Raw genomic sequence first — 115,343 nt, forward strand, 5'->3', positions numbered from 1 at the left:
ATTTAGGATTGAAAAGTATTAAAGCACGAAAGCGTCATATTTTCATCAAATATTCAATAGGTTTTATACATATTTGTAATTATAGCATAAAACGTAAGATATCTGGGACAAAAATAAATTTCTATCAAGGAGGAGTTTTACAATGACGACAGTGTTTTTGAATGGTAAGTCGCTTACCCTGCAGGATGTGGTGAATGTAGCGCGCAAAGGCTGCAAGGTAGAGATCGCGCCGGAGGCGAAGGAGCAGATCAAAGAATGTTCCCAGGCGGTCAAGGAGTGGGTCGACGAGGGACGCGTAGTCTATGGCGTGACCACCGGTTTTGGAGACTTGGCCTCGGTTGTCATTCCGCGCGATAAAGGACGCCAGCTTCAGGAGAACCTTCTTCTGAGCCACGCCTGCGGATTTGGCGAACCCTATCCCGAAGACGTCGTTCGCGCGATAATGCTCCTCCGCATCAACACTCTGACCCGCGGCTTCTCCGGCATCAGCCTGGAAACGCTGCAGCAGATGGTCGATTATCTAAATCTCGGCATCCATCCCGTCGTACCGGCGCAGGGTTCCGTCGGAGCGAGCGGCGATCTCTGCCCGCTCTCCCACGTAGCGATCACCCTCATCGGCCACGGCAATGTGGTCTATCAGGGAAAAGAGATGACGGCCTCCGAGGCGCTGGCGAAAACAGGCATGAAACCGGTCGAGCTTCAGCCGAAGGAAGGCCTTGCGCTCAATAACGGGACCACGGTCATGAACGCCGTCGCGGCGCTCTGCATCGTCGACGCGCTGACCATGCAGAAGAATGCTGATATCGCGGCTTCGATGTCAGCCGAAGCGCTTCACGCCGTTCCTTACGCCTTCGACAAGAGGACGCACGACCTGCGCCCGCAGGTGGGACAGGGAGTCGTCGCCGAAAATATGCGCCGCCTGCTCGAAGGCAGCGAGATAGTCGAAGCCTATAAGAAAGACCGCGTGCAGGACGCCTATTCGCTGCGCTGTCTGCCGCAGGTGCACGGCGCGAGCCGTGACGCCGTCGGCTATGTAAAGGAAAAGATAGAAATAGAGATCAACTCCGTTACCGACAACCCGATCATCTTCCATAAAGACGGAGAGGCGATCAGCGGCGGCAACTTCCACGGACAGCCGCTGGCGATGGCGATGGATTTCTTCGGCATCGCGGCGGCGGAGTTCGCGAGCATCTCCGAGCGCCGCGTCGCGCGCCTCGTCGATCACAAACTTTCCGACCTGCCCCCGTTCCTCGTCTCCGACAGCGGCGTCAACAGCGGCTTCATGATCCCGCAGTATACGGCGGCCGCGATCGTCTCCGAGAACAAGGTGCTCGCCCACCCCTCCGTCGTTGACTCGATACCGACTTCCGCCAACCAGGAAGATCATGTCTCGATGGGCGGCTACAGCGCGCGCAAGGCACGCCAGATACTCAACAACACGAACCGCGTCATCGCCATCGAGATGGTGAACGCCGCGCAGGGTATGGATTTCCGCGCGCCGCTGAAACCCGGTAAGGGTTCGGGCGCGGCTTTCAAGGAGTTCCGCAAACATGTCCCCTTCTACGAGAAAGACCAGTTCATGCAGCCGCTGCTTTTGAAGTCGCTGGAGCTGGTGGAGGACGGCACGGTCGTCAAGGCGGTCGAAGAGGCCGTCGGAGAACTTAATTAACCGGTTCCAGACCATACAAAGTCGCGCGGGACAAACGCTTTGGCATTCCATGCGGCTGTCCCGCGGTATGCGCAAGGAGGCCCGGCGCGGCTCCCGTATACGCATATTGACGTAATATTAACGCAATATTGACACATGGCCGGTTCGTCGCTTGACACAACTGTTCGGCTGGCGGTACATTGAACTTGCCGGAGGTTTGCGGCGTCTAATAAAATATTGAAAGGCAGGAATAAATTATGGCAATGCAGTTGATCGAATGCGTACCAAATTTCAGCGAAGGCAGAAGACAGGATGTAATAGATGAGATCGTGAATTGCTTTAAAGGCAAGCGCGGCGTTTACCTTCTTGACCACCGTGCCGACGAAGACCACAACCGTCTCGTCATCAGCCTTGTCGGCGTTCCCGCGCCGATCCAGGATGCGCTCCTCGAAGCGGCGAAGGTCGCGTTGAAGCATATCGACATGAACGCCCATCAGGGCGGACATCCGCGCATCGGCGCCGTCGACGTTGTGCCTTTTACCCCGATAAAGGGTATCTCTATGGAGGAATGCATCGCGCTCGCCCACAATTTTGGCGAACGTTATTATAAAGAGACAGGCATCCCCGTCTATTTCTACGAGGACGCCGCGAAGCGCCCTGAAAGAAAGCGCCTCGAAGTCATCCGCAAGGGTCAGTACGAGGTGCTCAAGGACGAGGCAAAAACCAATCCTGACCGCAAGCCGGACATCGGCGAAGCCTGCCTCCACCCCACCGCCGGAGCAACGGTTATCGGCGCGCGCAAGTTCCTTGTAGCTTTCAACGTCAACCTTAACACCACAGACATCAATATCGCAAAGAAGATCGCCAACACAGTCCGCGCCTCATCCGGCGGTTTCTGCCACGTCAAGGGCATCGGCCTCGCGCTTGAGGAGCGCGGCATCACGCAGGTCAGCATGAACCTTGTCGACTACGAGAAGAACTCGCTCTATCGCGTGCTGGAGATGATCCGCATGGAAGCGAAGCGCTGGGGAGTGCAGGTCATCGAGACCGAGGTATACGGCATGATCCCCGTAAACGCGATCCTCGAAAGCGCCGCCTACTACCTCCAGATCGCGGACTTCGACCCCGCGCAGGTACTTGAACTTCAGCTCCTCGACCTGATGGGCGAAAAGGCGGAATAATTATGAAAAAGCTCTACAGGAACATGCGCATATTTACTCCTGTAGACGGAGGCAAACCGCTCGCGGGAGCCGGGCAGTCTAAAGTCGCCGAGATCAAAGGCGGCTCCATGCTCGTCGAAAACGGCCTTATCGAAAAGATCGGGACGGACGAGGAGGTGACGAACGGGCTTGACCGTTCGCAGATCCGCTTTGAGCGGGACTTCGGCGGCGCCTGCGTCATACCGGGCTTCGTCGACCCGCACACACACCTCTGCTTCGCGAAACGCCGCGAGGATGAATTCGGCATGCGCCTTGCCGGACTCCCCTACCTTGAGATACTCAAGCGCGGCGGCGGCATCCTCTCCTCCGTCAACTCCGTGAAGGCGGCGACCGGGGAACAGCTCTTTGAAACGACGAAAAAGCTGGCCCTTTCGGCGCTCGCCAAGGGAACTACGACGATCGAGATCAAGAGCGGCTACGGACTGAACCTCGACCTCGAACTCAAGATGCTCGAGGTGATACGCCGCGTCAGCTTTGAGACGCCGCTTGACGTCGTTCCCACCTTCATGGGCGCGCACGCTGTACCGCAGGAATGGAAGAACGACGCCGACCGCTTTGTCGATGACATACTCATCGGCGAAATGCTGCCGAAGGTAAAGGCTCAGGGAATCGCCGAGTTCTGCGACGTTTTCTGCGAAGAGGGAGTCTTTTCCGTCGACCAGAGCCGCCGGCTGCTGATCGCGGCAAAGGATATGGGCTTCGACACAAAGATCCACGCGGACGAAGTACATGACCTCGGCGGCGCCGGGCTTGCGGCGGAGTTGGCGACCCGCTCTGCGGAGCACCTTCTCGCGGCAAGCGAGGATAACCTGCGCGCGATGGGCAAGGCCGGCTCCATAGCCGTGCTGCTGCCCGCGACGGCCTACAGCCTCAAGAAGCCCTACGCTAAGGGGCGGCAGATGGTGGACTGGGGCGTTCCCGTGGCGATGGCTACGGACTGCAACCCCGGCTCATGCTTCTGCGAGTCGGTCCCCTTCATCTTCGGCCTCGGCGTGATGAACATGGACCTGACGATCGAAGAGGCCCTTACCGCGACGACGCTGAACGCCGCCTACGCGATCAACCGCGCGAAAAAAGTCGGCAGCCTCACTGCCGGCAAACAGGCGGACTTCGTCGTCCTTGACGGCGAAACGCCGACGACCCTCGCCTACCACGCCGGATCGACCTCGGTCGAAGAGGTATACAAGCTCGGCGAAAAAGTGGCGTAAATAAAAAAGCTTGCAAATATTGACGAAATGGCGGGGGCTGCGCAAAAGCTCCCGCCATTTCATTTTTAGCACCTTCTCATTATCGGTTAAAAGCGCGCTAAAATAGTCATAACAAAACTAAAAGAAAGATATTGAATACAGCGGCGGCCGTCCGTCATATACTGGTAGCGTCCAGCATCATAGAAAAGGAAGTGGTATAAGAATGACGCTCTGCTATATGAACGGTAAATACGCGCCCATTTCCGAGTGCCATCTCCCCGTAACCGACATGGCCATCCAGCGCGGCGCGGCGGTATTCGAGGCTATACGTATTTATGACGGCAAATTATTCGGCATGGAGATGCATCTTGAACGCTTTGCCCGGAGCGCGGAAGGGGCCGGGATCGCCGCCGGCAATATCTTGCCCGGACTGCCGGAGATCTTCAAAGCCGGAGTTAAAATGGAAGGCTGCCCCGCCGAGGGGCTTGTGCGCCCCTACATAACCGGCGGCGATATAAACAATAAGGGGTCATTTCCTGAACCGCGCTTCTTCGTACTCTTCGGAGGGATAAACAAGACGCCGGAAGAGGAACGCAGGCGCGGCGCGGTGCTCGAACCGAACCGGATGGAACGCCCCTTTCCGCTCTGCAAGAGCATAAATTACCTCCTGGCCCTCATCCCGCTCGGCGGCGGCGACAAGGTGAACCATGAGTCGCTCTATATGCCCGCCGGAGAGATCACCGAGGCGATGACGAACAATTTCTTTCTCTGCAAAGATGGAAAGATCATCACCGCTCCCGCAGGCAGGGTGCTTGACGGCGTCACGCGCAGCGTCGTTCTCGCGCTCGCGCGGGAGAACGGCTTCACGATAGAGGAACGCTGCCCCCGCGAAGACGAGCTGCCCCAGGCCGACGAGGCCTTCATCACCGGCACCGTCAACGAGATCCTTTCGGTGGTGCGCGTCGGAAACATCACGATAGGTTCCGGCCGTCCCGGCCCTGTCGCGGCACACCTTTACAGGCTATTTTTATCAAATATCGGCCGCTGGCTCAGCTGAGATAAAAAGTTGGGAGCCCTCTGCGGAACGGGCTCCCGTTTACTTTCCATACGGAATTTTTAAGGGGTGAAAATGTTCTCGTCGACGAGATCCAAAAAAAGTTTGATCGCGGGACTCATCCACTTATTTTTATGATGGGCGCAGATAGCGGAGATGTTTTTTTCCTTCAGGGCCGTCGGCAGCTCTATCAGCCTGCCATCCCGCAGCTCTTCCTCTGCGGCGAAGCATGGCAGGAAAGCGACGCCTAGATTGCTGATAACGCTGCGTTTGATCGCCTCGATGCTCCACAGCTCGATGACGTTCTCGACGTATATATGACGTTCCTTCAGATAGCGGTCGAAAACCTCCTGCGAGATGCAGTTCTTATCATTGCTGATCAGCGAGAGCGCCTTTCTCTGATCGCGAGTCACAAAATCGCGTTCCTCGACGGCCAGAGCCGGCGAGGCCACCAGCGCCTGCCCGAAATCCGTAAGCTTTTTGGCGACGATGGTCGGGTTGTACCCGCCGACGTCATAGTGGATGGCGGCGTCTATATCCCCGTTCAATATCTGGTTTCGCGTCAGGTAACAGTTTTGCGAACGAATGAGCAGCTTTACCTGCGGGGCCTGCTCCCGGAAAGCTTTAAGGATCGGTTGGCTCTTGTATATGAGAATGGTCTCCGGCATCGCCACCCTCAGTACACCGCGGATGTCGCTCTTTTCTCTGCCAAAGTTGCAGAGCCGGTCCACGGATTCGACGACCGAGTCGATATAGGGCAGGATCTCCTGTCCCGCCTGAGTCAGCACCATACGCCGCCCGACCCGTTCAAAGAGCTGCACGCGCAATTCGGCCTCAAGCTGCCGTACCTGAAAGGTGATGGTCGATTGAGTATAATTTAATCTTGTAGCTGCCTTTTGAAAACTGCCCGTTTCCAGAATAGCCTTGATCGTAGCCAGATATTTTAGATCCATTTCCGTATCCGCGCCCCCTTGGCGTCGTATCCTCGTTCACCGCATTTTAGCATAGACCCTCCATATTTTGTTCAATTTGATTGAATTATAAAATTAAATCCATTGACTGGTTTTATATATTGCGGAATGTTATATTGACGTCAGTCAAAAGAACGACGCTCTTTAAGAAGGGTATCAGGAGGCGGTACGGAGGCTTCCCGCTGTTGGGCTTTTGCGTTTTTTGAAAATGGAGGCAATACGATGGCTTATATAAGCGAAATATTGACGGCGGCGCCGGAAAGTTTCAAGTCGCCGCTGCAGGAGAAGGCCTACGAGACGCTGGAACTGCTGCATATTCCTTTTCAGCGCGTCGAGACGGGCGAGATCGTCACAATGGATGACTGTATCCAGGTCAACGAAAAGCTCGATATGAAGATGGTAAAGACGCTCTTTCTCTGCAACCGTCAGAAGACGGGATTTTATCTCTTCGTCACGCGCGGCGACAAAGCCTTTAAGTCGCGTGATTTCGACAAGGCGCTCGACGTAGCTCGCGTCTCATTCGCGCCGGTCGGGCTGATGGAGGAGATGCTGGGGACGAAGGTCGGCGCTGCCACGGTCTTCAGCGCCCTCGCCGACCGTGAATATAAAGTGCGCGTCGTTATCGACGAAGAGGTCGCGCGCGAGGAATGGTACGGCTGCAGCGACGGCACCACCACCGGTTACATGAAGGTCAAGACGTCGTTGATAACGCACGATCTTTTAAATTACGCGCGGCATATCCCGGCCATAATAAAAATCTAGTTTTCCAAAACCTATATCAAAGAGGAGGAATGCGGCAATGAGTACGAAAGAGCAAAAGAGCTCCGGCAGCGAGGAGCTGGCTGGCCTTCTGGGAGTAACGCCGGAGGAGCTGGACAGGCTTTTCAACCTCAGCGAGGAGCGGCTGAAGGAACTTGACGAGGCGGAGTTCCGCGCGAGGATGAGGGAGCGCTGCCATCACACGCTGGAGATCCCGACATACGAGAGCGCCTATTTTAACAGGCCCCTGCCCGCGGAGCAGACGGAGACGGTCGAAAAGATGCTCCGCGAATGGGAGCGGCGCGGGCTCTCTCATGACCTCGTCGAATACCGCTTCGCCACGGCGATCCTCGGCTTCGCGAAGAAACGCGTCGCGGGAGAGCCCGTCGATCTGAGCGTTTACGAACCGAAATGGCTCACACCTGCGGAGCAGGAGGCCTTTGAGCGCGTCGTATACGAGCGCCGCTCTGTGCGCGGTGAGCGAAGCCTATCTCCTCTTTGACAAGGGGACCTGTTATGTGCCGGAGCGCGCCTTTTATGCCTACGGCGGCAAAAAAATGCTCTACATGCCCTGTTTCTCGCCCGAGGCGCTGATGACGAAGATATTGTCCTATTTCCCGGAAAACTATAAGGACGGCAAGCCGCTGCTCGACGGCGTCATTCTCTGGAACGACGCGAAGAGCGGCGAAATTTTGTCGATCATGGACGCGAAGAAGATCACCTCGCTGCGCACGGCGGCGGCGGGCGGGCTTGGCGTAAGATACCTTTCCAGCCCGGATAGCAAAACCCTCGGCATCGTGGGGATGGGCGCGCAGGGCTTGCATCTGGCGCTTTTCGCCTCGACGGTGCGTAATATAGAAAATATCTATCTTTTCGACAATTATCAGAAAGACGCCTCCGCCTTCTCGGCGAAGCTAGACGAAATGCTGGGGCGGCATGTGGAATGCGTGATGTGCGCCGACCCGGCGGATCTGCTGAAGGAAAGCGACATCGTCATCACCGCCACCACATCCGCCACGCCGGTGCTGCCGGACGACGCGGCGCTCTACGCGGGCAAATGCCTGATCGGCGTAGGCTCCTTCTCCCCCTCGATGCGCGAATTTCCCGCCGCCATATGGAGCAAGACAGATACTGCCTACGTCGATCTCGAATACGCGCTCAAAGAGAGCGGAGACCTGAGCCAGCCCTTTGACGAAGGACTGCTCAAGGCCGGGGGCGTGAAGAAGGTCAGCACGCTCATCGGCGGCCCCGTCCGGCCTCCGGCAAAGGGCAAGTGCAATTTCTTCAAGACGGTAGGCATGTCGCTGGTCGATATGACCACCGCCGCCGTGGTCTATAAAAACGCTTTGGCAAAAGGAATCGGACAAAAGATAGAGGGTTGACCAATAATAAGATGTCATCCATTGTTTAGGCAAAACCGTTCGTTTGCGGTCAGGCGGGGTATTTTGTGCGGTCCCCCAGTCTCTTACAGAGGCAGCCATAGCCGATGGCCATGGCTGCCTGCAACATATTTGAAAATTACTTCTGGACCTTCTTTGCGATATCCATGATCTCTTTGCCGAGGTCCTTCTCGAACTGCGAGTAGACCTTCTTCGTCGCATCGACGAAAGGCTTCTTCTGCTCCGGCGTCAGCGTGTTCGCTTTTAGTCCGGTCTTGGTGACCTTGGCCTTGAATACGGCCTCTTCCTTCTCCATACGGGCGCGCTGGGCCATGACGGCCCTGTGGGCGGCGTCGTCGACTATTTTGCGGAGATCGGCGGGAAGCTTTTCCATGAACTTTTTGTTTGCGATGATTATTTCATATGAAAAGAGGTGTCCCGTCTCGGAGACGTATTTCTGCACCTCGTAGAACTTGCCGTCGTCGATCATCGCGTAGGGGTTCTCCTGCGCGTCTACCGTTCCCTGCTGCAGCGCCGTGTAAAGTTCCCCCCAGCTCATCGGAGTGGGGTTCGCGCCAAGTTCTTTGAAGAAGGCGATGTGCATCGGGTTCTCCATCGTGCGGATCTTGAGTCCCTTGAGGTCGGCCGGGGTCTTGATGGGGCGCTTGCTGTTCGTTACGTGACGGAAGCCGTTCTCCTGATAGCCGAGGACCAGGAATCCCTTCTTTTCAAGGTATGAGTTAAGCTTCTTTCCAAGCTCGCCGTCAACGGCGTCAAAGGCCGCCTTTCTCGTCGTGAAAAGATAGGGCAGGTCGAGGACCTGTATCCTCTTGTCAAACCCGGCGAGGGCCGAAGTCGAAGAGACGACCATCTGGATCGTGCCCATCTGCACGCCCTCGCATAGTTCGCGGTCGCTGCCGAGCTGCCCGTTCGGATAGAGCTCCACCTTGATCCTGCCTTTGGAGGCGCTGTCGACATCTTTGGCGAAGCCCGTCATCGCCTGCGCCGTCGGGTGGCTTTCGGATGAGATATAGGCGACCTTGATCTTGTACTCGGGAGCCGCGGATGCCGCGCCCGCCGCCATAATGACCATAAACATAACTGCCGCTAAAATTTTCTTCATATTGCTGTTCCTCCCTGTTTTATATTTTACTAAAAAACTTAAAAATATGCTGGCGATACTTAAAAATATATGCTCCGTTTCAATACCTGCCCCGCGTCCCTACAGAAACTGCGAGGCGACCGCGGCGGCGATCATCAGCGGGATGTTGAAGTGAAGAAAGGTCGGCACGCAGGTGTCCCATATATGGTCGTGCTGACCGTCGGCGTTCAGCCCGCAGGTGGGGCCGAGCGTCGTATCGGAGGCGGGAGAGCCGGCGTCGCCCAGAGCCGCGGCGGCGGAGATCAGTACGATCGTCGCCAGAGGAGAGAAACCGATCTGCTGGCAGAGAGGGACGAAGATGACAGCGATTATCGGTATCGTTCCAAAGGAGGTGCCGATGCCCATCGTAACGAAAAGCCCGATGAAGAGGATCACAATGGCCGCTACCATCCTGCTGCCGCCCATGATCGAGACCGCGCCTCTGACCAGGGATTCCACCGCTCCCGTATCCTTCAGCACCTGCGCGTAGCCGCCGGCGATCAGTATCACAAAGGCGGTGAAGCCCATGAGCCGGATGCCTTCCGCTACCTGCTTGTCCATGTCTTTCAGCTTGACCGCGCCGGAGACGAAGATCACCAACAGCGCGCCAAACTCGGCAAGCGGCAGGGACTGGTATTTGAGCTGCAGGAAGACGAGAACTGCTATGGACACCAGCGTCCACCAATGTCGGTAGTGCATCTTCAGATCGGCTTCCGTTTCCTCCATAAAGCTTATATCCTGATATTCCCTCGGTTTACGATAGCTGAAGAATATGGCGATCAGCAGGCCGATGAGCATCGCCAATCCGAGTATCCAGTTGACGGAGGTGATCTGGTCGATGGTAACGGGCATTCCGTTGTCCGTCATGTTGTCTCTGATGATCCCCATAAATACCAAGCCCGAGCCGACGGGGATGGCGATATAGGGAGCTTTGAGCCCGAAGGCGGTGCAGCAGGCCACCGCGCGGCGGTCGATCTTCAGCCTGTTCATGAGCCACAAGAGCGGCGGTATGAGGATCGGGATATAGGCGATGTGTACCAGTACGAGATTCTGGGAGGAGACCGCGACCAGCGTGAGGACAATGATCAGGATATATTTTTTGTCCCCGACGGAGGCGGCCACCTTGCGTGAGAGAATGTCGGCGATGCCGGTCTGGCTCATGCAGGCGGCGAATATCCCCATCAGCAGATAGGCCAGGCATGTCTCGCCGTTGCTGCCAAGCCCCGCGTAGACGGAGGAAAGGACCGTGCCGATCCCCATTCCGCCGGCAAAGCCGCCGATAAAGATCGCGGCCAGCATCGCCATGATCACGTTCACCTTAAGCAGGCAGAGCACGCAAAGGGAAATTACCGAAACAATTGCCGGATTCAGCAGCATCATGACGGTTCAGCCCTTTCAGTTTTCTTCTTCTGCGGCAAGTTTCCGCAGCGACAGCGCCTTTTTCGGACAAGTGGAAACACAGAGGCCGCAGCCCCAACATTTATCGGCGTCCATCGTTATTTTGCCGGCGTCCCTGGCAAAGACGCCGAAATGGCAGCGCTTTACGCACAACCCGCAGTTTACGCATTTCTCCTCGTCCATCTCGACCACGTAACTGACGACGGGCCATTTTCCCTTCAGTCCGAGATCCAGCGACGCCCTCGTCGGGTAACAGCAACAGGCGCAGCAGTTGCAGATCGCGCCTGCTTCCGCCGAGTGGACGAGCCCCTCCTTCTCGGCTTTTTTCAATATCTCGACGGCTTCATCTGTGGAGACGGGCGTTCCCAATCCTCTGTCGTAAGGAGTGTTGAGGGCGGTGCTGATGCTGATGCATACGTTCCTGCTGTGTCCGCAGGAGCCGAATTTTGAGCGGCAGTCGCATGGCAGGACCGTGATGACGTCAGCGCTGTAGCTTTTCAGATATTCGACGATCTCATCCAGCGGCATCACCCTGTTGCCGTTTTTGCGCAGCTGCTCCAACGTGAGCATACTCTTGCCATGCAGAAAGTTGCTGTAGTGATAGCCGACGATCGCTTCACGATCTTTCGCGGGGATCCTTTCCCAGGTCTCCCTTTCAAAGGTGGCGCAGTTGTTGACCCGCGAGGTCATGGGGCTGGCTACGTATTTGACACCCTCCTCCGTATCGACCTTTGAAACGGCGTCGCGGCGGTAGGCTATCTTCAGGAAATGGTAAAAATCCTTCATGCCGCCAAACTCGGCGTCAATTCGGGCCGCGAGCTCTTCCCCGCTCAGCGCGGCGCCGTCCAGCGCCTTGATGATCGTCAGCTCCTCCCGCGTATAAAATATCTCGACATAAGGCTTCAATGGTTCGGGGACTGCAAATTTAGAAACGGTCTGCACTAGTGATACCATAATGATATGCTCCTCCCTTTTTTTATCGGGCCGATGGCCGATTATTCCCACACTGACGGAACATTTTTGTAAAAATTTTCTCCATGCCCCATTTTTGTGCTATTCTATCCGCGAGGCGTTATAAAAACGTTATAAGGAGAACCGTTTTTATGAGGATAACCGTAATAATTTCCGATTATTCCACGATACAGTACGGTAACGATGAAGTTTCCTTCATCACCAGAAGGGCGAGGGCGCTCTTTTTTTATATGGTCATCAAAAAAACGGCCTCCAGAGACGTTCTGACGGATATGTTCTGGCCGGGCGTGCCGCCGGAGAGCGGACGAAAAAGCCTGCGCACGACACTGCACTATATCCGCAAAGCTTTTAACGGCGAAAGTGTATTTGAAAGCCGCCGGGACGTTCTCGCGCTTGGCGGCGATTTGGAGATAGAGACGCGCTATGAGGGCGGGGATATGTTCAAGGATCTCTTTATCGAGGGCTGCCCGGAATTCAACAGCTTCCTTTACGATTACAAGAGCGGTTTTGAATTGGCGAATTACGATGGGCTGAAGCAGAAATTTAATCAGAAGATCGCCGGCTGCGGCGAAAAAGAGGCCGTCGTCATGTTCCAGGCGCTCAAGGAGCGCGATCCTTACGACGAATCGCTCTACGCGGCGCTGATGAACTATTACAACGCGCACGGGCGCTACCGAAAGTCCGCGTGCGCCTATAAAGAGATCGCCGGCCTTCTGCGGGACGAGCTCTCGGTCGAACCGGGCGCGGAACTGACGGCGCTTTATAAAAACACGCTTGCGCGGCTGTCGAAAAAAGCGGACGGCGCGCGAAACTCATGGGTCCCGAGAGGCGCGGAACTGGAACGGCTGAAACTCTCTTTCAAGAACTTCCTGGAAGGAAGGGAGTTCAGCAGCTTTATCATCAGCGCGCCGATGGGCACGGGTAAAAGCGCGCTCCTCTCCCGCTTTCTCAGCGAGACCGGCGGCGAATGCCTCGTCATCCGCGTCACCTGTTACGAAGCGGAAAAGGATTCCCCCTACCGCGTGCTCAACCAGATCGCCTGCGAGGTCATCGACAGGATCCAAAAGGATAAGCAGCCGCTCGCGGACAAGACCTGTAGCTCTCTGCAATTCCTGATGAAATATTTCTCTTTTGAAAACCAGGGGAGGGCCGTCGACCGGATAGACGCCCTCGACCCGCTCTCCTACCGTCATTTTGTGGAAAACAACCGCCAACTCTTCGCAACCGCGCTGGAGCGTTATAAGATCGTTCTCTGCATAGACGACGTCCAGTACATGGACGCTGTGAGCATGGATTTTTTGCGCGGCAGCATCGAATCCTATTCCGGCGGCAGCCTGTTTTTCCTCTTCGCCATCTCCACGGAGCACAGCGCCGATTTCTCAAAGATCCACTACGGCCTCATGAAAAACCGGCGCGTGGAGGTCATTCGACTGGAAAATTTCAGCAAAGCGGAGATCGAGGCCGTCATCAGGAGCCGCTGTCCGGAAATCCGCTGCGGGGCCGAAACGATATTTGCCGAGACCAACGGGAATCCGCTGCTGCTCTTCGAGTACCTTAATTCCGCCGGTCAGGACCGCGAATTATACGCCTCTACTCTCTCCGTGCTGCTCAATAACAAGATGCGGAACCTCAAGGCCGAGCAGCGTCAGGTGCTCACCCTGGCGTCGTTCTTCATCCGCCGCATCAACCACGCCGTGATCGCCGGGCTGCTGCGGAAAAGCGCGGCCGAAATCCCCGAGATACTGGACGTCCTCGTCACGTGCGGCTTTATTGAGGAATATATTGACGGGGACGACATCTGTTTCCGCTTCCAGTGCGAAAGCTTCCGCAAATGCATCTACGATAAACAGAGCGCTTTGGCGCGCGAAAGCACCCACAACATGATCGCCCAATACATGGAGACCGTATGCGACGGTTCCGAGGGCGACGGAGACGAGATACTCTATCACTACCAGCAGGCCGGCAACCGCGCCATGTATTTGAAGCATCAGATACGCAAGCTCAGCTCTCTAATCAACCTTGACGTGGAATTTCCCGAATTCATCAGCGACGTCTCCGCCGGCTATATCGACGAGATAGAAAAAGAAATCTCCATAGGCAATGTGCCGAACGACGTGAAGTATGAATTTTATCTCATGAAAGGAAGCTTTGAGATCAAGACCTGCGATTACGCCGCCGGCATACGAAATATAAAGCGCATCTTGGAATATGACAGCGACGCGGCGCGGCAGATCAAGGCCCATAAGCAGATGGTCTACTACGCCTATCAGCTCAGGCGGCCGAAGACTATGTACCCCGGCATAACCGCGGCGCTGAGCCTTATAAAAAATTACGGACTCGAAGAGGAACGCGCCGACGTCCTCAAACTTTTCGCCATGTACAGCATTTTAGCAGGCGAGCTTGAAAACGCCTCCAGCCTTCTCGAACAGAGCTATAACCTCTTCCGCTCGCGAAAGCTATGCGACCACACGCTTTACAACATCGCCTGCATCCTCAACTATCAGGCCTCCGTCGAAAAGTATCAGGCCAACTACCCCGCTACCCTGAAATATTATGTGAAGGCGATCTCCATATGTGAGGAAAACGGCGTCATGAACGGCCTCTCCGTCTTCTACACCAATATGGGGCAGGTGCTCTATAAGCTTGGCCGGCAGGAGCGGTCCAAAGAATATTTCCTGAAATCCGAAAACCTCTACCACAGCATACATACAAACTGGAGCCGCGCCCTGACGGAGTCTTATCTGGCGCTTATTCTCTTCAATGAGGGAAATTACCGCGAAAGCGCCGCATATCTCTCACAGTCTCTGGCACTGGCGGACAAACTGAAAAACGTCTATGAGAGCACCTACAATTATTGTGTCGCGAGGATCATCAGGCGGGAGCTTCCGCGCAGCGCAGAGGCCGCCCGCTACTATGAAAAGGTGCTTGAGCGGGATTTTGATTATTACGATCAGAAGGCGGAGGCGGGATTCAGGATAATGAATATCAACGACCCGGCGCTGCGCCTGCTGTAATCGAGGCGTTCACGCGCGCGGCGTTACTTGTATGCTTTTATGGCCGCGGTCGCCTGCCAGCTTTGCAGGACTTCCGCTTTTGTAAAGCCGCCCTGCGACAGCGCGTCGAGTTCGTGTTGGACAGTCAGCGGAGTGTCGTAATGATAAAAGGCGTCGTCCGCGATATTCTGTTCCTTTTTCAGCCGCTTAAGCTCGGCGAACGACGCTCTCTCGGCGTCGTCGTTTTGGGAGAAATAGTCCGTCAGTATGAAATAGCCGTTCGCTTTCAGGGCAGTGTGAATCTTTCGATATAAACCGCGTTTGCGTTCAAAGGTGAAATGATGCAGAGATTCGACGGATACGGCGGCGTCGTATACGGCGGTTCCAAAATCGATATCGAAATACGACGCGTTGATCAGATCAAGATTTTTGCCGGGAAATTTATCTTTCAGCGCCTTTAACATTCCCGGCGCAAGGTCGACGCCAGTCACTCGCGCGGAGGGGTTCGCGGCGAAAAACGCTTCAAGCTCCAGTCCCGTTCCGCAGCCCAGGTCGAGCACGCGGCAGCCGCCGTCTGTCGGCAGCAGCGACGCCGTGTACGGATAAAACTCCCTTGCCGCGTTTATGCAGTTCAGTTGGTGTTCTTCGTAGCCGTCCAAGCGGCGGTCGAAAAACTCACTCATTTTTTCAAGTTCCATCGCGTTTATTCACCCTCAAAAAACCGGCTGTGCGCGCTTCAGCCGCCGGCGGTTAATCTTTTGCGGCTTCGTCGAGCTTAAAGACCGGCTCGCCGGCCGCGTCGAGAAAACACGGGATACCGATGCCGCCGTTCTTTTTTACCCCGTCGAATTTCGGCGAGGCGTCGCGCAGGCGGATGAATTCTTTGAGCGCCGTTATGTCCTCGTCAAAATTTCTGAAATCGAGTTCGATCTTCTTTTGCGCCGCCTCTTCAAGCGCCGCGCGCACGTCTGGGCAGTTTTTTGTTCCGTACATCGTTATCTTCATTTACGTTTCCTCCTATTCAATAAACATCGAATCCCCGAATGAGAAGAACCGGTAGCGTTTCTCCACCGCCTCGTTGTAGACGCGCATCATCGTTTCGTAGCCGCCGAAGGCGGAGACGAGCATCAGCAGGGTGCTCATCGGCAGATGGAAGTTAGTTATCAGCGCGTCGATCACCCGGAAACGGTAGCCTGGGCTTATAAAGAGCCTGGTGCTGAGCGCGCCGGGGACGATTCGTCCGTATTCGCGCGCGAAAGATTCAAGCGTGCGGACGACGGTCGTGCCGACGGCTACGACGCGCCCGCCCTTTTCCTTCGTCTCATTTATCGCGGCGGCGGCGGCCGGCGGTATTTCGCAGAATTCGGTGTGCATGACGTGTTCCGCGATGTTCTCGGCCTTTACCGGGCGGAAGGTGCCCAAACCGACCTGCAGCGTGACGAAGGCGTGCGGCACGCCCATATCCGTAAGTTTTCGCAGCAGCCCTGGCGTAAAATGCAGCCCCGCGGTGGGCGCGGCGACGGAGTTTTCCTTTTCGCGCTTGGCGTAGACTGTTTGATAACGCTCGGGTTCGGCGTGGGTGTCGGTAATGTAGTGCGGCAGCGGCGTCTGTCCGTAGCGGTGGATCAGCGTGAACGGGTCGTCGCCGTCCGCGAAGGCGACCGTGCGAAGTCCGTCTTCGAGCCGCGCGCCGACCGTTATCTCCACGCCGGCGTCAAGCGCGACTTTCGTTCCCTCCGGCAGCTTGCGCCCCGGGCGCACGAGGGCCGTCCATTCGTCCCGCCGCGCGCCGGGGTGGAGAAAGAATATCTCAACCTTCGCGCCGCCGTTGATTTTTACGCCCTCGACGCGCGCCGGCAGGACGCGGGTATCGTTCATCACCAGCAGGTCGCCGGGACGCAGATATTCCGTAATGTCGCGGAATATCCGGTCTTCGGTCAGTCCGTCTTTCCTATGGACCACCAGCAGCCGTGACGAATCTCTCGGCTCCGCGGGGTCCTGCGCTATGAGCTCTTTAGGGAGGTCGTAGTCGTAGGCGGCTGTCTTTGTAAGGTCTCTTTCCATATCGGTCAATTGCCTCTTTCCAGCGTTGTTCCGGGGAAATAATAGTCCAGTATCTGCCGGTAGCTCCAGCCGGCTTCGGCAAGAGCCTTGGCCGTCCACTGCGGCAGGCCGACGCCGTGCCCCGAGCCTCGCCCGGAGATCGTCACGGATGAGCCGGAGGCGGCGTTCATCGAAAACTGCGGCGCGCCGGCGGAAGCGCCGTTGGCCGGCAGTGCGGCCGGCTGCGGCGCGGGCGACGCCGCCGGAGTCTTTTTGCCGCTCATTCGCGCCTCGCCCTCGGCGATGAATTTGGGGTAATCTTTTTCTTTGCCTATCATTGAAACGAGCTCCTGGACGGAAAATATTTTATTTTGAGCCATCCAGTAGAGTTTGTCGATGTCTTTTTGCGGCATCGTCGAGCGGTCGACGACGACGGGAGAACTCTTCCGCGCCGACGCTGAAGGCTGCGCGGGGGCCGTCACTGATGCCGGCGTGTACGTACCCGCCGCGCCAAATTCAAAGAGGGTGCTCTTTACCACGCCGGCGCCGACGACAAGGCGGAATTGGCTGCCCGATATCAGCGTTCGCCCCCCGCTGCCGCTTATCTCCAACTGCTGAACGCGTCCGCTCTCGTCGCGCGCATAGGGCCTGATCGACGATATGTACCCCACCGACACGCCCGAGGCGGAGAGCGCGTTGGCTATTTGCTGCATCGAGAGGGTCGTCTGCCAGCTGGCGTTGGGGCTGTTATAGGCTATTGGGTCGGGACGCGCCTGCAGGTAAGGTATGTCCTTGCCCCAGACCGACTTTGAAGAGGCGCTGAAGCCGCCGCTGTCCCCATAGTAAAAGACCTGCGCCGGCGAGCCGCCGTATTTTAGGAGCTCGCCCGCCGTCGCCGCCACCGCATCGTTGATGGCCGCGGACTCGCTGGCGACGCCGCCGTAGCTTTGACAGTGCACCTGGGCGCAGACGTCATATTTGCCATGTTTCTTGGACGACAGTGTGTATGTGCGCGCGAGCACGGCCTGCGCCTTGAGCGCCTCCGCCGGCCACGCCGGGCTCATTTCGTCCTTCAGCACGCCCTTGAGGTATTCCTCCGCGTCCACCTGGTTTACGATGTTGAAACCGGAGGACGAAGCCTCAAAGATGATCGTCCCATGGTAGCTCACGCCGTTGATGATGATCGGTGTTTGCGATGTCACGGTGACCGGCATGTCGTAGCTCACCTCTCCGGCTTTGAGGGAAGCGCCGCCCGCGTAGGAGAGGGAAAAGGAGCCGGTGATCGCCGGCGTCGTGCCGCCGGAGGCCACCCTTATCACGTAGGAGGTCCCGCCGATCGTGCACTGGCTGGCGTTTCCCTTCAGCAGGACCAGGACGTCGCGCGCCTCGGCCGCCCGCGAGAAGAGAAGAAGAAACAGGAGCGCGGTTATGTATTTTTTCACTATTTCCACCTTGAGAATATATTCAATATCAGTGTCAGGATGACGCTTACGACGATCATCGTTCCGAAGGGGGCGAAGACGGTAAGGTTTTTCTTCTGGTAGGTGATATCACCGGGCAGTTTGCCGAAGGGTATATTCAGTTTTCCGGCGATGATCAACAGAAATCCGACCGCAGCGATCAGCAGTCCCATTGCGATCAGCATCTTGCCGAGCTGGTTCATAGGTTCTCCTCTTCCAGTGTGAATAGGCTCTGCTGATTCTGCTGAAGCTGTATGAAGTGGGGCGAGACGGGAATGCCGAGGTAGTCCCATGTGTTGCGCGTCGCTTTGCGTCCGCGCGGCGTGCGTTCAAGCAGCCCCTTCTGGATCAGATATGGTTCGTAGATATCCTCTATCGTCTGCGCGTCCTCGTTGAGCGCCGCGGCGAGCGTGGAAAGCCCCACGGGGCCGCCGTCGAAGAGCTCGATCAGTGCGCGCAGGAATTTCCGGTCGCCCTCGTCAAGTCCCTCCGGGTCGACGCCGAGCATGTCAAGCGCGTAGCGAGAGAGGTCGCGTTCGATCAGCGGGACCCGTTTGACCTCGGCGACGTCGCGGACGCGGCGCAGGAGGCGCAGCGCCACGCGGGGCGTTCCGCGCGAACGGAGGCCGATCTCTTCAGCCGCCTCGTCGGCGATGTTTACGCCGAGCACGCCGCTGCCGCGCTTGACGATCGCGGTAAGCTCCTCCGGCGAATAGAGGCGGAGCTGTTCGACGATGCCGAAGCGCGCGCGCAGCGGCGAGGTGAGGAGGCCGAGGCGCGTCGTCGCGCCGATCAGCGTGAACTTGGGCAGCGCGAGGCGTATGCTACGCGCGAGCGGGCCCTTCCCCACCACGATCGAGAGGGAAAAGTCCTCCATCGCCGGATATAATATCTCTTCGATATTGGCCGACATCCGATGGATCTCGTCGATAAAGAGGACGTCGTTCGGCTGGATATTTGAAAGTATCGCCGCGAGGTCGCCGGCGCGCTCCAGGGCCGGCCCGGTGGTGACGCGCAGGGTGCCCTTCATCTCTTTTGCGATGATCCCCGCGAGGGTGGTCTTGCCCAGTCCGGGAGGGCCGTAAAAGAGCGTATGGTCAAGCGGCTCGCTACGCTGGATCGAAGCGGTCATAAAGATAGTCAGTTTGTCCTTGAGGCCGCTCTGACCGATAAAGTCGTTAAGCGCCTGCGGGCGGAGCGTGGATATCTCCTCATCCTTTTCGCGGCGCATCGTCTCAATAAGCTTGTTGGGGCTGCTGCTATTATTTTCGTCCATATTTTATACCTACCTGCGCTGCAAGATGCTCAGAGAGGCCATCAGAAGGCTCTCCTCGCTCCACTTCACATCGTCGTCGGCCTGCGCCTTCGCGGTGGCGATAGCGCGCGCGCACTCCCCGTGCGAGAATCCAAGCCCGGACAGCGCGTCCGTGACGAACGAATCGAAAGAGGCCTCCCCAGTTGCGGGAGCACCGCTTGCGACGCCGGCGAATTTTTTCTCTATCTTCGGCTTGAGCTCGAAGCAGATGCGTTCCGCCCGTTTAGCGCCGAGGCCGGGAACGGAGAGCATGGAGACGTTGCCGTTTTTGACGGCTTCGATGATATGTCCTATATCGAGGTATCGCATGAGCGTGATCGCCAGCTTGCCCCCGACCGTCTTGACCTGCAGAAGTTCGAGGAAAAAATCCCTTTCCGTTTCAGAGGCGAAGCCAAACATCGCCAGCCCCGCATCGCTTATCTGAAGGTAAGCGACACACTTCATCTCCTCGCCGAGAACGGCGGAGGCCAGCAGTGCCTTGGTAGGATAGACCTCTATGCCGAAGCCGGAGACGTCGAGCACGATGCTTTCTTTTGCGATTGCGGAGAGCGTCCCACGCAGGAAATTTATCATCTCAATATCCTTTCAGAATGTTTTGGTCGTAATTGCGCATCGCGAGACCTGCGATCGCGATCGCGAGCGCATCCGCCGCGTCGTCCGGGCTCGGATTCTTTTCCAGCCCGAGCAGATGCGCCACCATCCCCTGGACCTGCCCCTTTTCGGCGTTTCCGTAGCCGCAGACGGCGAGTTTTACCTCGCTGGGCTTTATCTCATATGGTTCAAAGCCAAGCTGCGCCGCGAATAACAAGACGACGCCGCGCGCCTGCCAAACCATTTCGGCGGTGGTGACGTTTCTTCCGAAGAAGAGCTTCTCCACCGCGACCATGTCCGGCGGGAACGCCTGCGCTTTTGATTTCAATTCATTATAAAGGCAGGAGAGGCGCTGCGAAAGGGAAAGTTTCGCGGGAGTTTTGATGACGCCGTAGGTCTCGCATATCAGCGAACTTCCCAACTGCGAAACGACCCCGTAGCCCAAAGTCCCGAGCCCGGGGTCAATACCAAGCGCCCTTATAGCGCCGTTCTGCTTTTGATTAGTCAAGCTGCGACAGGATCTCGTCTGGGATGTCGAAGTTGGCGTAGACCGCCTGCACGTCGTCGTGGTCCTCGAAACGTTCGACCATCGCGAGCATCTTGGCGGCGTCGGATTTGTTATTGATCGCCACCGTGTTCTTCGGCACCATCTGGACTTCCATCGTCTCCACATTATAGCCGGCGCCCTTTAAGGTCTGAGCCACCTGCGAAAGTACGTTCGGGTCGCAGGAGACCTCAAAGCCGTCGTCGGCCGACTCCAGATCGTCAGCGCCGGCCTCCAGCGCCGCCATCATCAGCTCATCTTCATCGATGCCCTCGCCGACGATCTCCACGACGCCCCTGCGGTCAAAATTCCAGGCCACGCAGCCCATTTCACCGATCGAACCGCCGCTCTTCGAGAACAGCGACCGCATATCGGGGGCCGTGCGGTTTCTGTTGTCCGTCATCGCCTGCACCATCACGGCAACGCCGTTGGGGCCGTAACCCTCATAATATATCTCTTCCATCGGGCCGCCGAGTTCGCCGGTACCGCGTTTGATGCCGCGCTCAATGTTGTCGACGGGAACGTTGCCGGCCTTTGCGCGTTCTACCGCGACCTTAAGGCGGAAGTTGGCGTTGGGATCTCCGCCGCCCTCTTTTGCCGCCGCGATAATATCCTTGACCAGTTTCTGGAAAGCTACGCCCTTTTTGGCGTCCTGCGCCGCTTTCCTGTGCTTGATACCAGACCAATGTGAATGTCCTGACAAAAAAATCACCTCATAAGATTAGTTTAAATTTTTGTATTAAAGATTATCGGGCAGTTTTGCCATTGGTGCAAAAGCTCTTTTATGCGCCGATCTCTTAAATGCCATCTCTATTCTTTGCTTTGTCTCTTCCGGCGCGTCGCCCGTCGCGATATAGCGGTCAAGCTCCTTATAGGTCAGCCCCATCTCCGCCTCGTCGGTCTGCCCCTCCCAGAGCGCCGCCGTAGGAGGACGGCCGATTATTTCAGGCGGAACGCCGAGATACTCGGCGACGGCCCATACCTCGCCCTTCAGCAGGTCCGCGATCGGCATCAGATCGACGCCGGAATCGCCGTATTTTGTAAAATACCCGAAGGTTATCTCATCCTTGTTGCTCCCGCCGCAGACAAGATATCCGTACTGCTGTGCTACCGCGTAGAGCGTGGTCATACGTAATCTGGGTTTGATGTTGGCGGCGGAAAGTCCGCCGAGTCCGGGAAGTGAGTTTTCGATCTCTCTCTTGAGTGTGTCGTAGGATGATGAGAGATCGACCTTCATCGTCCTTATCCCTATGGTCTTGGCCAGCAGCTTCGCGTAATCCTCGTCTACCTGCATACTGTAGCAGGGCATTATCACGCCGATCACCCTGTCCGGACCGAGCGACTTCGCCAGGAGCGCCGCCAGCACCGCGGAATCGATCCCTCCGCTGACGCCGAGCACCGCGCCTTTCGCTCCTGCCACGCCGAATTTTTCCTTTATCCAGCTTGTCAGAAAGCGCGTTATCTTTTCAGGGTCCCGATAGATCTCCATGCCGCGTGCCTCACTTCCAAAGCCACCAAATTTTGTGCAAAGTATATTCTATCACAAAAGCATCACAGCCGTCATTAATTTTGACGACGCGAGCAGGGCAAACGCATCAAGAAAGGTCAGGTAGAAGATAAACTGCGATTTACCGCTCTGCCCTTCCGTCGCTCCGGCCTCCGAGCCGGAGCCGAGAGTCGTCGGGTTTGGCTTTGCCCTTTAAAAGGCTCCCTCGCCGAGGGAGCTCCCCGCGAAGCGGGGTGAGGGAGAGGTGCGCCCGGCATGCACATAAACTAGGCGGTGTAAGTCCGCTACAGGCATTGCAGTGTGAACTGTTAGCCAAAGGCAAGGGTGTCCATCGTGAGGTGGAATCTGAAGGAAGCCGGAGGCAAAACCTCGGTCCGACGAACAGGAACCGCATGTGAGGCATTATGGGACGGACGAGTCTACCCCCCAAGACAAAGTCCTACACTGCGCGAATCCCATGGTGTAAATGCGGCGGATATATGAGGAGAAAGTTTATGTGCTTACTCGGGGAGATCTTGCGGGGGCTTAACCTGAGTGCAATCCACCCAGAGATGGATGGATGAACCGCAAGAAGTCAGCAGAGGCCATAGTACTGGTGAGAGAAAAAAAACATCAGGAAGGGCCGAACGGTAACAAACTTCTCAGACGAAAGAAGGTCGGGCAATGCGAAGAAAGCAGAAAACTGCGCAAGCAGGCTGTTCATGCGAGGACAAGCTGGAAGCGGAAAGCACCATGAAAGCGCCGAGTATTGCCCACACAGAAAACGCAGGAGAAGAAAGAGCGCAAACGTTGCTCGAATGTATCCTCACCAGAGCGAACATGGCAGAGGCGTACAAACGAGTAGTCAAAAACGGAGGTGCGTCAGGCATAGACGGAATGACAGTCCAAGCGATGTATGGACACCTGAAGGAGCACTATCCCGAACTTATCCAAAGCCTCTATGATGGAAGCTACAGGCCCCAGGCAGTAAAGAGAGTCGAAATCCCCAAGGCGGACGGAGGAAAGCGCAAGCTGGGAATCCCCACGGTCATAGACCGTATGATACAGCAAGCCATCTCCCAAGTGCTGACGCCAATATTCGAGAAGCAATTCTCCGACGGCAGCTATGGATTCCGCAAAGGAAGAAGCGCCCATCAGGCAATAGAACAGGCGAGGATATATTACGAACAGGGATACAAAGTATCAGTGGATATCGACCTGGCCAAATACTTTGACACAGTCAACCACAACCTGCTCATAAAGATGCTTCGGGAAGAGATAAAAGACGAGCGTGTAATAAGGCTCGTCAGGAAATACCTCAAAAGCGGAGTAATGGAAAACGGGCTCATCAGCTCGACCACAGAAGGAACTCCGCAGGGAGGCAACCTCTCGCCGCTCCTCTCCAACATCTACCTTACAAAATTTGACAAACTGCTGGAAAACAGAGGACACAAATTTGTAAGATACGCCGACGACTGCAACATATATGTCAAAAGCGCAAGAGCCGCCCAAAGAGTAATGGGAAACTGCGTCAATTATCTTGAAGGAACGCTGAAACTCAAAGTGAACCAAAAGAAAAGTTGTATCGGAAGCCCGACAAAACTCAAATTTCTTGGTTTCTCCCTCTACCCTAGCAAAGGAGAAACGAAGATAAGGGCCCACGAACAAAGCCTGAAACGGTTCAAAGACAAAATCCGAAAACTTACCGCCAGGAATCAGGGACGCTCGATAGAGACCATCATGCTAAACCTCAGGAAATACACGACGGGATGGCTGGGCTACTATGCGATAGCCGAAATGAAAAGCGCGATGTTACAGCTGACTGGATGGATAAGACGCAGGATACGGCAAATCTACTGGAAACAGTGGAAAAGGATATGGCCGAAATACAAGAACCTCAGGCAGCTGGGGATCCATCACAGGGACGCGTGGCGATGGGCAAACAGCAGGCTCGGATGCTGGCATATAGCCAGAACGTGGATACTGACCACCTCACTGACCAACAAATACCTCGCCTCGCAGGGATATGACGATATCCTGCTGCGATATGAGGCAATGCGCGCTCGTTACCGAACCGCCGTATACCGAACGGTACGTACGGTGGTGTGAGAGGACGGCCTCTCAAATAATGGGAGGCCTCCTACTCGATTTGACCTTGGGTTTTGTTTTTGTTCTGGCCTTATCCTCTCCCGCGGCTTGCGCCGCGGGCACTGTGTGGCGCGGAAAACATGCGCCACGCAGGTCAACACTCCTTCCGACCCGGCGCAAAATCGCGCGCCGGCCCACCTCTGGTGTAACTACCAGCCGAATCGCACAAATCAGAAAAACTCTGATTTGGCTCCCTGGCCGCCTCGGCGAGGGAGGCTTTAAAGGCGCTAAATCACAGTTTATCTTTTCCCCGCAATCGCGTAAATCGGCGTTTAGAAGTGCGAATAACGAAATAACCGAGGGCTTGCCAAGCGGAGGCGCACTAATGTGCGGTGAGCATTGGCAAGCCCTCGGTTATGAAGTTAGTCGTGCGTATAAACGCCGATTTACCCCCTGTTGGCCTATCGATGCGCCTCCCTGACTACGCGCGCGCAGCGTTCTGTAACAGCCAAATAGCGGCGTTTTAAAAGAAATATGAATAAGATATAATGACAGGAAAGCATCGTATTTTTAGGGAGGTACGGGACGTGCATTCAAAAATTAAAGGTGAGATAACGGACTTCTTTTCCCGCGAGTTGGATTCACCGGAAAACGACCTTGGCGGCGGGATTCCGGCATGGGATAATTTTATTCTCGGCTGCGCCGCCGGTGATGACTCGATATTTGAAAAGCTGCGCCGCGACGCGGATTTTCCCTGCTTTACGCCGCTCGAACTTTTTCGGACCTTTTACCCCAAACCCGATACCTCCGCCTCCGAGCTGACCGTTCTTTGCTGGGTGTTGCCGCAGAGGGCGGAGACGCGTGCGGCCAACTCCGGCGCGAAGCCGGCGGAGGTATGGGGGCGCGCCAAGCTCTGTGGCGAGAAATTTTATATCTCAATGGGACTGCGGCTGGAAAAGTTCTTCGCCGAAAGAAATATCGCCGCCGTCTTCCCCATGGGACACCCGGCGGAGGTAAAACGTTTTAACTCGCAAAAATATTATGTGGCCTCAAACTGGTCGGAGCGCCACGCCTGCTACGCGGCAGGGCTAGGCACCTTCGGACTCTGCGACGGGCTCATCACACCTCTAGGCAAGGCCCACCGCTGCGGCTCGATAATCATAAAAGCCCAACTGCCGCCGACGCCGAGGGAATACGGCGACATCCACGAATACTGCCCCTGGTTCACAAAAAAGAGCTGCGGCCTCTGCATTAAAAGATGCCCTGTCGGAGCCATCAGCGAAAAAGGCCACGACAAGGAAAAGTGCCAGGCCTTCCTGCACGGAGAGTGCGCCGATTTCTTTGAAAGCTCGGGTTTTCAGGTCTACGCCTGCGGCCTCTGCCAGGCCAGCGTGCCATGCGAGGACAGGATACCGGGAAGGGAGAGGGCCGCAGTTTTCAGGAACTTTTTATAATTGATTTTATTTACGGAAAAGGCGCAAAGAAGAAAACTAAACCTCTTTTTCTCTATCGTATGGCTCAAGCGGCCGGCGGTTTCAGCTCCGCAAAGACGGGAATAGGGCGGCCCGTCAAGGTGCCGTGACGTGGCTGCCGATAGATAGAAGGGCCGGTGGAGCAAAATGATGTTTTTTCATTCCTCCACCGGCTATGTAATGGATTTTAAGTTCGGCGGTTTTTACAGGGGCCGTCGTGTTTTTTAGAAGTTTCCGATGCTGGCGACCATTACCGCTTTGATGGTGTGCATGCGGTTTTCCGCTTCGTCGAACTGTCTCGCGTGGCGCGACTCGAAGGCCTCTTCCGTGACTTCGTATCCTTTTACCGCCGGCAGGCAGTGGAGGAAGATCACGTCGTCGTTGCCGGAGGCTTTTATGAGTTCCATGTTTACCTGGTAGGGCTGGAGTATCGCCTTGCGTTCGGCAAGCTTCGCCTCTTCGCCCATCGAGGCCCAGACGTCGGTGTAGATGGCGTCGGCGTCTTTGACGGCGGCTTTCGGGTCGTCAGTGATGGTTATCGTCGCGCCGGATTCACACTCTTTTGCGATCTGCTCACACTCGGCGACGAGGGCCGGGTCGGGGAAGAGTTCTTTCGGCGAGCCGATGACGAAGTGCATGCCCATTTTCGCGGCGCCGATCATCAGTGAGTTGGCGACGTTGTTGCGCCCGTCTCCGACGTAGACGAGTCTGACGCCCTTGAGGCGGCCGAAGTTCTCACGGATGGTGAGGAAGTCGGCGAGGACCTGAGTCGGGTGGTAGTCGTCGGTGAGGCCGTTCCATACGGGAACGCCGGCGTATTTCGCGAGATCTTCCACGACTTTCTGGCTGAAGCCGCGGAATTCGATGCCGTCAAACATGCGGCCGAGGACGCGCGCGGTGTCGGCGACGTCCTCTTTGTGGCCGAGCTGGATGTCGTTCTTTCCGAGGTATTCGGGGTGTCCGCCCTCGTCTATGGCGGCGACGGTAAAGGCGCAGCGTGTGCGTGTCGACGGCTTCTCGAAGATGAGCGCGACGTTCTTGCGTTCAAGAAGGTTTCCTTTGATCCCGGCGCGTTTTTTGTTCTTAAGGTCCGCTGCGAGGTCAAGGAGGTAATTGATCTCTTCCGGCGTGTGGTGCTTAAGAGAGATGAGATGGCGGTTGCGAAGATTTACAGGCATAGATGATTGCTCCCTTCAAGTTTGTTATTTATTTTTATTTTAGGCTATGTATTTTACTGCTTTTTAAAAATTTGTAAATAGCTTTTATAAATTTTTTTGATATCAACTATGTTTTATATTTCTATAGCGGCAGTCTGTTCAGCGGCATCGACATGCAGCGCGGGCCGCCGCGTCCCCTGCCGAGTTCAGGCCCCTCCAGCTCGAGGACTTCGATCCCGTTGTCTCTGAGTATTTTCGACGAATTTATATTGCGGTTGTAGGTGACTACCTTCCCGGGGGCGACCGCGAGGGTGTTGCAGCCGTCGTGCCACTGCTCGCGCGCCATTTCCGCCTTGTTGTGCGCCGTCATTTTGATGAGGCGCAGTTTATCGTAGCCGAGCGTCTCCGCCACCGCCCGCTGCCAGTCATCTTTCTGCTCGAGGCCGGTTATGCGGCCGTCTTCGCTGTAATCGAGCTGCCATACTTTCAGCGATTCCAGGATCGGCGGATAGATGCAGAAAGCGTCGCGGTCAACCATCGTGAAGACGGTGTCGAGGTGCATGCAGTAGCGTTCCTTCGGTATTTCAAAGGCGAAGATGCGTTTTATCGGCGTGCGTGAGGCGAGGTTGCGTCCTATGCGCTGAACGGTGGTGGGGGCCGTGCGCTGCGAGACGCCGATGGCCATCGTATCGCCGGAGATGACCAGCAGGTCTCCCCCTTCGACTTTCTGCGGCCATACTTCGTCCGCGGCGTCTCCGAACAATATCTGCATTCCTTCAAATCTTGGATGGTAGTTTGTGATGTATTTCCAGTAAAGAGGTTCGATGCGGCGCGCCTCGAAGGTCATCTGTCCGATTATTATGCCGTTGGCGACGGTTATCGCCGGATCTCTTTGGAAGTAAAGGTTTGGGATGGGGTGGATGATGAAATCGCTTCCGTTTTCAACGGATGATACCAAGCTTAAATTGCATTTGCAGATGTCTCTGACCTCTTTTTTTGTGTAGCCTTCAATCAGATGATCCGCCAGTTCTTTCGACGGTATGTTCATCAGCTCCGTTATGAAGGCCTCGGAAAGTCGTCGGTCAAGGCATTCAAATTTGAATACGTCTTTGATGAGCTGCTCGCGTATTGGCGCGGCATCCACCACATCCGCGAGGCAGTCGCTGAAGTAGAGAACCTCTGTGCCGTCTTTTCTGAGTATCTCGGCAAAATTGTCGTGCTCTCTCTGGGCCTGAGCAAGCCAGAGAAGGTCGTCGAAGAGCAGTTCGTCCATGTTTTCGATGGTAAGCCTGTCGATCTCCTTGCCCGGCCTGTGGAGCATGACTTGTCGCAACGGTCCGGTTTCGGAGAATACACTGAATTGGCTCTTCTGGTTCATTTTTACACCTCCTAAGTTTTTATCAAAACTTATGTTTCAATATACTTATTGCGCTGAGAAGGTAAAAAGTTTGAAATACCAACATTGCATAAATATCTTATATTTTTATATCAGATTAGTCAATATGTTTTTCTATAAAAAATAATGGAACCTCACGTTCGTTTAAGTTTAGTAAATTGTTATCTCTCTGCGGATGATCTCTTCAAAATCTTTCATCTCGCCGCGGCAGACGAAGGCTCCTTTTTTAAAGACTATGAAGCCGTTGGGGCTGCCGGCGACGCCGAAGTCGGCGCTCGAGGCCTCCTTGGGGCCGTTGACCTCGCAGCCCATCACGGCGATGGTCATGCCCCTGTTCGCCGTCGGCGGTATTATCGCGCGGAGTTTTTCAACGAGCGCGGCGACCTCGATGCGCCGGCGGCCGCAGGTCGGGCAGCTGACGAGCTGCCAGCCCCTGCTCCGCAGTCCGAGGGCCTGCAGGATGTTGTAGCCGGTCTCTACCTCTTCGACGCCAGGCGAGGTGAGGCTGACGCGGATGGTGTCTCCGATCCCCTGCGCGAGCATCAGCCCGATGCCGACTGCCCCCTTGACGATCCCGGAATTGCCGCATCCCGCTTCGGTGATGCCGATGTGGAGCGGATAGGGGTATCTGTTCGCGAGTATGGCGTTGGCACGCGCCGTCTCTTCCACGGATGATGATTTTGCCGAGATGATCATTTCCTCGAATTTATTTTTTGTGAGCAGCCTGAGCTGTTCTTCGACGGCGAGGACGAGCGCCGCTCCCCTGTCTCCCCCCGCGGCTTCCATCTGGGCGTTGTTGAGGGAGCCGCCGTTGGCACCGATGCGTATGACGGCTCCGGTATCTTTCGCGGCGGCAATGACCTCGGCGAGGCCTGCCGATCCGCTCATATTGCCGGGATTTATTCTGATCGCCCGGCAGCCGGCCTTTAGCGCCGCCAGGGCGAGCCGGTGGTCGAAGTGGATGTCCGCCATGAGCGGCAGGGCACTTTTTTTGATCAGCTCCGCGAAGGAGGCGGCAAGCCGTTCGTCCGGCAGCGCCGCCCTCGCCAGTTCGCAGCCGGCGGCGGCGAGCTCTTCCGTCTCCGCCGCGCAGCCATCGATATCCGTGAGGCGCGTCTTCAGCATGCTTTCCACGCGCACCGGCGCGCCGCCTCCGATCCTCAGGCCTCCGATCGATACGCTTTTTCTGCTGCCCATGACGAATCAGCTCCTACTGTATAAGTCTGTATATGTCTTTGCCGGTGACGAGGAAGATCAGCGCGAGCAGGATGATGAAGCCGGCGTAATGGATCATCGTCTCCACTCTCTCCGGCACCTTACGGCGCGTCACCAGTTCCACGAGGATGAAGATTATCCTGCCTCCGTCAAGCGCCGGAAACGGCAGCAGGTTCAGCAGGCCGAGGTTGAGGTTTATCACGCCGAGGAAGGCGATGAAGGTCCAGAATCCCTCGCGGAAGGCGTCGCCCGCCATCGTCGCGATGCCCACCGGCCCCGTGACGTCGGCCTTTATCTGCCCGGTGAGCGCCATCCAGAGGCCGCTCAGTATCTCCACGCTCATTTTCCATGAATAGGTGAAGGCCGTTCCCAGAGCTTTGAAGAGGGGATATTTCTCATGGGACGGCTGTACGCCGAGCAGGCGGCCGCCCGCCTCTTTATTGACCGGCACGTCGATCGCGAAGTGTTTCTCTTCGCCGCCGCGCTCCACGGTGATGTCGAAGCGATCGCCCCTTTTGTCTCTATCCTGAATGTTCTTCCTGATGTCGGCCCAGTTCTTGAGTTCCCTGCCGTCGATGCTCCTGATGATGTCGCCGCTCTTGAGCCCCGCGCTGTAGGCGGGGGTGTTTTCCATAATGTTGCCGAGCTTTGGCACCTCCATGTTGTATATGCCGTAGCCGCTTAGGTATGCCGCCGTCAGTATCCAGGCAAGTGCGATGTTGACCGAAGCGCCGGCGCCGATGATCAGGATGCGTTCCCACGGTTTTTTATTGGCCAGAGACCGTTTCGGGTCGTAGCCGGCCGGCTTTTCCTCGCCTTCCTCCCCCGCGTCCTCTCCCTCGAGCTTCACGAATCCCCCGATGGGAAAGGCGCGGAAGGAATACTGCGTCTCTCCCTTCCGCCTGCTCCAGATCACAGGCCCCATGCCGAACGAGTATTCGTGTATCATGACGTCGCGGAAGCGGGCCGCCCAGTAGTGGCCGCCCTCGTGCGACATCACGCATATTCCTATCACTATCAGAAATGAAATGATGCTTATCAACTATCTGTTCCTCCGGTCTCTGCATATCTTGTCGGCCGTCTTTTCACCCTCTTCGACGAGGGCGACAGCCTCTTCGAGAGTCTTTGGCGGATTTCCGCCATAGCGCCCGAGCACCTCGGAGATGACCTCCGCGATGGCCCGGTAGGATATCTCATGGCCGAGAAAGTGTTTGACTGCGCTCTCGTCGGCTCCCACAAGCAGCGCCGGATAGGCGCCGCCGAGCCGTCCCGCCTCGCGCGCCAACGCGAAGCAGGGAAAAAGTTTTTCGTCTATTTCGCGAAAATCAAGCTCCCAACCAGCCGGTTCTATGGGAGGAAGGCCGTTTTCCGCAAGCGGCAGACGCTTCGGCCAGGCGATGGCCGCGGCCGCCGGCAGCCTCATGTCCGCCTGTGATAGCAGCAGCTTCACCGTGCCGTCTATAAATTCCACCATTCCGTGTACCTGCGAACGTGGATGGATGAGCGCGCCCACCTTTTCGGCGGGCAGGTCGAAGAGCTGCATCGCCTCTATACATTCTATACCCTTATTCATCAAAGTGGCGCTGTCGACCGTTATCTTCGGCCCCATCTTCCAGACGGGGTGCTTGAGCGCCGCCTCCGGCGTCACCCTTTCCATCTCTTCCGCGCCGTAATCTCTGAACGGGCCGCCGGAGGCGGTCAGCCAGACACGCGAGAGCTCATTTTTCGGAGCGTCGCGCAGACACTGCCAGAGGGCGCTGTGCTCGCTGTCCACGGGGCGAAGCTGATCGGCCCTTTTTACCAGCGGCATCACCCAAGGGCCGGCGACGACGATGCTCTCCTTGTTTGCGAGCGAGACGTCTATGCCGCGCGTAAGGGCCTTTTGCAGGGCCTCTATTGCCGCGACGCCCGACGAAGCGAATACGGCGTGGTCCACGGAGGGTTCTTCGACCATCGCCGCAAGCCCCTCTTTGCCGGTAAGGCAGAGGAATCCCTCCTCGCGCCAGTTTTTATCTTCCGGTTCGGTCAAGCAGAGTATCCCGGCGTTGTGCTTTCTGCCGAGCTCCGCCAGCTTCTTCGCGTTGCTCCGCGCTGAAAGCGCCCTTATCTCAAATATCCGCGGAAAACGCGCGCAAATATCAAGGACGGCGCCGCCGACGCTTCCGGTGGCCCCTGTTACCGCAAGCCTTATCTTTTCCATTTCTCTATCCTATCAGTTCAAATATGACAAACGCAAGCGTACCGTTGACGAGAATGCTGTCAAAGCGGTCGAGCAGCCCTCCGTGTCCGGGGATTATCGAGCCGGTATCCTTGACTCCGGCCTCGCGTTTGAGCACCGATTCGCCGAGGTCGCCGAGCTGTCCCGCTATTCCGCAGAGAAGCCCCATCAGCAGCAGCGGCATCGGCGGGAAGGAGAAGATCAGCGCGAGCAGGCCGCCGCACATGAAGCTGGCCGCCGCTCCGCCGAGAAAACCCTCCCATGTCTTGTGCGGGCTGACCTGGCTGCAGAGAAGGTTTCTTCCCAAGTGGCTGCCGACGAAGTAGGCCGCGACGTCACAGCTCCAGGTGCAGAAGAAGAGGGTGATGAGGAACATCGCGCCCAGTTCCCGCGAGCGTATGAGGATCATGAACGACCACGGCAGCACGACGTAGGCGATGCCGGCCACTGTGGCCCCCATCGTCACCAGCGCGTTGCTCTCCCCCGATACCTGACGCTTCAGCACCTCAAGAAAAAGCGCGATGAAGGCGATCGCCGAGATGGAACAGAGGATCGTCGCGATGCTCATGAGGCCGAAGGCCGTTCCGAGCAGGATAAAAAGCCCGGAGATCATGATCAGCACCGGCGAGGCGCTCAACCTGGACAGTTGAAGTTTGTGGAACTCCCAGAGCGAAAACATCGCGATAAGAATTACGATCGCGCTCCAGACGTGGCCTCCGAGCATGATGCCGCCGACCACCGCCAGTACGATGAATACGCTGCTGAACGCGCGCAGTTGGAGATCGGGGCTAGAACGGAGGAATTCATTAAGCTTTTCCATAACGACGTTCTCTTTCATAATAGTCTTTCACAGCCTCCTCAAGGTCTTCTTTATTGAAATCGGGCCAGTATTTGTCCGTAAAATAGTATTCACTGTAAGAGCTTTGCCATAGCCAGAAGTTGCTGAGGCGCAGCTCGCCGCTTGTGCGGATGATGAGGTCCGGGTCCGGAACGTCCGGCAGGTACAGGTTCTCCCGCAGCATCTCTTCCGTAACCGGACTTTGTGGGTTTTGGGCAGTTATTTTATTTATCGCGTCAATTATTTCTTTGCGTCCGCCATAGTTGAGGCAGATTATAAGCTGGCGTTCCTCGTATTGTTCCGTCTTTTCCTCGGCTCTGCGCAGTATCTGCCGGATGTCTTCCGGCAGCGCCGCGAGATCGCCCGCGAAGCGCATACGGGTCTTTTCCCTGCACAGTTCGTTGAGTTTGGAGTTCATGTAGTAGCGAAAGAGCCCCATAAGTCCGAGGACCTCGCCTTTGGGACGCTTCCAGTTTTCCGTTGAGAAGGCATAAAGAGAGATGTATGGTATGTCGAGATCCTTTGCCGCGCGCACGGTGCGTTCTACCGCCCGCACGCCGGCATGGTGGCCCATCACGCGCGGCAGGTGCTTTGACTTCGCCCAGCGCCCGTTCCCATCCATTATTATCGCCACATGCGCGAGTTTTTTCTTTTCCATGTCGATCCCGGCTCTAGCCAAATTTGATGCCGCTGATGGAACCGGTGGCCTTGACGGCGTCCCACTGGCGTTTTACCTCCTGGATGTCGAGCCAGGTCAGGTGCTTGGGGCTGCCCTCCTTCGAGCTGGCGTTGCGCAGCAGGTAGCTCGGGTGGAACATCGGCATGACTGCGGCCCCGCGCCACTCGAACCAGCGCCCGCGGAGCTTCGTTATGCCCTCGCTCGTCTGCAGTATCCAGCGCGCGGGCGTATTCCCCAGCAGCACGATCAGCGCCGGGTTTATCAGCATTATCTGTGTCTGCAGATGCTTGTCGCAGAGCACCGTCTCCGCCGGCGTCGGCACGCGGTTCTCCGGCGGCCTGCATTTTACGATGTTGGTTATGTAGACCTCCCGGCGGCTGATCCCCGCCGCCGTCAGGATCTGAGTCAGGAGCTGCCCCGCCCTGCCGACGAAGGGGATCCCTTGTGTGTCTTCGTCTGCTCCCGGCCCTTCGCCGATGAACATCAGCCTGCTGTCCGGGTCGCCGTCGCCGAAGACGACCTTCGTCCGCGTTTCCGCGAGGGGGCAGGCGCGGCAGGCAAGCACGTTTGCCTTCGTCTCTTCCCAGAGCGTCTTCTTCATCGCCGCCCTCTCCTCGTCGTTCAGTTTAAGCAATATATCTTCGTTTTCCGTCATATCTGGACCTCCGCGATTATTACGTCTACAGTTTTTACATCGAGCCCGGTGAAATAACGCAGGCTTACCGCTATGCGCTCTTTTACCAGGTTCGCGATGCTGAGGAATTTTTTGTCCCCGAGCGTCACGGTGAGTTTCATTTCGATACGGAGGGATTCCTCCTCTTCGGGGCTCACCTTGACCTCGTTGACTTTGGCCACCTGCGTCGTGCGGCTGGCAATGAAAGAGGCAAGTTCCTCGATCGCCTCCGTTTCGATATGAACGTTGCCGTAGAAACTAAAGGGGGGACGCACGATCGTCTTTTCCCCCTCGTGCTTGTCTTTGGATTTCCAGAATACGCGCAGCTGGCCGACTAGCTTGCCCGCGAAGTTTTTGCGCACCAGCACATGGGAGACCGGTATTACGTGCTGCCCCTTGCTGAAACGTTCGCGGCGCGCCTTCACTATCTCCTCCGGCGTGGCGACGTCTTCTATATGTACTATCTGCTCCGGCGCCGGCAGGTTCAGCTTGCGCAGTATCCGCATCGCCATGTTGTCGGAGGTGGCGATGACCATTACAGAGCAGGGAGCGGCCGAGCGGAAGTAGTCGATGACCTCTTTGCGGTGTTCGTCAAACTCGAAGATGGCGCGCCTGATGGCGCTGACCTGGTTCCTCTCCGCCTTGGCGCTTTTTCCGCAGACAATGCTGCCCTTGTGGATGACGAGCCCGTCGTCTATGATGTAATCGGCGTCGACCAGAGAGGCGACGAGCTGCGCCCTTTGGCTTTTGCCGGTGCCCGCCGCGCCCACAAAGGCGGACGTCTTTACATTCTCTATCAGCTGTCTGTCTTCGGCCATCCGGCGCCCTCCTTCGTTCTCTTCTATTCCGTAAATTCTATCTCCGCGCCGAGAGCGCGCAGCTTCTCCACAAGCCCCTCGTAACCGCGCCAGACATGCTGGAGGTCGCAGATCGTCGTATCGTCCTCGGCGGCCAGCGCAAGCAGTATCAGCGCCGCTCCCGCGCGGAGGTTCGATGAGTGGACCTCCGCTCCGTTCAGCCTGCCGACGCCGGTGACGATCGCGATGTTGTCCTGCACCTCTATTTTTGCTCCCATCTTTTTGAATTCGTTGATGTGGAGCAGGCGTGAGTCAAAGACGCTTTCATGGATGACGCTGGTACCGTTCGCGAGTGTGAGCACCGCCATAAGCTGTGGCTGCGTATCCGTCGGGAAGCCCGGGTAGGGCATGGTCTTTATCGTCACGCCTTTGAGCGGGGCTACCCACTTGGCCGTGATCTCGCTGCCAAAGACGTCGATCTCGACGCCGGCCTCCCGCAGCTTGTTGAGTATCGCCTCCATATAATTGGGCGAGATCCCCCGTACCGTGACGCTGCCGTTCGTGATCACGCCGGCCATCAGGTATGTCGCCGCCTCGATGCGGTCCGGGATTATCTCGCCGCTCGCCGAATGGAGCGAGCCTGCGCCGGTGACGCGGATCGTCTCGGTCCCGTCGCCCTTCACCGGGGCTCCCATGAGGCGCAGTATCTCCGCGAGGTTGACTATCTCGGGCTCTTTCGCGGCGTTTTCGATGAAGGTGGTGCCCTCCGCGAGCGCCGCCGCCATCATCAGGTTTTCCGTGGCGCCCACCGAAGGGAATTCCAGGGAGATCGTCGCCCCGCTAAGTTTGCCGGCGGTCGCCGTTACCGCGCCGCCTTTAAGTTCTATCTCGGCTCCCATTTTGGCAAGTCCCTTAAGGTGAAAATCAAGGGGCCTGCTGCCAAGCACGCAGCCTCCCGGCAGCGGCAGCAGCGCCCGTCCGCATCTGGCGACGAGAGGCCCGAGCACGAGCGAAGAGGCGCGCATTTTGCGCACCAGCTCGACGGGGGTCTCGCAATTGAGCTCATGAGGCACATCGATCGTCATGCAGTGGTTATCGAAGGTCACCGCGGCCCCAAGGTGCCTGAGCAGGTCGCACATCGTGTGGATGTCGTATAGATCGGGGACTCCTTCCAGTTTCAGCGTCTGGCCTTTTAAAAGGATCGAAGCCGCCATCACAGGCAGAGCGGCGTTCTTGGCTCCCTGGACAGATATAGTCCCGCTGAGCCTTCTTCCGCCGCGTATGATCATTTTTTCTGCCAATTTTTTCAAACCATTAGTTTCCATTTAGTCCCGCAGACTCTCCTTTAGAGTATTTGCTATTTTGATTGAGGCCGTTCCGTCCCCGAAGGGCTGAGCCGCGCACTTCTTTTCTATCTTTGCGATCTCCTCCGGGCTGTCAAGCAGCCTGACGGCCGTATCGAGTATCTTTGCCCGGTCGACCCCTACCAGCAGCCCGCTGCCGTGCTCCACCGCCTCGGGGCGTTCCGTGACGTCCCTCAGTATCAGCACCGGTTTCTTGATCGCCGAGGCCTCTTCCTGGACGCCGCCGCTGTCGCTGAGGATGAACTTTGAGGCGTTCATCGCCCAGACAAAATCGGGATAGTCCAGCGGGTCGCAGAGAATGACCTTTTCCCTGCCGTCGAGGTATTTATGTATTATCTCACGGACCGCGGGATTTTTGTGCATCGGGATGACCATCCACAGTTCAGGGTGGCTTTCGATTATACCTACGAGCGCCCGGCAGATATCCTCAAGCGGCTTGCCCCACGATTCGCGGCGGTGAGCCGTGACCAGCACGAACGGCGCGCCCTCCGGCAGTGCCCTGAGCTCTTCGCATTTGGGCTTAGTCTGCGCCGCGACGGTATAGAAGAGGGCGTCGATCACCGTATTGCCGGTGACGCTGATCCCGCTTTCGGGCACCCCCTCTCTTCTCAGGTTATCGGCGGCCAGCTCTGTCGGCGCGAAGCCCCAGGTCACGATCTTGTCGATCAGGACGCGGTTCATCTCTTCCGGGAAGGGCAGCCTCATGTTCCAGCTGCGCAGCCCCGCTTCGACGTGGCCGATCGGGATGTTGCGGTAAAAGGCGGCAAGCCCTGCCGCGAAGGTCGTCGTCGTGTCTCCGTGCACGAGTACGGCGGCGGGTTTGACTTCGTCGAAGTATTCCCCCGCGCCGGTGAGCACGGATGACGTTATGTAGTCGAGCGTCTGGCGTTCCTTCATTATATGCAGATTTCTGTCCGCCGTGAGGCTGAAGAAGTCAAGCACCTGGTCGAGCATGGCCGCGTGCTGCCCCGTCGCCAGTATCCTCACGTCAAAATATTCCTGTTTCATCAGCGCGATAACGACGGGAGCCATCTTGATTGCCTCGGGTCTCGTCCCGATAACGCATACGATCTTTTTCTTATCCATTACGGCGCCTCCTTGTCTGTTAAAAGAAGTTGAATACCGGCAGCCCTATAAGGCGCATGCCAAGGGCGATGATGAGCGCGTGTGCCGATCCCATTACGATCAGCGTCGCCAGTTTCGGCAGGCCGAAGTCCTGCAGTTTATGGTGCGCGTGTCCCCTGTCCGGCTCAAAGGGCGACTTTTTGTGGAGTATCCTGCGCGTCATCGCGACCAGCGTGTCGATGACCGGCACGCCGCCGAGGAAGAGCAGTATAATGGCAAGGTGTATGAAGCCGGTCCCGAAGATGTTCGGGAATATACTCCACGCGAGTTGTGCCGAGCAAATATATCCCAGCAGCGTGCTTCCGCCGTCGCCTAGGAATGTGCGCGGCTGCGGAAAGTTCCAAAGCAGGACGCCGAAGACCAGCCCGGCGAATGGCAGCCACACTCCCCTGCCGCCCGCGAGCAGCGCGCAGAGCGCGGTGATCAGCGTGATCGTGAGACATAGCCCGTCCATTCCGTCGATGAGGTTATAGGCGTTGGTGGCGCCCGCGATCCAGAATACGAACAGCGCCCGCTGCCAGAGCGGGACCGGCAGAGGGAAGATGACCCAGGCCGCGGCCAGCAGGTGGAATATCAGGCGCAGCAGCGGCGGCAGCGGGTGCATGTCGTCCATATATCCGACGATGAATATCACCGACGCCCCGGTGGCGATGTAAGGCACCTCGACTCCGGGGTTGCCGGTGAAGAGGGCCCACATGAGATAGCCGCTCCACAGCACAAGCCCCGCGCCGCGGGGCATGATGCTGTGATGTTTCTTTCTTCCCCCGGGGATGTCCAGCAGGCGGAACTTCTGCGCCAGCGCGATCGCGATAGGCGTTCCTACCAGTCCCCAGAGGAAGGTCAAGAGCGTGAACAGATATATTGAAAGCAAACTGAATCCCTTTCGTTATTTTTTATTAACGGCCGCCGTCATATCGGAGATACGCGGAGGGCGCTTCTCTTATTTTGTGCCGAAGAGCCTGTCGCCCGCGTCTCCAAGTCCGGGCACGATGTACCCGTGGTCGTTGAGGTGGCTGTCGACCGCCGCCGTATAGATATCGACGTCGGGGTGGGCCTCATGGAAGGCGGCGATGCCCTCGGGAGCCGCGAGCAGCGAGACCAGCGAGACCTTTTTGCCGCCTCTGTCCTTGATATGGCTGACGGCCGCCGCCGCCGAGCCGCCGGTGGCGAGCATCGGGTCCACGACGAATATCTCGCGTTCCGAAATGTCACAGGGCAGCTTGCAGTAATAGTCGACGGGCTTGAGAGTCTCGGGGTCGCGGTAGAGGCCGATGTGCCCCACCTTGGCGTTGGGGACGAGCTTGAGTATGCCCTCTACCATGCCGAGCCCCGCGCGCAGTACCGGCACGATCGCGAGTTTTTTGCCCGAGAGGGTGAATACGCGCGTCTTCGCGACGGGGGTCTCTATCTCAGTCTCTTCGAGCGGCAGGTGGCGCGTGATCTCATAAACCATGAGCCCGGCGACCTCCTGTACAAGGTCGCGGAAATCTTTTGATGAAGTCTCTTTATTGCGCATGAGTCCCAGCTTATGGCGCACGAGCGGGTGGTCGATTACCACGGTCCTCCCGCCGCCCGCCGCGGCCTCGCGTGAGTTTGAGTTCTCGTTTTCGTAAGCGCTGATCTTTTCGAGCCGGAAGCAGTGCCGTCCGCCCTCGAACGGTTCGGCGAGCCAGGCTTTGACCATATCTTCGGCGACGTCGGCCCCGAGCACGCGCGCGCCGAGGACAAGGACGTTGGCGTCGTTGTGGCGGCGGCTCATGACCGCCGTGAAATGGTCGTGGCATAGCGCGGCGCGCACGCCCCTGACCTTGTTGGCGACGATGCTCATGCCGATGCCTGTCCCGCATACCAGTATCCCGCGTTCGGCTTTATGGCTCGCCACCGCGTCGGCGGCCTTGAATCCCCAGTCCGGGTAATCGACCCGCACGTCGCCGGAGGCCGTGCCGCAGTCCAGCACCTCGTGCCCCGCCTCCGTAAGCCTGTTCTTTATCTCTTCTTTGAGCTTGTATCCCGCATGGTCCGAAGCTAGCGCTATCTTCATAATTTATCGATTCCTCCGTATAGGTTATTTATTTTACAACCTTATGCATTATCTCGCCGGCCAGAGTGTACGGATTGGCCCTTCTTGACGAAAGGTCTTCCATCACTTCGTCGCTCTTCCGCTCTTTCCATGCGTTCTCGACGAGCTGCGATATCTCGCCCCTCAATATCGCCTCGACCTCCATTTCAAGCTGCGACCAACGGCGGCGTTTGCCCTCCTCGCTGCTGCGGAGGTAGTCGCCGTGCCTTTTTATTATCTCCCGGACTTCGTCTACTCCGGTGTTTTTGTTGGAAGAGACGAGCGCCACCGGCGGTATCCATTCGCGTTCGCCGATCATCTTGAGCATCACCTGAACGTCGGCGGCCACCTTGTCGGCCCCCTCCTTGTCGGCTTTGTTGACGACGAACACGTCGGCGATCTCCATGATGCCGGCTTTCATGATCTGAACGTCGTCGCCCATGCCGGGGGTGAGGATGAGGCACACGGTGTCGGCGATCTTCACGATATCGACCTCCGACTGCCCGACGCCGACGGTCTCGATTATCACGACGTCAAAGCCGCAGGCGTCGAGTATCAGAGCGCCTTCGTGCGTCCCGCGGCTGACGCCGCCAAGGTTGCCGCGCGAGCCCATACTGCGGATGAAGACGCCCTCTTCAATGGCGTGGTCCTGCATACGCAGGCGGTCTCCCAAAATCGCGCCGCCGGTGAAGGGGCTCGACGGGTCTATGGCGATCACGCCGACCTGCTTTCCTTCCGCTCTGAACTGCGCAATCAGACGGTTCACGAAGGTACTCTTACCTGCTCCCGGACTGCCCGTTATGCCAATCACCTGCGCCCCGCCGGTTTTAGGATATACGGTCTTCATTATCTCCTTCGAGGCGGGGGAATCCGCTTCGACAAGGCTGATAAGGCGTCCTATGGATCTCGTGTCTCCGGCTAACGCGCGTTCAAGTAGCTTATTCATGGTCACAACTCTCCCTGTGTTTATTTTAAAAACGACGCAAGCGGGCGGAACATAATATATTTTTCTGCCGCGCTTGGTATGTTCATTTGCTGAATAATATGTCTATACCGGCAAAACAGTATATGCCAAGCCCTATGGACGCGGCAAAGGTGAAGCCCAGCACCATCCGCAGATAGAGGACCCACGTTGCGCTTCCAGGCCATTTCCCCGACTGGATATTCACGACCATGCGCGCGAGAAGAAGCGACACTCCGAATAAGCCGAGGGCTACAAAGGCCTGAATGTTTACCGATGGTACGTTTTTAAATAATTCAAACAAATCCCGCTTCACCCTTTCAGAAGACGTATACAATAAAAAAGAGAGGAAAACTTTTCCTCTCTAAATAATAACGCTTAATCCGCGGTATGTCATGGCCTCTTTTATCTATATCGCCGAAAGAAGCGAATAATTCTGTGTCTTTTCCTCATGGATCTGACGCAGCGCGGCGACGCACACTTCAAGCGCGCGTTTGCCGTCTTTGATGCCTACCATCGGCTGAAGGCCTTCACGAATGCAGGAGATAAAGTGCTGAAGCTCCATCTTCAGCGGTTCGGTCTTAGGAAATACGGGGTGCTCCATCACCTCGACGATATTTCCCCCGCTCTGGCGCACGCAGCGCTGCACGGTGATGTCCTGCGTTTCATAATTGACCGTCACAAAACGCTCGGCTTCCGTGATCTCCATCTGGCGCAGCCGTTTTTCGGAGACGCGGCTGACCAGTATCTGGGCCATCGCGCCGTTGGCGAAACGCATCTGCACAGAGGCGATGTCCTCATGGTCCGTGCGGATGCACTTGCCGATAGCGGATATCGAGACGAGATCAGAGTTTATCATCGAAAGGATGATGTCGACATCGTGTATCATAAGGTCGAGCACCACCCCGACGTCGCTGATGCGCGGCGAGAAGGGGCCTATGCGCCGCGTCTGGATGAAATAGGGGTCCTTGATGAACTCGCGCGCGTGCTCCACGGCGCTGTTGAACCGCTCTATGTGGCCGACCTGAAGGATGACGTCTTTTTCCACCGCGAGGTGCAGCAGCTTCTCCGCCTCGTCTACGCTGGTGGTGACGGGCTTTTCAACAAGCACGTGCACGCCGTGTTCCATCGCGGTCTTTGCGATCTCATAGTGCATGCTTGTGGGAACGACGATACTCACCGCGTCGGGGCGGGTCTCTTCGAGGAACATTTCAAAATCGTTGTATGCGCTTACACCAAGCGGTTCCGCTATCGTATGCGCGCGCTCGTCGTTTATATCGACCACGCCGACAAGCTGAGCCCCCAGTATCTCCGTATATACTCTCGCGTGGTGCATCCCCAGATGCCCGACGCCGATAACTCCAACCCGTATTGATTCCATAAATTTCACCTCTAGGAGAGTGGTATTAGCTCGTGCTTTCTATTATTCTCACGTTAAATTCCGATTTTTGGCCTCTCCGGCCAACAGGAATATCCTCTTTTTTTCGTCGCCCGCGCGGTATGAATAAAAATAATCATTATGACAACAGGTACAGCGATCATACATGTAAATTCTATCATAAATCAGGCCGGTTTCCAGAAGTTGGCTGACTATCTGGCCTTTGATGTCAAAGTTGAAGCAGCAGCCGCTCTCCGAAATATTCTCCGCAGAAAAACTTTTCAGCGCGAGCGCGGTGGTCGGGTCCTCCCTCCGCCGTGAATAACATTCCCTGCCGATGGCCGGCCCGATCCAGGCCCACATTTCTTCGGGACGCTGCGACGGACGCCGCGCGAGCGCCAGCCTTACGGCGTTCGCGGCGATGTTTTGCAGAGTGCCCCTGAAGCCGGAGTGCAGGATCGCCATCCAGGGGCTTCCAGCCGCGCCGGCGATGACCACCGGCGTGCAGTCGGCAAAACGCAGGCTCGCAAGCGGGCGCGATCCCGCGGAGATAAAGACGCCGTCCGCCTCCGTTCTTTGCGGAAGAACCTCTTCCTCGCTTGCTTCGATAATCCGGACGCCATGAACCTGGTGCGGGGCTACGAGCGGCCTGCCGTGGTAAGTTTGGCCGAGTGAGCTCCAAACCGCCGCGGGGTCGCCCTCGGCGGCGTCGCCCAGCGGACCGCGCGCATAGAGTTTCGCGAAGAAGGTCTCTTCCAAAATAGAGGGCATTACCATCTCGATGATAATGCCGCTCTCGTCTTTCCCTGTTTTGAATCCTTTAAATTCCATCTCTTCGTTCCTTGATATATCCGACAAGAAAGAGGCTGCCGCAGCATAACACCGGCGCGCCTTCTCCCGAGGCGGCGGCGATGGCTTTCAGCGGGTCCTTGAAGCTTCCGGCAGTCCTGAGAGAGGCGTCTGCCGCCTTCTCCGCCATCTCCTCCGCTCCAAGCGAACGCCCGCAGCCCGGGACTTCCGTGCAATAGAGGGTAACGTCCAGCCCCTGCAGGAAGGAGAGGGCGCTGCCGATCTCCTTATCCTTCATCATCGCGATGACGATGTTGATACGGCGCTCTCCCATCACGGTCCTCAGCGTTTCGGCGACGCGCCTCATGGCGTGCGGATTGTGCCCGCCGTCTACGATCACCATAGGCTGTTCGGATATGACCTCCATGCGCCCTGGCCATACCGTTCCGGCAAGGCCCTCCCTGACGCTTCCGGCCGTTATCTTCGTAAAGCTTTGTCCGAGCAGGCGCGCGGCGGCGGCGGCAAGCGCCGCGTTGTCCGCCTGGAAGGTCCCCATCAGCGGAGTGCGGTATGTTTCTTCCCGGCCGTCTTCATCCTCAAGGGTGAAAACGGTGCCGGAAAGGGAAAATTCCGCCTCTTTGATACGATATTGGGAGGAGAATATATGCGGGAAGGCCCCGTGCAGCTTCGCCGCGACGATAAACTGCGCGTCGAGAGCGGCCTCTCCGGCAAAGAGCGCGGGCGTTTCCCTGCGCATTATCGCGAACTTCTCGGCCGCCACCCTTTCAAGCGTCTCCCCCAGATATTCCGTATGGTCGAGCCCGATCGGCACTATAAGGCTGAGCCTGACGTCGCCCAGGATGTTTGAGGCGTCGAGCCTGCCGCCCATACCGGCCTCAAAGACCGCGATATCCGGCGATTCTTCGGCGAGTATCATGATCGCCGCCGCCGTTACCAGTTCGAAGTATGTGGGAAGGTTGCCATCAAAAAAGGGCGTCTTCTTTATTATATCGTCGAGCCTGGCGGCAGCCGCGAACCATTTTCCGGAGGCCGCCCGTTTATCGTCTATTACCAGGCGTTCGGAAAAATCGACAAGGTGCGGGCTTGTATATAGGGCAGTTTTATAGCCTGATTTCCGTAGTATCGAATAGAGGCTGGCCGCCGTCGAGCCCTTCCCGTTGGTGCCCGCGACGTGTACGGCGGGAAAATCATCCTGCGGCATCCCCGCCTCCCACAGCAGACGGGCGAGACGGGCAAGCCCCGGGCGGATGCCCGGACTTGCCATCTCCTGCAATCTATTTTCTAACTCTGAAAATTTTTCTTTTTCGTTCATCAAAATCAGTTGGTCAGGCTCCTGAGGTTTTCCCTCAAACGCACCGCCTTTGTTTCGTTATCGGCGAGGTTGCCCTTTTCCTTGTCGATAACCTCGGCGGGCGCTCTTTCCACGAACTGTCTGTTCGCGAGCTTCGCCTTGCTCTTCTCGATATCCTTTTCAAGTTTCTCGATATCGTTCTTGAGGCGCTGTATCTCTTTGTCGACATCCAGCAGTTCGCCCACCGGCAGATATACCTGGACGTCGTCGAGTACGGAGGCAAGGCTTCTCTCCGGCTTGGCGGCCCCCTCTTCCGTGAAGGTGACCTGCTCCACCTTTGTGAGCAGCCGTATCTGCTTTTCGCACTCTCTTAGTAGCGCGAGCCTCTCTCCGCTGTGAACGGCGAACGTCACGCCGGGGATCGTCTGCTGCGGCGCGATGCGGGCCTCGGCTCTGAGGTTGCGGACCGCGCGGACGACGTCGCGTATGAAGTCCATGTCCGCGAGGACCTTTTCGTCTATGACCTCTACGCGCGGCGCCGGCCAGCCGCTGTGCTCGACGAGCCCGCTCCCGAAGGGGAAGGCGTGCCAGAGTTCCTCTGTTACGAAGGGAATTATCGGGTGCAGCAGCTTGATGACGTCTTCAAAGAGCGCGAGCATGACGGCCTGCGTCGTCCTGCGGCGCGGTTCGCCCTCATCCCCGCGCAGGGCGGGCTTTGAGAGTTCCAGATACCAGTCGCAGAGCTCGCCCCAGGTGAAGTCGTACATCAGGCGCGCGGCCTCGCCGAAGAAATAGCCGTCGAGCAGGCGCGTCATCTCCGCCGATACCTGCGATATGCGGTTGAGCATCCACTTATCGTGGAGCTGGAGCTCGTTTTCATCTATCTTTTGTCCGGCTTCCGCGTCTTCTAGGTTCATGAGCGCGAAACGGCTCGCGTTCCAGAGCTTGTTCATGAAAAGGCGGTATGTCGAGATACGGTCGGTGGAGAGGAAGATGTCGCGTCCCTGGACGGTGAGTGCGGCCAGCGTGAGGCGCAGAGCGTCCGCTCCGTAGTCCTTCACGATCGTCAGCGGATCGATGACGTTGCCGCGCGATTTGCTCATCTTCTGTCCCTTTTCGTCGCGCACGAGGGCATGGATATACACGTCATGGAACGGGACTTCGCCCTTCATCCCCTCGAGTCCGAACATGATCATCCTCGCGACCCAGAAGAATATTATGTCGAACCCCGTCACCAGCACGGAGGTCGGATAGAACTTTTTCAGAGTCTCGGTATCGTCGGGCCATCCCATCGTCGAGAAGGGCCAGAGGCCGCTCGAGAACCAGGTGTCGAGCACGTCCTCATCCTGACGGAGGCTGCCGTTCCCGCATTTCGGGCACTTGTGCGGCGCCGTCTCTTCGACGATTATCTCGCCGCACTCGTCGCAGTACCACGCGGGAATGCGGTGTCCCCACCAGAGCTGGCGTGAGATGCACCAGTCGCGGATGTTTTCCATCCACTGGTAATAGACGTTGGTCCACTGGTCGGGAACGAACTTGATCTTTCCGGCCTTTACCGAGGCGACTCCGGCGTCCGCGAGCGGGCGCGTGCGGACGAACCACTGCTCCGAAAGGTATGGTTCGATGACGGTGTGGCAGCGGTAGCAGTGTCCGACCGAATGCCGGAGGTCGGTGACGGAAAGCAGCACGCCCTCTTTTTCGAGGTCGGCAACGATCGCGGCGCGCGCCTCGAAGCGGTCCATGCCCTGGTATTTGCCGGAGTTCTCGTTCATTACGCCCTTGTCGTCGATGACCTGTATCTGTTCAAGACCGTGGCGCTGTCCGACGAGGAAGTCGTTGGGATCATGGGCCGGAGTGATCTTGACGCAGCCGGTGCCGAATTCGGGGTCGACCATGTTGTCCTCGATGACGGGGATGACGCGGTCCACGAGCGGAACGATCACCTTTTTGCCGACAAGGTGGCGGTTCTTCTCATCACGGGGGTGTATCGCGATGGCGCTGTCTCCGAGGATCGTCTCGGGGCGCGTCGTCATGACTATCACGCCGCCCTCTTCACCGTCGGCGAACTTATAGGAGACCTCGTAAAACTTGCCGTCCATCTCTTCGTGCTCGACCTCAAGGTCCGAAAGGGCGGTCTGGCAGCGCGGGCACCAGTTGATCAGGTACTTCCCGCGGTAAATGAGTCCCTTTTTATAAAGCTCCACAAATATTTTGCGCACCGCGCGTGAGAGCCCCTCGTCCATCGTGAAGCGTTCACGGTCCCAGTCGCACGAGGCGCCGAGTTTTTTAAGCTGATTTATGATGGTGCTGCCATACTGTTCTTTCCATTCCCAGACTTTTTTGACGAATTCGTCGCGTCCGAGGTCATGGCGGGATACGCCCTCTTTGGCAAGCGAACGTTCGACTACGTTTTGCGTGGCAATGCCGGCGTGGTCCGTGCCGGGCAGCCAGAGCACCTCGTATCCCTGCATCCTCTTCGTGCGGCAGAGAATGTCCTGCAGCGTGTTATCGAGCGCGTGTCCGACGTGAAGCGAACCCGTCACGTTGGGCGGCGGTATGACGATTGAAAATGGCGGTTTCGGCGATGATGAATCTGCCTTAAAAAGCCCCTCCGCTATCCATTCCGCGTACCACTTGTCTTCGATCGGTACGGGATCATAGCTCTTGCCTAACTGCGTCTTCTCGGAATCCATTTCCGTTTTCCTCCTCAATAGGCCGGCCTGGTGGCGCGGCCAGTATCTATTCCCATCCCGTCAGTCCGGCCGTTCCGGCACCTCGTAGGATGGGGTACCGATGATAACATGTGACGGAACGCCTGGCGTCCGGCACATCCGATCATCGGAATAGGCGTGGTTTTCTGCCCGCTTTTAGCGTGCCTCCTGCGCGTCGAGTTTTATCATCTCGGAGAGGACCTCTTCGATGCCGTCCCGCAGTTTCGCCATCTCGGCGTCGTTTACGCCGGAGGTGACGAAGGGGGGTAAAATGGAATCGATCCCCGCGCGCATTATTGTATTATACTGCCCCTTCCGCTTTCCCGGCGAGATCTTGTCTCCCTTGGTAAAGACCACGATGCGCGGCATCTCCATCCGGTCGAGCCAGCCGGTGAGCTCGTTGTCATTGGCGAGCGGGCCGTGGCGGAAGTCTATGAGGTGGACGACATAAGATATCGGCCGGTCCTGGCTGAAATAGTCGTCTATCAGCTTCCACCAGCTCCTGCGCTCGTCCATCCCGCGCGCAGCGTAGCCGTAGCCCGGCAGGTCGACGAGCGAGAATTTATGCGGCTCGGCGTCGACGTTATAAAAGTTTATGCTGCGTGTCTTGCCGGGCTTGGAGCTTACCTTGGCGATCTTCCTGCCGAGCAGCGCGTTGATCAGCGTCGACTTCCCCACGTTCGAGCGCCCGACGAAGACGATCTCGTGAGGGCCCGGCGGCGGCAGCTGCTGTTTGTTGAAGGCTGTGCAAAACAGCTCCGATTTCCATACGCTCATTTTTATCCCCCCGGCCTCAATGCAAGTTCAAATACCCTTGAAATATTTGAGACGTAATGCAGCTTCATCCCGTCCAGTACCCAGCCGCCGAGCTCCGTTGTGTCCGGCTTGTTTGCTTCGGGCAGTATTATTTCTTTTATGCCAAGTCTTTTTGCGGCTAATATCTTCTCGCGGATTCCGCCTATGGGCAGGACGCTTCCGTGCAGAGTCATTTCACCCGTCATGGCGTATCTGGTGTCGATCTCGCGTCCCGTGAGCGTCGAACAGAGCGACAGGGCGAGCGTTATCCCCGCGGAGGGGCCGTCTTTCGGCACCGCGCCGGCGGGGACGTGGATATGTATGTCCTTCTTGTTCCATTCAAAGCCTGCCAGCCCGTAATGTCCGGCACGGGATTTCAGGTACGCGAGGGCGGTCGTCGCCGATTCCTGCATGATGTCGCCGAGGTTTCCGGTATATGTCACATTGCCGGTGCCCTCCATGACCGCAGATTCGATGAGGATGACGTCTCCCCCCGTCTCTGTCCAGGCAAGGCCGATCGCCGTACCGACGGCGTTTTCCTTCGGCACCTTTGTGTTATGGAGCTTAGGGGGGCCGAGGATCTTCCTGATACGCTCCCTGGTGAGGGAGCCCTTTTCCTCCGTTTTATCTTCCGTCAGCTCGGCGGCGATCTTCCGAGCCGCCTTCGCGAGTTCGCGGTCAAGCGAGCGGACGCCCGCTTCCATCGTGTAGGATGAAATTATATCCTTGAGCGCCGCGTCGGAGATGACGAAGTCCTCTTTTTCGAGCCCGTGTTCCTTGATTATCCTGGGGATCAGGTGGCGTTTGGCGATCTTCAATTTTTCCTCCAACACGTAGCCGGGGAGAGGAATGACCTCCATGCGGTCGAGAAGAGGCCTCGGTATCGTAGAGGCGGAGTTCGCGGTGGTGATGAACATGACCTTGCTCAGATCGAAGGGGACCTCGAGGAAGTTGTCGGCAAAGTGCCAGTTCTGCTCTGGGTCGAGCACTTCGAGCAGCGCAGACGATGGGTCTCCGCGAAAATCAGAACCCAGTTTGTCGATCTCGTCCATTAAAATCAACGGGTTGTTCGCCCCGCACTGCTTTATCTTCTGGATGATGCGGCCCGGCAGCGCGCCGACATATGTACGCCTGTGGCCGCGTATTTCAGCCTCGTCGTGCATCCCGCCAAGCGATATGTTGATGAATTTTCGTCCCATCGTGCGCGCGATCGAGCGGCCCAGTGAGGTCTTGCCGACGCCGGGAGGGCCGACGAAGCAGATCACCTGCGCGCGCATGCTTTTTCCCGCCCGCTTTTTGACGGCGAGGTATTCAAGGATGCGTTTTTTCACATCTTCGAGGCCATAGTGATCCTCTTCGAGGACCTTGCGCGCGTTGGCAAGTTCCAGGCAGTCCTCGGTGGAGCTGTTCCACGGCAGTTCGGCCAGGGTCTCGATATAGGTCCGCGCGACGGCGGCCTCCGGCGAGACGGGGGCAAGCTTGGTGAACCTTGATATCTCTTTATTGACGCGTTCCATGACGGATTCGGGCATCCCCGACGCGGCCGCGGCGGCGCGCAGTTCCTCCGCCTCGGAGGCGGGGCTGTCTTCTCCCAGCTCTTCGTTGATGACCTTAAGCTGCTCGCGCAGATAGTAGTTGTGCTGGTCCTTGTCTATCTCCGAGCGGACGCGGTCTTCCAGGTCCCGTTCCAGCCCCAGCAGCTCGTTTTCCGTTATCAGCATCTTTAGGAGCAGGCTAAGGCGGTCTTCCGTCACGGAGGTCTCTAATATTTTTTGTTTTTCGGTGATGTCGAGGTGGCTGTGCGAAGCCACTACGTCGCACAGCACGTCCGGCGCGTCTATATCCCTGACGGAACGCGCGATCTCCTCCGGCAGTTTCGGGTCGAGGTGGACGTTTTGTTCGAATTCCCGGAGGATGGAACGCATATGCGCGCGGGTCTCCAGCGAAGGGGTGCTTTTCTCCGTTTCCAACGGTTGGACTGAGGCCAGCATGAATGATTCGTTTGCCGCGAACTTCACCGCTTCGGCGCGGTAGCCGCCCTCGACGACGACTTTCAGCGAACCGTCCGGAAGGCGCACGTTCTGGAGTATTTTGCACACGGTCCCGACCTTGTACAACCCGTCGGGCTGCACCGTATCAGGATAAGGTTTTTTCTCCGCCGTGATGAAGACTATCCGGTCATGCTCCCCCGCCTCTTCGACGGCGCGCATCGAACGCGGCCGGCTGATGAAGAGCGGCGAGACGACGCCCGGAAAGACTATCATATCCCTCACGGGGATGATCGGGTATACAAGCTGCTTATTCTGCGCCATGCGCCATGTCACCCGTCTCGACAAGCGGCTTTTCCGTCCCCTCGACCGCACCCTTTGTAACTGTGAGCGAGGCGACGTTGGAAGACTTGTTGGGGATCTCATATTGCAGATCCAGCATCAGCCTCTCAAGAATGGTCCTGAGCCCGCGTGCGCCGGTATTCAGCTTGGCGGCGCGCTCGGCGATCGTCCGCACGGCGTCGTCAGTGAACTCAAGGTCGATGTCCTCAAGGGCAAAGAGCTTCTTGTACTGCTTTAAAGGAGCATTCTTCGGCTCTTTGAGTATCCGGACGAGCGCGTCTTCGGAAAGCGACTCCAACGCCACGAGAACGGGGAGGCGTCCGATGAACTCGGGGATGAATCCGTACGAGCGCAGGTCATCCGGCTCAAGTTTCTTCAGGAGTTCGGCGCTGCTGCGCTTGCTCACATTTGAGCTGATCTCGCCGCCGAAACCAAGTTGTTTTTCGTTGGTGCGCTGCGATATTATCTTTTCCAGACCGTCGAATGCGCCGCCGCAGATAAAGAGGATGTTGCTGGTATCGATGGGTATCATCTCCTGGCTGGGATGCTTGCGGCCTCCCTTCGGCGGTATGTTCGCCACCGTGCCCTCTATTATCTTCAACAGCGCCTGCTGGACGCCCTCGCCCGAGACGTCGCGCGTTATCGACGTCGATTCGGACTTGCGCGCTATCTTGTCGATCTCATCGATATAGATGATGCCGCGCTCCGCCGCCTGGATGTCAAAATCGGCGGCCTGCAGCAGGCGCAGAAGGATATTTTCAACGTCTTCGCCCACATAGCCGGCTTCGGTCAGCGTCGTGGCGTCCGTCATCGCGAAGGGGACGTGCAGCATCTTGGCGAGAGTCTGCGCCAGCAGCGTTTTACCGCTGCCGGTGGGGCCGACGAGAAGGACGTTGCTCTTCGGCAGTTCCACATCGTCGTCGCCTACGGCAGGGTTCAGCAGCCTCTTATAGTGATTGTAGACGGCGACGGATAGCACCTTCTTCGCCTGCGCCTGACCAATGACATACTGGTCGAGAAACTCCTTTATCTCTGCCGGTTTGGGCAGTTTATCTATTGACGGAAGAGAAGTATAGTCAGGATTTTGCTTTTTCTGTGATTGCTCAGGCTCATCCGCTCCCAGGTGCTCGCCCCGCAGCAGTATGCTGCAGAGGTGGACGCAGTCGGAGCAGATAAAGACATTCGACTGCTGTCCAGCAAACAGCCTAGCAACGTCGTTCTGCGATTTGCCGCAGAACGAACAGCTGTTTTTCTTTTTTTCTTTGAATACATTCCCGTTTTTATTTTCATACATGCGAACTGGCTCCCCGCAACAAAATAAGGGGATCCCCCGATGGAATCCCCTCATCAGATTTAGCGTTTTTCAATTATCTTGTCGACGATTCCATATTTCAAAGCCTCTTCCGCTGACATGTAGTAGTCTCTGTCCGTGTCGGCTTCGATCTTGTCCAGCGGCTGGCGCGTGTGCTTTGCGAGTATCTCGTTGAGCTTCTCTCGCGTCTTTAGTATCTCCTTCGCGTGGATCTCGATATCCGAGGCCTGCCCCTGCATGCCGCCCATCGGCTGGTGGATCATTATCTTCGCGTTGGGCAGCGCGAGCCTCTTGCCGTCGGCTCCGGCGGTGAGGAGCACCGCTCCCATGCTCGCCGCCATCCCGAGGCAGATCGTCGAAACGTTGGGGCGTATATACTGCATAGTGTCGTATATCGCCAGCCCCGCCGAAACAGACCCTCCCGGGCTGTTTATGTATAGAGAGATGTCCTTGTCGGGGTCTTCGCTCTCAAGGAAGAGCATCTGCGCCACCACAAGGTTTGCAACAGTATCGTCTATCGCAGTCCCAAGGAATATTATCCTATCCTTCAGGAGGCGGCTGTATATATCATAGGATCGCTCTCCTCTTCCGGACTGCTCTACAACTATAGGAATGTAGTAAGACATTATAATATTCCTCCTTTTATTCTTTATTTTATCTTTCGTTTTACAAGGCCGGACAGAAGCTATTCGGCCTCTTTCTCGACCGTTTCCTCCGCTTTCTTCTCGGGGACTTCCGTGACCTTGACGGCGGTCACGAGATAGTCGAGCGTCTTGCGGTTGCGGATCTTCTCGGCCATTTCAAAGAGCCTGTCCCTGTCACCGTAGACGTAATCCTGAAGTTTTTTCGGATCGATCCCGGACATGCGGGCGATCGAGGCGATCTCCTGCGTCAGTTCGTCGGGGGTCCACTCAATGTCGTTGGCCTCTGCCACCGCCTCAAGGACGAGGGCGCGCTTGACGATGTTCCTCGCGGCGGTTTCGAGCTCAGTATCATAGCCCTCTTTGCTCATGCCGCTCTTTTCAAAGAAATCGTCCATCGTCATGTTGTTCTCTCTCTTGATCCTCTCAGCCTGCTGTTTCTTGATCGAATCCTTCTGGCGGTCAACGAGCGTCTGCGGGATCTCGACCTCTACCAGCCCGGAGATCTTGTTCACGATCGTGTCTTTGAGGTTCTCTTTGCTCTGGTTCTCCGCCGCGGTCTGAAGCTGCTTCCTGATCTCTTCCTTGAAATCGTCAACTGTTTTGTGCTTCGACTGGGTGATCTCGGCAACGAGCTCGTCCGTCAGTTCAGGGGCGGTCTTCTTCATTATGCCGAGTATCTCTATCTCGTAGCGGCTCTTCACGGCATGGTCTTTCTTTGCCTCTTCGCCCTCGATCGGAAGCTCTATGGAGACGGAGTCTCCGGGGACCTTGCCTACGATGGCTTCGACCACTTCAGGGCGCATCGTATCGGCTCCGAGGAATATCTCCGTCTTCTGTCCCTCTTCCGCCTTCTTCTCGCTGCCGTCCTCGTAATAGACGAATGTATCATATTTGACCGAGGCGTAATCATCCTTCGTCAGCGGGCGGTCCTCATATGTGGGGACTACTTCGGCGCGGCTTTCGACGATGCGCTTCACCTGCTCCTCGACCATCTCGTCCGTCGTCTCATAGACCGTCTTTTCAACTTCTATCTCTTCAAGGTCCGGCAGATCGAACTGCGGAGTAACTTCAAACTTCACCGTGACCTCGAAGTCCTCGCCGTCTTTGATCTCTCCCGGTTTTACTTCTGGTTCGGTGATGAGCTTAAGCTCGTATTCCTCTATCATTTTATCGATCGCGTCGGGAATGAGGTTCTCGATCGTCTCGGCGTATACGGATTCTTTAGGGAAATAAAGCTCGAGGGTCCGGCGCGGGATCTTTCCCTTGCGGAAGCCCTTTATATTGGCCTGTTTGGATATCTTCTTATAAGTGCTTTCGACGGCTTTCGTCACCTCTTCGGCGGTGAACTGTGCCTTGGCCTCAACGAGGTTCTTTTCCTGCGAAAGTATTTCGGTCTTCAATTTATTTTTCCCCTTTCAAATTATTACAGCGCTCTATGTTTAACCATAGCATTTTACCATAACAAACTAATTTCCACACATAGATATTGTGGAAAATTTTCAAAATATGTGCCAATTCACTAAAAACGGCCTGAAGCCGCCGCGGCTTCCCGTATCGCCGGCATGGTTCCGCATCTGCCAGGAGATGTCAGAGTAATTCCGGCAAAAGCGCGGAGGCCGCTGATGTGCAACGCGCACAAATATATCACAGCGGGCTGAAGATGAAAAGCGGCATTTTTCCGGCGCCGTTTTGTCGGTCTTTCTTCCGGTATCAGCCGATCCCTCCGGGAATTACGATGCCGAGCACGAATACCAGCGCGGTCAGCACGCAGTATACATACTTGCTGAGCGGATATATCCAGGCCGGCAGCGGTTCGCGGCGTCCCTTCTGAAGCTCTTCGCAGACATATTTTTTGCCGAAGACCCAGAAAAACATGATGCCCGCCAGGCCAGCTCCGAGAGGGCATACATAGATGGATACGAAATCCATCCAGCCGCCGACGATACCCTGGATGCAGGTGGAGACAACTATGCCCGTGCCGGCGACGCAGAGGCAGCTCTGAAGGCGGCTTAGCCCGAGCTTTTCCTGCAGCGTCGCGATCGGCGTCTCGTAGAGGTTTATCAGCGAAGAGACGCCCGCGAATGTGACGGCGACAAAGAATATTATCACGATCAGCGGGCCGCCCGGCATACTTTTGAAAAGGTTGGGCAGCGCGACGAACATCAGTCCCGGGCCGCCTGAATTCAACTGCGCGCCGGTGGTGGCGATGGCGGGAATGATTACGAGCGCGGCAAGCATCGAGGCGATCGTGTCAAAGACGGCGACATTGCGCGCCGAATAAAGAACGTCCTCCTTATCGCTGAGATAAGAACCATAGATCAGAGTGCCGTTCCCGGCGACCGATAAAGAAAAGAAAGACTGCCCCATCGCGTATATCCAGGTCATCGGGTCACAGAGCCCTTTGGGATCGATGGTGAATATGTACCGATATCCGTTTGCGGCGCCGTCCTGAAAGAATACGTAAACTCCGAGGCCGACGAACAGCAGAAAGAAGAGCGGCATCATAATGCCGTTGGCCCTCTCGATCCCGCCGCCTATTCCCATGATGAGGATAAAAAAGGTCACGGCGACGGCTGCCAACTGCCATAGATTGTTGCCGAAGGCGACGGCCATGCCGCCGAACATCGCCCCGAACGCCTCGGGAGAGGCCGGGGCAAGAGTGGCGCCGCTGAACGCTCCAAAGGTGTATCTGAATATCCAGCCTACGACCACCGTATAACCGATCGCCAGGGCAAGCGATCCAAGCACGGGTATGATGCCGACGGCTTCTCCCGCCCTCCCGCTCCAACCGCGCGACTCGACCGCCTTTTTAAAGGCTCCCATCGGCCCGGAACGCGTACCGCGGCCAAAAGCCATCTCCCCCGTCACTCCCGAAGAGGCGATCAAAAAAACAAAGATAAAATACGGGATAAGAAAAGTGCCTCCGCCATAGCGCGAAACGCGCTGCGGGAACATCCAGATGTTGCCCATACCGACCGCAGAGCCGATACACGCCAGAATAAAGCCCCATTTGCTGATAAAACCATCCCGCGCCTTGCGTTCGTCTGCCATCAACACTCACCCCTGCTTAGATCATAGGTCTCCGACCTGTGGATTCGCCTATTATATTACCTATGGCGTCAATATTGAAACATAAAATTTCTCGCGGCAGAGGCGGCAAATATGTTAATTGAAATAATCAGGCTGTGCTCCGATTCCTGTGTTCCACAGAACGCCGGAATTAAAAAGAGGAAAAGCCAGGCGCTCTGCCCGGACTTTTCCTCTTGTGACACTGAAAAACTCTGTTTCCTTTATGCTCTATATTTCAAAAGACAGCCCCGCGTAAACAGCTAACGGCTCGTGTGCGGCCTTACCGTTGCTGTGCTGCAGACGCAGGTGAATGTACTTGCCTTTCGCGCAGCCCCAGTTGCAGCCGACGCCGTAAACTCCGCGGGTCCCGCCGATGCTGGATTCATAGAGGCCTTCGCTCATAACGGAGCTTATCTTCGTATCCGAGTCGCGGACGACGGACGCGTCGCAGTATACATCCAGCAGGCCGCCGTTCTTAAGCTGCCACAGGCGTCCGAGCAAGAGGCCGCCGCGCAGCCTGACGTAGTCCGCCGAACCGATATTTACCGTTATGCCGCTGTTGGTGACAAAATCTGCGCCGGATACTCTGTTCCAGGAAAACTGCAGCTGCGGTTCCAAATACCAGCCGTCGCTTCCCGCGCCGCCGCTGAAAAGTATCTTTTTGCCGGCTTGCAGAGAGCCCCCCGTCCCGTTAGAGCCCCATTCACCATTAACGCTTCCGAGTCCGAGCACCCTGCGGCTGAAACCGTCGGGGTTCGTAACGTCGAGTTTTGATTCGTAGCGGTTGTATTTGGTCAGAGCGTTCAGATACAGCCCGCCGGAGCGGCGGTATACGCCGTAAAGTGCGGCGTAAGTGGATTTGAGCTCCTTTTTTCCGAACGGCACGTCGATATCGTCTTTACCGTACCCCGCCATCACGCCATACCAGAAAATAGCGCCGCGGTTTTCTATCCTGCGGTCATATCCGATCGCGGCCGTCTTGAATTTTCGCCGGTCGGACGCCCCCCGCAAACCGTCATAACCGAGGTCGACGCGGCTGAGCGCCGCCTCGGCCCAAAGGCCGCCTTTCCAGAGGCCGTCCCTGTATATTCCCATGCGTTTTGTCAGAGTGCCGGCTTCAGTGTGCCACGTGTCATACATAAAAGCTGCCGCGGCGATCGCCTTTCCTGTCGGAGTCAGCCCGTCCTCGCCCATAAGCGACAACTTGTCTCCCCGTTTGAGATACCATTCGCTTCCGGAGGAGTCCGCCTCCTTTACCAGCGCATACTTCCAAGCGCCGGCGTGAATGTATTTGACTCCGGCTCTATTTTCGTCATGATCGGCAAGGTCAAAGAGGCCGCCGGTTCCGGCGGCGCGCACGAGCGCCGTTGAACGCACGGCCCCTGCGTTGGCCGCGTTATATACCGATATCGCGCTTGTACCGCCGGCGCTGCCGGTAATATCCAGCAGATCGCTTGCGCCCGTGCCGCCGATGCCGGTTTTCATCTTTAAAACGCTGCCGGGCGCGCCGCTGTACTTTATGGCAGTGACTATCTTTTGCCCGCCGCTCGAGCCGAAATCTATGACGCCGGCGTTGTCGATGCTGTCAAAATGGTTCGCTGACGGCCATGCCGCCGCTTCGTTCGCTCCGGCGGTCCCCACGCTCCATGAAGAGGTTCCGTCTATGCTTAACGCGACGCCGCGCCGATCCGGCACCGAAACATCCATAGAGCCGTATACGCCGCCAGCCCAGCGGCAGCCCCCATTAAAGGCCAGATCCAGCCCGTCGTTCCCGGAGTAAAAGACGCTTCCTGAAAGCACTGACGACACGGCTTCAAACTTGCCGCCGTTCTTAACATCCAGCAACCTGCCGAAATCGCCTTTTTGCTTCATATTCCTCACCGTAACGCTGCCGCCGTCGATGGTGCAAATATTGGCGGACCGGCGGCCCGAGACCTCGATGCCGTCGACCTTGACAGATGAGCCTCCAGACGCGTGAAGCGCGGCGGCCCCGGCGCCATTCGCCGCAACCTTGATATTTTCCGCGCGCAGTTCGGATTTTTCCATAGCGCAGATGCCGTGGGAACGATCTCCCCCAGTCTCAATATCGCTGTCCGAAACATGCGCGAAAGAACGGTCGTTAGCGTATACTCCGTGGGAGTTTTCTCCTTCGGTATATAATCTGCCGCCCATAACGTCCGCGGAAGAGGCGACGTCCGCAAAGACGGCATGTGAGCTGGCGCCCCTCGTGACGACCTCCGCCCCGTCAGCCTTGAGCCCGGAATAAGAGGCCGCGGCGGCTCCATAGGCTTCACCGCCATTTGTTGATATGCGGATGCCCCTGACACTCAGGCTTGAGCGGTTTGCGAAACACCCCATTCCCTTATTCCCTAAAGTATCTATCTCGGTGTCCGCGATCTCACAGGAGGAGTTGCCCATGATCATTACGCCGCGCCCCTCATCTTCCGTGCTGATATGGGAATTGAGCACTTTTATCACGTTGTGGTTGTCGCCCCACACGCCGGTCGCGTGTTCGCCGAACGTCTTTATTTTGATGCCATTCAGCGTAAGATCCATAAATTGGCTGCAGTAAATCGCGTGCTCGTATGGGTTTTTCGTAGTTACGCTGTCGCCCGCGGACAAATCATTTGCCCCCGGGTACATTTGCGTACCAATATAATCCGCCGCGGGTGCCGCCTGCGCGCAGGCGGCCGCATAGATCATGGCTGTAATAAGTGACGTTAAAAAGCTTCTGTTTCTCATTGGTCCGATATTCTCCTTCATTATCCTTATTCATGTTAGTGGTTAGTTATAGCTAACATTTTTGAGATAAAAACTAGATATACATGCTCCATCACCTCTTTACCTGCACATCACGGGGAAATTTTGTTTCCTGAATTTTTACAGCTTGGTTATCATAAAAGGCAATGCAATTCGTCGCAAATCACATTTTTTTCACTAAAATAGAAATCATTGCGCATTATTTCCTATAAATCAATAAATGACAGCTATATATTGATATTTACATATAGGAATGATTGTTCATACGGATGCAAAATAAAAATTAATTTATAAGATACTTTTTTTATTTATACCATCCGGCAAACACCGGATTTCTAGCTGGTATAGCTGTATATCAGGCATATTACGGGACATTTTATTAAAAATAAAGATAGTTGCTATACATACTATTTTGTGATATTTTTATGATCAAGAAGATAATACTGGATATATGAATACGATATTATCTATTACGGCCTGTTAAACATATGTGATTTGTAAGTTTTTTAGAAATTATACAGGAAGTTAAGATATATTTTGTTAAAAAATAAAGACCACAAAAATTGCTGTCAGGCATCGGCATTGATTGTGGGTATATGTTTTTAAAAAAATCACTTACATTTAATTATATATTTGAGGTTATTATTCATGACGCATATCAGCGCTGCCGTAGGGGAAAAGATCAGAGAGATACGAAAAAATAGGAGATATACGCTGCAGGATCTGGGGAAAATAGTTCACCGAAGCAAGGCTACTCTTTCAAAATATGAAAATGGTGAGATAGTGCTGGACATTGAAACATTGTTCGATATGGCAAGGGCGCTGCGGGTCTCCGTATTCAGCCTGCTGGATCTTCCGGTGGACGCGGAAACGGTATGTCCGCGGAAGGAAAATGATCATGCCTGTTGCTGCAAGGATATCTTTTCTTACCCGATACTTTACCTCTATTACTATAACGGCGAACACAAATGCATCCGCCGCGGCGTTATTGAGACCGACATTGAAAACGGCAAGGCGAAATTTTACCTTGATACGGTATCCCTCAGCGATTATCGCCGATGCTGCCAGGTGTATGTGGGACAGGTCCGTTCGTATTCATTCTATACGCGTATGGTATTTAGAAATGAGATCACGCCGCCTGACATGATCACCATGGTATTCCCCTCCATGCTCAACTGTCAGACTTTCCTGATCGGACAGGTCTTCGCCATGACGGTCGCAACGCAGCCTATCTGTGTAAAGGCCCTCGTGGCGAACCATGAAATGATCGAAGACCGGGAATTTAAGACCATGCTGCAGATAACGCCGCAGGAAATCAAGAATATAAAGCGATTGAATTATTTCGCTCTGGAAAGAGTGGCGGAAGTGAAGGTTTAGGATATCGCGGCAGGAAGGCCGCGTTTCAGGATGGAGGCTGCTATTGTTGAATATTGGAATCGTGGTATAAAGAATCAAAATAGACAAGGACCGTTTTCCATGTGCGATTTCGTGTTTGAGCATAATTATGTGGTGAAGATCATGAGATGGGAATATCTCGGCAGATCTGTGACTTACGCCTTTATCCAGGACGCACGGATTGAGCGCGCTTTTTCGGCGTACCCAAACTTAACGGTAAATTATAAAATCTTCCAGGGTATCAGAGCCGCGAAAAAATACATCGAAAAAAATCATCCCGAGGCGTGGCGCGAAGCAACACATTATGACGTGCCGCCGGCAAAAGAACTGTCCGTTATCCGGTACAAAGATTACAGGACCGGACTCATGGAGACAATGGCGGCCCTGTATGCGATAAGGACAGACGACCGGGGAAACAGGAGAAAAGTGTGGTTGGTTCGTACGGGTGACGGAGGCGTCAGACAGATCCTTTCGTATATGGTAAAATGGCGCAAATTGACGCCGGCCTCGCTTGCGGCCGTTTCCCAAACATCGCCAAAAGCAGAATTGCGGCGGGACGATGTTTTCATCAAAGAATTCAAACTTAAAAATCTTAAATGGAGCTGAAGAAAATCCATGAGGCAAATCCGCCACGATTATTCGGTAAGTTTAAATGAAATAGAACTGTTGATCCTCGACAATCTGACACAGGGGCTCAGCAATAGGGAGATCGGAGAAAAAATAGGCGTGACAGATAAAGTCGTCAGCATTTATATCAAAAAGATATGCGAAAAGCGCGGCTACCGGAACCGGGTCGAGGCGGCTACGGAGAGGGTCAAAGAAATTATCAGCGAAAAGCTCAAAAAACAGGGAGTTTATGATATCGAGATATAACCCGGCCTCCAAAAGAAAAAATAATTTATCTTAGAGATATTATTATAAGATAGATGCCGCAGTTTCCCTCCCGCAAATGTTCGCCACAAGCTGCCAATGTTTTCATAAAATGACACTGCGCGTCCGCCCGGTTGCCTGACGCCACATTTGGCGTATTTTACAATATTTACTATATAATGTAAGAAGAAACGTATTCGTGCTTTTGGAGGATTGACTTTCATGAAGAAAAGACTCTTGGAGGCAACCGTTATTGTTGGCTGTGCCATCCTGCTGGCTTTGTTTTCCCCGCGGACGGCGTTGGCCGGAGCGGAACGTGACTTCGTCCGTGTGGGGTGGTTCCTGAATGAGAGATATCAGGAATACGACGCGGACGGCAATCCTTACGGGTACAACTATGAATATCTCATGGAGATAGCCAAGTATACAAACTGGAGATACAAATTTGTCAACGCCAGCCTGAACAGGTGCCTCGAAATGCTGAAAGAGGGACAGCTTGACATTGTAGGCTGTATGACCAATACGGACAAACGCCAGCGGCTCTATTCCTTCCCCGAGTTCGACTGCGGCAGTTCGTATATAACGATGTACGTGCGGACGGACAGCCCGCTGAAACCATATGATTTTGCGTCTTTTAACGGCCTGCGCGTAGGGTATCGCAAATCAGCCAGAAACGGGAACGTTTTCTTGCAGTTCGCGCGGGAAAAGGGCTTTAAATGCAAGCTCGTAATGTATGACCGGGAACCTGAACTACTGGCGGCCGTCGCACGCGGCGATGTCGACGCCGGCATCGGCGACAGCCTCTACCCCGGCCGCAGCCGCCGGATCATCGCAGTATTCTCCCCCTCTCTGCTTTACTTCGTAACTACAAAGGGCAATGAAAAGATCGTCTCCGGGCTCAATATGGCAATAGGCACGATCCTGGCGAAAGACGATTTTTATGACAAGAAGCTTGCGGCAAAATATTTTGGCGACGGCGACTTCGATATTATCGGCCAGCTGCGCCGTCTGCCGGTCGCCCTGGTTTTGGATTTTTCCGCGATCCTCCTGGTCCTTCTGGCGGCTCTAGCCTGGTTCTGCATCAATAAAGCGAGGGCTCTGAACACTATCCGCAAGCTGCTCTACCACGACAGCCTGACGGGGATGTTCAACAAGTGCGGTTTTGAAAAACGCGCCGAAGAGATACTGTCACATGCCGGTACGCGACGCTACGCTGTAGTAGCTCTCGATATCGATGATTTTCGCATTTATAACGAACTTAACGGCGCTGCCGCGGGAAACGAACTTTTAAAAGCGGTGGGCGCCGCCGCCTCGGCGAAACTGTTCCGTGACGAGGCAGGCGCCAGATACGCGGCCGACAATTTTGTCTTTCTAATGCGCGCTGAAAATGAAAAAGAACTCACAGAGAGGATATTGGGGCTGAACAGACACTTTCGCGAGACGGCCAACGCAGGCACTATCGCGGTAAGCAACGGCGTCTACATCATCACAGACTCAAAAGTTTCGATACAATCCATGTATGATAGGGCAGTTTTTGCTCTTAAAATAACAGATAAGAACCGTGTGGATTCTGTCATGTTTTACGATGACTCTTTATATGCAGATCAGAGCGAGGACGCGGCGCTGCTTATGGAGTCGGATGACGCATTCAAAAACGGCGAGTTCATGACGTACTATCAACCGAAATACGGCACGTCCGACGAATGCCTAGTCGGCGCCGAGGCGCTTGTGCGCTGGAAAAAAAGTGACGGCACCCTTGTTTCCCCGGCCAGGTTCATCGAACTGTTTGAAAAAAACGGGCTGATCTCAAAACTCGATTTCTACATATTCGATGAAGTTTGCCGGACGCTCTCTGCGCAGATCGAACGGGGAATAAAAGTCGTCCCCGTTTCGGTGAACTTTTCAAGAGCTCATCTCTTTGATCCCCTCTTTCCAGACAAAGCTTTGGCAATCAGGGAAAAATACGATGTTCCCAGCGGCCTGCTTGAGATCGAGCTTACGGAGTCCGCCTTTACGCTTGAGGCCGGAACCTTAACTGACGCTGTCAGCAAACTGCACGAATATGGTTTTCGCGTGGCCATAGATGATTTTGGCAGCGGCGATTCTTCATTGGGCACCTTAAAAGACATCAAAGCCGACACTTTGAAAATGGACATGCGGTTTATGGAAGGCTTTGAAAAGGGAGGACGTGTCGGCACGATCGTCACCTCCGTCCTGCGCATGGCAAGGTGGCTGGCGCTGCCGGTGGTGGTCGAAGGCGTCGAGACCAAGGAGCAGGCGGACTTCATCAAAAGTGTCGGCGGCGACGCCATCCAGGGCTATTACTACTCCAAACCACTGCCCTCCTGTGAATGGGAGGCTTTGCTGCTGAGCCCCGCGAGGGCGAAGTGCGGCTCAGGGGACGGCGTCGCCTTCAGCACGGAAGAGATAGATATACTTATGGGCGGCAATCGTTTGGTAAACCTGTTGCTGAGCAGCCTCTGTTCCGGGTTTGGCCTCTACGAATATGTAGACGGGAAGCTTGGCATGCTGCGCGCGAGCGACGGATACCACCGCATAATGGGCGGCGGCAGGGAAAGATCATACTCCAATGACGTCATACAGAAGGTGCATGAGGAGGACCGTTCCATGTACATACAGTGCATAGAAGAAGCGATATCTACCGGCCGCCCCGTGAATGTCGAGTTCCGCCGCTATAACGATGACGGCCGCCTTATGCATATAGAGGGCGTCATCCTAGGCATCAATAAAGACACCCGCGCGCCTATCGTGTGTATGACATTTCAGGAAATCACCGACGCGGACCGCTCCCAGCGCAGGACGATCCACTATAAAGAATGAGGACTATTTCAAAAAAGACAAAAACGAGGCCTCTTGAGAGGCCCCGCAAACTTTTGCTTTTAGTGGTCGGGATGGTCGGATTCGAACCGACGACCCCCTGCTCCCAAAGCAGGTGCGCTAACCAGGCTGCGCTACATCCCGAATACGGAGAGATTATACCATGAGAATTGATAAATTAAAGGGATAAATTTATAATTTTATGCTCCTGCTTCCGGATCGACGCCGGATTTTACCTCCTGTATTTGAGCGATCAGAGTTGCGGCAAAAAGCACCGCGCAGCCGATCAGCTCCCGCCCTGAGAGGCGTTCTCCAAGGATAAGATAACCGAAAATCGCGGCGAAAAGCGCCTCCGCGCTGAGGATTATACAGGTAGCCACAGGGCTGACGTCCCGCTGTGCCGCCATTTGCAGCGTATATGAAATGCCTGTACAGAAAAGGCCTGCATAGAATATCGGCGCCCACGAGGCAAACAGAGCTCCCCATTCGGGGGCTTCCAGCCAAAACATCGCCGCCGCGGAAAAGAGGGCCACGGTCCCAAATTGGATAGTCGATAGTTTTATCGTGTCATAATCTTTTGCGAAACGGTCACAAATCATTATATGGGCCGCCCAAAAAAGGGCGCTGGCTAGGATGAGGGCGTCTCCGATCTCTATTTTGAAATCTTCCTTTATCGAGAGCAGGTAGAGTCCCACTGTACTCAGGATAATGGCGCAGGCCGTAATCCTCGAGGGGATCTTTTTCATAAAAAGTCCGTAAATGGGAACTATCACGATGTACATAGCCGTGATAAATGCGGCCTTGCCTGCCGTTGTGAACAGAAGTCCCACCTGCTGCAGTCCGGAGGCGGTAAATAGAGCGCCGCCACAGAGTATCCCGCTTCTTAAACAACCCCGCCAGTCCGAGACGACGTCGGGTTTTGCGCATGTCTCCGCTTTTTTTCGCCTGTCCATGACAAGGGCAAACGGCACAACAAAGAAGAGAGCGACCACATATCTTGCCGCACAGAATGTCAGAGGCCCGATAAGCTCCATTCCTAATACCTGCGCGACAAAAGAGGTGCCCCATATGAGCGAAGCCGTTGAGAGCATCATTACAGAGAGCATACGACGGTTATTCATCGATATCCCCAACCATCTAAAAATTTATAAATACCGTCAAGCAGTCGGCACAGGGGAGATTATACATCATCCGTCAGTTATTTTCGACAATGTTTATTTCCGGCGGCGTCAGCCCGTAGAGACGGTATACCGCTTTATTCAGTTCCTTTTCCGTTTGCAGCGTTTCCGCATCTTTGCGCCCGTACTTCGTCGGCGGATTGAGTTCGTAGAGGCGTGACAGTTTTTCGCCGAAAGCAAAAATTTCCGTGCGGAGGCGCTGCTGTGCGGCGTTCGCGGGAATCATGCCCCTTATCGGCAGTTCTGCCAAAGTTGACGGGCGCATTTCAAAGTAGTCATTCAGGAGCGGCGCCGACACGGAACGGAAGACAAAACCCATCAGCCTGGAATTGAGCAGCGCGAGGAGGAAGTAGTCGTCGCTGTCGATAATGCAGCTTTTGTCGTTAGTATAGGCGCGCCCGTGTTCCAGCACAGCGGAGATGCGCTTGCATATCACTGGCAGAATGATCTTAGGCCTTTTAAAGACATCATAATAGCGGCAGGGGCGTAATTCCCACCAATAGTCCCCGCTATCCCGCCGTTTAGAGGCCTTTTCCTCGTACAGCGCAAGATGCGAGGCCAGGCGCGGGTGATTCTGCGCGAACCACAGATAGCCGTCGGAGAGCTCACGTTTCCTGTCAGTGCAGCCCTTGGGCATAAATATGAGGTATTTTTTCACCGGCGGCAGATAATACCTCTTTATTTCACGTCCGGAATAAAACGGCACGATGAACTCCGCTGATGCCGGTTCTTCCGCAACTATCATCTCTGCCATCTCCGGGCCGATCACAAAAGCCTCGTTCAGTCCGGTAAGGATACCTCTGTATATTTTGTTATCAGTGCATTGCGAAAGGGGCGTACCTCTTTCGCGGATCTTCGCCACAAGCGCGGATATCTCACCATGCGGAAAGCTCCACGAGGCGGCGGAGAACTCGCAGCCGGCCAGCGGGCGCGCGCACTCTTCCGCGTATTCAGGCAGGGGCGTATCCTTGGGCCTTGCTGATGCATCGATAAACCTCACGCCGCCAGCCGGTTCTTTAAGGACAGAGACGACAGAGAGCGGCATCACCGTGCCCTTGAGCAGCGGGACCTTGCCAAGGTCCGCTATGACGGTAGGATTGTGGTATTTGAAAAAATCACGCAGCCCCGCGCCGTAGTCGGACCTCATCCATTTGTTGGAGATCAGGAACACGGCGCTTCCAATGGCTGAAAGCATGGCAACGGCCTTCTCAACGTAATAACAGTAGATATCGGCGTTGAAGCGCGACGAGGAATAGCCGGCCAACAATTCCTTTATGGAAGAGAACTGTTCGCTGCGAAGATGCGGAGGATTCGTAATTATCAAGTCGAATTTTACATCGGTAAAGATATTATCTATTAAAACGCTGCCCCATACAAAATGGCTGTCATATATACAAACATCGGGGTATTTCAGCTTAAGCTCGGCCTTAAGTATATCGAGGGCCGCAGCGCCGCAGTCGGTCACGAACAGGGAATTTTCGATGAACTCGCGCGCAAAGCGCTCCTCTGTGCGCGGCAGGTTCCCCGCGAAATACTTCCCAAGCCTCAGGCGCACCTCGACGAGCTTTTTCATGAAGGCCCCTACAAGTTCGCCTCCGGCTGCCGCGATGTCACAAAAACGTATCGAGGCGAGCGCGGCGTCGATCTTCTTCGCGTCGCGCTCGATGACCGTATCGTCGAAGATGATGCAGCGTTCGGAGAAATAGCCCTCAAGCGCCGCCGGAGCGAGACGACAGCTTTTATACAGGTAATTTTTTATAGCTTCGGTGGAAATATATTCAAGGATATCCTCCGGGATCATTATTCCGCGTACCGCAGGAGATTCCGCAAACAAAGAAATGTAGCCCTTGCCGCCTGCGGAAGTCACGGCCGCAAAAACAGCGTCGGCGCCGCCTGTCTCCATATAATTCAGCAGAAACTTGACGCACTTTTTTTCAGAAGAGGAAAGCTGCATGCCGGGAACCAGCTTTATCTGGAGAAAATCTATTTTGCCCTGTCCGAGCGCGGGGGTATGGCGCCCCAGCAGGCGGTAGGAAGATATCGTGTTTTTGAATTCCTGAGGTATGTGGATGCCGGAACGTATCCATTTTTCCGCTGTGCTTATATTCGGGAACATAGTATCCATACCGCCGATGAATCTATCGGCGTCGAACTCTTCTTTTAGTAAAGCACGTTGAATGACGGATGAATCGCCGCCTTTCAGCATCTACCCCACCTCCGACTATTTTATTCTTTAATAAACATATTTAAGTATAATGCATAAAAGAAGATAAAAACAGGGGCAGTGACGCATGAAAGTCAGTCGCCCGCGCCAGCGGAGCCGAGCAGCCCAATGTTATCATTGAAAGGTTCGGTGCGCCTGCCCTGACGCCGCCCTGACAGGCATTATATTTTTCTTGACAGTTTGGGTATCCGGTGATAATATATCTCGCGTTGCAAGCGGAAATAGCTCAGTTGGTAGAGCGATGGCCTTCCAAGCCGTAGGTCGCGGGTTCGAGTCCCGTTTTCCGCTCCAATAGATTTACCCGCAGATTTGATGGGGCTGTAGCTCAGCGGGAGAGCACTTCCCTCGCACGGAAGGGGTCGGGCGTTCAAATCGCCTCAGCTCCACCATTAAAAACAAGTGATAGCAAGGCTTCGCAAAATGCGGGACCTTGCTTCTTTTTTGTTGCAAATTTCTAAGTCCCATATAAGTCCCAGACTACGGTAAGCCTCAAATCCAGCGCACATACCGCCCTGCCGGAAACAGGCTATTATTTCTGTGGGCGACGCTTGCAGTTCTTCGCGCGGTCATTGCGGCTGACGGCTCCGGCGGTTTTAGCCATTTTTTACGTAAGCGTCAAACAGTCTGAGTATTCCGCTCCTCAAAGCGCACCTAAAATCCTTCGCATGAGCCCAGTGTAATTATGCAAACGAGCCCAGCGTCACGGCGGCGAGCCCAGAGGTATTTCTGGTACCCTTGCGCAATACGCGTACTGCGTAAATAACACAAGGGAGGTCATTAATATGACCATGTACAGAGAGATACTTCGCCTTCACTTCGAAGGCGGGCTGAGCCAACGGGATATTGCCGCCAGCTGCCGCTGCGCCCACAGCACTGTCAAGCGGATCCTTGCAAGAGCCGCAGAGCTGGAGCTGGATTTTAACAAGATCAAAGAGCTCTCGGACAATTCGCTTGCAAGGATGATCTATCCGCAGGCCATACTGCCGCGTATCCAGAAAGAACCGGATTACGCCTATATACATAAGGAGCTTGCCAGATCAGGCGTCACGCTTGCTCTGTTATGGAACGAGTATTGCGCGGCATGTCAGGAAAGCGGCGATATCCCGTATATGTATTCACAGTTCAGCAAGAATTATAAGGAATATGCGGCAGCGAACAGCACGTCTATGCATATCGCCCATAAGCCTGCCGAGGTCATGGAGGTCGACTGGGCCGGCACAAAGATTCTGCTTCGAGATGCCGTTGCCGGGAAAGAAATAAAAGCGTCTCTCTTCACAGCGTGCCTGCCATTTTCAGGTTATTGCTATGCCGAGGCATTCGCGGACGAGAAGCTGGATTCATGGCTCACAGCGCATATCCATGCGTATGCTTTCTTCGGAGGAACGGCTAAGATTCTCAGGCCGGACAACTTAAAGACCGGGGTCGTCAGGTCAGATAAGTATGACCCTGAAATCAACAGCGCTTACAGAGAACTCGCTGAGCACTACGGTGCTTTTGTCTCTCCCGCAAAAGTACGCAAACCAAAAGACAAGCCCACCGTCGAGGGAACGGTCGGAGTGCTCACCACTCATATCATAGCCGCCGTCAGAAACGTTGACTATCATTCATTAAAAGAACTTAACAAGGACATCTGTCTCAGATTCAGACAATTCAACGACAGGCCCTTTCAAAAGAAAGAGGGCTCACGCAGCCTCCTGTTCTCCGTTCAGGAGAGCCGGTATCTGAGTCCGCTGCCTGAATTCTGTTATCAGATAGCCCATTACAAGGATGCCGTCGTTCCGGCAAATTATCATATTCAGGCAGAGGGCGGGAAATACTACAGTGTGCCCTATGAGTGTATCAGAAGAAAAGTAACGGTAAGGAGCACCTCTTCTATGATAGAGGTATTCTGCGACGGAGAGCGGGTCGCCTGTCATATACGCAATCGGGGAGCTGAACGGTATGTCACGGACAGTTCTCATATGCCTGAGGCGCATAGACAGCTCTACGCCTGGAACAACGACAAGTTTCTTGAATGGGGCGCGGAGATAGGCGGCGGCACTCTCTCCGTGATACAGAAGATACTTACCAGGAACGGACATAGCCTGCCGGGCTACAAATTCTGTATGGGGCTGGTATCGCTGAGTAAAAATTATGCCGCGCAGGATATAGAGAACGCCTGCAGGGCGCTTCTCGCCCTTTCTTCCGCCCCGAGCCTGAAATCTATGAAGCTCGCGCTCAGCGCTGTTACCGCGAAAAGAAACGCTGATGATGATTCGACACAGAATGATGGGCCTTCCGTTACAGGTTTCAGACGCGGCGCAGGCTACTACGAAGGCAAGAGCGATGATTAGCCAGCAGACGATAAACCAGCTGCATGATATGCACCTCAGTTTCCTCGCCGGCGACATCAAGGAGCGACAGGCAGACGCTTCTTTCTGCGAACTCAGCTTCGACGAGCAGATAACCGTCATTGTGGACAGAGAGTGGCATAGGAGGCGCAGCAAGCGCATTACAGACCTTATAAGGGAGGGGCAGTTCTGCTACAACAGCGCTTCAGTGCTTGAGATAGACTATGCACAGGAGCGCGGACTGGTAAAAAGCAGATAAACGAACTTGCGGCCTGTTCTTATATTGAAAACGGACACAACATCATGATCATGGGAGCCACCGGAGTGGGGAAAAGTTATCTCGCATGCGCGCTGGGAACGGCGGCCTGCCGCAACCGCTATTCCTGCCGTTACACCCGAACGCCGGAACTGCTGGATCAGCTTGCGATGGCGGGGACCGATGGCTCTGTACGCCAAATTATACAGCAATACAGAAAACCCCGGCTCCTTATCCTGGACGAATGGCTTATAACCCGGATCAGCCATGGAGGACTTGAAGACATCTTTGAAATAATGGAGTGCCGCAGCACAGAACAGCGCTCGACCATATTCTGCAGTCAGATAGAGACCTCGGAATGGCTGGCTGCGCTCGGCAATTCGTTGATGGCCGAAAGTTTAATGGACAGGATCATTCATTGTTCGTATAAAAATCGTGCTTCACGGCGACTCAATGAGGAAGAAAAAAGGATTGAAGTCTATTCAAGCCAGTACAGCCGAAATGAAATAACGCATCTCAATGAATGGGCTCGCCGTCGTTACGGTGGGCTCGTTTGCTACGGAACAGAATTTCATGACCTGCGGAATGGTGGGCTCTTTGGAGCGTAGTATCCAAACAGTCAGCACCTCCCCTCAAAGCAGGAAGCCTGTTATCGTCATTTGTAGTGGAGGTATGGAGGTATGTGAAAGCTGCGATATGTAACCTGCGACAGGGTATGTGTCAGATAGGGGGGAGCTCATGTAAATTCTGCCGTACCTGTTTGTTGTTTTACGATCTGTCAGTACTCTTTTTCAGACGGCAGGCTTCCGGCAGTGTGTCGCTCCATGGCAGCAGCGTATGGTATTATTCCGGCTTTATGTTGGGCATGGTCTCAAGTATATGGTTCAGGTATTCAAAGAGTTTTAAGTTGTTTTCTTTGGCGGTCTCTATTATCGAGTAGATCACCGAGCTGCTTTTGCCCCTTTAGAGGAGCAGCAGAAGAGCCAGTTTTTTCTTCCTATGACGAATGGTTTTATGCTGCGTTCAGCACGGTTGTTGGAGATTTCTATTCTGCCGTCCATGTAGAAGGTCTCAAGGAATATTCTCTGTTCAAGTGCGTAGTGCAGCGCTTTTCCCAGGGTGGATTGCGGCAGTGCGCGGGCGGATGCGGTCCACGCGAAGAAGGCGTCCGTTATCGGTTTGCTTTTTTGAAGGCGTTTCGCATGTCGTTCTTCGGGGGTGAGTTTTTCGTATTCTCTTTCAAGTGCAAAGAGTTTGTCGCAGTATTCAAGTCCGGTCTGCGAGAGAGAGTTTTTTCTTTCTACGGCAGGTATGGAGATAGTTCCTTCGTGGAACTTTCTTCTGGCGTGTGCCCAGCAGCCGCATCGGCGTATGGCGCTGTCGAGTTTGCCATAGCCGGAGTAGCCGTCCGTGTGGAGGCAGCCTTTAAAGCCGCTGAGGAATTTTTTAGGATGGACGCTTGACCTGGTCTCCTGATATTCAAAGAGTACGATCGGGACGCTCGCCTCTTTACCTGTACGGTAGAGCCACATGTAGGAGTTTGTCCTTGAGGCTCTGCCGGGTTCTTTCAGGACTTGCACTGTCGTTTCGTCCGCGTGGAGGATGTCCTCTTTCAGCATCTTTGTTCGCATTTCTTCGTATAACGGAAGCAGCCAGTCGGAGGCGCTTTTTATGAGCCAGTTTGACATGGTCTGACGGCTCAGAGAGAGCCCTTCGTTGAGCCATGAGGATTCCTGACGGTAGAGGGGGACTCCCATCGCGTATTTCTGTATCATAATGTTCGCAATAGCTGAGGCGGAGGCCGCGCTTCCCTTTATCACGGGCTCCGGGATCGGGGCCTTGACGATCCCGACTTTGGTGTTTTCCCTCTCGCAGCGACGGCAGGAATAGATGTCGCGGGCGTACTCGCGGATAAATACTTTGGCGGGGACTACTACAAGCTCCCTCCTTGTATTGCAGTTCATCACATGCATCGGACCGCCGCATTCGGGGACAGATACGTTCCTCTTCCGGAAGAGTACATTCAACACGCTCAACCGGAAGCTCGTCAAAATTATCACGGGATACTGACGAACTCTCCCTTTTGCGTCTCCTGTACGTTATCTCTTCAACTTCCGGCTCCGCACGCTTGGGCTCAGACGTATTCTCCGCCTCGTCAAACAAAAGAAGCTGGAGCCCTTGACCCTCTGACTTCTCGCTGGACTGACCATACTGCCGGTGCTGGCTCAGACGAAAACGCTCCTCATACCACTTGACCAATGACGCAAGCTCCTCGTTCTTCTTCTGAAGATCGCGGTGTTCTTCCTCCAAATCGTGATACTTATTGCGTAACGCTTCAAGGGACCGAACAAGATTTTCCATACCTGCAATTATAAATGATGACACAGCATAAATCCAGTCATATCAAGGACTTGCAATTCCGACTATTATCCTGGACCGACGCTGCGGGAAACACTTCACTCATGCTGAGCTTACGCCTCAGCTTCGTTCCGGCAAACAGACAGGAAAACTCCTCGCCGGTGACACTTATCCTCTTCCCATACCCATCCGGGGGCCACGGGAACGTACCACGCTCAAGACGCTTTTGATAAAGCCAAAAACCGTCCCCATCCCATTCGATTATCTTCACGCGATTGCGGCTCTTGTTGCAGAAAATAAACATGGCGGATCCAAAAGAAACACAGGCAAATCTCAGATTTGCGATAGCAGCGAGGCCATCCAACCCCTTACGCATATCAGTGGCGCCGCAGACCAGATATATCTCCTTGCCGGAACACTCCAACATAACAAAACTCCTCCCTGGTTAATGGATTACAGGGAAGAGTTTAATGCTCTGGGTGGGGGCGGTATAGGTACTGGACATTTGACGCTTACTTTTTTACGGCCTTTCCTCTATAAAATTAAGCAGTATCTGCCGTGCGCATTTTTTGCCTGGAATGTACACTAAGATAAATGAGGCCGTGCGGTCTCTTGAAGAGGGAGAAGAAAAGCCTGGAAATGGATAAAACGTTAAAAAAAGTCAAAAGATTATTACCCTTTGTAGGGGCGGCACTTTTTGCCGTCGCGATATATACGCTGCACACGGAACTTTCGCATATGTCTTTCCACGATCTGCAGGAGGCGTTTGCCCTGATACCGCTTTCGGGAGTATTCTTCGGGCTGCTTGCCGCCTGCGCAAATTATATTCTGCTGTCGTTCAATGATATGTATTCCGCTTGGGAGATCGGCGTTAAACTCCCGCATCTCAAGGTAGGCGTCATCTCCTTCGTAAGCAACGCCATCGGCTTCAACCTCGGCGCTTCAGCCATTTCCGGCGGCGCCGTCAGGTACCGTTTGTATTCCGCGCTTGGATTGGACGGCACACAGGTGGGACACATCGTGGCGCTGAACCAGCTGTCAATGATTTTCGGGCCATGCCTGGCCGGCGCATTGGCTTTTTTCTTCTCCCCCGACACTATGTTTTCACATTTCGGCTGGCCTCAGTACGCAAGATATCTCATCGCGGCCGGCTGCGCGCTTGTGCCGGCTGCTGTCCTCTGCGCCGGCGAAGCCTCCGCCAGAGGGCATGTCTTTCGTATCCGGGATATAAAGATATCGGTCCCGCGCCCGCGCGATCTTCTGTTCAAATTCATGATAGGCTTTTTTGACATAACTACGGCCGCTCTTGTTCTCTATGCCGTGCTTCCAAACCACGGCGTGCCGATCCTTATTTTTATCTCCGCCTTTGTGGTCTCCATGATGGCCGGAACTTTAAGCCAGGTTCCGGGAGGGCTCGGCGTCTTTGACGTTACCTTGATGATGCTCCTCTCCCCCTTTTACCATCATGCCGACATGTTCAGCGCGATCCTTCTCTTCCGGTTCATCTATTACATAATCCCCTTTGTCTGCGCAACGGTGATTTTATTCGCAGTAGAGCTGAGCGGCAAGCTCTCCCGCTACTTTGGCAAGCTGGAGTTCTTCCTCCCCGACGCGGCGGCAGTCTGGACATTTATGGCCGGTACCTGGCTGCTTCTTTCAACGGCCGCTCCGATCGTCAGCGGTGGCTGGAGCAGACTGGGGGCGCTGCTTCCTTTGCCTCTTTTCGAGGCGTCTCACTTTATCAAAAGCCTTACTGGCACTTTTCTTCTGTTTTTGGCCTGGGGGCTGGCGAAACGGCTTAAATCCGCGTGGGCGATAACGCTGCTGACGCTTTTTGCGTCGCTGCTCTTTTCGCTGCCGAACGACATTACACCCTTCAGGGATTCCTTCTTTCTGCTGCTTTTGGTGGTCCTTCTCTTTTCACGCCGCAGTTTTTACCGGCTGTCCTTTTTTTCAGCGCCAAATTTGAAGTGGAGCCTTGCCATCGCCGCCGCTGCCGCCGCCGTTATCTGGTGGGGGTTTTTCGCCTACCGGCATGTGGAATACGCAAACGACCTTTGGTGGACCTTTACCTTTGATTCCGCCGCCCCCCGCTTCCTGCGTGCCGCCGCTGGAATGTCTTTCACGGCGCTCTTGATATTCCTCTTTCTATGGCTGCGTCCATCAGCCCCCGTTGCCGCCCGCCCTTCGCGGGCTGAAATAAAAGAGCTCGTAGCCGGCTCTTACGCTGCGGATGCCGCCCTCGCGCTGTTGGGCGACAAAAAATTTTTTATGGCGCGTGATAGAAGATCGGCAGTCATGTATTCTCCCGCAGGCTCTTTTTGGATCTCGATGGGAGACCCGATCGGCAAGAAAGACGGCATCCCCGAGCTCATATGGGATTTCTGCGAAGAGGCGGACAGACGCGGCGCGGGCGTCGCTTTTTACGAGACCGGCGGGGAATGGCTTGACATTTACCGTGACGCCGGGTTTGACGCCGCGCCGATCGGGGAGGATGCGCGCGTCGATATTTCCGCCGTCACAGAGACACTGGAGGGGGCGGGATTGCGGAAACTTCGCAGTATAAAAAAGCACATGGATGGAGAGGGGCTCAGCTTCAGCATTATTGACGGAGATAGGCGCGACAGGATGTTGCCTAAGCTGCGCGGAATATCGAACGAATGGCTGAAAACAGTGCACGGCACGGAAAAAGGTTTTTCCCTCGGTTTCTTCGAGGAGGATTATCTGAAAAATTTTCCTGTGGCCGTCGCCGTTAAGGAGGGCGAACCACTTGCTTTCTGTAATTTATGGCTTGGCGGCGGAGATGAATTTTCCGTCGACCTGATGAGGTACACGGCCAGCGCCCCCCGCGACATCATGACCTGGCTCTTCATAGAGGCCATGATCTGGGGACGCGCCCACGGGTACAGATATTTTCGCCTTGGAATGGCCCCGCTCTCAAACCTCGACCCGCGGAATTCGCTTTGGGAACGTATGGGAAACTTTATTTACCAGCATGGAGAACATTTTTATAATTTTAAGGGGCTGCGCCAATACAAGGAAAAGTTTCAGCCCGAATGGCAGAAGCGGTATATAATTTATAAAGACAGGGCGGCCCTGCCCTTGCTGGCCTCGCAGCTGGTACGCTTAATATCCAAAAAACACGCGGCGGGAGACGGGCAGTCCGGATAAATATGTAGCCGCACAATGGAGGAATCGATTTGTCGTTCGGACCGGAACTGATATGGATTTGGAGCAAGGAACTTGAGCGCTGCCGAGGCAGACGCGCGCAGAGGGTCGACGGCGGCAATAATTCCGTTGTGATCTCTTTCGGTGCGGCGTCGGACATGCTTTTGTCATGGGGCGCGCAGAACTGCGGCGCGGCGCTGATTTCGCAAAAGGAAAAGAAATCCTTCCTCTCCTCCGTGTCGCAAACGCCGCCTATCACAAACGCGCTGCGGAGCCACCTGACCGGGGCGGAGCTTTCTCTCGTTGAGCAGCTCCGCCGTGACCGTATTCTTAAGCTCACCTTCACCAAAACGGTCGGAGCAGGATTCTCGGTCACAAGATGTCTTATAATTGAGATAATGGAACGTTTTAGTAATATACTGCTTGTCGATGAGGACGGAAACATAATTGAGACCGCGAAGCATATCCACCCCGCCGACAACAGCTACCGGACGGTGCTTCCCGGACTCCCCTACCATCTGCCGCCGGCTTTTGACGGGACGTCCCTTGAAGAATGGCTTGCCTCGCCGGACAAATCCTCCATACAAAAGATCGCGGGCTTTGGCAAACCACTGCTCAAGCTCCTTTCCGGGGCTGAACTTGACAAGGCCGTCTCTATATTGGGCAGCTTCTATGGCGGTAAAAGTCCCTCCGGTTTTGTCCCGCAGAAAATAGGCCGCTATGTCACCTCGCTACCGGAGCTGCTGCCTGAGGCCGAAGCCTTGGAAGATGAGGATACCGGAAGGATGATAGCGCTGGCTCCCCTGCGTGACGCCGCCTTCGAGTCACGCAGGAAACATGCCGTTCGGCTCATCGAAAAAGAGATCACGCGGCGGGAGCGGCAGGCTGAGGATATAGAAAGGCTTCTTTCCGACGATAGGAGCGGTTTATACCGGCAGTACGGCGAGCTGATCGTCGCTAACCTCTGGCAGGTACGACATAACGTTGAGGAGACGGAGCTTAACGGCTATGACGACTCGGGAAAAGAGATATCGCTCAAGGTGCCGCTGGACCCAAGGCTCTCGCCTTCCCAGAACGCGGCGCGGTACTTCGCAAAATACAAAAAAATAACGGCGGCGCAGGAACGCGCTTCGGCGCTGCTCGCCACTGTGAAAGAAGAACTTGATGATCAGCGCGAGGCGCTCGCGCTCGCGTGGTCAATAAGCGACGCGGAATCCCTTTTAATGCTTGAAGAAGAGCTCGGAACCGCCAAGGTCCCGGCGCAAAAGAGAGGCGCAAAGAAAAAGTCGCCGCCCCTGCCGCCTCACCGGCGCTTTGAATTTGACAGGGCGCTCGTCTTTGCCGGACTTTCCTCAAAGGGCAACCGGTATGTCACCTTCAAGCTCGCCCTCCCCGACGACCTCTGGTTTCACGCTCAGGGGGTGCCGGGATCGCACGTCATATTAAGGCCCCTGTCCACGCTCGCCGAGGACGAACTGAACGCGTTCAAGGACTTCTGCGCCTCGCTCGCGGCATATTACAGCAAGGCGCGGGAGTCGTCGCGCCAGCGCGTCGATTATACGCGGAGAAGGTATGTCAGCCCGATACGCGGCGGGGAGGCCAACGTCACCTACAAGGAATTTTCCACCGTTGCCGGCGACCCGCTGCTGTGGCAAAGGTGGAAGGAGCTTAACTCCCTCCCAGAAAGCGGACAAACCGCTCCTTAGGGCCTGTCCGCGCCGCCGCCTGAACTGAAAGCTGACTTTGTCGGCGAAAAAGAAAATAAAGAAGGCCGGGCGCGCGAGGTAAAGTTATCTTCGCGCGCCCGGCCTTTCCGTCGAGAGAAAGCTTCCCTGGCGTTATCCCCTTTTCTTCATTACTGCCGCCGCGCCGGGTAGCGCCGCGAAAATCAGCAGCGCGAACCAGCCCGCGTTGCAGCCGCCGCCGGAACCGCCGTCAGGCTTGTCATACACCATGATCTTAAAAGTCTCTCCCGTCCCGCTCACCTTAACGCCGTTTTTATCCACGGCGTATAGGGTCATCGTCAGGTCTTTACCGGCATATTCGTCTGGAATGACAAAGTCGTGTTTGAATTCATAGACCGCCGCATATTCATCCCATTTTTCTCCATCGTAATGTCTGACAAGCGCGATATCAACGTCACGGCTCAACACGATCTCGTCGTTCAGCGTCAAATCATAGTGGAGTTTGCTGGTAAAGTTCTGGACGTTATATGTGTCAATATCATTACTTAACACTCTCCCCTTGGTCACATCGCTCTGTATTGGTTTTGTCACGCCAAAAACAGAGAGCGTTTTGCCCGGAACTATATAAACGCCGTTTGCAGCAATGTCGAGAAACACTTGTTTGTCGTGCGACGCAGGATAATATTTATTTTCTTCTACCGCGATCCCCTTCTCAACGACTTCGGCCCTTGTCAAAGCCAGTGCGTCTCCCTGCGCGAATTCTACTATTTTCCCCTCTATCGTTTTACCCGCGTATGTTACTGACGGTTCGCCAATGTCATAGTGATAATAGTGTATGCGTGGGGAATTAATATTACCGATAGCGGCAAGATAGCCGATTTCGACTTTCTGCGTAGCGCAGCGATTATTATCCACGTTATACAATATCGTATGCACATTGCCATCTTTATATTCGATGGAATCATTAGCCCTCCAATGGCCTACAATTTCATAATAAATATACTTCCCATCGCTGTCCTTAGCCAATGGCCAGTATCCAGGGAAATAATCCAGATAAATCCTGTAATTATTCTTATTCGCAAACGCGGTGTATTTAGCTTGATGATCGGCCGGCGAGAAGCGCGTAAGCATCTTGTCCGCAACGACTCCCACCGTCAGCTTCGCATCGGCGCTGGCGATATCGGCGTCGCCGGAAACGGCGGAAACTACGATACGATACTCACCAGCCACAATATCCCCGCTAAGCGTATCGGGGTTAACATCAAAAGACGTTGTGCATCCGCCGAAAATGACCGCGGAAAATGTTTTTTCTGTTACAGCCACTTTATTGCCTTGATCGTAGAAGCTATCAGGATCATCAGGTTTAAAAATCAAATCGGGCGGCGGGTTTTTAGCCAGCAAATCACGACTATTTGCCTGATAATCAAACCAATAACCTTTGTTTGGGTAGTCCATACTGACGGCGGCAACAGAGGTTATGCCATTGCCATCTATGCCAACGCTCTCTGTGCTGCGCACGATAGTGTTGGCCGCGTCGTAAATATCGATACGAATGTCAAACGACACAGGTGCGCCAGCGCGATCTATTTCTCCCAGAACATAAAAATCCCGTGTGGGAGCGATCGGCATTTGCTGCGGATATAAAATTTTTAACGACAACGCCTCCGCCGTGTTGGAGAGCAGACATGCCGAAATAAACACGGCCGCCGCAAAACGATAAATTTTTCGCATCAAAAACTGCCCCATTCATATAAAATAAATACAATAGGCTGTGGGTATCCTCTGTGGCTGACGAACAACGCGCACCGTACCGTCGGAGATGCCGAGCAGTTCGGCGATTTGTTTCGTCGTGAGCCCCTGCTTTATCAGCAGCGATATCTGGCGCTCCCGCCGCGTCAAAGAGGCGCTGATGGAGCTGACCGACTCTTTGATCTTCGCCATTCCCGCGCGCATCCGCGAGCAGAGCTCCAACAGCCTGTCCATCGCTTCCTGTTCTTCGTCACCGCGTTTTTCCCGCGCCAGCCGCAGCAACGTTTCCATTGCCTCGGGTGCCCCATTTAAAGGGCAGCGAGAGCAGCCGGAAATAATCGCCGAGGCTTTGCGGCATCTCTTTCAACGTTCAGCCTCGCCAGCCTTTCATGAAAAAATATCGAAAAACCAGTATGCATATTATGCGGCGCTTTGAATTTGGCAGGGCGTCCGTCTTTACCGGATTTTCCTCAAAGGACAGCCGATATGCTACATATCCTCCGCATAGAACGCATATTGGTTTTTCCCGTTCCGTTTGGCCTCGTAAAGCGCCTTGTCGGCCCGAGAATAGAGCTCGTCGAAGGCCGCCTCGCCTGTGCGGGTCTCGGCGATGCCGACGCTCATGCGGACGGGGTAATCGTCCGCCGCACCGATCCGCGCGCCGGATAAACTCCGCTGCAGCTTCAACGCCATGCTTTCCAGTTCGTCCCGTCCCTCCACGTCCTTTAAAAATACGACGAACTCATCGCCGCCCATGCGCCCGACGATATCGGTTTTCCCAAACAACGCCTTGAGCGCGTCCGCGATGAAGCATATCGCCCGATCGCCCTGCGGATGCCCCATGGAGTCGTTTATCGTCTTGAGGCCGTCAATATCGGCGATCATCATCGCGCAGGGGACGCCGCCTTCGCCGTCCAGCCTCTTACGGATCAGCGTCTCTGCAGTCAGCTTGTTGTAAACGCCGGTCATGCCGTCTGTTTCGGCCCGCCGCTGCATCTGCATTTCCTTTTCGGTGATCGGGATATAGGTCACATAGATAGCGGTCTTATCTTTGCCGAGTTCCATTACCCGGCCTGTCAGATGGAACGGGAGATACCCGCCCGAGCCGTCCATGATGCGGACATCGCAGACGCCGTCCTTATTCCCGGTCAGCGCCGTCTGGATTTCCTCCTTCAGCTTTTCTACATCGTCGGGGTGGACGAGCTCGAATACGGAGACATCTCTCATCTCGCCGATCTCGCGCTTCAGAAAAGCCCGGTACAGCTTGTTGAGATAGGTGGCGTGGGTGACGTTTCCGGCAATCTCATAAATACCGGCGCCGCAGGGCAGGTTTTCCAAAAGATCACGCCGCTGCCTCTCAGCCCTGTCCATTTCCGTGGCATCGGTATAGTAGCCGCTGAGATGCAGGCCGTCCGAGTCCTCCGTCACGCGGTAGAAAGCCTGTATTGGCGTGTAGCCGCCGCAGCCGTTGGCGAAGCGGAGACGCAGGGATACCGTCGTCCGGGCGGCGATGGCCTTGTTCAAAACGGAGCTGGCCAAATACAGATCGTCCGGATGCACGCCAGCGTAAGCGTCTGCGGCGTACAGCGCTACGGCCTGTTCGTGCGTCATTCCGCACATGCGGCAGAATTCGTCGTTCACGAACTCTGCCACGACGCCGGTTTTTGTGATGCACATCTTTATATAGCCGCCGGGCATATCCTGAATCATCTGCGTCAGCGTCCGGGCGTTTTCGGCAAGCCGCGCCTCATAGTCGCGCCTAGTGAGCATGACGGCGATGTAGTCGCCCAACGCCAGAAGACGGTCAAGCTGCGTCATCTGCCGTTTGGGGTCGTCCACGCCCAGTATCCCAAATACTTTTCCGTCCCGGCAAAGCGGCACCGCGAACAGGGAGCTAACGCCCTGCACAAGTAAAATGTCGCGCTCCTCCGCGCGGCTTTCATCCAGCTCGTTTACGTCCATGATGGCGATATAATTCCGATGTTCAAAGACTCTGTGCCAATAATCCAACAGGTGCAGGGGAACTGTCTGAAGATTGTCCTTTTCCTCCGTCACGCCCTCGGCGCAGACCTCGTAGGTGTTGACGGCGATAGACTTTTCGCGGTCAATCTCAAAAATATACGCGCGTGCTCCGTCAAAATACTCCATGAGCTTTCGCAGAGTGCCGTCGATGCCCGTCCTTGTATCCGTCTGTGCCAGCAGGTCGTGGGCTACGTCGCTCAAAATGAGAAGCTGCTCGACCGTCGCTCGCCGTTCTTTCTCCAGCTCCCTCGTATATAGTCCGTCAGGCTTATCCTTCTGTATCGCGTTGACAATGGAGACGGTTTCCCGCAGGGCGATATTGTTGCGCAGCGTATGAGCGACGATATCCGGGTGACATGGTTTGGTCACAAAATCGCTGGCTCCCAGCGACAGCGCCTTGACGCGGGAGCTTTCGTCCTCCAAATCGGTCACGACAATGACAGGGAGCTGCGAGAGCAGGACGTCCTCCCGACAGAGGCGCAGCACCTCGCAGCCGTCCATTTCAGGCATAAGGATATCCAGCAACACCGCCGAGATGCCTTCCGGATCCTGACGCAGCAGCTCCAAGGCGGCTTTACCGCTCCCCGCTTCAAGGATCGTATAGTCCGTTTGCAGTATCGCCCGGAGCTTCTGCCGGTTCATTCTGTCGTCGTCAACGATGAGGACCTTTCGCACCATGCTTTTTGTCTCCTTCGCCATCTATTCCGGTTGAGGATCTGTTGCTGGTTTCACTGTGGCAAAAATACCATAACTCGATTAAAAAATCTAGAGTCTAAAACTCTTATTAATTGCCAAGTTTCAACAAGACTCCAAAAGCAATACCTCATTGCAGCGTTGTGAGCGCAGTGTCTATGATTATTCGGAGCGGGCGGCGGTCATGTGCTTATGGGACGTGAATATATATTATGCTTAACGCGGGCTTCGTATTGCCCGCAGGAAGCCGCTCAGCTCGGGCGGGAGAGGCCGGGTGAAGAACATATCATCGCCGGTGCGGGGATGTTTGAAACCCAATTTCCATGAATGGAGGAATATCCGCTCCGGACCGAAGGGCGATCTTCTGGAGGGCGCGTAGAGCCGGTCGCCGACAAGCGGACACCTGACCGCCTGCATGTGGACCCGGATCTGGTGCGTACGGCCGCTGTGCAGCGTGCATTTTACGAGCGAATAGTCGTTCACGCTCCAGAGCCTTTCGTAATCCGTCCAGGCCTCCCTGCCGTCCTCTACGCAGGCCATGCGCAGACGGTTGTACGGGTCGCGGTCGATCGGGTATTTGACGGAACCGCGGAGGGCGGGCGTCTGGCCGTAGCAGAGGGCAAGGTACTCTTTTCTTATCCGGCGCGCTTTGAAATCGCGGAAGAGCCCCTCCTGGGCGAGCCCGTTGCGCGCCACCACCATCAGCCCCGAGGTCGTCGCGTCAAGCCGGTGGACGATCCCCGGACGTCTGACGCCGTTCAGCGTTCCGAGATCAGGGTAGCGAAAGAGCAGGCCGTGAACGAGAGTGCCGCTCCAGTGTCCCGGCGCGGGGTGCACCACCAGCCCCGCCGGTTTGTCGACGACGATCACGTCGGCGTCATCATAGACCGTCTCAAAGGCAACGTCCTGCGGCTCCAGGTCCAGCGTCTCCGCCGGAGGTATTTCCACTTCAATCAAATCGCCTACAGCGACCTTCACCGACGGTTTGACGCGGCGCTCGGGCACAAGCGAGGCGTGTCCCTCTTTTATCAGCTTCTGCGCATAACCGCGGCTCACGCCAAGAAGCCGGGAGACGGCGAAGTCTAGGCGATGGGCATCCAACTCCGCCCCGATCATGAATCTCTGCGCGGCAGAAGAAGAGGGGGGGGCGAGCAGCCCTTCCCCCTCTTCGTTTATATTTTCCCGAATGAAATTATTGTTTGCTGAGCACATCGCGGCAGCGGTCGCAAAGCCCCTTCTCCGCCACTTCCGGACGCCTTTTCCAGCACCGGGGGCACTTTTCCGCCGCGGATCTGTTGACGCCGACGCGCAGTCCCGTAGTCTCGTCGTCGTAGACGATACCGGCCTCTTTGACTTCATCCACGACTTTGCAGGAGGAGACGATGAGGATGTTTTCCCACGTCTCGTCGTCGATCTTGCCGGCGAGAGATTTGTAGTAGTCGCTGAGTTTGATCTGCACGTCTGCGTCGAGCGGATGGCCGATGACGCCCTTGCCGCGCGCCGATTCCAGGCCGCGCAGCACGCCTTGGCGCGCAAGCATCAGCATATCCCACTCCTCTTCCACCGCGGGGTCGATGCCGTCGGCGAGGCCGCGAGGCCAGTCCGCGAGCAGGACGCTCTGCGGCAGCGACGGGTCCATTTCCCGCATTTTCTGCCAGATCTCTTCCGCCGTGAAGGAGAGGACGGAGGACATCATCTGCGTCACCGCCTGCAGTACCTGCCACATAACGGTGCGGATCGAGCGGCGGCTCATGGCGTCTTTGGCGTCCGCATAAAGTTTGTCCTTGCTGACGTCGATGTAGAACGACGAAAGCTCGTTGTCGCAGAACTGGTGGATGAGCGTCATCGGCTGATGGAATTCGTATTCGTCGAATCCCGTCGTCACGCGCGTCCGCAGGCGCTCGAGCTTCAGCATGATGTACTGGTCGACCGGGGCGAGCTCCTCATGCGGCAGGATGTCCGTCGCGGGATCAAAACCGTCGAGGTTCGCGAGCAGGAAGCGCGCCGTGTTGCGTATCCGTCTGTATGACTCGATAAGGTTGCGGAATATCTCTTCCGATATGCGCACGTCTCCGCGGTAATCGGAGGAGGCGACCCAGAGGCGGAGGATGTCCGCGCCGTTTTTGTCGATTATTTTTTCCGGCTTCATGACGTTGCCGAGGGATTTTGACATTTTCTGTCCGTCAGGCCCCATGATAAAGCCGTGGGTAAGGACGATCTTGTAAGGGGCCGCGCCGCGCGTCGCCACGCTGTTGAGCAGCGACGTCTGGAACCAGCCGCGGTGCTGGTCGCTTCCCTCAAGGTACATGTCGGCGGGCCAGCTGAGGTCTTCCCAGTTGTCGAGGACCGCCGAGTGGCTCGAACCTGAGTCGAACCAGACATCCATGATATCTGATTCTTTACGAAGATGACGGCTGCCGCACTTCGGGCAGACCGCAAGGTCGCCGACGAGCTCTTCCGGCGTCATTTTCCACCAGCAGTTGCTGCCGTGTTCGCGGATCTTGTCCGCCACGCGGCGCACACGGTCTCCCGTGAGTATGACTTCGCCGCAGTCTTCGCAGTAGAAGGCCGGGATGGGTACGCCCCATGTACGCTGGCGGCTGATGCACCAGTCGGAACGGTCGCGCACCATGTTCGTGATGCGGTCTTTGCCCCAGTCGGGCACCCACTGGACTTCGTCGATATGCTTGAGCGCCTCGTCACGGAAATCGGCGACGGAGACGAACCACTGGTCCGTGGCGCGGAAGATGACGGGCTTTTTGCAGCGCCAGCAGTGCGGGTAGGAGTGGGTTATTTTGAGTTTGCCGAGCAGGCGTTTCGATTCTCCGAGGAGCTCAAAGACCTTTTTTTCTCCCTCCGCGAGCGACATGCCTCCGAAAATGGGCGTGTCTTTATAGTAATGTCCGGTCTCGTCGACCGGATTGTAGATATCGATGCCGTAGCGCACGCCTGTCTCATAGTCTTCCGTACCGTGGCCGGGCGCGGTATGCACGCAGCCGGTGCCGGAGTCGAGCGTTACGTAATCCGCCAGTACGAATGGCGTGGCGCGGTCATAGAACGGGTGCTGAGCGAGCGAGTTTTCGAGCCTCGCCCCCTTGCAGGAGAGGATCGGTTCGCCAAAATCGAGCTGCGTAGCCTTTTCCACTTCGGCTTTGAGCCCCTGCGCGATGAGGTATATTTTGTCTCCGACCTGATAGAAGCCATAATCATAGCGCGGATGAACGGCGACCGCCATCGAGGCGGGAAGGGTCCAGGGCGTGGTGGTCCAGATGATGACGTCGACATCCTTCCCCGCAAGCTCGGGGAATATTTTTGCCGCGTCGGTGTAATTGTAAGCGACGAATATCGACGGTGAGGTCTCGTCGGCGTATTCGATCTCCGCCGCCGCGAGCGCCGTCTGGCAGTCGGTGCACCAGTAAATGGCCTTGCGTCCCTTGTAGACAAGGCCCTTGTCGATCATTTCGGCGAACCCTTCTATCTGTGTCGCTTCGTAGGCCGGAACGAGGGTCATATATGGATGGTCCCAGTCTCCGATGACGCCTAGGCGCTTGAACTGCCCCGTCTGGATATCGGCGAAGGTGCGCGCGTAAGCGGCACATTTTTCACGCAGCTCGATGGGGTCGATCTCATCCTTGTTGAGGCTCTGTTCCTTGAGCACTTTCAGTTCGGTGGGAAGGCCGTGCGTGTCGTAGCCGGGCACATAAGGGGCAAAATAGCCGCGCTGCCACTTATATTTAACGACGAAGTCCTTTAATATTTTGTTTGTCGCCGTACCGATATGGATGCTGGCGTTCGCATAGGGAGGCCCGTCGTGCAAGATGAAGGAGGGCTTGTCCTTATTTTTTTTCTTGAGCTCATTGTAAACATCGATATCGTACCAGAATTTCAGAAATTCCGGCTCACGCTGTGACAGATTGGCACGCATGGGAAAATCGGTTTTGGGGAGAAACAGGGTATCCTTATAATCGTTCGCCATTTAGATGACCTCCATATAAACTGAATGGAATTCCGTGGAGAATTCCATAATGTGCAACTTGTGTATTATAGCAGAAAAGCGGAATTTGGCACAACGCGCGCCGCGCCGGGCGCATAAGCCTTCAGCCGGCCGGGAGTGACGGGCAGGCGATAAAAAATGCCAAAGAAGGGCACTTCTGGGATATAATTATGGGCAAATCAATATTTCAGATTGGGTGACTTAGCGTGGAACAGTGGAAGAACAAAGGACTTTTTGCAAAAACTCTCTATTCGCTGAACGGCCTCCGCACAGCATTCGTGACGGAGAAGGCCATCCGCCACGAGACTTTAGGCGTGGCCGCGGCAGTCACGCTCGCGCTCTTCATGGGGCGCGGCTGGGAAGATATTTTCTGCGTCCTCCTGGCCTCACTGTTCCCCATGACGGTAGAACTGATAAACACGGCGGTCGAAAGGATCATCGATACGCACTTCGGCCCCGCTTTCAGGGAAGAGGTGCGTATACAGAAGGATACTCTTTCGGCCGCCGTGTTTTTGAGCCTTATTATCGGCTACGGCCTCTGTATAAAAATTATTTTCTTTTGATCCGTTCTAGCGGCGGCCGGGGATAAGGATCGAGAAGCCATCCTCTTCGTCGCCGTCGCCTTCACCCTCCGGAGGCAATACCTCCGCATCTTCGTCGTCGTCAGCCGCGTCGCTTTCCTCCGACTTGGAGGCGATGATCTCCGCCAATTCGTCGTCGCTGATGATCTCCGGCGAGAGGCCGCTCTTTATTTTGATAAACTTGCGCAGCACGCCCTCGATGTAGTAGTTGGTATCGGCGATCACCATCGCGCCCTCTTTTATGCGCTCGGCTTTGATCTCGCTGACAAAGCGGTCCTCGAGAAGGTCTCCGGGGGTAAACGACTCTTTATCTCCCTTTTTGGGAGGCCGCGCGCCGCGCCCGGGAGCGGGTTTTTTCTCCTCTGTTTTATCTCCCTTGACGCCCGTGGCCTCGCTGATCTTTTCCTTGTCTTTATCGGTCGTCGTCTTGGCTTTTTTCTTTTTCAGCGCGTCCTTCTCCGGGCCGCTGAGTTCCACTATTATCTGGTTGTTGGTCTCTTTTGTCTTCAGCTCGGCAAGCAATTCGCTGAAGGTAGTTATCGCGCGCGTTCCCGTCAGCAGCGGCTCCTGCGACGGTTCTTCGATGCCGCCGCCGCGCGCCGTTACCTCGCAGAAGGAGACGGCGTTCTCCGGAACGGTCAGCTCAAAACTCTTTACCAGCGGGGCCTTTCTCCACGGACGGAAGGTGACGTCGACCTTCAGCTTATCCCCGGGTTTGTAGAAATCTTTCTCATCGGCGATCTCGATCTTTTCGATAAATACTACCCGCGGCGTCTTTGTCACCTCTACGTCGACCTGTACGCCGTAAGGGCTGATTTCGCGGAAGGGGTTCAGCGACATCGCCTTGCCCATCGCCTCGATCTCCTTCTGGAGAGATTTGACGACGTCCTTTTCGGAGTAGAATATGTTGCGGCGCGTCCACGCCGGCGAGAGGTTGCCGCCGGAGACCGAATAGGATACGAGCGCCGTGCCGGAGCCGCGCTGAGCCCAAAGGCTGTCGATCACCCCCAAGATGCCGGTCGTGCCGACCTCAGGTCCGACGTAGGGATCGGATACGGTCTGAAAACGCTTTGTTTCGCTCTCTTTGGTCTCGATGTTGCGGAAGTTCACCGTATAGCTGGAGGCGGCGGCGAGCTGTCCGAGGCGTCCGCCGATCGCCTCCGGGCGGTCCTGCGTCACGAGCCCGGTTATTTTATTGAGATAGCCGAGCTTGAAGGAGCTTTCCAGGCCGGGGATTATTTTGATGATGCTGGCGTCCATCATCGCGTAGGAGACGCTGCCGCGGTTGAACATCGGGTGGGCGAAGGCGACGAAGCGTCCGTCTTTTGAAACGGCGGTCAATGTTCCGATGCCTCCGGCCACGAAATCGCCCCAGGCAAGCGCGGCTCCCATCGCCGCGCCGGGCTTCGGTTCCCACTTCAGGTTGACGGGGCTGCCTCCCGCGGCGGATGATCCCAGCGGGATGACGCGAAGGCCGAGCTTTTCTTCAAGGCGTTTCGCGTAGCGGTCGCTGATCCCGTCCACCGTCAGCGGCATCATCTTTTTTTCAAGTTTTTCCCCCGACACTATTATCTGTGAATTGTCGGCAGAAAGCGCCTCCGCGCCGCCGGGAACCGGGGCCTGGTCAGGCGAAACGGCCTTATCGTCGGATGCGGGCTCGGTCTTTTTATCGGCGCTTGCCGGCTGCTCCGCCGCCACCTCCGGAATATCGAACCATGGCAGTTTTTCCGGCCAATCCATGGCCTTCGTCATCTCCTCTATCGGAGTTACGAGGCCGAGGTTGTTATCGGCGAAGGACCATCCATAACCGATCGCACCGATGAGCTTCCCGTCGACATAGACGGGAGAGCCGCTCATGCCGGAGGCGATCCCGCCGTTTTCGCGCACATATTTATCTTCCACCCGAATAAGGATCAGGTTTTTAGGGTTCGTCTTCCGCGGAACTATCCCCAACACCGTGACCTTGAAGGGCGTTATCGCTGTGCCGGAGAGCACCGTTCTCGCGTAGCCGGTCATCCCGGGCTTTATCCGCGAAAGAGGCATCACCGGATCGGCTGGCACAAACCTGTCGGCAGCCCCCGCCGCGCCGGTGATAATGGCGGCTGCGGCGGCGGCCAACGCAATAATTGTCGTGATTTTTTTCATTTTATCCTCCGCTTACGCTATTTATCATTCTTAAGGAATCTCAGATAGGACATGATCAGCTCGTCAAGCGATCCGTCGAGCACCGCCTGGACGTTTCCGATCTCACAGCCGGAGCGATGGTCTTTCACAAGCTGAAAAGGCTGCAGCGTGTACGATCGTATCTGGCTGCCCCAGGCAATGCTCCGTTTTTCGCCCTGGATGCTGTCAAGCTGCTCCTGCCGTTCGCGCAGTGTGCGCTCGAACAGTTTTGAACGCAGCACCTGCATGGCGGTCGCCCTGTTCATGTGCTGAGAGCGCTCTGTCTGACAGCTGACGATGATGCCAGAGGGGACGTGCGTAATGCGCACCGCGGAGTCGGTCATATTGACATACTGACCACCGGCGCCGCTGGAGCGGAAGGTGTCCATCTTCAGGTCTTCGGGACGGATCTCGATCTCAACGCTTTCCGGCAGGACCGGCATTACCTCTACGGAGGCAAAGCTTGTATGGCGGCGTTTTGCCGAATCGAACGGCGATATGCGCACCAGGCGATGAACGCCCTGTTCCCCCTTGAGGTAGCCGTAGGCGTAATCTCCGGATATCGATATGGTCACGCTCTTTATACCGGCCTCCTGATCGCGCAGTTCGTCTATCAGCTTCACCGTATAGCGGTGATCCTCGGCCCAACGCATATACATACGATAGAGCATCTGCGCCCAGTCCTGCGAATCAAGTCCCCCGGCGCCCGCGTGCACGGTCATGATGGCGTCGCCGGCATCATACTCTCCGTCCAGCAGCACCAGTATCTGATATTCTTCTATGGTCCGCGCAAGCTCCTCAGAGCGCGAGTAGAATTCTTTCTCAAGCTCCCGGTCGTCCGCCTCGGCCAATATCTCGGCTATCGCCTCGATCTCCTCAAACTCGCCCCTCATCTGCGCGACCTTGTCAAGGCGCGTCTGACAGCGTGAAAATTCCCGCGATACCTCCTGGGCTTCGGGCGACCCCCAGAAATCCTCTTTTTCCGTTACCTCATGCAGTTCTTTTAGTTTTGCCTCGATGGAAGGCAGGTCAAAGACTTTCACGCAGTTCATCAAACGATGAACGCAGGTCCGTCATGACGGTCGATATGGGAAGTACTACCATCAATAACCCCTCCTGAAAATACGAATCAACTTTTATTATAACCGCAAAAGGACAAAATCGTATATAATTTTGGAGAAGTCGACCAAGGGAAGTGGCAAAATGATAAAACCAAACGAAGAGGCCAACAGCCGCGCGCAGGTGTTTGAGACGCTGATGGAGAACCCGGGCGCGATAGTATCCAGCTCGCTGTTGACGCAGAGGCTCTCCTCCTCACGTCAGGCTGTATTCAAGGCCGTCTGCTCCCTCAAGGACGAGGGCGTCCCCATTGAATCGATACCACAAAAGGGCTACCGTCTGGAAAGCATCGACGAACTTCAGAAGCTGAGCCCTACGATGATTGAGTTTTTCCTCCGAGATAATCCTCTTTTCAACAGGTGTATCTATATGCGAGAAACGGACTCCACCCAAAAGGTGATAAAGAAGCTCGCGATGCAGGAGGCCGAAGCCGGTATCGTGGCGCTGACTGAACGCCAGAGCGAAGGCCGGGGCCGGCGCGGAAGAAGCTGGCAGAGCCCCGACGAGAAAAATCTGATGTTCTCCATGCTCCTGCGGCCGACGCTGAAACCGGGCGAGGTACAACTGCTTAATTTAGCCGCCGGTCTTGCCGTCAAAGAGACGCTCGGCGAGCTCTGCGGCATCTCCTCGGAGCTGAAATGGCCCAACGACATCCTCTGCCGCGGCAAAAAGCTTTGCGGCATTTTAAGCGAGGCCGCGGGCGAGCCGGACCGGATATATTACGCCGTCACCGGCATCGGCATCAACGTCAACATGGGGCCTCCTGATATTCCCGAAGAGATAGCCGGCGTCGCCACTTCCGTCCTTATCGAAGGCGGCCGGCGGTTCGCAAGGTGGAAATTGCTGGTGGATTTTCTGGCCCGCTTCGCGGCGCTGATGGAACTGCTCTCCTCCCGCGGAGGCGCGGTGAAGCTGCTCTCGCTTTACAGGCGCGGCTGTGATACGATAGGAAGAGAGATCCGTGTCGTGCAGGACGAGGAAATCTTCAACGGCAGGGCGACCGGCATCACGCCGGAGGGAGCTCTCGTCGTGCATACAAGTGACGGAGAAAAAATATTTGCCGCGGCGGATGTACATCATCTGCGCATGGCGGAGGGAGTGAACGGCGGATGAGGCTTACGGAACGCGCCCGCACAAGCGGCTGAGCAGCAAAGATAGCTCCGGCGGAGCTTGACAGGATATTAAAAGACCTTCCGGTCTTCCGTTCCGATGATCTGCTCGCCTCATGGAATCACGGAGAGGATGCGGCGCTCTGGAAGATAACGGACGAGCGGATCGGGATATTGACGATCGACTTCATTACGCCTGTGGTAGACGATCCTAAAAAATTCGGCGAAATCGCGGCGGCGAATTCGCTCAGCGACGTATACGCGATGGGCGGCAGGCCGATAATAGCGCTCAACGTGGTCTGTTTCCCTACCTCCTGCGAGCCGATCTCCGTGCTTCAGGAGATCCTTGAGGGCGGCGCCCGGAAGGTAATAGAGGCGCGGACCATGCTGGCCGGAGGCCACAGCGTGCAGGACGAGGAGCCGAAGTACGGGCTCGTCGTCTTTGGCGAGGTAGAAAGCGACGAAATGTGGACCGTCGGCAGCGCGAAGGAGGGCGATTCGCTCATCCTCACAAAACCGATCGGCACGGGAATCGCCGTGACGGCGATCAAGGCGGGGCTGTTTTCGCCCGAAAATATCGAGGCGGCGGAATTGAATATGGCCAAGCTCAACGCGGTGCCGCCGCTGCTGCCCAAAAAGCTGCGCAGGGCAGTGACGTCCTGTACGGACCTGACGGGTTTCGGGCTGGCGAGTCACGCGCTGGACCTCGCCTCCGAGGGGACGTCGCTTACGATAGACTGCGCCAAGATCCCGCTGCTCCCCGGGATATCCGAAATGGCGGAGATGGGACTGATACCGGCGGGAGCCTATGAAAACAGGAAGTATGCCGGCGCGCGCGTGATAAATAATTCCCCGCTGGGGCGCTTCGCCGAGGACATAGCCTTTGATCCGCAGACCTCAGGCGGTCTGCTGATTACGGCAGACAGGCGCAGCGCCGCTGAAATTCTTGAGATCGTGCGCGGTAACGGCTTTGAGAGGGCGGAAATAATCGGAAGTTTCCACGCTGGTGACGAAAGACTGACCTTGATTTAGGGAACGCTTTAAAATATAAAGGGCGGCTCCGGTGGTGCATACCGGACCGCCCTTCATATTTGCGCCGAGCTCATGACGTTATGCGAGGAAATACAGAGCCGTCGTCACGATAAGCGCCGCGCATACAAGGCCTAAGAGCATTGAATTGTTGATCGCTCCCGCCTTCTTTTTGTCCTCTTCGCTGAACTGCGAATATCCCTGGAAGGTCGAAAGGCTCTCGCGGCCGTCTGTGTCGACCCATTTGTCGGTAAAACGGATTGGATCTTTAAGCGTTAATTTCATATCAAATTCCTCCTTAATTTATTTTTTTATCTTTGTTCGTTCCTTCTTTACGGTATTATTATCTCATTTTTTGAAATTTCTTCCATACGATCTCAAAACCACTTATCTCTTTCCGCTATTGAAACAAAAATTTTTTGCCCGTTAAGCTTCTGTTTTTGTTATAATGATGAGAATATTTTTAACGCATCATTGGAGAATGAAAAATGGAAGACAAGGCGATCTGCCTAGACACAACGGATTGGAAAATACTGGAGGCGCTTCAGAAGAACGCGCGCTCGACATTCACTGAGATAGGGCAGAGCGTAGGGCTTACCGCGCCGGCGGTGCGCGAACGTATCCGCCGGATGGAGAGCGACGAGCTTATAACCGGATACCGTCCGGTCATAAACTATGCGGTCCTCGGACGCCCGATCCGGGCGCTCATCGCGCTGAAGTTCAAAAGCGGGTCGCGCGCTGCGGACGGGACGACGCTCGCGCATTCCGAGTTGTTCAATGGTTTGGCGGGCGTGGTAAGATGGTGGTTCGTCACCGGCGACACGGAATGTGTGCTCGAGGCGGCCGCCCCCTCTATGAAGCAGCTCGATGCGACGCTTGAAACGCTGAACCGGTGGGGCTTTCTTACGGTAACATACATGATACTGGACGACAGCGGCGAGGTGAACTGCCGCAGGCTCTGAGCCTCAGCAAAAAACAGAACGAAAACAGGGACGCCCTCCGCATAACAAGAAGGGCGTCCCTTTCGCATTATCTTTCTTTATATATTTCCTTTACCCGAGCCGGTTGGCACGCGAACAGAGCCAGATCGAAATGACGAGGAATACCGCATTGGCCGTCCAGGCGGCCGCGAGGGGAGGCAGCGTTCCGCTCTCTCCGAGAGCCCTGCTGAATGACATTATCACGTAATAGACAAAGATGATAATGACGCTGTAGCCGAGCCCGACGCCGGAACTTGAACGCTGGGGCCGGCTGCCGAGCGCTGCGCCGAGCATCGCGAATATAAGGCAGGCCCAGGGAACGGCTATCCTCAACTGCAGTGCCATCCATAGATCACCGGTCCCCTCGCCCATTTTTTCTTTGAGCTTTACGGCGGTGACCAGTTCCGGGATCGTCATTTCATCGGGAGAGGCCGATTTCGCGGATATTTCATTCGGGCCGAGATTGAGAGTGAGCGCCTGACGGTCAAATTTAAAGAGCAGTCCTACTTCCTTGGTCTCTTTATTTATCTCATATACGGCGCCGTCTTCAAGCCACCAGCTGCCGTCTGTCCACTTGCCGCTCTGCGCCGATATTATCCGCGCCAAACGCCCCTCCTCAAATTCCTCCACCGTCACATCTTTCATATCCTTGGTGGCGTTGTCCATCTGATCGATGTAGATCACGCGCTTTATTACTCCGCCGCTTTCCTCTTTGAGAAATACCTTTTGCGTGAAGATAGGAGCCGATTCCCGCAGCACCTCATATTTCATCACATTAGCCGCGGCGCGCTCGCTCAGCGGCACGAGGCTTTCGTTGATGAAAAACGCGCATATCGAAACAAAGAAGGCCGCGATGACCACCGGGCGCACGATGCGCTGGAATGAAAGTCCGGCTGACTTCAGCGCCACCAATTCGGAATTTGCCGAGAGTTTGCCGAATCCAAGCAGCGCCGCAAGGAGGCAGCTCATCGGAATGGTGAATACGACGAGCCTGGGCATGTAATACAGGAAAAGCCTGATAACTATCCCGATGGAGACGCCCTTTTGGATTATGAGATCCGCCATCTGGAAGAGGAGCCCGCCGGCCACGAGGATTATAGTAAAGGCCACAAGGCCAAAGAAAAACGGCCCTTTGAGTTCCCCTAATATAAAGCGGTCCAGCGCCCTCATTCTAAAGGAAAATTTATCTGCGTTTTTCAACGGTCTTCACCATTGTTCAACTTTATTATATGGTCCGCACATTCACGCACCGCGCCCTTTCCTCCCTGCCGTTCCGTAACGTAGTCCGCACAGGCGGCCGCCGACGGATGGGCGTTTGCCACCGCAATGCCAAGACCGGACCATTTGATGCACTCGATATCGGGAACGTCGTCCCCCGCATAGGCCGTCTCGGCGGCGGTTATCCCCCAGCCGGAGGCGATAGCTTTAAGATCACGGAGCTTGTCGTCGGTGCCGTTGATGCAGCGCGTTATCTTGAGATTGTCGGCGCGCTGCTGCGTCGGAGCGGAATGCCGGCCGCTGATGAAGACCACCTTGACGCCGCTTTTAAGAAGCCGGACTATCCCCTGCCCGTCCTGAACGTCGAATCGTTTCAGCTCGTTTCCCGAGCCGTCCATATAGATGCCGCCGTCGGTCAATGTGCCGTCGACGTCCATTGCGAATAATTTAATCAATTTTATCCTCTGTCTTATGATGCCAGTCCTGCGTCATGCGCGGAGTAAAGCCCCTTGTGCTTTCCGCCGCGAAGTCAAGGATCATCTTTGCCTCAGGATCATCGGGATAACGTTCCCTCACCTGGCTCAGCCCGTCTCTGATGGTGAGCCCCGAGTTATATATCAGCTTGTACATCTCGCGTATCTTCCTGCGCGTCTGCACATCTATATTACGGCGGCGCAGGCCGACCTTGTTTATATCATAGACGCGCATCGGTATTCCGGCGGCGAGGCAGTAAGGAGGCACATCCTGAGTTATGCGCGAGAGTCCCCCCACCATGCAGTATGAGCCGATATGCGTAAACTGATGAAACCCGGTCATTCCCCCAATGACTACGTAATCGCCGACATGCACATGTCCGGACAGTCCCGCTTTGTTCGCTACCGTACACTCTTTGCCGATATGTACGTTGTGGGCGAAGTGCACGCCCTCCATAACGAAGCAGCCGTCTCCGACCGTCGTCGATTCCCCCTCGCCGACGGCGCGGTTGATGGTGACATATTCGCGGCAGACTACTCTGTCTCCGATGATGGCCCAGGTTTCCTCGCCTTTGTAGCTGAGGTCCTGCGGCACGCCGCCGATGACGGCGTGCTCATGAATGACGCAGTCCGAGCCCAGCCTTGTGTAGTCACATACCCGCGAAAAAGCTTTAAGCACCGTTCCATGACCGATCTTCGTCTTTGAATCGACTATACAATAGGGTCCGATGTTTACATTGTCGCCCAGTTCCGCCTCTTTTGCCACGATAGCTGTCGGATGTATTTGAACGCTCATATTATTTATTCCGCCTCAAGCGTCAGGCCTGAGGCGATGACAAACCCCATTTCGGCTTCGGCAACGATCTCATCGTCGACTTTTGCGACGAATTCAAATTTGCCCATGTTTCCGCGGCGGCGCTTCAGCCTGGCGGTGGTGCGAAGCTGATCGCCAGGCTTCACCGGCTTGCGGAACTTCGCGTTGTCTATCGAGGTGAGATAGACAAGCTTTCTATCCCCGTTCTGGAATTCGGGCTGTAATTTAAGGAGCATCGCCCCCACCTGCCCCATCGCTTCCAGGATAAGAACGCCGGGCATCACCGGCTCGTCCGGAAAGTGCCCCTGGAAGAACGGCTCGTTGAAAGTGACGTTTTTATAACCTGTGACCTCTTTAAGCTCGTCAGTGTCTATGATTTCTTCTACCCTGTCCACAAGCAGAAATGGATAACGGTGCGGAAGAAGCTCCATTATCTGGTTGATGCGTACCTGCATTGACTTTTCCCCCTTATTTATATCTCTTAAAACTTATCAGTACAGCTTTATGAAAACAGCGCCCTTATGCGGCGCGCGAGCTTTCCATGGATGCTGTGGCCGGCCGCGACCGCCACGTAATGCGCTGCCGGTATCTCCCCGGCCAAAGTCAGATCCCCCAGCAGATCGATGACCTTATGTGTTACGCACTCCAGCGGGAAACGCAGCCGTTGGCTGCCGACCGGCCCGTTCTCATCAAAAATCAGAGCGTTATCCAGCGTTCCGCCTTTTGCCAGCCCATTCTGTTTCAAATAATCCAGCTCGGAGGTAAGCCCAAACGTCCGGGCCTTAGAAATTATATTATAAAAAGTCTCGCTTGTGATATCATATTTGACCTTTTGGAGGCCGATCGGGGTTCCGGAGTAATCAATTATGTAAGTGACCGTCAGCCTGTCGCAGGGAGCGGCCGCGATAAGCCGGCTGCCGCCGTTCTCTTCCAGAAATATCGGCGCGGAGATGGCCCGTCCTTTAAGTATTCCATCCATCTCTGTGAAGCCGCAGTCTTTTATCGCCTCCGCAAAGGGGAAGGCGCTTCCGTCCAGGATCGGGACCTCGCTGCCTGAAAGTTCAAGTTCAACGGCATTAAGTCCCATACCCGCTATCGCCGCCAGCAAATGTTCCGCCGTCCTCACGACGGCACCGTTGGGAAGAGAGAAACCGGTCAGCCTGCTGTCCTCCTCCACCACCGCCTCTGTCACCGGCGACAGCCCGTTTTCATTGCGGAAGTGGATGCCGGGACTTTCGCAGGGACGCATCCACAGGGTGGACTCTTCACCTGAATGCAATCCCGTCCCGCTTATTTTTATTTCGTTCTTAAGCGTCTTCATGCGTTTTCTCAAGGCGTTCGACCTTTTTGGCAAGTTCTCTGACATGGCGCATGAATTCCGGCAGTTGTCTGACGGCGGCCTGCTGGCGAAGCTCTTTTTTGTGGTCTTGCGCGGGAAAGCCGGAAACTACGGAGCCAGCGGGGATGTCCGAAGCGACGCCGGCGCGCCCTCCGACCGTGCAGCCGTCGCCGATCGCGGCGTGGTTGGAAGCGCCGGACTGCGCCGCCATGATGACTCCCCTGCCGATCTTTGTGCTCCCCGCTATCCCGGACTGCGCGACAACTATCGTATAGCCGCCTATCTCACAGTTATGGCCTATCTTCACGTGGCTGTCGATCTTCGTTGACGGGCCGATGTATGTCTCCCCAAAGGTAGCGCGGTCTATTGCCGAGCAGGCCCCCACCTCCACGCCGTCGTCAAGGCGGACGATGCCTATTTGCGGTATCTTCACCATTCCGGCCTTCGGGTCGGGAACGAATCCGAATCCCTCGCAGCCGATGACGGCGTTGGCGTGCAGCACACACCCGCTGCCGATCTTAGTATGGTGGTATATCACCGTGCCAGGCTCGATGAGGCAGCCGCCGCCGATCTCAGAACATTCGTCGATGACGACGTTCTCCATTATCACCGTACCGTCGCCGATATTTACGCCGTCGCGTATCACCGTCCCCGCGCCTACCGAAACGTTGTTTCCCAGCCGCGCGGTGGGGGCGATGACCGCCAGTTCCGATACTTTCGTTCCGCGCGCCGGCGTCTCGTCAAAATATTGCAGCAGGGCGATCAGCGCCACACGGGGATCGTCAACCTCCACGCCGCGGCAGCCCTCCGCGATCCATCCCTTTTTTGTAAACAGGACGGTCCCCTCTTTCACAAGAGGGATAAATTTTTTCTCCCAGAGCGGAGATATACTGTTTTCTCCCGCCTTCTCAGGCGCGCATATCGAGGTTATCCTGATTTCAGGATCGCCCTTTACCTCACCATGCGTCATCTCCGCGATCCGGCCAAGCGTAATGCTCTTTGTTATCGTACTCAATCCTCTCTATAGAATGCTTCTTATAGGTTGCCAAGCATCTTAAGGCTCCAGCGATCATTATCGCGGGCATCATATTCAACTTCAAAAGAAATATTCTCCGTGGCCCTCCAGCCGATGGCGCCGTTGAACTTGCCGTCTTCGTTGAATCTCAGCCAGAGATACGGCTTGTGCAGCTGCGGGTCCATGGAGAGCTTTACCCACCACATATCATCCGAGGTATCCCATTCGCCGCCGATCCAAAGGTCCCGTATAGAACGCCAGCGCAGTCCGAAGCGGCCGTTGATGTTCCATTCCTGCAGTCCCAGTATTCCCTCCGCATAAGCCTCCATGTCGACCGTGGGAAAGAGTTCGACTTTACGTCCCAGGTGCACTCCCAGCTCCGCCGACTTATCCGAGGTGCCGGCATATATGGCGGCCCAAGCGCCTATGGTGTAATATCGGCTCTCCACCCTGACGTTCAGCTGCGATATCTGCGCAGGTTGAAAATCCGCTTGGGCCTCCGAAGCGGAACGTTCCGTTATGCGGCGTTCGTTTATATAATCCTCGGCCCAGCGTTTCATGTCGGCTGAATGTTTCGAGGCCCAGACAACAGGGATCCCAATAAAGGGAGCAGACTCTCCCATCAGCCCTTCGCGCAGTTCTCCGTGAAGAAGCGTCGGCAGGGAGTTGGAAACCAACTTTGGATTGACCGCCAATATCATCGGCATCTGCGGCGCGAAGGTTATCGTCAGGACCGTCCGGTCGTCCTTTGCCGCCAGCAGCAGCGAGGGAGCCCAGCCCGGAAGCTTTTCGCCGGCAAGCTTCTCGATCTCTTCCTGCAGCGCCTTATCCGACCAGCTCAAGGATTCGAGCGGGACGCCCTGAAGCAGCAGCAGAGTCTCCTCTCTCAGATGACTTACATCGCTGTTGAACCACTCAAGGGGCGGGTCCTGAAGCTGAGGTGTCCTGACTTCCACGCTCCAGGGGGCGCTGCCGCCCTCTGAGACAAATTTTACGATGATATTGTCGTCTCCCCGCAGGGAGGCCTCTATCAGATAGCCGGAGAACAGCCTTGAGGCTACGGTTTTCAAAATCTCCGCCTGATAATCCGGCCTCTGCCCGGACGGCATGCCGGCATAGACGGCATTCAGGCTTTGCGCGGCAAGGGAAGCCTGCCAGCCGGGCAGCCCATCGACAGTGACGCCGGCCGTCGCCTCTGTCGTATTAAAAAACACAATAAAAGTCGCGGCAATAAAAATTGCCGCAACTATTTTTTTACATTCTTTTGCTCTCTTCCTAGAATAGCTCTCCGAAGCCAAAATGGAACCTGCCTTCATCTCCGGTAGCGTAATCAAGGCGCAGATTGCCGAGAGGTGTGTTCAGACGGATGCCGACGCCGGGAGAAGATCCCCAACTGTCATCACCGTATATTACGTCGCTTCCGTTCCTCGTTCTGCCGGAATCCCAAGCGCGGCCGACATCGTAGAATATGACGAAGCTCATCATCTTCTGCATTGGTATGCGAAGCTCAAAGTTGCCCAGGACCATGTTGCGTCCGCGGTAATAATCGTCATCGTACCCGCGCAGCGTCGTATCTCCGCCGACGGTGTACATTTCGTCGTACGGCACGTCGCCCGTCGAAGAACCGGCGATCAGCCGCGCCGCAAAGAGCACAGGCTTATCCTCGTAACCGTTGAGGAAGGAGGTCTCGAAGAGGTCCTTGAGGAAATTGCCCACCGGGAAGTAGAACTTGCTCTCCAGCCAGTACTTCATATAGTTGTAGTCGGTATCTTCGACGGTGGCCTTGCCGAACTGGAAGCTGAGGCTTTCAACGTCTCCGCGGGTGTAAGGCGCATATTCGTCGATATTGAACCGGCGGAAGGAGAGCGTCGCCGAATAATAGGTACCTTCGCCAAGTTCTTCCTCTCTGATCCTTTTCAGCTCTTCCGCCCGCTTCGCGTCGTCGGGGTAGTCTTCCCTAAAGCCGTCGCGCTCCCTGATGTTGTCGTTTTTGGTGTTGTGCCAGTCAAGCAGCATGTACCAGTTATACTTCGATTCGTCACGGAACTTCTTGCCGAAGCCGATAAAAGCTCCGTACTTGTCCCTGTCATATTCCAGGTATTGCTTGTCGTTTTGGTAGTAGTAGACGTCGTCCCAGGCGCGCTTGTACCCGCCTATCTTCCAGGCCATGACCTTGCCGCTCATGTAAGGCTGTTCGAACGAGAGCCAGAATTCCTCCCTGTCCCCCAGCTCAAAGCCGACGCTGAGTTTCAGTCCCGCGCCGCCGATGTTGAAATTCTCATAGCTCATACCGCCGCCAAAACCGCTCTGCGTTCCGTAGGCGATGTTGAAACCGAGTTTGCCGGTACGCGCTTCTTCCACGGTAAGGACTATTATCACGTCGTCCGGGTTCTCCCCCGGCTCGAAGTTCACGTTGACGTCGCTGAAATATCCCAGCCCCTGCAGACGGTTCAGCGTCAGGCGGAGTTTGTTGGCATTGAACAGCTCGCCGACCTTTATCTTCAGGTAACGCTCGATGATCCTCTTCTTGGTGATCTTGTTTCCCTGAATCACTATCTCGGATATCTTTGGCTCGATGATTTCTACGGTAATGACGTCGCCGTCTATCTTCACGTCTTTTACATTCGCCATGACATATCCGTCTTCCTGATACTTTTCTTTTATTCTCTGCAGGTCGTTGCGGAAGAAGGTCCTGTTAAAAATCATCCCGGGCTGCGTAAAAATAGCGCTTTTCAGTTTATCCTCAGAATAGACTGTGTTGCCGATAAATTTGATTTCCCCGACCTTAGGGTTTTCCTGCACAAGGAAAGTCACCTTAACGCCGTCTCCCTCGTCGGTGACCTTGTAGTCCGTAGCGTTGAAGAAGCCCAGTTCAAAGATAGCCTCTGCATCTTTGCGCAGCTTCTCCTCGTCCACATGCTGCCCTACTTTAGAGGTAACGACACTCATTATGTGATCGCGGTTGATCTCGCTGTTGCCTTGCAGATCCATGCTTACGATGATCGGCCCCGTAAGGTCGGCCTCTTCCGGAGAGGGGGGCTGCCCCTGCGTTTTATCCGGTGAAACCGCCTCCGTCTGCGCAGAAGGAAGACTTTCCGACGCGGTATTCAGCACGCTTTCTTCAGCTGATAACGCGGAGGTTGCCGCGAAGGCAACGATTACCAATCCCAGAGCAAGATACTTCGCTCGTTTTAACACACACACCACTCCTCAAATACAAGGGCTAAAAATCAATTGACGATTTTGATCGCAGGTTCGCCGCCCCTCAAACTCTTCTCGCCTATCTGGATGAGAGTAAGGAGATCCTCGGCCTTTATCTTATTTTCGGCCCTCTGTTTGACAGTGGGACGTTCCGCAAAAGTTTGCGCAGCCGGCTTTTCCACAACTTTAGCCGTGAAACTGCTTTTTGACCCGGGGGATTTATTCTCAGCCGTCTTTATGGCGATGTTGCTTTCATTGAGGTTTTTTCTGAGAAGCTGAAGAAGCTCCTTCTCCTCTGTTGTGACGAAGGCGAATTCCTCGAAACGGTTTTCCGCTCCGGTGGAGAGCGCGGCGACACGCTGCGGATTCCCGCTCTCTACAGCTATAGGGAATGTCGAAAGGCATATTATAACTATCGCGATGCCAAGAGATTTTGCGCCAAGAAAAGCACGGGCCCCGAACCGGAAACATACCGGCCGCGCCGCCGTCTCATTTTCGGCCTGGTCCCACAGCTCTTCCCGCACCTGCTCAAGTTCGGCGGAGAGGCAATCTGCCTCGGCGACCGCGGATTTCCATTTGTGATTTTCACAGGCGGCCGTCAAACGGTCAAGCCAACGCTGCAGTCTTGCTGTCTTCTGTTTCATCGGTCTTCATCCTCATAAAATCAAGATAATATAATTATCCCGATCTATATCCCCGATGTGGCCTCAGATTCTTTTATTCCAAGCCACGATTTTAGCTTTGCGAGTGCCTTTCTTCTTATACGGTAGACATGGCTGATGTCGATGTTTTTCTCACTGGCCACCTCGCGGGCAACGCGTCCCTCCATAATAAGGGCGTTGATAATGTCGGACTCCCTTTCTGAAAGCTGAGAAAGCGCGTTCTCCAAATCTATAGACCATTCGCTGCGGCTCGATTCGTTATAGAGCAGCGAACTTTCCGCGCCCTCGTCTACGAGCACCGCCTCGTCGACCGGCAGCGGAGCCTTGGCCTCCACGCGCTGGAGGAAATTGATCATCCTGCCGCGGATTTTATAATAGGCAAAGGTGGAGAAACGGATGTTCCTCTCTACGTCAAAGGAGTCTACGGCGTTTATCAGCGCAAGCATCCCCTCCTGAATGAGATCCTGGTACGTGCTGTAGGGGACCTTTAATTTTTTTGCGAGCCAATAGACCATCGGACGATTGGCAAGGATCAACTCTTCCCTTGCCTCTTCGTTTCCGGCCGCACAATCTCTCCATAACTGGGAATCGTCCTGCCGCTGACCGATATTGTATTCCTCATCTTTACTCATCTCATCACACCCTTTTCTCTGAGACAAGGTAACTAACTTTAGACATTTTACCACATTATATGTAAAATGACTCTATATTATCGGCATTGAAATTATCGGGTCTTTGACACTTTTCATCTAAAAAACACTTAAAAAAGTCGGTAATAGGCTTATTTTTTTGTCAAATCTTCTTATGTGGATATTGCGTATTGTGTCGTATTGTGTTATAATAAGCGCATATGGAGGCGATTTATATGAGGCTCATGAAGTCTGTTTCTACAAACGCCGTCTCTCTCTATGTTATCAAATCTACTAACGTCAACGGCAGACGTTCTACTAAGATCGTTGAGAAACTCGGCACTTATGCGCAGCTCAAGGAAAAGCTCGGCGGCGAGGATCCAGAGGAATGGGCCATACGCTATATTGAAGAGCTGAACAAAAAGGAAAAAGAGGGCGCAGAGCCGGATGTTATCGTGAAGTATTCTCCTGCCAGGCTCATAGAGAAAGGGGAACGCCGTTCTTTCAACGGCGGATATCTCTTTTTACAGTGGATATATTATGCCCTGGGGTTGGATAGGATCTGCCAAAAGGTGGCAGACAAGCATGCGTTCTGTTTTAATTTGAATTCTATTTTATCGCGTCTGGTCTACAGCCGCATTATTTTCCCCGCTTCAAAGTTTGCCACGCTGCGTTTGTCGGAGACGTTCCTTGAAGCTCCCGACTTTGCGCTGCATCACCTTTACAGGGCTCTTTCTGTTCTGGCCGCGGAGTGCGACTATATCCAGTCTGCGCTGTATAAGGCAAGCGGCAGGCTGTTTGCCCGCAGTACGGGGGTGGTGTATTACGACTGCACTAATTACTATTTTGAGATAGAGCAGGAGGATGAGGAAAGGCGTTACGGCTGCAGCAAGGAGCACAGGCCGAATCCTATTGTGCAGATGGGGCTTTTTATGGATTACGAAGGTATTCCGCTTGCTTTCTGCATCAACCCGGGCAATACGAACGAGCAGGTTACTTTGCAGCCGCTTGAGCAGAAGCTGATGGATGATTTCAAGCTTTCTAAATTTGTGGTCTGCACGGACGCTGGGCTTGCTTCAGACGCCAACAGGAAGTTCAACGACGGCGTGGACAAAGCTTTTATTACGACTCAGTCTATAAAGAAACTAAAGAAGTATCTGCGGGAGTGGGCTCTGGATACGTCCGGCTGGAGGATGAAGGGCTCTGATAAAAATAAGACTTATGACTTGTCTGTCGTTGAGAAGGAGGCGGAAAATGACGAGAAAGCGGCGGAGTCGTACGGGGATAAAATATTCTATAAAGAACGCGGAATGAAGGAAAACAAGCTGGAACAAAATCTTATCGTCACTTATTCTCTAAAGTACAGGGAGTATCAACGAAAAGTACGCGGGCGGCAGATAGAGCGCGCCGAGAAAACGATCAAATCCGACCCGGGAAAGCTTGATAAGATCAACGCCAACGATTACAGACGTTTCATAAAGCGCGAGATGGTGGATGAGAAGGGGTAATGAAACGCAGGCAAAAGAACGTTTCTCCATAGACAGCGCGCAGATAGAGAAAGAGTCGGCTTATGACGGTTTCTACGCCGTGTGCACCAACCTTGGCGACGACGCGGAGACAGTGGCGGGCATATCGCACGGACGTTGGGAGATCGAAGAGTGCTTCCGTATAATGAAGAGCGAATTTAAAGCGCGGCCGGTGTTTCTTCGCCGCGAGGAACGGATAAAAGCGCACTTCCTTACTTGTTTTATTTCACTGCTCATATACAGGCTGCTTGAAAAAAAGCTGAACTATAAATATACCAGCACGGAAATAATCCAAGAACTGCGCGACATGAACTTTCGCGAGGAAAAAGGCAATGGGTTTGTCCCTTCTTACACAAGGACAGATCTAACAGACGCCCTGCATGAAGAGTTTGGCTTCAGAACGGACTATCAGATTGTAAGCCAAAAGAAAATCAAAGAAATCTTCAAACAGACGAAATCCTGCTAGACATTACGTAAGCGTCAAATGTCCAGTACCTATACCGCCCCCACCCACGAGCATTAAACTCTTCCCCGTAATCCATTAACCAGGGAGGAGTTTTGTTATGTTGGAGTGTTCCGGCAAGAAGATATATCTGGTCTGCGGCGCCACTGATATGCGTAAGGGGTTGGATGGCCTGGCTGCTATCGCAAATCTGAGATTTGCCTGTGTTTCTTTTGGATCCGCCATGTTTATTTTCTGCAACAAGAGCCGCAATCGCGTGAAGATAATCGAATGGGATGGGGACGGTTTTTGGCTTTATCAAAAGCGTCTTGAGCGTGGTACGTTCCCGTGGCCCCCGGATGGGTATGGGAAGAGGATAAGTGTCACCGGCGAGGAGTTTTCCTGTCTGTTTGCCGGAACGAAGCTGAGGCGTAAGCTCAGCATGAGTGAAGTGTTTCCCGCAGCGTCGGTCCAGGATAATAGTCGGAATTGCAAGTCCTTGATATGACTGGATTTATGCTATGTCATCATTTATAATTGCAGGTATGGAAAATCTTGTTCGGTCCCTTGAAGCGTTACGCAATAAGTATCACGATTTGGAGGAAGAACACCGCGATCTTCAGAAGAAGAACGAGGAGCTTGCGTCATTGGTCAAGTGGTATGAGGAGCGTTTTCGTCTGAGCCAGCACCGGCAGTATGGTCAGTCCAGCGAGAAGTCAGAGGGTCAAGGGCTCCAGCTTCTTTTGTTTGACGAGGCGGAGAATACGTCTGAGCCCAAGCGTGCGGAGCCGGAAGTTGAAGAGATAACGTACAGGAGACGCAAAAGGGAGAGTTCGTCAGTATCCCGTGATAATTTTGACGAGCTTCCGGTTGAGCGTGTTGAATGTACTCTTCCGGAAGAGGAACGTATCTGTCCCCGAATGCGGCGGTCCGATGCATGTGATGAACTGCAATACAAGGAGGGAGCTTGTAGTAGTCCCCGCCAAAGTATTTATCCGCGAGTACGCCCGCGACATCTATTCCTGCCGTCGCTGCGAGAGGGAAAACACCAAAGTCGGGATCGTCAAGGCCCCGATCCCGGAGCCCGTGATAAAGGGAAGCGCGGCCTCCGCCTCAGCTATTGCGAACATTATGATACAGAAATACGCGATGGGAGTCCCCCTCTACCGTCAGGAATCCTCATGGCTCAACGAAGGGCTCTCTCTGAGCCGTCAGACCATGTCAAACTGGCTCATAAAAAGCGCCTCCGACTGGCTGCTTCCGTTATACGAAGAAATGCGAACAAAGATGCTGAAAGAGGACATCCTCCACGCGGACGAAACGACAGTGCAAGTCCTGAAAGAACCCGGCAGAGCCTCAAGGACAAACTCCTACATGTGGCTCTACCGTACAGGTAAAGAGGCGAGCGTCCCGATCGTACTCTTTGAATATCAGGAGACCAGGTCAAGTGTCCATCCTAAAAAATTCCTCAGCGGCTTTAAAGGCTGCCTCCACACGGACGGCTACTCCGGCTATGGCAAACTCGACAGCGCCATACGCCGATGCGGCTGCTGGGCGCACGCCAGAAGAAAGTTCCACGAAGGAACTATCTCCATACCTGCCGTAGAAAGAAAAAACTCTCTCTCGCAGACCGGACTTGAATACTGCGACAAACTCTTTGCACTTGAAAGAGAATACGAAAAACTCACCCCCGAAGAACGACATGCGAAACGCCTTCAAAAAAGCAAACCGATAACGGACGCCTTCTTCGCGTGGGCCGCATCCGCCCGCGCACTGCCGCAATCCACCCTGGGAAAAGCGCTGCACTACGCACTTGAACAGAGGATATTCCTTGAGACCTTCTACATGGACGGCAGAATAGAAATCTCCAACAACCGTGCTGAACGCAGCATAAAACCATTCGTCATAGGAAGAAAAAACTGGCTCTTCTGCTGCTCCTCTAAAGGGGCAAAAAGCAGCTCGGTGATCTACTCGATAATAGAGACCGCCAAAGAAAACAACTTAAAACTCTTTGAATACCTGAACCATATACTTGAGACCATGCCCAACATAAAGCCGGAACAATACCATACGCTGCTGCCATGGAGCGACAAACTGCCGGAAACCTGCCGTCTGAAAAAGAGTACTGACAGATCGTAAAACAACAAACAGATACGGCAGAATTTACATGAGCTTACCCCTATCTGACACATACTCTGTCGCAGGTTACATATCGCAGCTTTCACATACCTCCATACCTCCACTACAAAATGATGATAACAGGCTTCCTGCTTTGAGGGGAGGTACTGACTGTTTGACGCTTACGACATTACTCACTTTTCGGCAAAAAGTAAAGAGCTCTTTAATCCAGTTATACCATGGGTTAAGAGCTCTTTTTATTGTTGAAAAGTGTCAAAGACGGGATTATATGTAAAATGACTCTATATTATCGGCATTGAAATTATCTCGCCGCCGCAGTCCCTTAAATGTAAAGTGTCGTTGAGATATGACAGAATATACCTGTTTCCCGCCTCCACGCTGAACGCGGAGATTGAACAATTATCTATACGCGTCTTCCAGAATATATTTGAGCGCGGCAGCTCCAGCATCGGCAAAAATAACGCGCGCAGCATCGCCCCGTGCCCGACAACGACTATATTATCCTCCGGGCGGGTAAGAAGCATCTTCGCAACCTTAGATGACCTCGCGTACAGCCGCTCCATCTTTTCTCCTCCAGGCGCGTCGACATGCAGCTGATTCCGGCGCCATTTATAAAAAAGTTCTTCGCCGAAACGATTCTTTATCTCATTTACGGTGAGGCCCTCCCACTCGCCGAAGTTTACCTCTTCCAGGAGATCCAGCTTTTCTACATTTATCCCGGCGTGGTGACACGCGATCTTCTCCGCCGTTTCGTAGGCGCGTGAAAGCGGACTGCTGATTATCGCCTCTATCTTCGCCTTGGCAAAGCGCAGCCCCGTCCTGCGCGCCTGTTCACGCCCCTCTTCGCATAGAGGGATATCGGTAACTCCCTGATAACGAAACTGATTGTTCCATTCCGTCTTTCCGTGACGCACAAAAAAAATTTTTTTGCCCGTGATCGGCGCGCTGAGTCCGGGGGCCTCGTTTACCTCATTTTTATTATTCAAATCATGCCCTCCCTCTATCTTTACAACCATCTAAAAAAAGAAAAGGGCTTAGGAGATTCTCCTAAGCCCTCGACACTTCAGTGGAGCCAACTTCCGGACTCGAACCGGAGACCTGCGCATTACGAGTGCGCTGCTCTACCAACTGAGCTAAGTTGGCGAAACCTGGAGCGGACAACGGGATTCGAACCCGCGACCCTTAGCTTGGGAAGCTAATGCTCTACCAGCTGAGCTATATCCGCGCAATCAACGGGAGATATAATAGCATAACTTCCGGAACTCTGCCAGTCCCTTTTAGAAAATTACTGCTTTTTTCCCTCAGATTTTTTATCTTTCCATGGAGTCGGCAGTTCCTTCGTCTCCAAATCGTCGGCGGCGCGGTACTGCCAGCCGCCGCCGAGCGCAAGACAGAGGCCGACCGCCGAGTTGAGACGGTCGGCGCGGCTCCCCTCCAGCTGCAGCTGCACGGCAAGAAGGCTGCGCTGCGCGTCGAGCAGGTCAAGCTGGCTCGTCATTCCGTCAAGATATTGTGTCCTGGCAAGCTCATAGGCGCGCCGCTGCGCCTCTTCCTGCTTTACTTCAAGGCTTACGACCGCTTCGCTTTTCTCATTTGCGGTGATGGCGTCGATCGTCTCCTTCATCGCGTTCTGTACGGTCTTGTAGTATTGCGCAAGCGCCTGCTGGGCCGCCGCTTCATTCTTCCTCACATTTGCCGCCAGTTTGCCGCCGTTATAAAGCGGAGCCACGACTCCCGCCGCCGCCGCCCATCCAGTCGGCCCGTCTAACATCGTTCCGGGGGTGTTGTTGATATTCCCGATCAGTCCGCTGAGCGATATCGTCGGGTACTGCGCCGCCTTTGCGGAACCGATGTTGGCAAGGGCGGTCCTGTAATTGAAGACCGACTGCAAAATATCAGGGCGCTGTGTTAAAAGCTGCGCGGGAAGTCCCTCCGGGATTGCCGGGCATGGCGGGAGCTCCGCGATGTGCGCGCCTCTCGGCACCTCGCGCGAGGCAAATTCTTTGGGATCGCGTCCCATTAAAAGCAGCAGTGATGTTTCATATTGGGTCATTGCGAGCTGAAGCTGCTGTACCTGTACGGCGGTGGAGGCAACAAGCGCCTCGTTGCGCCTGACTTCAAGTTCGCTTACTTGCCCCTGCTCGTACTGGTATTTGCTCAATTCAAGGGTCCGCTGCTGCGATTTGAGGTTCTCCTGAGCTATCTGTATCTGCCGGTCCGAGGCGCGCATCGAGAAGTAGTTTTTCGCCACCTCTCCGGCCAGGGAAAGGCGTATGGTGTCCTTCGCCGCCTCCGTCGCCAGAATATTTTCTCTGGCGGCGCGCGTAGCCTTCTGAAGCTTGCCCCACAGGTCCATCTCGTAGCTGACGCCGCCCGCGGGCTCTATCACATTGGTCTCATCGCGCTTCCCGTCAGCGCCGCCAAGTATGTACGAACGGGAAACGTCCAGCTGGGCGTTCAGCGAAGGGCGCTGTTCTCCGCGCGCGGCCTTAAACGAGGCCCGCGACTGGGCGACGGCGGCAAGAGCCGCTTCGAGGTCGCGGTTGCGCCGGAAGGCTTCGTCGACGCACAGGTTGAGGACCGGTTCGTTGAAAAGGGTCCACCAGGCGGTATTGGGCGTTATCTTCTCCGCCGCCGGCGCCTTGTCCGCAGGCAGATCGCCGGATATGGACGCGACATAGGCCGGAGGCATGTCGTATGCCAGCGGGGACGTTATCTTGGGACCAAGATCGATATGAAAGAACGACCCGATAAAGAGTGCCGCTAAAAGCGCGCTGGTAGTCATTTACTTCGCCTCCCCTTCTGTTGTCGGCGCAGGCGTTTCGGATGCGGAATCCTTTTTGCGGGAGGAAAGCCGCATGACCATTGTAAAGAAGCATGGCACAAAGAATATGCCTATCACGGTTGAAGCCGTCATGCCGCCGATTATGCCTGTGCCGATCGAGTGCCGGCTCGCGGCGCCGGCGCCGGTGCTGACGGCCAGCGGCAGAACACCGAGTATAAATGCCAGCGAGGTCATTATTATCGGACGGAAACGGAGGTGCGAGGCGTTAACAGCCGCCTGCATCAGCGGCACCCCCTTCTGATGTTCCTCCAGCGCGAACTCCACTATCAGAATGGCGTTCTTCGCGGAGAGCCCGATGAGCGTGACCAGCGCCACCTGGAAATAGAGGTCGTCAGAGAGGCCGCGCATCATCGTGGCGACAAAGGCGCCGAACAGCGCGAAGGGAACGGACAGGACCACCGCAAAGGGCAGGCTCCACCGTTCATACTGGGCCGCGAGAATGAGGAATACCATTATTATGCCGAGCACAAAGGCGATCATCGTCGCGGCTCCGGTCTGTTTTTCCTGGTAGGCCGTACCGGTCCAGGCGAGCGTGTAACCGTCCGGCAGCGTAGAAGCGACCTCTTCAAGCGCTTTTATGACCTGTCCGGAGGTGTATCCTGCGGCCGGCTGCCCGGTCAGCTTGGCGGACGGGAAGACATTGAAACGCTCCATCGTGTCCGGCCCCGTCGTCGGACGCAGTTCGACCAACGATTCGAGTGGTATCATATCCCCGTTCTCCGAACGTATATAGGTATATTTGATGCCGTCCGGCCTGTCCCTATAGCTTGATTCGGCTGATATGAGGACCTGAAAGGTGCGCCCCATCTTGTCGAAGTCATTCACATAATAGTTGCTGTATATGCTGCCCATCGCGCCGAATACGTCGGAGAGGCTTACGCCGAGGGATTTCACCTTTACCCGGTCGATGTGGACGTAATACTGCGGGACTTTTGTCGAGAATGTCGTCGTCACGCTCGCGATCTCCGGCCTTTTATCGGCCTCTTCGATGAACTTCTGTACCACGGCCTCGATCTCGTCGGCATCCGTGGTTATCCTGCTCTGCAGATACCCCTCTACACCGCCGGTGGTGCTCATGCCGATGATGGCAGGCGGGTTGAAGGCGAATACCTGCCCGTCAGGAATGCCCCAGGCTTTCCCCATCACCTTGTTGGCGACAGAGAAAGAATCCTCGCCTGGGCCCTTGCGCTGGTCCCAGTCCTTGAGCTTTACAAAACCGGCCCCGTAGTTCGACTGGTTGGACGAGTTCATTATATTGTAGCCAGAGAAGATAAGCGCCGTGTCCACCTGCGGCACGGAGGTGGTTATCTCCGAGACCCTCTTTGCCAGGTCTTCAGTCTGATTAAGCGAGCTTCCGTCCGGCAGGGACATCGATTCCATAATGATCCCCTGGTCTTCATCAGGAACGAGGGAGGTCGGCAGCGTCAGCGCCATCTGCGCCGTGGCCCCGACAAACAGCAGGAAAACCACGAATACCACAATACCGTGTTTCAGCATCACACGCACCGACGACGAAAAACCGTGCGTGACCTTTTCAAAGAAGGTATTGAACCATCTGAACAGCACGAATTTCGGTTTGTGTTCCGACGGTTTCAGGATCATCGCACAGAGCGCCGGCGTGAGCGAGAGCGCCACAAAGCCTGATATTATGACAGAGGTCGCTATCGTCACCGCAAACTGTTTATAGAGCTCGCCGGTGAGCCCCCCGAGAAAGGCAATCGGGACGAAGACGGAGGTGAGCACGAGAACGATGGCGATGACCGGAGCGGTGACCTCCTCCATCGCCTTACAGGTCGCGTCGAACGGCGACAGCCCATCCTCCATATGACGGTCGACATTCTCAATGACGACGATCGCGTCGTCGACAACGAGCCCGATCGCCAGAACGATACCAAAGAGCGTCAGCGTGTTGATCGAAAACCCAAAGGCCTTTAATCCCGCAAACGTCCCGATTATAGAGACGGGAACGGCGAGGCAGGGAATGATCGTGGCGCGGAAATCCTGTAAAAATAGCAGCACGACAAGAAAGACCAGGGCCAACGCCTCGATGAGGGTTACGATGACCTCTTCTATCGAGACACGGACAAAGGTAGTCGTGTCGTAGGGGATATCGTAAACAAGACCGCTGGGAAATTTCTTCTGCGCCTCGGCAAGCTGGGCCTTGACCTCATCACATACCTGTATGGCGTTGGCCCCCGGCGCGAGCGTAACGCCGACGGGGACCGCGGGAGTGCCGTTCTGCGTTCCCGAGAAGCTGTAGCTCTTGGCGCCGAGCTGCACGCGCGCGATATCCTTCAGATAAACGGTCTCTCCTCCGGGAAGGCTCTTGATAATGATATTCTCAAATTCCTCTTCGGTCGTCAAACGGCCGGTCGTCGTCATGATATAGGTCTTCTGCAGGTCGGCCTTAGTCGGCGCGTCGCCGAAGCGTCCGAGCGCGTACTGGCTGTTCTGATCCTTTACCGCGGCGGCGACGTCGGCGGGCGCTATCCCCAGCTGCGACATCTTGTCCGGTCTGAGCCAGATGCGCATCGCGTAGTCCTGGTTTGTGAAGATGTTGACATCACTGACGCCAGGGATACGCTTGAGCCCGTCAACAACATTGAGCAGCGCGTAGTTGCTTATATAGGTCGTGTCGTAGATGCCCTGCGGAGAAAAAAGCGAGAATATGAGCAAGATGTTCGGAGACGATTTTTGCACGATGATGCCATACTGGCGAACCTCCGCCGGTATGGAGGGCGTCGCCATCTGGACGCGGTTGTTGACGTTTATCGTCGCCTGGTCGGAGTCCGTGCCGAGCTCAAATGTAACGGTGAGCGTCATGTTTCCCTGCCCGTTGCTGACGGAGTTCATATAGATCATGTCGTCGACGCCGTTTATCTGTGTCTCCAACGGAGCGGCGACCACCTGCGCTATAACCTCCGGCGTCGCTCCCGGATACTGCGCGCTGACGGTCACCTGCGGGGGCACCAGCTCCGGGAACTGTGCGATAGGAAGCGTATAGATGGAGACTATCCCCGCGATGACGATGATGATCGAGCAAACGGTCGCCAGAATGGGCCGTTTTATAAACATTATGGAAAACATTTATTTTGCTCCCTCTATAGCTACCTTTTCGCCCGGTTTTACCTTGGCGACGCCGTCAAGCACGATCTTTTCACCTTCGCTGAGTCCGCTGCCAACGAGACAGGTATTGTCTATCGTTTTAAGTATCGTTATTTCCGTCTTCTCTGTGATGTTTTCATCATTGAGCTTATAAACAAAAGATTTCTCGCCGGCCTGCACGATGGACTTCAGCGGCACCTGGATTATCTTTGGGACATAATAGCCCTTCACAAACACACGAACAAACTGCCCGGAATAGAGCGAATTGTCTTTATTGTCAAAAACGGCGCGCGCGTTGATCGAGGCGGTCTGCGGAGTGACAAACTGGTTCTGGAAGTCGATTTTTCCTTTTTTGTCTATCCGCGTGCCGTCCCCAAGCGCCAGCTCAACGTAAGGGCCGCCCGCCTCAGTTTTGAGGAGGCCCTGCGATATAAGCTGCGCATTTTTGCGGTATGTGTCGGCGGGGATCGCGAAATCAACGTAGACCTTGTCGGACTGTACGATCGTCGTCAGTAAACCGCCGGCCTCCACAAGGTTGCCAACGGAATAGTTTTCTTTGCCGCTCAGTCCGGATATCGGGGCTCGCACACTCGTCCATTCAAGGTCTATCTGGGACTGGCGCAGCGCGGCGCGTGACGCGTCGACCGCCGATTTTGAAGCCTCGAAATTCGACTCCGCCGTGTCGAACTCAGCCTTGCTCACGGCATTTTTTTTGTAAAGGGACGAGGCGCGGTCAAAATCAGTCTTCATCAGATTCATCTGCACCTCGCTCTGTTTCAGCGAAGCGTAGTTCCTGCTGACGGCCGCGCGGTACGGCGCCTGGTCTATGACGAACATGACCTGCCCGGCCTTTACCGGCATGCCCTCTTTATATGATTTTTTCTTTATGATGCCGCCGACTTGCGCGCGAAGCTCGGCCTGCCTAAAACCGGCCGTCTGTCCCGTGTATTCCATGGTTATCGGCATATCGGACCGCTTGACTGCCATCTCCGACACGACCGGCGGCGGTACCATAGCGGCGGCTGCCGCGGCGGCTTTTTTCTTTTCTTCGTTTTTAACGTACCACCAGCCTCCGGCGGCGGCGATAACGACGAATGCAATGATCACATATATAATATATTTTTTGCTCTCTATATTCTGTGTCTCATCCGGTGTTTTTGCTGCGTTATTTTCGTTTTCCACGGGTACATCTACTCCTCGCGTAAGGACATTTTGTTTAATTTTCATTATAGCATACTAAACAAAAACGAAATACGCCGTCTCAATGATAACAGCTAAAACATCAGCGAAAATCACTAAAGAGAACGGCGTAAAAGGCAGACTATGCTGCCGGCAGCTTCCGCATTTTACCGCAAAATTTTCCAATGACAGGTATTCGTATCTCTGGGACCTAGCAATAACAGCACTTTATAGCAGATCAATATAGTAAAAAATGATCAATTGCATTATCTGAAAATTGATCAATTTATCCCAACATTATAAATTATATGAAAAAGAGTTTACCCATATTTGCCGTACAAAAAACCTCGTCCTTAAAGCTCCAACAACATGTATATAAGTTCCTGAAATCCGGATATACGCGAATTGAAGCCTCTGGGATTCCTCCCGTATTCAATAAATCCGTTTTTTTATACATGGATATTGCATGTGTATTTTCTGAAACTACCTCAAGCTCAAGCTGGGTATGGCCTGCTTCTCTTGCACATTCGATGCATGTTTTTGTCAATTGCTTTCCAATTCCTAATCCCCAGTACGCTTTGTCTATACCGATACCGAATGAAACTCTATGCAAGACTTTATAATTTTTCCCCACTGTCTCAATGCCTGCCGTTCCTACGACCTTTCCTTCAATCAATGCAGCTATAAGAATTTCCTTCGGATTATCATTTTTATCGTTCAAAAATTCAATTTCTTGCTCCAAACTAAAGTTGCTCTCGTCTGGATAAGAAAGTAAGTAATCCGTTTGCCTGTGAGTTAAATTGAAATTTTCAAGAATGCCTTCAGCATCTTTACAGGTTGCATTCCGTAGGCAGCATTCCGTGCCATCCTTTAATATTATTGATTTTTTGTAGTTCATATTTTTTCTCTCCAAAATAACAGCTCATCTGATTGGTGCGCCCATTCGCATTTTTCTCCTCAATACAAGTACTTTTACATCACCGGCAGGGCAAATGCATCAAATATCCTTCAATGAGTTTTCGTAGATATGAATCATCCCAGCCAGCCATATGGACAAAAGCTTTGGTATAATTTATCGCCGACACTATTTAAGACTAGCTTTTGTTATTTTCTCTCAAACCATATTATTTATTTGGTTTGCCATAATAATTTCCGCCAGCGAAATGTGCTCATTACGATAGTGAACCTTGGGATTCTTTTCCGGCAATGTTGTAAATTTAATAGCAAATTGTGGACAAGCATGAATGCAAGCTAAACATGTAGTACAATTCTTATAGTCATATTCAGCCTTCTTATCTACTACCGTAATACATCCCATGGGGCAAACTTTGGCGCAAATACCGCAGCCAATGCAGTTATCCATCACATTATATAAAGGCTTATCTTCCGCCGCCTCAATTTTTACCGGCAGCGCCAAATAAGCTCTATGCTGCTCTTTGTCTGCTTCTGTTGCCGCCTGAACATAGTGCTTTCGAGAAGCAACATCATATTTGATTATTTCAATATGTTCGTCAACTTTTTTCTCCGGATCAATATTCAATTGCTGCTCAATATCAAAAGCAGGGATGGCATTATCAACCATAATTATAGTATTTATATAATCAGCCTGAAGGCCAATGCCTCGTAAAAAACCTTGTGTTAGTTCAGCTGCCCCACCATGATGAAAGCCATAAGTAAGTACTAGATAAAAATAATCACAAACAAATTTTGAAGTAGCTAAAAACCGTTTTACTGCTTCCGGCATTTCATGACCGAAAACAGGACAAACAACTCCTATCTTTTCGGCTCGATACTGTCTATTCATTTTATTTAATTCTTGAGGTATACTAACGATTTCACTATCTAGCTGTTTTGCTACATATAAACTATTCCCAGTTGCGGTAAAGTAAAATAGCATGTTCTGCCTCCTTGGTTATTACATTTTCTCCGTTATCGCACATCTAGTGAGTCAAAAATTTTCGAACCTGGCAAGGCGCTCGGGCACTCACTCTTTGTGTGACATCAAGCATACCGTCTCGACGTGAGATACCTAGGCTATTCCCAAACACATTTACAAGCGCCAAAAATCCGCTGTTTTCTTGCATTTACAACCATTTTATCAACTCGACTATGTGATTTATGACTAGGCTATTTAGTAGCATAAACTGGAAGTTGATAAATTGAAAGTACAAAAAGGCTTATTCTTCACACTTGCAATATTTTACTGCATTTGGGTTGACCATATCAATTTTCCAGCCTCTTGTTCCAACCTGTCCTATAATCGCAATATAGTATAAATCATCAGTAGAAACATCATCTTTTATTTTTCCTCGATATAGACTTGTTCGAAAAACTGGTTTTCCTGCCTTGTTTTGATTGTATACATTTAAGCAATAATATGTAAAAGGCTCTCTCCCTTCTTTTTCTGATTTTTTCTCTTCAACTGCCAATTTCACCTGTCCATAAAAAACAAATAATTCGTTCTTTTCTTCCTCATCTACCCATGCATTTAGTTTTTTTCTTCGCAATGCCTTGATTATATTACCCTCATCCTTTGGCACAGGAATCAACATAGGATTATCTTTTGTACTTATAGCTGTCCCAGCACCCATCAAGCCTTTCTTCTTACCAGGTTCTTTGCAAAGCATATTAATCATAGAATCAAGCTTGTCCTGGATTTCAGGATACGTCAAGGAATTGATTAATTCCCTTGCAACCTTTCTTGGGGCATACTGATAATTATACGTACAGCCATCCTCGTGATTAGATGTAGGACACCTTCTCAAATGTGCTCTTACCTTAGACGTTTTATGTACAAAATACAATTCCGCTGTCTTGCATTCAGGGCAAAATATCTTACCTTCATAGTTTCCTAGTTTATTCTTGTTATTCTCAACATAATCGACCAAATCAACTAAGTCTTGGTTCTCATCCTTTGTTCTATAATAAAACTCATCGAAACTTTTATGTTTTTCTGCCATGCTACTTCACCTCATTTTCATCATTCTCATTATTGTTATAACTAGTAATTAACAAATTCAAATTTATCTAACATCTTATTCACGTTTAGCCACAGCCTCTTTGGAAGCTATATCTACAATACTCTTGAGTTCATCCTTGCCAAGTGTTCTACCTTCTTCTGCAGCTATACGCTTTTGCTCTTTAACTGTTCTAACAACTTCCATAATGTTTCTTGATCTCTCAAGTGCCAGATATTCTTCTTCAATAGCGTCTCGCCTTGCAGAACACTCTGCACACAAATCTATATCCTCAAATGGTACTTCTTCCCAATCAAACTCCTCAGCATTATATTCACACGAACCATACTTCCACAATCTTTACAAAGCACATAAATATTATCGCTTTCCATTGGAGCAAAGTTAATTGTTCCATTCTCATTTTCAATCTTCAAGTACATCATATATAATTCCTACCTTTCTTCTTTTGGTAGTACTATATATCACTCTTTATGTTCTTTATAGCAAGTCATTTATTATACAAATATGATGCAGATTATCCGTCTACTTTGTCTTGGAACTATACTTATTGGAACTTCGGTGCTTCGTTCCATTTTCATCTACTGTAACGTTGCTTCTCTGCGTTTTTCTTTTTTGCACTGCCTCAAAAAATTCCTTAGAGATAATTGATGGGTTATTATCACTGACCAAATAATATGTGCTATTTTCATCGGATTTCAAAAGTTCTGCTTCTCCGATATACTTTCGTTTGGTTA

The 115,343-nt window shown here is 54.6% G+C and carries 96 protein-coding genes, 5 tRNA genes and 2 pseudogenes (1 of these 103 only partly in view); 29 read left to right on the forward strand and 74 right to left on the reverse strand.

Going from position 1 to position 115,343, the window contains the following annotated elements; genetic code table 11:
- Positions 1–142 precede the first annotated feature (142 nt).
- The 4 genes from hutH (at position 143) to CLOEV_RS07235 (ending at position 5,112) form a co-directional block, all read left to right on the forward strand.
- A complete protein-coding gene (gene hutH / locus CLOEV_RS07220; protein WP_034442800.1) occupies positions 143–1,669 on the forward strand; it encodes a histidine ammonia-lyase in 1,527 nt (508 codons plus the stop codon).
- A 236-nt stretch (positions 1,670–1,905) separates the two neighbouring features.
- Positions 1,906–2,829 (forward strand): glutamate formimidoyltransferase, encoded by a 924-nt coding sequence (gene ftcD, locus CLOEV_RS07225; protein WP_008711678.1) that lies wholly within the window; start codon positions 1,906–1,908, stop codon positions 2,827–2,829.
- The gene (gene hutI, locus CLOEV_RS07230) at positions 2,829–4,076 is read left to right on the forward strand and encodes an imidazolonepropionase (protein ID WP_147564226.1); all 1,248 of its coding nucleotides are present in this window, start codon (positions 2,829–2,831) and stop codon (positions 4,074–4,076) included. Before ftcD ends, hutI begins: the two co-directional genes overlap by 1 nt.
- A gap of 202 nt (positions 4,077–4,278) precedes the next feature.
- The gene (locus CLOEV_RS07235) at positions 4,279–5,112 is read left to right on the forward strand and encodes an aminotransferase class IV (protein WP_034442803.1); all 834 of its coding nucleotides are present in this window, start codon (positions 4,279–4,281) and stop codon (positions 5,110–5,112) included.
- 59 nt (positions 5,113–5,171) lie between these two features.
- Here CLOEV_RS07235 and CLOEV_RS07240 read toward each other — a convergent pair whose 3' ends face one another.
- Positions 5,172–6,062: a LysR family transcriptional regulator gene (locus CLOEV_RS07240; protein WP_034442805.1), complete on the reverse strand. Its 891-nt coding sequence runs from the start codon at positions 6,060–6,062 to the stop codon at positions 5,172–5,174.
- A 240-nt stretch (positions 6,063–6,302) separates the two neighbouring features.
- Between CLOEV_RS07240 and CLOEV_RS07245 the strand changes: the two genes are divergently transcribed.
- From CLOEV_RS07245 to CLOEV_RS07255, 3 genes are read left to right on the forward strand one after another with little or no spacing between them, the layout of a single operon-like run.
- Complete coding sequence (locus tag CLOEV_RS07245; protein WP_034442809.1) at positions 6,303–6,842, forward strand: YbaK/EbsC family protein; 540 nt, start codon at positions 6,303–6,305, stop codon at positions 6,840–6,842.
- Between the two features lie 37 nt (positions 6,843–6,879).
- Complete coding sequence (locus CLOEV_RS07250) at positions 6,880–7,341, forward strand: hypothetical protein (RefSeq protein ID WP_008711688.1); 462 nt, start codon at positions 6,880–6,882, stop codon at positions 7,339–7,341.
- Entirely contained in the window at positions 7,280–8,221 is a 942-nt protein-coding gene (locus tag CLOEV_RS07255) for an ornithine cyclodeaminase family protein (protein WP_051484953.1), read from the forward strand. The genes CLOEV_RS07250 and CLOEV_RS07255 overlap by 62 nt, the downstream gene beginning before the upstream one ends.
- Before the next feature lie 136 nt (positions 8,222–8,357).
- Here the strand turns inward: CLOEV_RS07255 and CLOEV_RS07260 are convergent, their stop codons facing one another.
- From CLOEV_RS07260 to CLOEV_RS07270, 3 genes are all read right to left on the reverse strand, one after another.
- On the reverse strand, positions 8,358–9,341 hold the full coding sequence (locus CLOEV_RS07260; protein ID WP_034442812.1) for a TRAP transporter substrate-binding protein: 984 nt from the start codon (positions 9,339–9,341) through the stop codon (positions 8,358–8,360).
- A gap of 99 nt (positions 9,342–9,440) precedes the next feature.
- Complete coding sequence (locus tag CLOEV_RS07265; protein ID WP_034442815.1) at positions 9,441–10,739, reverse strand: Na+/H+ antiporter family protein; 1,299 nt, start codon at positions 10,737–10,739, stop codon at positions 9,441–9,443.
- Between the two features lie 15 nt (positions 10,740–10,754).
- Positions 10,755–11,711 carry an ATP-binding protein gene (locus CLOEV_RS07270; RefSeq protein WP_034442818.1) on the reverse strand — a complete coding sequence of 319 codons (957 nt, stop codon included), beginning with the start codon at positions 11,709–11,711 and terminating at the stop codon, positions 10,755–10,757.
- A 149-nt stretch (positions 11,712–11,860) separates the two neighbouring features.
- On the opposite strand from CLOEV_RS07270, the gene CLOEV_RS07275 reads away from it, so the two are divergent.
- Complete coding sequence (locus CLOEV_RS07275) at positions 11,861–14,743, forward strand: ATP-binding protein (RefSeq protein WP_034442821.1); 2,883 nt, start codon at positions 11,861–11,863, stop codon at positions 14,741–14,743.
- Positions 14,744–14,766: 23 nt separating this feature from the next.
- Here the strand turns inward: CLOEV_RS07275 and CLOEV_RS07280 are convergent, their stop codons facing one another.
- The 10 genes from CLOEV_RS07280 to nadE are packed head-to-tail and all read right to left on the reverse strand — an operon-like array spanning position 14,767 to position 22,164.
- A complete protein-coding gene (locus tag CLOEV_RS07280; protein WP_034442826.1) occupies positions 14,767–15,420 on the reverse strand; it encodes a class I SAM-dependent methyltransferase in 654 nt (217 codons plus the stop codon).
- A gap of 52 nt (positions 15,421–15,472) precedes the next feature.
- The gene (locus tag CLOEV_RS07285; protein WP_034442828.1) at positions 15,473–15,727 is read right to left on the reverse strand and encodes a glutaredoxin; all 255 of its coding nucleotides are present in this window, start codon (positions 15,725–15,727) and stop codon (positions 15,473–15,475) included.
- 12 nt (positions 15,728–15,739) lie between these two features.
- Positions 15,740–16,786 carry a tRNA preQ1(34) S-adenosylmethionine ribosyltransferase-isomerase QueA gene (gene queA, locus CLOEV_RS07290; protein ID WP_008711702.1) on the reverse strand — a complete coding sequence of 349 codons (1,047 nt, stop codon included), beginning with the start codon at positions 16,784–16,786 and terminating at the stop codon, positions 15,740–15,742.
- A gap of 5 nt (positions 16,787–16,791) precedes the next feature.
- Positions 16,792–18,207 carry a SpoIID/LytB domain-containing protein gene (locus CLOEV_RS15950; protein ID WP_051484955.1) on the reverse strand — a complete coding sequence of 472 codons (1,416 nt, stop codon included), beginning with the start codon at positions 18,205–18,207 and terminating at the stop codon, positions 16,792–16,794.
- The gene (locus tag CLOEV_RS07300; protein WP_034442831.1) at positions 18,207–18,428 is read right to left on the reverse strand and encodes a DUF2905 domain-containing protein; all 222 of its coding nucleotides are present in this window, start codon (positions 18,426–18,428) and stop codon (positions 18,207–18,209) included. The genes CLOEV_RS15950 and CLOEV_RS07300 overlap by 1 nt, the downstream gene beginning before the upstream one ends.
- On the reverse strand, positions 18,425–19,501 hold the full coding sequence (ruvB, locus tag CLOEV_RS07305; protein ID WP_034442834.1) for a Holliday junction branch migration DNA helicase RuvB: 1,077 nt from the start codon (positions 19,499–19,501) through the stop codon (positions 18,425–18,427). Before ruvB ends, CLOEV_RS07300 begins: the two co-directional genes overlap by 4 nt.
- Before the next feature lie 9 nt (positions 19,502–19,510).
- Positions 19,511–20,113, reverse strand: coding sequence for a Holliday junction branch migration protein RuvA (gene ruvA / locus CLOEV_RS07310; protein WP_008711709.1), 603 nt, complete (start codon positions 20,111–20,113; stop codon positions 19,511–19,513).
- 1 nt (position 20,114) lies between these two features.
- Positions 20,115–20,639 carry a crossover junction endodeoxyribonuclease RuvC gene (gene ruvC / locus CLOEV_RS07315; RefSeq protein WP_051484956.1) on the reverse strand — a complete coding sequence of 175 codons (525 nt, stop codon included), beginning with the start codon at positions 20,637–20,639 and terminating at the stop codon, positions 20,115–20,117.
- A complete protein-coding gene (locus CLOEV_RS07320; protein ID WP_008711712.1) occupies positions 20,632–21,378 on the reverse strand; it encodes a YebC/PmpR family DNA-binding transcriptional regulator in 747 nt (248 codons plus the stop codon). Before CLOEV_RS07320 ends, ruvC begins: the two co-directional genes overlap by 8 nt.
- Before the next feature lie 36 nt (positions 21,379–21,414).
- On the reverse strand, positions 21,415–22,164 hold the full coding sequence (gene nadE / locus CLOEV_RS07325; protein WP_008711714.1) for an NAD(+) synthase: 750 nt from the start codon (positions 22,162–22,164) through the stop codon (positions 21,415–21,417).
- A gap of 681 nt (positions 22,165–22,845) precedes the next feature.
- Between nadE and ltrA the strand changes: the two genes are divergently transcribed.
- On the forward strand, positions 22,846–24,270 hold the full coding sequence (gene ltrA, locus CLOEV_RS07330; RefSeq protein WP_034442838.1) for a group II intron reverse transcriptase/maturase: 1,425 nt from the start codon (positions 22,846–22,848) through the stop codon (positions 24,268–24,270).
- 566 nt (positions 24,271–24,836) lie between these two features.
- The gene (locus CLOEV_RS07335; protein WP_051484957.1) at positions 24,837–25,703 is read left to right on the forward strand and encodes a hypothetical protein; all 867 of its coding nucleotides are present in this window, start codon (positions 24,837–24,839) and stop codon (positions 25,701–25,703) included.
- A 242-nt stretch (positions 25,704–25,945) separates the two neighbouring features.
- On the opposite strand, the gene argF is transcribed toward CLOEV_RS07335, so the two are convergent.
- The 26 genes from argF to CLOEV_RS07465 all read right to left on the reverse strand — a co-directional run bounded on the left by argF (position 25,946) and on the right by CLOEV_RS07465 (position 57,285).
- Complete coding sequence (argF, locus tag CLOEV_RS07340; RefSeq protein ID WP_008711718.1) at positions 25,946–26,899, reverse strand: ornithine carbamoyltransferase; 954 nt, start codon at positions 26,897–26,899, stop codon at positions 25,946–25,948.
- A 121-nt stretch (positions 26,900–27,020) separates the two neighbouring features.
- Positions 27,021–28,256: an arginine deiminase gene (locus tag CLOEV_RS07345; RefSeq protein WP_008711720.1), complete on the reverse strand. Its 1,236-nt coding sequence runs from the start codon at positions 28,254–28,256 to the stop codon at positions 27,021–27,023.
- 168 nt (positions 28,257–28,424) lie between these two features.
- On the reverse strand, positions 28,425–29,471 hold the full coding sequence (gene ispG / locus CLOEV_RS07350) for a flavodoxin-dependent (E)-4-hydroxy-3-methylbut-2-enyl-diphosphate synthase (protein ID WP_034442842.1): 1,047 nt from the start codon (positions 29,469–29,471) through the stop codon (positions 28,425–28,427).
- Between the two features lie 13 nt (positions 29,472–29,484).
- Positions 29,485–30,531 carry an RIP metalloprotease RseP gene (gene rseP / locus CLOEV_RS07355; RefSeq protein ID WP_034442845.1) on the reverse strand — a complete coding sequence of 349 codons (1,047 nt, stop codon included), beginning with the start codon at positions 30,529–30,531 and terminating at the stop codon, positions 29,485–29,487.
- Complete coding sequence (locus CLOEV_RS07360; RefSeq protein ID WP_008711723.1) at positions 30,532–31,689, reverse strand: 1-deoxy-D-xylulose-5-phosphate reductoisomerase; 1,158 nt, start codon at positions 31,687–31,689, stop codon at positions 30,532–30,534.
- A gap of 4 nt (positions 31,690–31,693) precedes the next feature.
- On the reverse strand, positions 31,694–32,527 hold the full coding sequence (locus tag CLOEV_RS07365) for a phosphatidate cytidylyltransferase (RefSeq protein ID WP_034442849.1): 834 nt from the start codon (positions 32,525–32,527) through the stop codon (positions 31,694–31,696).
- Complete coding sequence (gene uppS, locus CLOEV_RS07370; protein ID WP_008711725.1) at positions 32,514–33,203, reverse strand: polyprenyl diphosphate synthase; 690 nt, start codon at positions 33,201–33,203, stop codon at positions 32,514–32,516. Before uppS ends, CLOEV_RS07365 begins: the two co-directional genes overlap by 14 nt.
- A gap of 13 nt (positions 33,204–33,216) precedes the next feature.
- A complete protein-coding gene (locus CLOEV_RS07375) occupies positions 33,217–33,879 on the reverse strand; it encodes a uracil-DNA glycosylase (protein ID WP_008711726.1) in 663 nt (220 codons plus the stop codon).
- Positions 33,876–34,715 (reverse strand): Asp23/Gls24 family envelope stress response protein, encoded by an 840-nt coding sequence (locus tag CLOEV_RS07380; protein WP_008711728.1) that lies wholly within the window; start codon positions 34,713–34,715, stop codon positions 33,876–33,878. Before CLOEV_RS07380 ends, CLOEV_RS07375 begins: the two co-directional genes overlap by 4 nt.
- 23 nt (positions 34,716–34,738) lie before the next feature.
- Positions 34,739–36,019, reverse strand: a complete 1,281-nt coding sequence (gene murA, locus CLOEV_RS07385) for a UDP-N-acetylglucosamine 1-carboxyvinyltransferase (protein WP_008711729.1) — start codon at positions 36,017–36,019, stop codon at positions 34,739–34,741.
- On the reverse strand, positions 36,020–37,144 hold the full coding sequence (gene wecB / locus CLOEV_RS07390) for a non-hydrolyzing UDP-N-acetylglucosamine 2-epimerase (RefSeq protein ID WP_034442852.1): 1,125 nt from the start codon (positions 37,142–37,144) through the stop codon (positions 36,020–36,022).
- A 19-nt stretch (positions 37,145–37,163) separates the two neighbouring features.
- Complete coding sequence (locus tag CLOEV_RS07395) at positions 37,164–38,054, reverse strand: glycosyltransferase family 4 protein (RefSeq protein WP_008711732.1); 891 nt, start codon at positions 38,052–38,054, stop codon at positions 37,164–37,166.
- 69 nt (positions 38,055–38,123) lie between these two features.
- Positions 38,124–39,224 carry a uracil phosphoribosyltransferase gene (gene upp, locus CLOEV_RS07400; protein ID WP_008711734.1) on the reverse strand — a complete coding sequence of 367 codons (1,101 nt, stop codon included), beginning with the start codon at positions 39,222–39,224 and terminating at the stop codon, positions 38,124–38,126.
- 28 nt (positions 39,225–39,252) lie between these two features.
- On the reverse strand, positions 39,253–40,188 hold the full coding sequence (gene meaB, locus CLOEV_RS07405; RefSeq protein WP_008711736.1) for a methylmalonyl Co-A mutase-associated GTPase MeaB: 936 nt from the start codon (positions 40,186–40,188) through the stop codon (positions 39,253–39,255).
- An 82-nt stretch (positions 40,189–40,270) separates the two neighbouring features.
- Entirely contained in the window at positions 40,271–40,507 is a 237-nt protein-coding gene (locus CLOEV_RS07410; RefSeq protein WP_008711738.1) for a hypothetical protein, read from the reverse strand.
- 105 nt (positions 40,508–40,612) lie between these two features.
- Positions 40,613–41,584 (reverse strand): Gfo/Idh/MocA family protein, encoded by a 972-nt coding sequence (locus tag CLOEV_RS07415; RefSeq protein ID WP_008711740.1) that lies wholly within the window; start codon positions 41,582–41,584, stop codon positions 40,613–40,615.
- A 48-nt stretch (positions 41,585–41,632) separates the two neighbouring features.
- Positions 41,633–42,412: a purine nucleoside phosphorylase YfiH/LACC1 family protein gene (locus CLOEV_RS15955; RefSeq protein ID WP_008711742.1), complete on the reverse strand. Its 780-nt coding sequence runs from the start codon at positions 42,410–42,412 to the stop codon at positions 41,633–41,635.
- Positions 42,402–43,703 (reverse strand): bifunctional folylpolyglutamate synthase/dihydrofolate synthase, encoded by a 1,302-nt coding sequence (locus CLOEV_RS07425; protein WP_034445558.1) that lies wholly within the window; start codon positions 43,701–43,703, stop codon positions 42,402–42,404. Before CLOEV_RS07425 ends, CLOEV_RS15955 begins: the two co-directional genes overlap by 11 nt.
- A 5-nt stretch (positions 43,704–43,708) precedes the next feature.
- Positions 43,709–46,375, reverse strand: coding sequence for a valine--tRNA ligase (locus CLOEV_RS07430; RefSeq protein WP_034442855.1), 2,667 nt, complete (start codon positions 46,373–46,375; stop codon positions 43,709–43,711).
- Positions 46,376–46,549: 174 nt separating this feature from the next.
- A complete protein-coding gene (gene yihA / locus CLOEV_RS07435; RefSeq protein WP_008711745.1) occupies positions 46,550–47,170 on the reverse strand; it encodes a ribosome biogenesis GTP-binding protein YihA/YsxC in 621 nt (206 codons plus the stop codon).
- Positions 47,171–47,172: 2 nt separating this feature from the next.
- Entirely contained in the window at positions 47,173–49,500 is a 2,328-nt protein-coding gene (lon, locus tag CLOEV_RS07440; protein WP_034442857.1) for an endopeptidase La, read from the reverse strand.
- On the reverse strand, positions 49,487–50,812 hold the full coding sequence (gene clpX / locus CLOEV_RS07445) for an ATP-dependent Clp protease ATP-binding subunit ClpX (RefSeq protein WP_034442860.1): 1,326 nt from the start codon (positions 50,810–50,812) through the stop codon (positions 49,487–49,489). The genes lon and clpX overlap by 14 nt, the downstream gene beginning before the upstream one ends.
- 59 nt (positions 50,813–50,871) lie before the next feature.
- Entirely contained in the window at positions 50,872–51,456 is a 585-nt protein-coding gene (gene clpP / locus CLOEV_RS07450) for an ATP-dependent Clp endopeptidase proteolytic subunit ClpP (RefSeq protein WP_008711748.1), read from the reverse strand.
- A 59-nt stretch (positions 51,457–51,515) separates the two neighbouring features.
- On the reverse strand, positions 51,516–52,874 hold the full coding sequence (gene tig / locus CLOEV_RS07455; RefSeq protein WP_034442863.1) for a trigger factor: 1,359 nt from the start codon (positions 52,872–52,874) through the stop codon (positions 51,516–51,518).
- A gap of 310 nt (positions 52,875–53,184) precedes the next feature.
- Complete coding sequence (locus CLOEV_RS07460; RefSeq protein ID WP_008711752.1) at positions 53,185–54,525, reverse strand: sodium-dependent transporter; 1,341 nt, start codon at positions 54,523–54,525, stop codon at positions 53,185–53,187.
- A gap of 246 nt (positions 54,526–54,771) precedes the next feature.
- Positions 54,772–57,285, reverse strand: coding sequence for an autotransporter outer membrane beta-barrel domain-containing protein (locus tag CLOEV_RS07465; protein ID WP_169732205.1), 2,514 nt, complete (start codon positions 57,283–57,285; stop codon positions 54,772–54,774).
- 666 nt (positions 57,286–57,951) lie between these two features.
- On the opposite strand from CLOEV_RS07465, the gene CLOEV_RS15960 reads away from it, so the two are divergent.
- The 4 genes from CLOEV_RS15960 to CLOEV_RS07485 all read left to right on the forward strand — a co-directional run bounded on the left by CLOEV_RS15960 (position 57,952) and on the right by CLOEV_RS07485 (position 62,409).
- Positions 57,952–58,680 carry a helix-turn-helix domain-containing protein gene (locus tag CLOEV_RS15960; protein WP_051484959.1) on the forward strand — a complete coding sequence of 243 codons (729 nt, stop codon included), beginning with the start codon at positions 57,952–57,954 and terminating at the stop codon, positions 58,678–58,680.
- A gap of 30 nt (positions 58,681–58,710) precedes the next feature.
- Entirely contained in the window at positions 58,711–59,304 is a 594-nt protein-coding gene (locus tag CLOEV_RS07475; protein WP_147564229.1) for a hypothetical protein, read from the forward strand.
- A gap of 9 nt (positions 59,305–59,313) precedes the next feature.
- Positions 59,314–59,571, forward strand: a complete 258-nt coding sequence (locus CLOEV_RS07480) for a LuxR C-terminal-related transcriptional regulator (protein WP_008711760.1) — start codon at positions 59,314–59,316, stop codon at positions 59,569–59,571.
- Between the two features lie 219 nt (positions 59,572–59,790).
- On the forward strand, positions 59,791–62,409 hold the full coding sequence (locus CLOEV_RS07485; RefSeq protein WP_034442871.1) for an EAL domain-containing protein: 2,619 nt from the start codon (positions 59,791–59,793) through the stop codon (positions 62,407–62,409).
- Between the two features lie 63 nt (positions 62,410–62,472).
- Here CLOEV_RS07485 and CLOEV_RS07490 read toward each other — a convergent pair.
- From CLOEV_RS07490 to CLOEV_RS07500, 3 genes are all read right to left on the reverse strand, one after another.
- Positions 62,473–62,550, reverse strand: a tRNA-Pro gene (locus CLOEV_RS07490).
- Positions 62,551–62,606: 56 nt separating this feature from the next.
- Positions 62,607–63,527 carry a DMT family transporter gene (locus CLOEV_RS07495; RefSeq protein ID WP_034442872.1) on the reverse strand — a complete coding sequence of 307 codons (921 nt, stop codon included), beginning with the start codon at positions 63,525–63,527 and terminating at the stop codon, positions 62,607–62,609.
- A gap of 73 nt (positions 63,528–63,600) precedes the next feature.
- Complete coding sequence (locus CLOEV_RS07500) at positions 63,601–65,790, reverse strand: Eco57I restriction-modification methylase domain-containing protein (protein WP_034442876.1); 2,190 nt, start codon at positions 65,788–65,790, stop codon at positions 63,601–63,603.
- A gap of 233 nt (positions 65,791–66,023) precedes the next feature.
- On the opposite strand from CLOEV_RS07500, the gene CLOEV_RS07505 reads away from it, so the two are divergent.
- From CLOEV_RS07505 to CLOEV_RS15970, 5 genes are all read left to right on the forward strand, one after another.
- Positions 66,024–66,099 (forward strand) — tRNA-Gly (locus tag CLOEV_RS07505).
- Positions 66,100–66,122: 23 nt separating this feature from the next.
- A tRNA-Ala gene (locus CLOEV_RS07510) sits at positions 66,123–66,197 on the forward strand.
- 393 nt (positions 66,198–66,590) lie between these two features.
- Positions 66,591–68,141, forward strand: a complete 1,551-nt coding sequence (gene istA, locus CLOEV_RS07515) for an IS21 family transposase (protein ID WP_034442878.1) — start codon at positions 66,591–66,593, stop codon at positions 68,139–68,141.
- A complete protein-coding gene (locus CLOEV_RS15965) occupies positions 68,134–68,397 on the forward strand; it encodes an ATP-binding protein (protein ID WP_051484961.1) in 264 nt (87 codons plus the stop codon). Before istA ends, CLOEV_RS15965 begins: the two co-directional genes overlap by 8 nt.
- Positions 68,398–68,441: 44 nt before the next feature.
- Positions 68,442–69,002 carry an ATP-binding protein gene (locus CLOEV_RS15970; protein WP_051484962.1) on the forward strand — a complete coding sequence of 187 codons (561 nt, stop codon included), beginning with the start codon at positions 68,442–68,444 and terminating at the stop codon, positions 69,000–69,002.
- 235 nt (positions 69,003–69,237) lie between these two features.
- Here the strand turns inward: CLOEV_RS15970 and tnpC (CLOEV_RS15975) are convergent.
- Both tnpC (CLOEV_RS15975) and tnpB (CLOEV_RS07530) read right to left on the reverse strand, forming a co-directional pair.
- A pseudogene (gene tnpC, locus CLOEV_RS15975) lies at positions 69,238–70,755 on the reverse strand (IS66 family transposase).
- Between the two features lie 37 nt (positions 70,756–70,792).
- Positions 70,793–71,179: an IS66 family insertion sequence element accessory protein TnpB gene (gene tnpB / locus CLOEV_RS07530; RefSeq protein ID WP_034442882.1), complete on the reverse strand. Its 387-nt coding sequence runs from the start codon at positions 71,177–71,179 to the stop codon at positions 70,793–70,795.
- Positions 71,180–71,391: 212 nt separating this feature from the next.
- On the opposite strand from tnpB (CLOEV_RS07530), the gene mprF reads away from it, so the two are divergent.
- Positions 71,392–73,923 (forward strand): bifunctional lysylphosphatidylglycerol flippase/synthetase MprF, encoded by a 2,532-nt coding sequence (gene mprF / locus CLOEV_RS07535; protein WP_169732206.1) that lies wholly within the window; start codon positions 71,392–71,394, stop codon positions 73,921–73,923.
- 29 nt (positions 73,924–73,952) lie between these two features.
- Positions 73,953–75,626: an Rqc2 family fibronectin-binding protein gene (locus tag CLOEV_RS07540; protein ID WP_034442887.1), complete on the forward strand. Its 1,674-nt coding sequence runs from the start codon at positions 73,953–73,955 to the stop codon at positions 75,624–75,626.
- Between the two features lie 132 nt (positions 75,627–75,758).
- Here the strand turns inward: CLOEV_RS07540 and CLOEV_RS07545 are convergent, their stop codons facing one another.
- From CLOEV_RS07545 to ileS, 5 genes are all read right to left on the reverse strand, one after another.
- Positions 75,759–77,336 carry a hypothetical protein gene (locus CLOEV_RS07545; RefSeq protein ID WP_156938378.1) on the reverse strand — a complete coding sequence of 526 codons (1,578 nt, stop codon included), beginning with the start codon at positions 77,334–77,336 and terminating at the stop codon, positions 75,759–75,761.
- Between the two features lie 15 nt (positions 77,337–77,351).
- The gene (locus CLOEV_RS07550; protein WP_034442893.1) at positions 77,352–77,645 is read right to left on the reverse strand and encodes a LuxR C-terminal-related transcriptional regulator; all 294 of its coding nucleotides are present in this window, start codon (positions 77,643–77,645) and stop codon (positions 77,352–77,354) included.
- Between the two features lie 198 nt (positions 77,646–77,843).
- Positions 77,844–80,054 carry a diguanylate cyclase domain-containing protein gene (locus CLOEV_RS15980; protein WP_051484964.1) on the reverse strand — a complete coding sequence of 737 codons (2,211 nt, stop codon included), beginning with the start codon at positions 80,052–80,054 and terminating at the stop codon, positions 77,844–77,846.
- 231 nt (positions 80,055–80,285) lie between these two features.
- The gene (locus tag CLOEV_RS07560) at positions 80,286–81,281 is read right to left on the reverse strand and encodes an RluA family pseudouridine synthase (protein WP_034442895.1); all 996 of its coding nucleotides are present in this window, start codon (positions 81,279–81,281) and stop codon (positions 80,286–80,288) included.
- Complete coding sequence (gene ileS, locus CLOEV_RS07565) at positions 81,262–84,045, reverse strand: isoleucine--tRNA ligase (RefSeq protein WP_034442898.1); 2,784 nt, start codon at positions 84,043–84,045, stop codon at positions 81,262–81,264. The genes CLOEV_RS07560 and ileS overlap by 20 nt, the downstream gene beginning before the upstream one ends.
- A gap of 224 nt (positions 84,046–84,269) precedes the next feature.
- On the opposite strand from ileS, the gene CLOEV_RS07570 reads away from it, so the two are divergent.
- Positions 84,270–84,626 carry a diacylglycerol kinase gene (locus CLOEV_RS07570; RefSeq protein WP_034442901.1) on the forward strand — a complete coding sequence of 119 codons (357 nt, stop codon included), beginning with the start codon at positions 84,270–84,272 and terminating at the stop codon, positions 84,624–84,626.
- A 6-nt stretch (positions 84,627–84,632) separates the two neighbouring features.
- On the opposite strand, the gene CLOEV_RS07575 is transcribed toward CLOEV_RS07570, so the two are convergent.
- Together CLOEV_RS07575 and prfB are read right to left on the reverse strand one after the other, a co-directional pair.
- A complete protein-coding gene (locus CLOEV_RS07575) occupies positions 84,633–86,789 on the reverse strand; it encodes a SpoIVB peptidase S55 domain-containing protein (RefSeq protein ID WP_034442904.1) in 2,157 nt (718 codons plus the stop codon).
- Between the two features lie 17 nt (positions 86,790–86,806).
- Positions 86,807–87,911, reverse strand: a protein-coding gene (gene prfB / locus CLOEV_RS07580; RefSeq protein WP_156938379.1) for a peptide chain release factor 2 whose coding sequence is annotated in 2 segments (ribosomal slippage) — positions 86,807–87,838 and positions 87,840–87,911 — 1,104 coding nt in all. Because the reading frame shifts where the segments join, the coding sequence is not laid out codon by codon here.
- Between the two features lie 99 nt (positions 87,912–88,010).
- Between prfB and CLOEV_RS07585 the strand changes: the two genes are divergently transcribed.
- Together CLOEV_RS07585 and selD are read left to right on the forward strand one after the other, a co-directional pair.
- Positions 88,011–89,039: a biotin--[acetyl-CoA-carboxylase] ligase gene (locus CLOEV_RS07585; protein WP_034442911.1), complete on the forward strand. Its 1,029-nt coding sequence runs from the start codon at positions 88,011–88,013 to the stop codon at positions 89,037–89,039.
- The gene (selD, locus tag CLOEV_RS07590) at positions 89,036–90,067 is read left to right on the forward strand and encodes a selenide, water dikinase SelD (RefSeq protein WP_084482232.1); all 1,032 of its coding nucleotides are present in this window, start codon (positions 89,036–89,038) and stop codon (positions 90,065–90,067) included. The genes CLOEV_RS07585 and selD overlap by 4 nt, the downstream gene beginning before the upstream one ends.
- A gap of 78 nt (positions 90,068–90,145) precedes the next feature.
- Here the strand turns inward: selD and CLOEV_RS07595 are convergent, their stop codons facing one another.
- Complete coding sequence (locus CLOEV_RS07595) at positions 90,146–90,349, reverse strand: hypothetical protein (RefSeq protein ID WP_008711790.1); 204 nt, start codon at positions 90,347–90,349, stop codon at positions 90,146–90,148.
- Between the two features lie 203 nt (positions 90,350–90,552).
- Here CLOEV_RS07595 and CLOEV_RS07600 point away from each other — a divergent pair, with 203 nt between their 5' ends.
- Entirely contained in the window at positions 90,553–91,026 is a 474-nt protein-coding gene (locus CLOEV_RS07600; protein WP_008711792.1) for an Lrp/AsnC family transcriptional regulator, read from the forward strand.
- A 90-nt stretch (positions 91,027–91,116) separates the two neighbouring features.
- Here CLOEV_RS07600 and CLOEV_RS07605 read toward each other — a convergent pair whose 3' ends face one another.
- The 10 genes from CLOEV_RS07605 to CLOEV_RS07650 form a co-directional block, all read right to left on the reverse strand.
- Positions 91,117–92,244, reverse strand: a complete 1,128-nt coding sequence (locus CLOEV_RS07605) for an LptF/LptG family permease (protein ID WP_008711794.1) — start codon at positions 92,242–92,244, stop codon at positions 91,117–91,119.
- Complete coding sequence (locus tag CLOEV_RS07610; RefSeq protein WP_008711797.1) at positions 92,241–92,717, reverse strand: KdsC family phosphatase; 477 nt, start codon at positions 92,715–92,717, stop codon at positions 92,241–92,243. The genes CLOEV_RS07605 and CLOEV_RS07610 overlap by 4 nt, the downstream gene beginning before the upstream one ends.
- On the reverse strand, positions 92,710–93,531 hold the full coding sequence (lpxA, locus tag CLOEV_RS07615) for an acyl-ACP--UDP-N-acetylglucosamine O-acyltransferase (RefSeq protein ID WP_008711799.1): 822 nt from the start codon (positions 93,529–93,531) through the stop codon (positions 92,710–92,712). The genes CLOEV_RS07610 and lpxA overlap by 8 nt, the downstream gene beginning before the upstream one ends.
- 5 nt (positions 93,532–93,536) lie before the next feature.
- Positions 93,537–94,004 carry a 3-hydroxyacyl-ACP dehydratase FabZ gene (gene fabZ, locus CLOEV_RS07620; protein ID WP_008711801.1) on the reverse strand — a complete coding sequence of 156 codons (468 nt, stop codon included), beginning with the start codon at positions 94,002–94,004 and terminating at the stop codon, positions 93,537–93,539.
- Between the two features lie 47 nt (positions 94,005–94,051).
- A complete protein-coding gene (lpxC, locus tag CLOEV_RS07625) occupies positions 94,052–94,882 on the reverse strand; it encodes a UDP-3-O-acyl-N-acetylglucosamine deacetylase (protein WP_169732207.1) in 831 nt (276 codons plus the stop codon).
- Positions 94,857–95,903 (reverse strand): UDP-3-O-(3-hydroxymyristoyl)glucosamine N-acyltransferase, encoded by a 1,047-nt coding sequence (gene lpxD, locus CLOEV_RS07630; RefSeq protein WP_034442925.1) that lies wholly within the window; start codon positions 95,901–95,903, stop codon positions 94,857–94,859. The genes lpxC and lpxD overlap by 26 nt, the downstream gene beginning before the upstream one ends.
- Positions 95,904–95,923: 20 nt before the next feature.
- Entirely contained in the window at positions 95,924–97,117 is a 1,194-nt protein-coding gene (locus tag CLOEV_RS07635; RefSeq protein ID WP_156938380.1) for a hypothetical protein, read from the reverse strand.
- Positions 97,118–97,178: 61 nt separating this feature from the next.
- Entirely contained in the window at positions 97,179–99,101 is a 1,923-nt protein-coding gene (locus CLOEV_RS07640) for a BamA/OMP85 family outer membrane protein (RefSeq protein WP_008711809.1), read from the reverse strand.
- A 32-nt stretch (positions 99,102–99,133) separates the two neighbouring features.
- The gene (locus CLOEV_RS07645) at positions 99,134–99,748 is read right to left on the reverse strand and encodes a hypothetical protein (RefSeq protein ID WP_008711810.1); all 615 of its coding nucleotides are present in this window, start codon (positions 99,746–99,748) and stop codon (positions 99,134–99,136) included.
- Between the two features lie 44 nt (positions 99,749–99,792).
- The gene (locus CLOEV_RS07650) at positions 99,793–100,398 is read right to left on the reverse strand and encodes a sigma-70 family RNA polymerase sigma factor (protein WP_008711811.1); all 606 of its coding nucleotides are present in this window, start codon (positions 100,396–100,398) and stop codon (positions 99,793–99,795) included.
- A gap of 233 nt (positions 100,399–100,631) precedes the next feature.
- Between CLOEV_RS07650 and CLOEV_RS07655 the strand changes: the two genes are divergently transcribed.
- The 4 genes and pseudogenes from CLOEV_RS07655 (at position 100,632) to tnpC (CLOEV_RS07665) (ending at position 104,502) form a co-directional block, all read left to right on the forward strand.
- Positions 100,632–101,903: an IS1634 family transposase gene (locus CLOEV_RS07655; protein WP_218915509.1), complete on the forward strand. Its 1,272-nt coding sequence runs from the start codon at positions 100,632–100,634 to the stop codon at positions 101,901–101,903.
- Complete coding sequence (locus tag CLOEV_RS17185) at positions 101,890–102,387, forward strand: IS1634 family transposase (protein WP_218915510.1); 498 nt, start codon at positions 101,890–101,892, stop codon at positions 102,385–102,387. The genes CLOEV_RS07655 and CLOEV_RS17185 overlap by 14 nt, the downstream gene beginning before the upstream one ends.
- A 97-nt stretch (positions 102,388–102,484) precedes the next feature.
- On the forward strand, positions 102,485–102,871 hold the full coding sequence (gene tnpB / locus CLOEV_RS07660) for an IS66 family insertion sequence element accessory protein TnpB (RefSeq protein ID WP_034442931.1): 387 nt from the start codon (positions 102,485–102,487) through the stop codon (positions 102,869–102,871).
- A 13-nt stretch (positions 102,872–102,884) separates the two neighbouring features.
- Positions 102,885–104,502: pseudogene (gene tnpC, locus CLOEV_RS07665) on the forward strand (IS66 family transposase).
- A 281-nt stretch (positions 104,503–104,783) separates the two neighbouring features.
- On the opposite strand, the gene CLOEV_RS07670 reads toward tnpC (CLOEV_RS07665), so the two are convergent.
- The 11 genes from CLOEV_RS07670 to CLOEV_RS07715 form a co-directional block, all read right to left on the reverse strand.
- A complete protein-coding gene (locus CLOEV_RS07670) occupies positions 104,784–105,488 on the reverse strand; it encodes a histidine phosphatase family protein (RefSeq protein WP_051484965.1) in 705 nt (234 codons plus the stop codon).
- 81 nt (positions 105,489–105,569) lie between these two features.
- Positions 105,570–105,645: transfer RNA gene (locus CLOEV_RS07675), tRNA-Thr, on the reverse strand.
- A 6-nt stretch (positions 105,646–105,651) separates the two neighbouring features.
- Positions 105,652–105,727 (reverse strand) — tRNA-Gly (locus tag CLOEV_RS07680).
- A 60-nt stretch (positions 105,728–105,787) separates the two neighbouring features.
- The gene (locus CLOEV_RS07685; protein WP_034442934.1) at positions 105,788–107,287 is read right to left on the reverse strand and encodes an efflux transporter outer membrane subunit; all 1,500 of its coding nucleotides are present in this window, start codon (positions 107,285–107,287) and stop codon (positions 105,788–105,790) included.
- Complete coding sequence (locus CLOEV_RS07690; RefSeq protein WP_034442935.1) at positions 107,288–110,434, reverse strand: efflux RND transporter permease subunit; 3,147 nt, start codon at positions 110,432–110,434, stop codon at positions 107,288–107,290. It lies immediately after the preceding gene.
- Positions 110,435–111,634: an efflux RND transporter periplasmic adaptor subunit gene (locus CLOEV_RS07695; RefSeq protein ID WP_051484966.1), complete on the reverse strand. Its 1,200-nt coding sequence runs from the start codon at positions 111,632–111,634 to the stop codon at positions 110,435–110,437. It lies immediately after the preceding gene.
- A gap of 301 nt (positions 111,635–111,935) precedes the next feature.
- Complete coding sequence (locus CLOEV_RS07700) at positions 111,936–112,529, reverse strand: GNAT family N-acetyltransferase (RefSeq protein WP_218915511.1); 594 nt, start codon at positions 112,527–112,529, stop codon at positions 111,936–111,938.
- A gap of 216 nt (positions 112,530–112,745) precedes the next feature.
- A complete protein-coding gene (locus CLOEV_RS07705; protein WP_034442939.1) occupies positions 112,746–113,528 on the reverse strand; it encodes an EFR1 family ferrodoxin in 783 nt (260 codons plus the stop codon).
- A gap of 280 nt (positions 113,529–113,808) precedes the next feature.
- Entirely contained in the window at positions 113,809–114,591 is a 783-nt protein-coding gene (locus tag CLOEV_RS07710) for a hypothetical protein (protein ID WP_034442942.1), read from the reverse strand.
- Positions 114,592–114,666: 75 nt separating this feature from the next.
- A complete protein-coding gene (locus tag CLOEV_RS16790) occupies positions 114,667–114,945 on the reverse strand; it encodes a hypothetical protein (protein ID WP_147564232.1) in 279 nt (92 codons plus the stop codon).
- A 186-nt stretch (positions 114,946–115,131) separates the two neighbouring features.
- Positions 115,132–115,343, reverse strand: partial view of a recombinase family protein gene (locus CLOEV_RS07715; protein WP_034442945.1) — the 3' portion only. The gene runs 712 nt beyond the window's last position; the window shows 212 of its 924 coding nt (coding positions 713–924); the start codon falls outside the window, past its right edge — the gene reads right to left on this strand; its stop codon occupies positions 115,132–115,134.

It is taken from the genome of Cloacibacillus evryensis DSM 19522 (genome assembly GCF_000585335.1).
GTDB lineage: Bacteria > Synergistota > Synergistia > Synergistales > Synergistaceae > Cloacibacillus > Cloacibacillus evryensis.

Excerpts from the sequence above, each read along its gene's own strand:
- CLOEV_RS15965 (WP_051484961.1), top strand. The coding sequence starts at position 68,134 with ATGATTAGCCAGCAGACGATAAACCAGCTGCATGATATGCACCTCAGT.
- ruvA (WP_008711709.1), bottom strand. The coding sequence starts at position 20,113 with ATGATAAATTTCCTGCGTGGGACGCTCTCCGCAATCGCAAAAGAAAGC.
- meaB (WP_008711736.1), bottom strand. The coding sequence starts at position 40,188 with ATGAATAAGCTACTTGAACGCGCGTTAGCCGGAGACACGAGATCCATA.
- CLOEV_RS07705 (WP_034442939.1), bottom strand. The coding sequence starts at position 113,528 with ATGCTATTTTACTTTACCGCAACTGGGAATAGTTTATATGTAGCAAAA.
- CLOEV_RS07650 (WP_008711811.1), bottom strand. The coding sequence starts at position 100,398 with ATGAGTAAAGATGAGGAATACAATATCGGTCAGCGGCAGGACGATTCC.
- nadE (WP_008711714.1), bottom strand. The coding sequence starts at position 22,164 with ATGGAGATCTATCGGGACCCTGAAAAGATAACGCGCTTTCTGACAAGC.
- fabZ (WP_008711801.1), bottom strand. The coding sequence starts at position 94,004 with ATGCAGGTACGCATCAACCAGATAATGGAGCTTCTTCCGCACCGTTAT.
- CLOEV_RS07645 (WP_008711810.1), bottom strand. The coding sequence starts at position 99,748 with ATGAAACAGAAGACAGCAAGACTGCAGCGTTGGCTTGACCGTTTGACG.
- ruvB (WP_034442834.1), bottom strand. The coding sequence starts at position 19,501 with ATGGACGAAAATAATAGCAGCAGCCCCAACAAGCTTATTGAGACGATG.
- CLOEV_RS07270 (WP_034442818.1), bottom strand. The coding sequence starts at position 11,711 with ATGGTATCACTAGTGCAGACCGTTTCTAAATTTGCAGTCCCCGAACCA.
- CLOEV_RS15980 (WP_051484964.1), bottom strand. The coding sequence starts at position 80,054 with ATGGTGCGAAAGGTCCTCATCGTTGACGACGACAGAATGAACCGGCAG.
- CLOEV_RS07415 (WP_008711740.1), bottom strand. The coding sequence starts at position 41,584 with ATGGAATCAATACGGGTTGGAGTTATCGGCGTCGGGCATCTGGGGATG.
- upp (WP_008711734.1), bottom strand. The coding sequence starts at position 39,224 with ATGAAGATAGCGCTAGCTTCGGACCATGCGGGATACAAGCTCAAAGAA.
- CLOEV_RS07585 (WP_034442911.1), top strand. The coding sequence starts at position 88,011 with ATGATAAAACCAAACGAAGAGGCCAACAGCCGCGCGCAGGTGTTTGAG.
- CLOEV_RS07550 (WP_034442893.1), bottom strand. The coding sequence starts at position 77,645 with ATGGAAACGTTGCTGCGGCTGGCGCGGGAAAAACGCGGTGACGAAGAA.
- CLOEV_RS07700 (WP_218915511.1), bottom strand. The coding sequence starts at position 112,529 with ATGAACTACAAAAAATCAATAATATTAAAGGATGGCACGGAATGCTGC.
- ltrA (WP_034442838.1), top strand. The coding sequence starts at position 22,846 with ATGCGAAGAAAGCAGAAAACTGCGCAAGCAGGCTGTTCATGCGAGGAC.
- clpX (WP_034442860.1), bottom strand. The coding sequence starts at position 50,812 with ATGTATGAAAATAAAAACGGGAATGTATTCAAAGAAAAAAAGAAAAAC.
- CLOEV_RS07285 (WP_034442828.1), bottom strand. The coding sequence starts at position 15,727 with ATGAAGATAACGATGTACGGAACAAAAAACTGCCCAGACGTGCGCGCG.
- CLOEV_RS07430 (WP_034442855.1), bottom strand. The coding sequence starts at position 46,375 with ATGGATTCCGAGAAGACGCAGTTAGGCAAGAGCTATGATCCCGTACCG.
- CLOEV_RS07575 (WP_034442904.1), bottom strand. The coding sequence starts at position 86,789 with ATGAAAAAAATCACGACAATTATTGCGTTGGCCGCCGCCGCAGCCGCC.
- CLOEV_RS07360 (WP_008711723.1), bottom strand. The coding sequence starts at position 31,689 with ATGGAAAAGATAAGGCTTGCGGTAACAGGGGCCACCGGAAGCGTCGGC.
- CLOEV_RS17185 (WP_218915510.1), top strand. The coding sequence starts at position 101,890 with ATGAGAAGGGGTAATGAAACGCAGGCAAAAGAACGTTTCTCCATAGAC.
- CLOEV_RS07275 (WP_034442821.1), top strand. The coding sequence starts at position 11,861 with ATGAGGATAACCGTAATAATTTCCGATTATTCCACGATACAGTACGGT.
- CLOEV_RS15970 (WP_051484962.1), top strand. The coding sequence starts at position 68,442 with ATGATCATGGGAGCCACCGGAGTGGGGAAAAGTTATCTCGCATGCGCG.
- CLOEV_RS07545 (WP_156938378.1), bottom strand. The coding sequence starts at position 77,336 with ATGCGAAAAATTTATCGTTTTGCGGCGGCCGTGTTTATTTCGGCATGT.
- ileS (WP_034442898.1), bottom strand. The coding sequence starts at position 84,045 with ATGGCGAACGATTATAAGGATACCCTGTTTCTCCCCAAAACCGATTTT.
- CLOEV_RS15955 (WP_008711742.1), bottom strand. The coding sequence starts at position 42,412 with ATGGAATTTAAAGGATTCAAAACAGGGAAAGACGAGAGCGGCATTATC.
- murA (WP_008711729.1), bottom strand. The coding sequence starts at position 36,019 with ATGGAAACTAATGGTTTGAAAAAATTGGCAGAAAAAATGATCATACGC.
- tnpB (WP_034442931.1), top strand. The coding sequence starts at position 102,485 with ATGTTGGAGTGTTCCGGCAAGAAGATATATCTGGTCTGCGGCGCCACT.
- CLOEV_RS07265 (WP_034442815.1), bottom strand. The coding sequence starts at position 10,739 with ATGATGCTGCTGAATCCGGCAATTGTTTCGGTAATTTCCCTTTGCGTG.
- CLOEV_RS07380 (WP_008711728.1), bottom strand. The coding sequence starts at position 34,715 with ATGGCCGAAGACAGACAGCTGATAGAGAATGTAAAGACGTCCGCCTTT.
- tnpB (WP_034442882.1), bottom strand. The coding sequence starts at position 71,179 with ATGTTGGAGTGTTCCGGCAAGGAGATATATCTGGTCTGCGGCGCCACT.
- ftcD (WP_008711678.1), top strand. The coding sequence starts at position 1,906 with ATGGCAATGCAGTTGATCGAATGCGTACCAAATTTCAGCGAAGGCAGA.
- CLOEV_RS15960 (WP_051484959.1), top strand. The coding sequence starts at position 57,952 with ATGACGCATATCAGCGCTGCCGTAGGGGAAAAGATCAGAGAGATACGA.
- queA (WP_008711702.1), bottom strand. The coding sequence starts at position 16,786 with ATGGAAAGAGACCTTACAAAGACAGCCGCCTACGACTACGACCTCCCT.
- ispG (WP_034442842.1), bottom strand. The coding sequence starts at position 29,471 with ATGGGCAGCAGAAAAAGCGTATCGATCGGAGGCCTGAGGATCGGAGGC.
- lpxA (WP_008711799.1), bottom strand. The coding sequence starts at position 93,531 with ATGAGCGTTCAAATACATCCGACAGCTATCGTGGCAAAAGAGGCGGAA.
- CLOEV_RS07485 (WP_034442871.1), top strand. The coding sequence starts at position 59,791 with ATGAAGAAAAGACTCTTGGAGGCAACCGTTATTGTTGGCTGTGCCATC.
- mprF (WP_169732206.1), top strand. The coding sequence starts at position 71,392 with ATGGATAAAACGTTAAAAAAAGTCAAAAGATTATTACCCTTTGTAGGG.
- CLOEV_RS07460 (WP_008711752.1), bottom strand. The coding sequence starts at position 54,525 with ATGGCAGACGAACGCAAGGCGCGGGATGGTTTTATCAGCAAATGGGGC.
- CLOEV_RS07300 (WP_034442831.1), bottom strand. The coding sequence starts at position 18,428 with ATGAACCAGCTCGGCAAGATGCTGATCGCAATGGGACTGCTGATCGCT.
- CLOEV_RS07480 (WP_008711760.1), top strand. The coding sequence starts at position 59,314 with ATGAGGCAAATCCGCCACGATTATTCGGTAAGTTTAAATGAAATAGAA.
- CLOEV_RS07595 (WP_008711790.1), bottom strand. The coding sequence starts at position 90,349 with ATGAAATTAACGCTTAAAGATCCAATCCGTTTTACCGACAAATGGGTC.
- CLOEV_RS07495 (WP_034442872.1), bottom strand. The coding sequence starts at position 63,527 with ATGAATAACCGTCGTATGCTCTCTGTAATGATGCTCTCAACGGCTTCG.
- yihA (WP_008711745.1), bottom strand. The coding sequence starts at position 47,170 with ATGAGCGTATGGAAATCGGAGCTGTTTTGCACAGCCTTCAACAAACAG.
- CLOEV_RS07235 (WP_034442803.1), top strand. The coding sequence starts at position 4,279 with ATGACGCTCTGCTATATGAACGGTAAATACGCGCCCATTTCCGAGTGC.
- CLOEV_RS07260 (WP_034442812.1), bottom strand. The coding sequence starts at position 9,341 with ATGAAGAAAATTTTAGCGGCAGTTATGTTTATGGTCATTATGGCGGCG.
- CLOEV_RS07475 (WP_147564229.1), top strand. The coding sequence starts at position 58,711 with ATGGAGGCTGCTATTGTTGAATATTGGAATCGTGGTATAAAGAATCAA.
- CLOEV_RS07375 (WP_008711726.1), bottom strand. The coding sequence starts at position 33,879 with ATGACGGAAAACGAAGATATATTGCTTAAACTGAACGACGAGGAGAGG.
- CLOEV_RS07500 (WP_034442876.1), bottom strand. The coding sequence starts at position 65,790 with ATGCTGAAAGGCGGCGATTCATCCGTCATTCAACGTGCTTTACTAAAA.
- CLOEV_RS07710 (WP_034442942.1), bottom strand. The coding sequence starts at position 114,591 with ATGGCAGAAAAACATAAAAGTTTCGATGAGTTTTATTATAGAACAAAG.
- CLOEV_RS07560 (WP_034442895.1), bottom strand. The coding sequence starts at position 81,281 with ATGTGCTCAGCAAACAATAATTTCATTCGGGAAAATATAAACGAAGAG.
- CLOEV_RS07685 (WP_034442934.1), bottom strand. The coding sequence starts at position 107,287 with ATGACTACCAGCGCGCTTTTAGCGGCACTCTTTATCGGGTCGTTCTTT.
- CLOEV_RS07690 (WP_034442935.1), bottom strand. The coding sequence starts at position 110,434 with ATGTTTTCCATAATGTTTATAAAACGGCCCATTCTGGCGACCGTTTGC.
- CLOEV_RS07365 (WP_034442849.1), bottom strand. The coding sequence starts at position 32,527 with ATGGAAAAGCTTAATGAATTCCTCCGTTCTAGCCCCGATCTCCAACTG.
- CLOEV_RS07425 (WP_034445558.1), bottom strand. The coding sequence starts at position 43,703 with ATGAACGAAAAAGAAAAATTTTCAGAGTTAGAAAATAGATTGCAGGAG.
- CLOEV_RS07240 (WP_034442805.1), bottom strand. The coding sequence starts at position 6,062 with ATGGATCTAAAATATCTGGCTACGATCAAGGCTATTCTGGAAACGGGC.
- clpP (WP_008711748.1), bottom strand. The coding sequence starts at position 51,456 with ATGTCTTACTACATTCCTATAGTTGTAGAGCAGTCCGGAAGAGGAGAG.
- wecB (WP_034442852.1), bottom strand. The coding sequence starts at position 37,144 with ATGGATAAGAAAAAGATCGTATGCGTTATCGGGACGAGACCCGAGGCA.
- CLOEV_RS07345 (WP_008711720.1), bottom strand. The coding sequence starts at position 28,256 with ATGAACCAGAAGAGCCAATTCAGTGTATTCTCCGAAACCGGACCGTTG.
- argF (WP_008711718.1), bottom strand. The coding sequence starts at position 26,899 with ATGCCTGTAAATCTTCGCAACCGCCATCTCATCTCTCTTAAGCACCAC.
- CLOEV_RS07280 (WP_034442826.1), bottom strand. The coding sequence starts at position 15,420 with ATGGAACTTGAAAAAATGAGTGAGTTTTTCGACCGCCGCTTGGACGGC.
- CLOEV_RS07250 (WP_008711688.1), top strand. The coding sequence starts at position 6,880 with ATGAGTACGAAAGAGCAAAAGAGCTCCGGCAGCGAGGAGCTGGCTGGC.
- uppS (WP_008711725.1), bottom strand. The coding sequence starts at position 33,203 with ATGGAAAAGAAAAAACTCGCGCATGTGGCGATAATAATGGATGGGAAC.
- istA (WP_034442878.1), top strand. The coding sequence starts at position 66,591 with ATGACCATGTACAGAGAGATACTTCGCCTTCACTTCGAAGGCGGGCTG.
- CLOEV_RS07655 (WP_218915509.1), top strand. The coding sequence starts at position 100,632 with ATGAGGCTCATGAAGTCTGTTTCTACAAACGCCGTCTCTCTCTATGTT.
- lon (WP_034442857.1), bottom strand. The coding sequence starts at position 49,500 with ATGGCGCAGAATAAGCAGCTTGTATACCCGATCATCCCCGTGAGGGAT.
- CLOEV_RS07245 (WP_034442809.1), top strand. The coding sequence starts at position 6,303 with ATGGCTTATATAAGCGAAATATTGACGGCGGCGCCGGAAAGTTTCAAG.
- hutH (WP_034442800.1), top strand. The coding sequence starts at position 143 with ATGACGACAGTGTTTTTGAATGGTAAGTCGCTTACCCTGCAGGATGTG.
- CLOEV_RS07465 (WP_169732205.1), bottom strand. The coding sequence starts at position 57,285 with ATGAGAAACAGAAGCTTTTTAACGTCACTTATTACAGCCATGATCTAT.
- CLOEV_RS07600 (WP_008711792.1), top strand. The coding sequence starts at position 90,553 with ATGGAAGACAAGGCGATCTGCCTAGACACAACGGATTGGAAAATACTG.